Below are 94,774 nucleotides of genomic sequence, written 5' to 3'. Positions count from 1 at the left end.
TGAATCACAGTTCAGCTGATTTGGGAACCCACTTTGTCAACAGGCCCTAGGGCGAAGGCATAAACCAGCGCAACTTCTTTCAGCCGGTCAAATCGGCCAGAAGCGCCGCCATGTCCTGCATCCATATTGGTGCGGAGCATGAGGAGATTGCCGTCCGTTTTCTTTTCCCGCAACGTGGCAACCCATTTGGCGGGCTCCCAGTAAGTCACCCGAGGATCCGTCAGGCCGCCGAGTGCGAAGATTGCCGGATAGTCCTTGGCTTCAACATTATCGATTGGCGAATAGCTGGCGATATAGCGATAGGCATTGGGATCGGCGACCGGATTGCCCCATTCAGGCCATTCAGGTGGTGTCAGGGGCAGGGTTTCATCCAGCATGGTGGCCAACACATCCACAAATGGCACCTCCGCGATAATTCCCTTGAAATGATCGGGCGCCATGTTCGCGACCGCGCCCATCAGCATACCGCCCGCAGAGCCTCCCTGCGCGACGATGCGGTCATGGGAGGTAAAGTTTTGTTCGACCAGATGTTCGCTTGCCGCAATGAAGTCGGTGAAGGTGTTCTTCTTGAATTCTCGGCGTCCATTCTTGTACCAGCCAAACCCCTTGTCCTTGCCGCCTCGAATATGAGCGATGGCATAGATGTAGCCCCGGTCGACCAGCGACAGCGCGTTGCTGTTGAAGCTTGCGGGAATTGAAATGCCGTAGGAGCCGTAACCGTAAAGAAGGCATGGGGCAGTGCCATCCAAAGGCGTGTCACGTTTGTATAGTACTGTCACAGGCACCTGAGCGCCGTCCGGCGCTGTTGCTTGAAGTCGGCGAGTTACATAGGCCGAAGGGGTGTGTCCGGAGGGGACCTCCTGTTCCTTCCGCAACCGCCGATCACGGCTTTCCAGGTCGTAGTCATAAACGCGGGCAGGGGTCGTCATGGACGAATAAGTGAACCGGATGGTTGTCGTGTCGAACTCATAACCCGCTGAAAAGCCAAGGCTGTATGCCTCTTCTTCAAAGGCTATGATGTGTTCTGCGCCATCTGCAAGCTGGCGTACCACAAGGCGCGGCAAACCCTCGAACCGTTCGAGGCGAACCAAATGGTTCTTGTAGGTGCAGAACGAGAGAATGAGGCAGCCTGGGACATGGGGAACCAAGTCGGCCCATTGATCTCGCCCGGGGGTTGCCAGTTGTTTTGCAAGAGGTACGGTTACCAGTTTGAAGTCTTCGGCTTCACCAGCGTTGGTGAGGATGTACAGTAGATCGTCATGATCCTCTACGCTGTATTCAATGCCTGTCTCGCGCGCTGCGATCAATGTTGGCTGAGCAGTCGGATCTGAGGCCGGGATCAGCCATACCTCGGAGGTTTCATGATCGTGAATGTCGATCAGAATGAAACGCCCGGACTGGGTGCGGCCCACGCTCATGAAGAAACCGGCGTCCTTTTCTTCATAAACCAAGGTTGCAGTGCTGGGCGGTGTCCCCAGTTCATGCCGATACAGTTTGGACGGGCGGTGGTTGGCATCCATCTCCACGTAGAACGCATAGCGCCCATCGGCGGACCATACGCATCCACCGGAGGTGTTCGAGATCACCTCTTCCTGATCCTTGCCCGTCGTCAGATCGCGGAACTTCAAGGTGAAGTATTCCGAGCCCTTGTCGTCATAGGCCCAGCCTAACCATTTGTGGTCATCAGAGTGGGTAGCGCTGGCCAACTTGAAGTAGGCTTTGCCCTCCGCTTCCTTGTCGCCATCAAGCAGAATTTCTTGTTGTCCGTCCGGTTCGGTTCTCGGCACGCGGTAGAACACTGGATGCTGGCCGCCTTCAACATACTTCAGCGCATAGGCAAAAGGGCCGTCCGGCGCCGGAACGGAGCTGTCATCCTGTTTGATGCGCCCCTTCATTTCTTCAAAAAGGACTTTCTGCAAGTCCTCTGTGTCGGCCATTTGAGCTGTGGTGTACGCGTTCTCTGCCTCCAGATAGCTGCGAATATCCGCATCCAGCACAGATGGGTCATGCATGACTTCCTGCCAGTTGTCGGCGCGCAGCCAGTGGTAGGGATCGGATTTCTCGAAGCCGTGGTGGAGAGTAGTGTGGTCTTTCTTTTCTGCGCGGGGTGCGTCGATCAAGAGTGAAATCCTTATTGTTTCCTGTGGCTAAGGACGACTCGCATGGCGGGCTTGTTGTTTTTGCGTGGCGTCGCGAGTCGGAATATGACGAAGGTAGTGTGCCATCTGCCTTTTTGCGAGGGGCATCTGTCTCGTGGAAAGGAAGACTGTCCACAAAACTTGGGCGCCCAATAAGTGGAGATCATCACAAATTGGTGTGTCAAAATGTCAATTGGATGACCGCGGAAAAAGAGATGGTTTGCGGGCCAGAGGGCGAAAATGCACCCAAGGCGTTTATGGTTTATAGGAATGCATCTTCTGCGCGCCCCAATAATGCGCCGGATTTGAGCACTTTTTATCTGATCTGTTCGAATTGAGCGAAGGAACCGAAATATTGTTATCGCAGAAATCCGAAATAAACGGGAATTGATCGGGAGCTAACAAAAAGAGTCTCAAGGAATTGTCGCGTACCTCACTGCTTCCCTGCTAGTAATTCGGCCAAACAAATTTATCACAATAAGCTGGTGGCGTTCTTCAGAGCCTCAACTGCTTTGCTGGTTCTGAGTATTTGTTTTGAAATTCATCGTTTAAATTACGTCAATTGATGAATTTCCTAAGGTCTCTCGTGTAAAGAGTCTTTGGCATCCATGAACAGTTTCATTTCCGATCGTGCTCGCTATGTAGAAATAAAGGGTGGGTTAAGAGAAGTTCATGGCCAAGTGCGACGAAATAAACCAAATATGGAAAATTGCATAGCGACATATCGAATATACCCAACGTAATCGACTTGCCGTTTTAGGATGGGCACATTATGTCATGAGTTCGGTTGCCGAATTGTATGCTTTGGTATCGATTCGACTGACCAGCTTGAACTAATGACTAGCCTATAACGGAGTGCTAAATGCCATTTTCTGGTGTGGAGGCCACATTTTGGGCGATGCTCGCGCCCTTTGTAGCCGCAGCGCTCGCGCCGGTTCTCACGCAGAAGTTGAAACACAACGCTGCTTGGGTTCTCGCCGCGGTTCCTGCGCTGATCTTCGTGCACTTGCTCTCGCTTGTCTCTAGCGTCGCGTCCGGGCAGACGTACGCTTTGGGACTTGAGTGGGTGCCCTCCTACGGCGTCACCTTCTCCATCTATCTAGATGGGCTATCAACTCTTTTTGCGTTGCTTATATCTGGCATTGGCACCTTTGTGGTGTTGTATGCGGGGGGATATCTGAAAGGTCACCCCAAGCAAGGCAGCTTCTTTTCCTTCCTATTTCTCTTCATGGGGGCAATGTTGGGGGTTGTTCTGGCGAACAACCTGATAACCTTGTTCATCTTCTGGGAGTTGACCTCGATCACGTCCTTCCTGCTGATCGGGTTCGACCATCTTCGCACAGCGTCCCGGCGGGCTGCCATTCAGGCTCTGGTTGTTACTGGTGCCGGTGGGATGGCATTGCTGGCGGGCTTCATCCTGATCGGAATTGCCGGCGGTTCAATGGAGATGAACGAAGTCCTGGCATCCGGTGATGTTCTGCGCGACAGCAACCTCTATGGAGCCATTTTCGTCCTGATCTGTCTGGGTGCTTTCACGAAGTCGGCGCAGTTCCCCTTCCATTTCTGGCTGCCGAACGCCATGGAGGCCCCCACACCAGTATCCGCATATCTGCACTCCGCCACCATGGTGAAGGCTGGTGTGTACCTGCTCATGCGCTTGAACCCAGTCATGGGTGATACCGCGTTGTGGACCACTATTCTGCCGCTGTTCGGGGGCATTACACTTCTGGCCGGTGTCATTATCGGCATTCGCCAGACTGACCTGAAGCTCATGCTGGCCTACACGACGGTGGCCTCTTTGGGGCTGCTGGTCATGCTGACAGGTGCTCCGAATACGGTGGCAGTCAAAGGGGCAGTGATTTACCTCCTTGCTCACTCGTTGTTCAAAGGCTCTCTGTTCATGATGGCAGGAACCATTGATCACGAAGCAGGCACACGAGACATCACCAAACTGGGTGGCTTGCGCAATGCAATGCCAATCACCTTTGCTGCGGCTGTTCTTGCTGCGTTGTCCATGGCCGGTCTTCCGCCGTTCATTGGATTTGTGGCTAAGGAAGTCCTGTATGATGGCGCTTGGAACACCATTGGTTCTGGCTTCGTCATCGCGTTGGTGGCCCTGTGCGGCAACGTGTTGATGTTTGCTCTGGCCATGGCCGTGGCCCTCAAGCCATTCCTGGGTGAAAAAGTGGAGACACCCAAGCATGCGCACGAAGGTCCGATCCTTCTCTGGGCAGGGCCGATTACACTGGCGCTAAGCGGCTTGGCACTGGGCCTGTTGGCAGGGTATGCGGGCTATCTGTTCGTGAACCCAATGGTTTCGGCAGTCAGTGGCCTCGCGTACGGCAAGGAACTCTATCTGTTGCCGCACCACCTGAACATGGCGTTGGCAATGTCCGTGATCACCATTGCTCTGGGTGTTTTCGCGTTTCTGCGTATCGACTACCTGCGCGGTCTCGTGGATCGCATCCTGACCACCATCGGTTGGGGACCGGACAAGGGCTTCGATCAGCTTATCACGCTGGTTGTAAGGTTCTCTGACCGCTTTACGCGTCTGGTTCAAGGCGGTTCCATGGTTACCTACATGCGGCTTTCGTTTGCATCAGTGGCTGTAATGCTGTTCGTGCCGATGATGGTGACGGGTAACTGGCCAACCATGGTGGGCTTCGAGAACCTTGCGTATTTCGAATGGGCTTTTGTCGTTTTGGCAGTGATCGGCCTTTATGCCGTTATCACGGCGAAAAACCGCGTCACCGGCATTGTGTCATTGGGTATTACCGGTTTCTCGGTTGCCGTGATCTACACGCTGTTTGGTGCACCGGATCTGTCACTGACGCAGTTCATGGTTGAAACTCTGTCTGTGGTGATCCTGGCACTGGTCATGACCCGTCTTGATCTCAAACCGAAGGACGTTCGTTCCAAAGAGGATCGTGTCACTGACGGTGTGATCGCCGGCGGGGTGGGCCTCGGCGTGGCCATGTTGCTGATGACGATCGTACGTCTGCCATTCGACAGCACCTTGCCGCAGTTTTTCACCGAATACAGCTACAGCATCGCCCATGGTCGCAACCTGGTGAACGTGATCCTGGTTGATTTCCGTGGTTTTGATACGATCGGCGAAATCGCCGTTGTGATGGTAGCGGGTTTGTCCGTGCTGGCCTTGATCCGGGTGCGCCCGAAAAAGAGTCAGTCTGAGAAACTGGTGGAACCTGTTAAGGAGGCGGCAGAATGAATACGGTCATTTTCCGAACAATCGCCCCTTACCTTTCTGCATTGATGATGGTGTTTTCCATCTTCGTGCTGTTGCGGGGCCACAATGAGCCGGGCGGAGGGTTTATCGGCGGTCTGATTGCCGTATCCGCCTTTGCCATCTATGGCATCGCCTGCGGTGTTGCAGCCGTGCGTCGTGCCATGGTGGTTCATCCCATGAGCCTTGCGGGGATCGGTCTTTTCATCGCGGTCCTGTCGGTGTTGCCGAGCTATCTGTTCGCGCAGGCACCGATGACCAGCCAGTGGCTGATCTTCGACTTTCTCGGCTCTACAATGAAGCTGAGTACCCCGTTGGTGTTTGACATCGGCGTCTATCTGGTTGTGGTGGGTGCGATCACCTCCATTGCCCTGTCTCTGGAAGAAAGGGATGTGGACTGATGGAATATGTTTTCGCAATTCTTGTCGGCCTGCTGATGAGTGCGTCAATCTACCTGATGCTCTCCAAGAAGCTGGTCCGTGTCCTCATGGGCATTGCCATCCTGGGTAACGCTGTCAACCTCCTCATTTTCACGTCCGGGCGTCTGACCCGCAGCGTGCCGCCGTTCATTCCGGAAGGCAGTTATCTGCCTCTGGAGCAAACGGCCAACCCGCTGCCGCAGGCGTTGGTTCTGACCGCGATCGTGATTTCGTTTTCGTTTCTGGCGTATTTTCTGGTGCTCGGGTATCGGGCCTATCAGGAGCTGGGAACCGATGATGTTCTTGAAATGCGCGTGGCCGAGCCGAAAGGCGAAGAGAAGCCACCGCTGGGGTACTAATCAATGGCAGTTTCATCCAGTACAGTAGATATCTCGGCCGCCATGGTAACCCAGCCAGTGCAAGGCGCAGACTGGTTGCTTGTGCTGCCGTTGCTGTTGACCATGGCCGGTGGAGCCGTGGCCATCATGCTGCGCAAGAAAACCGCGGTACAGCCATGGATCGCCATCGGCGTCATCTCGTTGGTCGTTGTCTCCAACCTCGCGCTCTTGTCGCACGTCTTGCAGCATGGCGTCGTAACCATTGTCATGGGCAACTGGCTGCCTCCTTTCGGGATCGCGTTCACCGCCGACCCGATGGGTGCCTTGTTCGCCCTGGCAGCCTCAATCGTCGCCTTGTGCGCGGCGATTTATGCAACCGGGTCCATTGAGGCTTCGGAACGGCGCTACGGCTTCTTCCCGTTCCTCATTCTGTTGCTGACCGGTGTGACCGGTGCCTTCCTGACAGGTGATATCTTCAACCTCTATGTGTGGTTTGAAGTGCTCCTCATCGCGTCGGTGGGCATGATCATTCTGGGCAACGATAAGGCCCAGATTGATGGCGGTGTGAAGTATGCCGTTCTCAACTTTGTGGCAACGACCTTGTTCCTCATCGCCACCGGCCTGCTTTACGGCTTGGTGGGAACTTTGAACATGGCCGACATCGCCATCAAGGTGAGCGAGCTGGAAGGGCAGGGGCCGATCTACGGAATCGCCGCGCTCTATTTCCTCGCGTTTGCCATGAAGGCGGCGGCGTTTCCTGTCAACTTCTGGCTCCCGGCGTCTTACCATACACCCCGCATCGTGGTCTCTGCTGTGTTCGGCGGCTTGCTGACAAAGGTTGGCGTCTACGCTCTGCTGCGGGTTGTGCTGATGCTGATGCCTGAAACACGTGAGTGGATGGGCAGCTTCATCGGATTTGTCGCTATCATAACCATGCTCTCCGGCGTTTTTGGTGCCCTTGCTCAGACCGACATTCGCCGGATGATCGGCTATCTGGTCATCTCGGGCATTGGCTCCATGCTTGCGGGTCTGGCTGTTGGCAATCAAATCGCGGTTGCCGGGGCGATCTTCTATGCAGCGCACTCCATCTTGTGCATGACCGCGCTCTACTTCCTCGCGGGCTTGATGTTCAACATCGGCGGCTCGTTCTCCATGCGCGAGCTTGGTGGACTCTACACCAAAAGTCCGCTCACGGCCGGGTGTGCCCTTGTCTTGCTGCTTGCCGTTGCAGGTTTGCCTCCGTTCTCCGGGTTCTGGCCCAAAGTGATGCTGGTAGAAGGCGCTCTGGCCGATGGCAGGGGCCTTGTGGCTGCGTCCATTCTGGTCACGGGTGTGCTTACCGCCATTGCAATCGGTCGGTTCTGGATCTTCTGCTTTTGGCGCGGAGGGCCGGAAGGCACTGAGGATGGCACGCTTGTGCCGCAGGCAGATGGCTCCGTGGCTGCGAATGCCGTTTCGCTACCTGCCAATATAACCTTGTCGCTGGGGGCGCTGACAGCCATCATCATTCTTGTTGGGGTCTTCCCGGAAGGGGTCATGGCCATAGTCAGCAAGGGTGCCGCATCGCTTGTTGACCCGAATGCCTATGTCCAGTCTGTCTTTGGAGTTTGGCCATGAAAAGTAAGCTCTTTCTGATCAATCTGCTGATGGCGATTGTCTGGGGCGCTGTCTCGGGCTCCTTTGATGCGCTCAACTTGGTGTTCGGTTTCCTGCTATCGTCGATTGCGCTCTACGTGATCCGCGAGCAGGTACCGTTTCAGCAATACGCAGGCCGTTCCTCGCGAATGTTGATGCTGGCCTACAGCTTCCTTCGTGAAGTCGTGATGTCATCCTGGCGGGTGCTGTGCATCGTCATGTCACCGAACATGAAGTTGCGGCCGGGCATTATCGCGCTGCCGCTCACGGTGACACGAGACAATGAAATCACCCTGCTGGCCAACATGATCACGCTCACGCCCGGGACCCTGTCCATGGATGTTTCGGACGACCGCAAAACCCTGTTCATTCACTGCCTTGATGTACCGGATCCTGATGAGACAATTCGCGATATCAAGGAAGGGTTTGAACGACAGATCATGGAGTGCTTCAGATGACATTTGAGCAATTTGCCTCCACCTTCCTGTGGTTTTCCGTTCACTTTGCACTGGCAGTCCTGTCGGTTACGTTTCTCTTGATCGTCTACCGCATCATCAAGGGGCCGGGTTTGCCAGACCGGATCGTAGGGCTTGATCTGCTTGTGGCCGTTGCCATTGGTTTGATGGCGGCTGTGGGTGTGCGTTCGCAATATGTTTTGTACGTGGACATTGCACTGGCGCTGGGGCTGGTAGGCTTCCTGGCAACCGTGGCTTTCGCAAGATTTGTTCTCAACCGCGGTCGAGTTCATGACCCGGCGATCGAGGATGAGGTCGGCGTCTACTACGTCAAGGAGGACATGTACATTAAGGAGGACACGAAATCATGATGGCTCTTCACGACATTCTGGTGGGCCTGTTGCTGATTTCTGGCTCCATCTTCGCTTTTGCTGCTGCAATGGGATTGCTGCGTCTGAAAGACGTTTATCAGCGCATGCATGCCGCCTCGAAAGCGGGAACGCTTGGTTCTGGGCTCATGCTGTTGGGCCTTGGGATTTATGCGATTGATCTTGGGGTGTTTGCCCGCGCATTTGCCGGGTTCTGTTTCTTTATCCTGACGGCACCGGTTGCGGCGCATCTGATAGCGCGGGCTGCTTATGCCGTGGGTTATCGACCAACCCAGGACACGATCATGGACCCACGCGTGCCCCCGCAACCGGGGAGTGACAACGCCGGTTGACCACCGCGTAACGGTAGTTTTGCGAAAAACTTAACGGAATTAGAGCGCCGCGACTTGATGTTTCAGGTTGCGGCGCTGTTTTTATTTGTCGTTTCCGCACGGCGCGGCGGCTTATATGTGCCCCAGCGTCAAATCTGGGCTTGTGAGAATGTGGCAGCTTGCCATAATTACTTCCCTACATCAGGGCAATTAGTGCGGCTAGACAAGTTGCCTCTGCATCTTTCCAGAAAAAAAGCTTAGTAACCAAGAAAAAGGCTGCTTTTTTTTCTTGAGAAAAGGTAAGGCGATCTCTATAAATGGCCACCATGGTTTTACGCCGAGTTGAATCATCTGTATTGTAAAGATCGCCTGAAGTATGCTGTGCATGCGGACGATTTCACTTAAATACAGTATCGCGGTGTAAAGAGATTAAAATCGATTTTCGTAAGATAACGGGTGAGAAATGAGCGAGATCCCAGCAGATAATAACTTGATTGAACTGACGGCGGACATCGTGTCTGCCTATGTCAGCAATAACACTGTTGCGTCCGCGGATCTGCCTGTGTTGATCACCGATGTGTACGTTGCATTGCAGAAGACCAGCGGCGCTATCACAGAGCCAGAGCCTGAACCGCTTAAGCCAGCTGTGCCGATCAAGAAGTCGGTCACGAACGATTACATCATCTGTCTTGAAGATGGTAAGAAGTTCAAGTCGCTGAAGCGTCACCTGCGCACGCACTATGACATGACACCGGAAGAATACCGCGAGAAGTGGGGCCTGCCTTCAGACTATCCAATGGTTGCACCGCACTATGCGGCAGCCCGGTCTGAGCTGGCCAAGAAGATGGGCCTTGGGCAGCAGCGCAAGCGCACCAAGTAATAAGATATCCCCCAGGGATAAGGAAAGCCGCCAGTTCTTCACGGAGCTGGCGGTTTTTTTGTTGTCAGATAGCTGAAGATTGAACGCCGAAAGTTCAGGTGTTGGGCGATGAGGCGATTGGCGTCATATGTCCAGTGCCCTTGGCGACCGCGTTTTTGTTCGCCGTCATAGGCCGATGCCGCTTTACGAATTTTGCACTGGTGTGATTGGCCGTCAAACAACTTATCCTCCCTCATAATTCCTTTGTAATAACAAACAGCATTTTGATTCTGGGCCTGGGTCCTCCCTTGTTGAATAGACTTGTATGATTATGCGCATAACTATTAGAGATGTGGATTTCTATTAATGATAAACGTGAAGGTTCCGTTGAGATAGATCTGTTGCGGATACTTATCCCCCTCTGCTCCTGAGCACCCAATCATCAGGAAATACATGAGCTTTTTCTTGTGCTTGGATGCGAGGTGCAGACATGTTCAAAACAGGTCAGAACAGTAAGATATCCGGCAGCGCCACTGCGCCTTGTGCGATGCGTCCGCCAGATCGAAAAGGGCACAAGCCGAGTGACGCTCTTGCGTGGGTCGTAACCGGGCGGGTCGCTCTGGCCTTTGGGGTCAATCCGGAATACCTGCACAGTCCCACACGAGGAATGGCCAATGTCGCGCTTGCTCGGCAAGTGTCGATGTATCTTCTGCATGTTGCACTTGGAATGACTTTGGCTCGTGCAGGGGCTGCTTTCGACCGTGATCGCACAACAGCAGCTCACGCCTGCCGGGTCGTTGAGGACTTGCGCGACAATCCGGCATTTGATCGTCAGATCAGCGAACTCGAACGATTTACTCAGCGGGCGCGCGCGGGCCAATTTGCCATGCGGGATGTGCTGGAAAGCACGAACATGCCTCATGCCGCGGCGGGGGCAGTGTCATGACTGAGCTTACCCAACCCATGATCCGACTTTTACGCCGTGCGGGCGCCTCCCAAGCATCGCTGAAGGCATCTGATCCAGCCTTGGACATGAACCTGCTGCGAAGTGCGCGGGCGCAAGGATATATTGACGACTGTAGAGCGTCGTTAAAACTCACGGCCTTGGGGCGCCGTGTTTTGAAAAAGGCATTGAGCGAGGGGCTCTTGGAGGCGCCGCATCCGTTGTCGCGAGCCGGTGCTGGTCAGGTAATTGAAGGGTCTGACCGCTCGCGGGCCTCCGTGCCTTCAGAGGAAGCGTCCAAAAAAGGGCCGCTGGGTTGGTTGGCAGGACGCCAGAACCCTGATGGTGCGCCGCTCTTGTCTCGCGAACAGGTGGTGGCTGGCGAAACCCTTCAAGCGGACTATGAGTTTGGACAGTTGACCAGATCTCTCAGATCAAACTGGCGTACACAAAACGTGGGTGGTGGGGCAGGTCAGGAAAAGGATCTCACGAGCGCGGCGCTTTCCGCACGGCGGCGCACAGAGCAAGCGTTGGCCGCGATAGGGCCTGAGCTTTCAGGAGTGGTTGTCGATATATGTTGCTTTGGCAAAGGGCTTCAGCAGGTCGAATTCGAGCGGCAGTGGCCAGCGCGGACCGCGCGAGTTGTGTTGTCCCTCGGATTGTCAAGCTTGGCTCGGCACTATGGTATGAGCGTCGGTGCCTCTGACCAAAAACGGCGCTGCCATGGGGTCAGCGCCGATAGTGCCACTTAGATTGTAGATTTGACCAAGTGCACGGGCGAGCTGAAATCGGCCCGCCGAGTGCAGCGCCTGAGTCAAGCTGCTTCCAGGGCCTGACGGGCGTCTTCCTTGATGCGCTGGACCATGGACCGCAAGCCGTTCGAGCGTTGAGGGGTGAGATGTTCCTTCAGCCCAATCTTGTCAAAAACCTGATCAATATCATCATTGGCAATGAAATCTGCAGTACGCCCTGAATACTGAGCCAGAACAATAGCCACCAGACCACGTACAATGTGGGCATCGCTATCGCCCTTGTAGGTCAGCACAGGCTTGTCCGCTGCGTTCTTGTCGAGATGTTTGGCCAGCCAGACCTGAGAGACGCATCCCTGCACCTTGTTCTCTTCAGTGCGCTCGGCATCCGTAAGGGGCTCAAGTTCCCGGCCAAGTTCAATGACGTACCTGTAGCGATCCTCCCAATCTTCCAGGAACTCAAAGCCTTCCAGTATTTCGTCAATGGAACTTGCCATAGTTTGTCTCTCTTGAATGTAGTTTGTTGTCTTTCTAATGACACTGGTACGCGATCGCAAGCACTGCCCTGCTGTTAGGGCCACATAGCGATCCTCGTAGGCATGTCAACCACGTACAAGAAGGTGTTTGTCTAAAGGCCCATCGGTTTGGGCTGAGGAAGGGGTATAAGTGGGGCAAGGGCGGGATCTGCGGGAATGGTTGCACCCATACTCGTCGCGCCATCTTCATGCTCGGCAGAGGGGGATGTGGACGTGGCGGCGGTGGAGACTTTCCCGGCAGCGGCCATGGCGCTTTCTCGCAGGCTTTCCAACGCGCCGGACTCCACTGCAGCCTGAGCAAGACGCCAAGGAATTTCAAGGTCTTCCTGGGTGAGGGTTCCTTCAGGTACTGCGTTGGTCTGGCCGGCGCTCCCAATACCTTTTCGGGATTGTGTGCGAGTGGCGATGGTGTCCGGCTCGCCAGCCGCTTCAGCCGGCAAGGTGTCTACAGGTCCTGCAATTGGATCAACTTGCTCGCCAATCCCGGTTTCGGGCAGGGAGGATGGCTCTTCCTCGGTCACGTAGGAGGCAGCCATCAACGCCGCCTGTTTCGCCTTGAGTGCGACCAGCGTCATCACTGAACCACCCGTCTCACAGGTTTCCGGATTGCGTTCGCAAAAACCTGAAAGATCCGAAATGGTCGCATGCGCAGCCTTGTAGGCTTCAATCAACCCTATGGTTGGCGCTTCGTTGCCTTCGCCTGTGCCAATCGGCAACAAAAGCAAGACAAGCGAAATCCAGAAAACTGATCGCACAATGAAGGACATGGCAATACCCAGAGCACATGCAGCGTTGAAGATCTGACAGTGTCTTTAAACCCCGCAGATCTCCTGATTATCGTGTTGCTCCCAACAAGCTGTTGAGCTGATCTCTAAAAATTAAAGCATTTGTCCCTCGAAACCCTATACACATTGACTAAACTTTTACTTAAGTGAGCGAAGCTGGTGATGAGTTGCTTGGATAAGCAACAGTTAATTTAAACAGTGCGCTTTCGGAAGAAAGGTTCAACCTTCCTTAAACGGCATAGGGTTATCTAGCGTTGGCTCTGAGAGCCGGGGGGAGTCGTGGTGTTTCTGCGGCCGTGGAGTGTAGTGAGTAAACCGCAGGGTTCTTCATTGTTTATCAGTTGCTTAGATGGATTGTTGCATCCCGGTGCCCTGACAAGTCAGCGCCGCCTCATCCGTCAGCGGGCGTGGACCGTCTCTTGCCTGGCAGCCGGTTTGGTGGTCTTGGCCGCGTTTCCGTTTCTGATTCTCGACCTTCAGAACGTGGCGCCGCAGACGTGGGTTTGGCTTGGCTGGTTAATCTCTCATCTGGGTTTGTTGGTCCTTTTGTCGCGCACCGGTTCTGAGGCGATCACTCAGGTAGCATCCACGGGTCTTTTAGCGCTGATTGTGTGTGTTGGCTCCCTTGTTGCTGGTATTTCGCCAGCAGTTGCGGCGTTCTTGTTGGCGCTCGGTCTTGTCGAGCCACTGATGAGGCGATGGAGCTGGGTCATCCCGTCGTGTCTTGCATTGGCTGCCACAGGCATGGGCGGAGCACTGGCACTACCGATGGTATCGGGCACGTTTCTCCCGCCTGGAAGTGCGTCCGCTGGTGCGATTGTAGCTGAGCTCATGTTGTTTTCTCAGGCTGTTCTTGTGGGCCTTCGAGTTTTCATGGCTCAAAGGCAGATGGAAGCCGAGTTAGATCGGATTCAAAGCGTGCAAGCCGTGCAAATGAGCCGGACACGAGAAGCATGCTGCTATTTCTCGCAGGATGGTGATATTCGCTACACCTGTGCCAGCTTTGCTAAGGTCTTGAAATGGCAGCAGGGTGCGGTAACCACGCGCGGGTTGTTCAATCGTCTGCTTCCGCAGGATCGTCCGGCCTTCTTGAAGGCGCAAAGCGAGAATACTGCTACTGGAAGGCCCCAAAGCGTTCAGATCCGTTTGGTAGACGCGGATGATAAAGCACGGCTTTATCATGTTGAGTTCCACAAGATGGGATGCGAGATGCCGGACTGCCCAGATGCAGCCCAACTGGCATTCTTCCGGGATCTGTCGGAGTTCAGTGATCGTCTTTCTGATCTTGAGGAAGAACTTGATCGCGCGCGCGCCGCACTGTCCTCGCGAAATCACAACATTGCTTTGGCCTGCCACGAAATCAAAACGCCGTTGAACGCCATCGTCGGGTTCTCTGAATTGCTGCTCAATGCAAACAACTACAGCATTTCGCCCGAAACACGGCACGAGTATCTGGAACTGATCGCGGCAACTGGGCGCCATATGGCAAAGGTAACGGAATCCACATTGGAACTGGCCGCCTTGGACGCAGATGCAACAACATTTGAAGTGTCGGACTTCGACATTCAGTCCTGTCTCGATGAGTGCCTCGCATTGGTCCGTCAATCTGCTGAACAGGAACGAATCGATTTGCGATTACAGCTGGATGAGTCGATCGGTTCACTCGCAGCGGATCAAACCGCCGTACGCCAGATTTTCACAAACCTTTTGACCAATGCTGTCAAATTCACAGATCAAGGGGGCACAGTTACGGTTTCTGCCACACGAACGCCTGATGATGTTTGTATCGAGGTGGCTGACACAGGCATTGGAATTGATGCAGCGGACCTGCCACATGTGTGTGAACCATTTGTTCAGGCTCGCTCCGCTAAGCTTGTGGCAAACAAAGGTAATGGACTGGGCTTGGCGCTAGCCAAAAAATTGACTGAGCGCCAAGGGGGGCAGTTTCAGATCACGAGTCGGATCGGGCAGGGAACCAGCGTTGTGGTGCGGCTTCCTGCAAATGCTTCAGGATCTTCCCATCGCTCCCACGAGCCACAGTCATTGCCTGAAAGATGTGTCGCGTGAGTGGAGTATTGAGTAGATGGCGCGTAGAAAGCCAGCACGCACCCATGAAGAGCCCTACGAGGAGCCGGAGGCTCACTACGAGTATTCGCTGGTAGGCGACGAGGAGGCTGTTGGTGCGCGCAGCAGCCGGTCTTTCGTCACCTCCACCGCAATACTCATGGGCATTACCGGCTCATTGATCATCGGCAATGCCTTGATTTTTCAAGAAGGCCAGCATCCGGCGCCCCTATTTGCAACCAGAGACGTTACCCAAAGCCAGTTGACGGCCACTACTGCGGATCCGCGCCAACTTGAACACGTTGCGCTGGTGCGTGACGTACAACGAGAGTTGCGCCGACTTCAGGTATACCCCGGTTCTGTGGACGGCTTGGAAGGCCCAGCCACCCAGCGAGCTGTGCGTGCATACGAGCGCGCTCGCGGCATGCCTGAGACTGGTAAGGTGACACCGCGCCTGCTTGCACGCTTGACCATGGATAGCGGCCCAGTGCAGGCCGCCACGGTTTCCATTCCCAAGCCACGTCTGCAACGTGTGTCCTCGGCCAGCCAGCCCATTCCTTCAGAATCCGGTCATATTGCGGCTTCCGAAACCAAGGTTCAGGCGGTGCAGCAGGTCCTGGCCGACCTGGGGTATGGCCCACTGGCTGTTGATGGGGTGCTCGGGGGGCAAACGACTGCGGCTGTAAAACAGTTCGAGCGGGATCGAGGGCTGGAAGTTACAGGTCAGCTGCGCGAATCCTTGGTCAAGGAACTGGAAAAAATAAGTGGCATGCAAATCCTTTAGCATGAGAGTAGATCCGAAACGCAGGAGATCACCTTCATGCGCGTAACCTCTGAGTTCTGGGTTGGTGCCTATATTCGCCAGTGTTTTGCACAGGAGGCTTTCGCCGGCATCCTCAAGAGGGGCGCTGCAGAAGCTGGTGCCATTTTTGTGTCGGTCGACAAGTTGAATGGCTCCTACGATTTGTACGGGCCCGCCCCCCAGAGTTTTTTCGATGAGCGCAAGCCGGTAGACCGGGAGTTTGAGAAAATTCTCTCGGATGTAGACAGGTTGGAAGTGCTTGCGCGCCTCGAAAAAGAGGGTCGATTCGACGAAGACTATTGGCACGTCGAAGTCGAGGACAAAGAGGGCCGGTCGTTCCTGTCGAACGTTGTCTCACAGGATCAATAAAGCCTGCCTCGAGTGCCATCCCATCTTGATGTTTGACGGAAGATCAGTGAACGGCGCTGGCTTTTTCCGGCTGTCCGTTTCCATGTCGAGTCCGAGCTCTGCGCAGCCGGCCCAGAACGTTTTCTCGAACGCCCGGCGTATCCATGTACATGGCATGGTGTTTTATCCGCTTTTGCGGCGCCGGCGCCGATACCCAGCTTTCAACCATCAGCAAGGCTGCATGAGGACAGAACATGTCATAATAGGCGAGCCGCTTGCGAACTGCATCAAGTGATAGGGTTCGACCGAGGTGATGAACCAGAATCCAACCGCAGAATGTGCGATTTAACCCAAGCGATTTGAGGGCCACCAACAAGCCATAGCCACTTTGGTCCTGAATGATCTTGTCGACTGCGTTTTGTGAAAGCGAGGTGTGGTCTTGCAGGAAGGCGCTAAGCCCGTCGACACCTCTTGTAATCACATCAAGGGTCAAGCCGCGTTGATCCGCACTGGCAAGGCGCCCGGCAGTTATGCGTCCCTCCGGACTGAACATGTCTGCTTCGCGTGCCTCGGCCTCGAACTTCTGAAGGCTTGCCATGCGTTCCGAATCCGATTGAGAAAGGAACGCATCGAGCCGTTTTCCCTCTTCTGGAGCTTCGGCGGTCTGAGGTGGTAGGCTGGTTGGCGGGACGCTGGGGCCAGCTTTAAAACTGGTCAGGGTGGCGTCAGCCTGCTGTGATAAAAGTGCCGCGAGTACCGATTTGGGGAGATCCAGCCGTTTGGAGATGGCATCACGCCGATGCTGCGGGCCATTGTCGACGGCCGCCAACAGGTAGGCCTCGCTAAGCCCGTCGCTGTATTGGAGTGTCAGACTACTCACATCCGGATCCGCGTCGCGGCCTAGAGATTCCAGGAGTTCCGTTGGTGCTTTGGAGCAGCCTACAAGCAGCTCAGCAACCTGATATCGCGAGGAAATATCGGTGTAGGGGAGATATTCGCGTGCGAGATCGCGATACATCTTCCGCTCTTCAGCGTCCTTGCGCAGGCTGCCGACAAACGCTTCAGTTGCGTCCAGAAGCACCGCGGAAAGGCTCTGAGAGGGAATTGTTTCTGTCGACCGACGAGGACTTTTCGCTTTCATGATCTGATCTACGCAGTACTGAGTATCAAAAATATCAGAGGCAACGCGTATAGCCTCAGCGGAAAATGCCCGTATAGAATTAGGGGTAATTTATTTATAGGCGATTAACCGTGATCGTCTTTAAATGAAATGTCTCAGGGTAAGCGTCACGTGTTTTGCGAGTAGGAAAGGAAAACTCTCATGGGCACAGTGTATGACTTTTATGCAGCACGCGCGCGCAGGCAGCGGTTCTGTGAGCGCAAACCCGCAGACAAGCCGGTAGGCCCTGCCGAAATTCATCTGTTCACGGGTGTTCGGCAGGAACGTTGGGGACTTGATTTGCCGCCGAGAATCGGGACGATCCCTCACATGACAGAGGGTGGGGCCCTTAAGCGCAGGGATCATGAGGATCTCTAAGGCGGCCACCCCAGTGGGGCAGGGCCTTGATACATGTCTTTGACGCGGGGCACACAAACGAAAAAAAGCATCGCCGCGACGCGCTGTGCCATCGGGCGGAAACGTCCTGTGCTTGTGCTTGGCATTTTGGGGTTGGCCGCCGTGTCAGCTTGCACGCGACCCACAGGTGATTTCGGACGGGCAGAACCCTCTGAGCTTCATGACAATTTGCTGCCCGATTTTGGTAAAGCATTGCGGTACACCACCCAGCAAACTGTCTCGACCTTCAATCTCACCGATGACGAAAAGGAACTGCGCAATCGCGCGTGGGCATTGATTGCACCACCGAGCTCGTCGGACTGGATTGGCATCACCACGACAGAACTGCGCCGAACCGGCATCTTGCCGGAAAAGTACCTCTGGATTGACCCTGAAAAGTATTACGAAGTGCTGCGGTCCGAGAAGTACCGCTCCAGTGAAACACGGTACAACCGGATTGTCCGGGATATGGAAAGCGATCGCACCCTGATAGCCCCTTATTGCGAAATTGCCCGCCGAGTGGCAGCGGCAGATAAGGAAAGGCGGTTGGCCTTGGAGCGCCGGCCGGCGCCGACGTCGGATGATGTGGCAGGGGTTTATGCCCGTCTGGAAGAAAACGACGATGTGACGCGCTGGGTCCTTGGTATGGCCACCATAAGGTTGAAGGCGTACCGTCATGCCAAGAACACGCTGGAACTGGAAACACCGTCCAAGGAAAAGATCTGGTCGGCAAATCACGCCTACAACGCCCTGACGCAGGAATACATCATGCTATTTGAAGACTGCGGGCTGGAGCAGGGGCAGGAGGTGGTCGCCGAAGGCCCCTTGAAGTCGCGTATTCTTCAAGGGTGGGGACAAGAGTCTCCGCCGCCACAAAAATAGCAGGGATTTCAAGCCTCTCCAAAACGCGGTGGGATAGCAAATCTTGCTCTTGTGGCGAGGGGCTTTGGTGGCACCCCGCCTCTCACGCTACCCCACACCACTCAGATGCTGCTGATGCGGGAGGTGCATTCCGCTTGAGCCAGGCCTTCCATGACCCGTGGTTCGTAGGCCGCACCGGGGACGAACGCGCGAACCAGCGCAAAACCTTCCAGTTCCTCGGTCTCGATGATGATCATCTCCTCAAGTTCGGCTGGCGGATTTTCGCGAAGGATTGCGAGCTGCTCGCGGGTAATCACCAACATGGAGATTTCCCCCCGATCGGCAGTGCGGTCATTGAGGCTGTAGATGGTTTGTCCTTCGCGATTGAACAACGCAATGGACCAGAACGGCGAAGCAATGCCGGTTCGCATCAGCACGGGGCCTTGGTCCAGATGATAGCGGCAAATTGCATGACGCATGGTTGGATCAAGATCCGCCAGCGGTTCGGTGCGGGGCAGGACCGGTGGAAGAATGTGAAATTCCCTGTCGGGGCCGAACTGGCCAACCTTGTCGAACAGGTTGAAAGGCACCTGTGCGGGAACGGACAGAACGATGATGATATGGATTATCCCCCCGACCAGAAGTCCGGCAAGGCCCCACAGATACCAGCGCGGGCTCTTGAGTTCTTTCAAGACACGATGGGTATAGGTCACTGGCAATCCCCCCGAATGATCGAGGGCATGACCGGGTCAGCGATGCCAGCGCCCGTGGTCAGCGGTGTATCATAAAGCCGCAATGCAAAGACAAGCCCACCGCCAAGACCGGTTGGAAGCCAATTGCCCGGACGTGCCTTGCGCGAGGCCACAATTTCAAACCGGCCGTCGGAGGAACGCAACACATCCTCACTGGTCAGATAACTGCGTCCGGCGTCGGTTGCCAGCAGTTCCAACTGCTGATCAACGGCAGTCAGGGTCCACAGTCGCGCCGGAGGCGTCTTGCCGGAGATCGTGTAGGTACAGGAAGGATCGAGCAACTGCCCGCGATCATCCACGACTGCATAGAACGCGAGGCCCTCGCCGCTGCCCATGGGGATACGCAGGGTGCGGGCGAAGATCGCCGCGCTGTAAGGATCCGCCTGATCGGTCCCGGCTTTTGGGTGGGCTACCCAGACGCCGCTTTGCAGGGCTTCGAAGGGGGAAGACTTGGTGAGCGCCATGTAAGCTGAGCCAACGCCGATGCCCACTGCAATCATCAGGAACAGCAGGAACGGCCCGAACGAAATGAACGGCGCCTTGAACAAGAGACGAGATACCCGTGGCCAGGGCTTTTGCCAACTGGTCTCCGGGTCATAGTAAGTGGGCTGCGGCTGCTTCAACAGCGCCAGCGACGGCATTTTGGGCATGGATGTCATCTGGTCACAACGGCCTGTTCACCAACGGTTCGGGCGGCTTGTACTTGCTGCAACCCTGAGACCTGCGAGGGGGCCTCATGCAGGCTTTCGAGACGTTGGTGCAAAGCCTCAAGAACACGCTGTGACTTTGCATTCAGCACCTCGGGGGTCTGGTTGTCCTCGTTGTCCTGCGACGCCAGAAGCTGAGTTTGCGCCTGAAAGTCCGGCGGGTCGACGCCGGGCATGGGCTTTAGGGTAACATCCTTGTGCGCATACCCCATGAAACTGCCCCAGGTCATGGCGGGCAGGGAGCCGCCTGTCATACGGCGGGTGGAGGAAAAGTCGTCGTTGCCAAACCAGACCGCGGTTGACATGTTGCCCGTGTAGCCCACAAACCATGCATCCCTGTAGGCCTGAGTTGTTCCCGTTTTGCCGGCAGCAGTGATGCCTTCCAATCGGGCGCGGCGTCCGGTTCCGCGTTCAACAACGTTGACTAGAACGTCATTGAGCTCGGCAACCTTGTCAAACGGCAAAACCCGCAGAGGGCGCGGCGCATCACGCTCGTGACTATAGATGATATCCCCGTCAGAGTTGCGCATTTCTTCAACGGCGTAGGGTTGAACCTTGAGCCCACCGGTGGCCAGCGTGGCATAGGAGCTGGCCATGTCCATGACGGTAACTTCTGACACGCCAAGGGGCATGGCTCGGGTGATCTTCAACTCGTGTTGAATGCCCATCATGTAGGCAGCGTTCGCAATCTTGTCGCGTCCGATGTTTTGCGCCAGCCGCACCGGTATCGTATTGATGGAACGGGTCAAAGCGGTTTTCAAGGTCACCGCTCCCGAATAACCGCGGGAATAGTTTCGAGGGCTCCAACCGCCGATGGAGATGGGGGCGTCTGGCACCACACTGTCGGGGGAATAACCGTTCATGAACGCAGCCATGTAGACGAACGGCTTGAAGGCCGACCCGGGTTGGCGCAAGGCATCTGCAGCTCGGTTGAACTGGCTCGAGTCGTAATCTCTTCCCCCCACCATGGCGCGCACGGCACCCGTCGTTGAAACTGCTGCCAGAGCTGCTTCTTCAACACCATAGCGGTCGCCATATTGGCGCAAGATGCTTTCAACGCTGCTTGATGCCTGCTTTTGAAGGTTTGGATCCAGCGTGGTGCGCACGGTAACAATTCGGTCCTCACCCAGCTCCGGGAACTGCTTGGCAAGGTCCTGCACATTCTGAAAAGCCCAATCAAGATAATGGTCTGGCGCATCTTCCTTGCTTCGGTCCACGGCAACGGCCGGGTTGCGGCGGGCGGCAATAACCTGTCCTTCGGTCATGAAGCCTGCCTCCACCATGTTGGTGAGCACTTCGTTGGCGCGTGCGCGGGCGGCTGGCAGGTTCTTGTGCGGGGCGATGGCCGACGGTGCCTTGTAAAGCCCGGCCAGAACGGCGGCCTCGGCCAGGTTTATCTCTCTGACATCCTTACCAAAATAGAATTCAGAGGCAGCGGCGACACCAAACGTTCCCGCGCCCATGTAGGCCCGGTCCAGATAAAGCTTCAGGATTTCCTGCTTGGACAGGCGCGCCTCGAGCCACAAGGCGAGGTAGGCTTCCTTGATTTTGCGTTCGAGCGTGCGTTCGTTTGAAAGAAACAGGTTTTTTGCGAGCTGTTGCGTGATGGAGGACCCACCTTGAACCACACGCCGTGCTTTCACGTTCGCTGCCATGGCACGCATGGTCCCCACAACGTCGATTCCAAAGTGCGTGAAGAAGCGTCTGTCCTCGGTGGCCAGCGTTGCCTTGATGAGGTGGTCGGGAAGTTCTTCAAGGGGGATTTTATCGTTCAGGAGGATGCCGCGTTTGCCGATCTCGTTTCCATACCGGTCGAGAAAGGTCACAGAAAAGTCGGCGGTGGTTTTCCAGTCGGAGGCCTCCGTGGCCTTGAAGGCCGGCTGGGCAAAGGCCAACATCACCACCAGACCCACCAAAAGGTAAGTGGCGCCTTCCGATCCCACTTCAGCCAACCCGCGATAGATTCCGCGTGCCCTGAACCGGCGCATGAACGTGGAGTAGGCGCGCCAGCTGCCGCCAAGCACGTCACCAATCCGCCAAAGCGCCGTGTCCAGCCACGCATCTGTGGCCAGCAGTCGACGGGAGATCCCGTTCAACGCCCTTTGAGTTGACCGTGGGGACTTTGGGGTCCGCCTGTTCTGGTTACCATGAGCAGAATTTTCCGTGACATTCTGCTCAACGCTGGTATCACGTTCGTCTTTCAACAGCCTGATCCATTCTGGCCTGAATACGCAAAAACTAAAAACGACGAGCGGGCTTGAACCCTGTACACTCTATCTTTATCCCGCTCGAACGCACACTAGAATATAGGCATAGAGATAAATACCGATGAAACCCCACGAATGTAGCAGTGTTCAGCCATTTTGGCGAACAAAAACCCTCGAACAGATGACCCCTGAAGAATGGGAGAGCCTGTGTGATGGGTGTGGTCGCTGCTGCCTGAACAAACTGGAAGACTGGGACACCGGTGATATCTACTGGACCAACGTAGCCTGTACTCTTCTGGATGGTCACACATGCCGGTGCATAAAGTATGAACGCAGGTTTGAAACGGTGCCTGATTGTGTGCAGCTCGACGCGGAAACGGTACGCAAACTCAAATGGCTGCCACCAACCTGTGCCTATCGGCTGGTTCGGGAAGGGCAAGAGCTGTACTGGTGGCACCCTTTGGTGTCTGGGGATCCGGAAACGGTTCATGCCGCCGGTATTTCCGTGCGCGACAAGACGGTCTCCGAAGATGGAATGGCCCCGGAGGACTACGAAGACCACTTGGTAGACTGGCCCAATGAAGATCCCAAGGTGGATGGGGCTGAGAAGGAATAATCCTTTTGGTACAGCGCTCGTGATCGGTTTAAGTCGTTCAACAGCAATCGCCTATTAAATGACAACCGCGCACTCTACCGTGCTTCCCAGTGATAATATGCTTCATCACAAAAAGCGGCCTGAAGAGTTCATGGACTGCTTCGCCAAGCCTATCTCATATTCCCTAGACGAGGCGCGCAGCTGATGATGACATTTCCGGCTTGGGTCAGCCTGCTGCGTGTGCGGCGCGCCTTGGCGAAGCCGTTTGGCGTCTCCATCCGGTTCAACTATTCGTAACCATTGGCATTTTCCGGCGGTCAGTCGCAGTGAGAACGAGATCATTCTCGGCGTTGATAACACGCATCTGGATTTCCGCATCTCCATCATGCCGTTCCATACCTTTCGGTCAGCCGAATTTTCCCGACCGCGATACAGCCGCCCCAAGCGCGCCTGACCGTTTTCCCTAAGCGTTGCCTGACCGCAGCACACCCGTCTTTCCCGGATACTGCGCTTTCGCGTCTTGTTTCCACCGGAACTCTACCGAGACTGGTATACGCCACTTTTTGGCGATGCGATCAATTTCCTTCCAGCAGTCTGACGCGGATTGCCCCTGAACCGAAATTCCGAGGTCGGGGCGATACTTGAATCCCTCATCATCATACTGTTCCGTCTTGGCCGGGATCCCAAGTTCTCGAACCAGCTTTTCGCCTTCAAATCCTTTGGCCCTCAGTTCCCCGATCATGGTGAGTAGGATCTCCGACCAAGGTCGGCCGTGTATTACCTTGCCGTTGATCGAGGCGGTTCGCGGCTTAGTGTAGGTGAGACCCGGCGCAGTGTCGAACTGCATTGCCTCACCATCGGTCGTGGTTGTTGCCATTTCTGGCTCGTCGTCTCGTTCCATTCCGAGCCGCTCCATTGCCTCACGCACGATGCGGTCAATGGTCTCGCCTGGAGTCTTGGTGCCAAACCATGTCGCTATGGACTTGAGATCGGCAAACGTTGCGTCGTTGATTCTAACTACAGGCATCTTATTATCTCCATGGGTAGTTTCGCAGAGCATGTAACATATTCTTAATATTGGCCTCAATTATAATATGTAACATATTCTCTATAATTCACAACTCGGACCAATACGGATTGGCTTGCCTGTTGCGTATGCTACCGGACTATGCCTGCGCCAATGAGCGGGGGAAGCCGCCTGCCGTTTGTCATCGTGCGGGCTGCGGTAGTGCGTGTCAGATCCTTTCACGAACGCTTTTTTCGCCGCCTCTCGAAATATACTTATGACGACACGTTAGGGCTCCTTGACGAGTGCGATCTGCATACCTTACACCGCGCACTGATCTGGAGGTTGCATTTGCCGTGCGCCTCTCGCCAAGCAAGAAAAATGACGAGGTCCAAGGAGACGTTATGAAGAGCCTGTTTATGAATAAGTTTGTTTCTGGCGGTGTCGTGTTTGTCGTATTTCAAGTGCTGGCCTATCTGGCTTTGCAGGGTGAAATGGTGAGTTCTTCGGGAAGCCGCCGCAAAGCTGTGGCTGATGCGGTGAATTTTCTCGTTGAGCGATTTGGTGCCGTCCCGGCCGCTGCAATCTTTTCTGTGGCGGGCATTGTGATCGCCTTCATCATCTACAAGGTGCTTGAGCGTCGCGCTGCTGCTGGCTGAAAGTCGTAGCACCAAGCGAATGGACATTGAGACCAAAAGGGGAGCCGCGGGAACGCTGCTCCCCTTTTTGCGTTGTGCGGGTCATGGGTGGCTTGTCTTGATCGCGGAAAGGGACGCACCCAGATCACAGGCCTGCTCTTATCTGGATTTTTCATCTCTAACGCTGACGGGGTTTTTATCTTTGCCGGCGTGCTGATGGCGTCTGACTACCGCGTGAAGGGGGATAAGTCTCCCCAGCCTTTGGGAGGGCTGTGCCAGCAACGGCGAAGTTGAGCCCCGTCGCGGCCACACTGTCATTTCCCAAGAGGGGAATAATTGATCTAACGGAATGAATAATGAAAATATAGGAATATTATCTTGACAGCGTAACGCTGGTTTGCTAGGGTTTTGGCATGCTAGAAAAACTGTGAGTTGACCTCAGGTTGTGCTTCTGGGCTGGTGACGGATACCAGATGGGGCGCGTTCAATCGTGTTCGCAACGTGCTGGCCTAAGGTTGAATTGGACGCGAATTAGCTACTAGAAGTTGACAGATGAAGTGCTTGAGTAGCGTTTGTCTGGCCTATTCAGGTGATCAATTGTTTGGTTGAGGAAGGCTATTTGCGGAGGTGTTGAAGCACCTCGCCGCTGTAAACCTCTTCTGTCAGGGGGGCAGCTTCAGTGCCTTGCTCCCAAGGCAGAGATGGAAAAGTTGAAAGATTATGAGTGTGTGAGCCGCTGGGTCCGATGATCGGATCGGCGGTTTTTTTGTGTCTGAAGGCGGGAGGTGAAGAACGGCCATGGCGTCATCTGAAGCTGATGTGTCAACCACCGAAAGCACGGAGGCGGACCTGCGTGGTGCGGGTCAGCGGGTGCCGCTTGAGACCTGGCAATGGATCCGCCGACGGGTCGAAGAAAGCGGTGTCCCCATCAATCAGATCGCACGTGAAACCGGCGTGCCGGCGTCGACCATCACCTCGCGCATTCGCCGGGAAGGGTGGCTGCGACGCGCTCGCCTGTCGGCGGAGTTGGCACAGGCGACGCCGGAAGAACGCAGCCGGTTGATCAGTCGTCTTTATAGCGCCTTTGAAAAACAGGTTGGCCGGATCGAGCAGCGGCTTCGGGAACTGGCGGAAGAAAAGAATGTGTCTCTGGCCGAGACGGATCACTTGTCACGCACACTGACCAGTCTGGCCAAAACACTGGATACGCTGATCACGCTGCAAGACGCTCACGGCCCGGCGCAGCAGGAGGAGGGAGGTGCTGATGACGACGTACGCAACCAGCTTGCGCGACGGCTTGAAGCGTTGTGCGCAGGTGGGCAAGACGGAGGTTTTTCTCAATAGCCTGACACGGCAACAGTTGAGGTTTTTGCAACATGAATGGAGCGCCTTCGCTCACCCTCATCAACTGCCACCAAAAGGGCAGTGGCATACCTGGTTGATCATGGGCGGACGCGGTTGTGGCAAGACCCGAGCAGGGGCCGAGTGGGTTCGTGCTCTTGCGACCGGCAAACCTTGGGCTGGGCAGCCGGAGTTGCCGGCGGGGGCCGGACAGATCGCCCTTGTGGGACAAACCTATCATGATGTGCGGGAGGTGATGGTGGAGGGGGTTTCCGGTGTAATGAACATTCATCCCCGGCATGAGCGGCCTGCGTGGAGTTCATCGCGGCGGCGGTTGGAATGGCCAAATGGAGTGGTGGCGCGGTGTTTCTCCTCCGAAGATCCCGAGGCGTTGAGGGGACCCCAGTTCGCTGTGGCCTGGTGTGATGAGTTGGCCAAGTGGCGATATGCTCAGGAGACCTATGACATGCTGCAGTTCGGGTTGCGTCTGGGGGAATGCCCTCGGCAACTGGTCACCACCACACCCCGCGTTGTTCCCGTGCTCAAACGGATACTGGCGGAGGAAACAACCATGACAACTCGAGCCAGCACCATGACCAATGCGGGGTTTCTTGCTCCGGGATTTCTGGAGGGAATGATGCGTCGCTACGGGGGCACGCGATTGGGGCGTCAGGAGCTTGATGGCGAGTTGATCGCTGATCGGGAAGATGGATTATTTCTCAGGAAATGGTTTGAGCTGGGACGGATACCGGAGGTCTCCAATCTACTGCGCATTGTCATTGCGATTGACCCGCCCGCCACCGCAACCGATCGGTCCGATGCCTGCGGGATCGTGGCTGCAGGGCTTGATGAGGCCGGTACAGGGTACATACTTCGAGACCGAAGCAAGCGTGGTTTGAGGCCTCGCGAGTGGGCACAGCGTGCCATTGATCTCTATCATGAGTTGCAGGCGGATTGCGTTGTTGCGGAGGCTAATCAGGGCGGGGAGATGGTGCGCGAAGTCATGGCGCGCGCAGATCCGGCTGTGCCTGTCAAGTTGGTTCATGCCACTCGGTCCAAGCGGCGCCGGGCCGAACCCGTCGCGCTTTTGTATGAACAGGGCCGGGTTTACCACGTGGGCCAGTATCCGGAACTTGAAGACGAAATGGCGGACTTTGCGCCCACGGGCTTGTCGTCTGGCCGCTCGCCCGACCGGCTTGATGCGCTGGTCTGGGCACTGAGTGAGTTGATGCTGAACCAGTCAACCCGCCCGAGATTGCGTGCGCTCTGACATCCGAAGCCAGGGATGGGATGGAGGCAAGAAAAGCCTCTAAGGGATTCAGAGGATTCAGGAAATGAGGCCTGACTGAATCAATGTTTCAAACAAATGAATCGGCACTTTAACTACTTAAAGCAACGCTTTAAGTGTAGTTGAAAAGCGAGTATATTCATGCCTTTAAAGAGATTTCTTGAACGTTTTTCCGCACATCAGAGAGAAACCAAGGCCTCTCGCACCTCGCGGTTTGTCGCCATGCAGACTCAGGGACGCGCCGTTTGGACCCCTCGAGATTATGCAGCATTGGTTAAGGAAGGCTACATGAAAAACGCCGTTGCCTTCCGGGCGGTGCGGATGATCTGTGAAGCCGCCAGTGGCTTGAGGCTTGTGGTGAAGGAAGACGGGAGCGAGGTTGACGAACACCCGCTTCTGGCGTTGTTGGAGCGGCCGGCGCCGGGCGAAAATACCGCCAGTTTTTTGGAGGCCATTTTCGGCTATCTGATTTTGTCGGGCAATGCGTATGTAGAGGCTGTTGCACTTGAGGACGATGTGCGTGAACTGCATGTGTTGCGCCCTGACCGGGTGAAAGTGGTGCCCGGTGCCAAGGGTTGGGTGGAAGCCTACGACTACACGGTGGGCGGCAGGACCATGCGTATTCCGGCACAGGGAAACGGTCAGGTTGTACCTTTATTACATATGAAACAATTCCATCCATTGCATGACTACTACGGCTTTGCCGCGCTGGAGGCGGCGCAAGGACCGCTCGACATTCACAATGCAGCAGGTCAATGGAGCAAGGCCCTTTTGGACAATGCGGCGTGTCCGTCCGGTGCGTTGGTCTATGGGGGTGGTGACGCTGTTCATTTGAGTGACGAACAGTTTCAGCGGCTGAAAGAGGAGCTGGCGGACAGCTACCAGGGGGCGCGCAACGCCGGACGACCCTTGTTGCTGGAAGGTGGATTGGATTGGAAGCCGATGGCTTTATCCCCCCGCGACATGGATTTCATTGCTGCAAAAAATCAGGCGGCCCGAGAGGTCGCTCTGGCACTGGGTGTGCCACCGTTGCTCCTTGGTCTGCCAGGAGACAATACCTATGCCAATTATCAGGAAGCCAATCGGGCCTTCTGGCGCCAGACCGTTTTGCCGTTGGCGCGCCGAGTGCATACGGCGCTGGCTCAATGGTTATCCCCCTCATGGGAGCGTCCGGTTACATTGGAGGCAGATCTGGATGCGGTGGAAGCTCTCAGCGCCGAGCGGTCGGCATTGTGGCAACGCGTGACACAGGCCGATTTTTTGTCGTCCGATGAAAAGCGAGAGGCGGTTGGGTATGGGCCGCGGGAGGAGGTGTGATGGATATTGTAAAGGTGCTGGCGGAGCGAGGAGATCTGGCTCACCTGACGTTGTTTCTGTGGGCCAGCAGTTCCACCAGTTTGCTGGTCTGGGCGTTGCGTGAGCTGGCCAATGGAGCGCGTCGGCTCGATGATTTTCTCTCCGAAGTAACTCGGTTGAACGCCATCCTGAGCGATGAGGAATGGCCTTGAGCCGATAAATGTTACATGGGAAATAATTGAGATTAAGTTTGATAATTAGTAGCAATGCGCTGGGATTGTGAGGTGGGAATGCGAGCCATGTTTCCAAGTGGTGTCTTTTGGCAGGGCCATAAATGCGGTGAGATTTTTGAGGCGTTCAAGACGGTGCGATCCAGGGCGTCTGATTTGCGCCGGGCCATGATGCAGCAGCGCAGAGGTAGGGCTGAGCCGGAGCAACCTTCGATGCAGCGGCGAGAGGGTGGGTGTGATGGATCGAGCTCCTGCGCCGACACGCAATCCGAGTTGCCGGCGACGCTCCAGTCCTGTCGGCAAACGGGGCTGCCTCGTTTGGCACCAAACGTAGCGCCGTGTTCAGTTCACAATCTGGCGCGCATCGTGCGGGCCGCTCGCTCCGTGCATTGACGGCAAGAGTCATGCCGGTGTTGTGAGGAGGAGGGCCTATGCAGATTAGGGGATACGCCAGCCGGTTCCATGAGGTGGATGATGGCGGCGACTGTGTTCATCGCGGTGCGTTCCTGCGCTCGCTTGTGCGGCGTCCGACGCAGGACATCAAGATGCTTTGGCAGCATGATCCGTCACGTCCGATTGGGCGATGGACTTCCATCCGTGAGGACAGTCAGGGCTTGTTCGTGCAAGGCGAGATTCTGGATGCGGTGGCGCAAGGCCGGGAAGCAGCACACCTGATTGCCGCCGGTGTGCTGAACGGATTGTCGATCGGCTTCAAGGCGCGCAAGGCCCGCCGTGATCCGCACACCGGATGTCGCGATGTGCTGGCGGTTGATCTCTGGGAGGTTTCACTGGTGACCTTCCCGCTCTTACGGTCCGCCCGGCTTGATAGCTCAGACTGATACGGGCGACTGAACCAGCTCAACGAACCGATACGTGAACCTTGATCCGCTGCTTTTGGTTGTAGCGGAGCAGGAGAACTGCGTCTTAAATTAGAGGAAAAAAATCCTATGAATCAGAAGAGACTGACACAGCTGGAAACCAAGGATCTGGCCCACCCCAAGGGGGCTGTTGTGAAGGCAGATGCGGCGCCAGGGCAAAGTGTGACCACGGCCAGTGAGGCGTTGGACCAACTGCTCGGCGCGTTTGAGGACTATCGTCATGCCAATGATGAGCGCTTGGACGAGCTGGAGAAAAAATCGCAGGTCGACACATTGGTGGAAGACAAGCTGCGGCGCATGGACGAGGCGCTGGACAAGCAAATGGAGCGCGTCAACGAACTGGCTTTGAAAAGCCGGCGACCGGAAAAACCGGGGTTGGAGACAGTGGGTAGTGGGCGCTCGACCCAACGTGCACAAGCCGGTGGTTTTGCGGCGACGGAACACAAGGCCGCGTTTGAACGGTATGTGCGCCAGGGTCAGGAGCAGGACCTGCGCCAGTTGGAGGTGAAGGCGCTGTCGGTGGGGTCAGATGCGGATGGCGGGTATCTGGTACCCGAGCAGACGGAAGCGGAAATCCTTCTGCGTCTGGCGAATGTGTCGCCCATTCGGGCGATCGCAGGCAATCGGCAAATAACCGGGAACACGTTCAAGAAACCGTTCTCCAAATCCGGCCTTGCCAGCGGTTGGGTGGGGGAGACCGCAGCTCGGCCCGAGACGGCCTCACCGGATCTGGCGGAACTGGCGTTTCCAACCATGGAGCTTTACGCCATGCCCGCAGCCACCCAAACCCTGCTCGACGATTCCGCCATCAACGTGGATGAGTGGATCGCGCAAGAGGTACAAGCCGCCTTCGCGGAGAAGGAAGGGGCCGCGTTCATTTCCGGAAACGGCACCAACGCACCGCGGGGCTTTCTTGATTATACTCAGGTGGATGAGACCGGCTGGAGTTGGGGCAACATTGGTACCTTGAGTACCGGTGCCGATGGCGCCTTTGCGGCCAGCAATCCCGGTGACGTGCTGATTGATCTGGTCTATGCCCTGAAGGCCGGTTTTCGGCAGAACGCCCGTTTTGTGTTCAATCGGTCAACTCAGGCCGCCCTTCGCAAACTCAAGGACGGACAGGGCAACTATCTGTGGCAGCCACCAACCAGCCCCGGCTCATCGGCCAGTCTGATGAGCTTTCCGGTGACCGAGGCCGAGGACATGCCGGATATCGGCAGCGCCACGACGCCCATTGCCTTCGGTGATTTTCAGCGCGGCTATCTGGTGGTGGATCGTCTGGGCGTGCGCATCCTGCGTGATCCGTATTCCAACAAGCCGTATGTGCTGTTTTACACCACCAAACGCGTGGGCGGCGGCGTGCAGGACTTTGATGCCATTAAGCTTCTGAAGTTTGCCGCATAGGGCGCCAGCACCTGCCTGAAACCTGACCTCAATCTAAAAAACGGAGAGCCCGCCATGACTGCGGTTGTTACGGTGGCACCGGCGCGAGAGCCGGTGACGCTGGCCGACGCCCATGCGCATTTGCGCCTGTCACACACCCACGAGGATGCCTTGCTGGAACGCCTTATCACTGCAGCGCGCACGGAAGTGGAGCGGTTGACCGGGCGGGCTCTCATTACTCAGAGCTGGCGTCAGTACATCGACGAGATGCCAGCAGAACGGATTATTCGTTTGCCGGTTGCGCCCATTCGGCAGGTGGACGCGCTCACACTCTTTGCAAGTGACGGCACGGCGCATGTCCTGCCGCCGGAGCGCTATGTTACGGATCTGGCCAGCAACCCGGCCCGGCTCCGGGTGCGGGCGGGTCTGGAGCCACCGCGCCGGGAACTCAACGGCATTGAGGTCGATATGACAGCGGGCTACGGCGATCAGCCGGCAGATGTTCCTGCCGGTCTGCGGACCGCCATCTTGATGCTGATGGGCTTTTGGTATGAGCGTCGCAGCCTGGTGGAGGACGGGGCAATCAGTGGGTTTCTGCCTCATGGTTTTGCCGGCGCGCTGTCGCCTTACAAGGTGCTGAAGATATGATGGGGGCCGGGAAATTTGATACGCCGATGACCCTGTCTGCCCCCTCGGTCTCTCTGGCACCAACCGGAGATGACGAGACCGTGTATCTGCCACAGGCAGTGGTCTGGGCGCAGGTGCGCCCGCGCCGCGTCGCTGCAACACCGCAGGCGGGGCGGCTACAGGAGACAACAGGATACACGGTGCGGCTGCGCTACCGCGCTGATGTTCTGCCCGGTTGGCTTTTGGAGGCAGGCCCGCTGCGGCTGCGCGTCGAAACGGTGGTCGACCCGGACCAGCGAACCCGCGTGCTGGATCTGACATGCCGCCAACTGGAAGAAGCCTCATGAGCCAAAGCATATTCCGCGATGCCGTCATCACCGCCTTGCGGACGGACACCGCTCTTCTCGCCCTAATGGACAATGACGAAGGGCGAATTGTTGATGGTGCGCCGGCCTTCATTCACCTGCCGTATCTGAGCCTGTCTCAAGTTCAGAGCCAGAGCCTCACCGGCAACCCGGCGGATGGCGACCGCGTGCGGTTCACGATTGAGGCCTATTCTCGCGCTCTCACCCGTTCGGATGTGGCAGCGCTTGGCGCGCGCGTGACTGATGTCCTGACTGCGGGGGCGCTCACCACAGGCTCTGGTGGCCAGGTGCTTGTGCTGGCCGTGACGCAAGAAATATCCCTGCAGCGCGACCGGCGTACGTGGCGGGCCCGGCTTGCCGGACGTGCGGTGGTGGAATGAAGCGCACTGCCAGTGGGCTGCGCAGATCAGACAACATCAAATCAAGGAGAAAGGCATGGCTGCTCAGGCAGGCAAGGACATGCTGTTGAAGCTGGACCTGAACGGTTCCGGCAGTTTTGAAAGTGTGGCAGGACTGCGCTCGCGTCGTTTTGCGTTGAACGCCGTTGCCGCAGATATCACCAATGCGGACAGCGCTGGTCGCTGGCGGGAGCTGTTGGCGCAAACCGGCACCCGGTCCGCCAGCATATCGGGGCAGGGCGTGTTTCGGGACCAGAATGCCGATGCTCAAATCCGCACCCTGTTTTTTTCCGGCGCGTTGGCCACCTGGCAGGTGGTCCTGCCCGGTTTCGGGGTATTGGAAGGCCCGTTTCATCTGGCGGGACTGGAATATGCCGGCGAGTTCAACGGCGAGGTCACCTATGAGTTGGCGCTGGAGTCGGCGGGTGAGCTGACCTTCTCCGAGACACCCTGAGGAGGCAAGGAAATGACCAATCGATATCGCGGCGAAGTGGAGATCACTCTGGATGGACGGTGCTGGTCCATGGTGCTGACACTGGGAGCATTGGCGGAGCTGGAGGGTGCCTATGCCGCCGATAATCTGGATGACCTGTTGGCACGGTTCACCACAGGCCGGCTCAGTGCGCACGACATTCAGCGTCTCCTTCTGGCGGGCCTGAAGGGGGCCGGACATGATGTTGATGCAGACCAATTGGCCCGCATGCATTGTCCGCAGGGCGTGGTCGGCATGGCACAAGCGGTCAAGCATCTGCTGGAGGCAACCTTTGCCCCGCAGGAGGCGGGGACAGCTTCTGTTGCAACGAGCCCCTCAAAAGCTAAAGGGCATTCCGATACGACGCACCACCCCGCCATGGCGCGGCACCCGTGACACGCCCGTTTCCGTGGCAGGAGGCCATGCGGCTGGCCTTTTCCCATCTCGGGTGGTGTCCGCGCACCTTCTGGCAAGCCACGCCCCGTGAGTTGGCAGCCGGTTTGGCCCCGCCGCAAAACGCGTCCCCATTTTTGCAACAGGACTTGGTGCAACTGATGGGTCGCTATCCCGACAAGAAAGGAGACCACTGATGGACGAAGAACCAGCAACGGACTGGGGCGTGGATCAGGCCGAGGAACTGGCCGCCACATTTCGCGACCTCAAGGGGCTGGCCGGGGAGTTCTCACGGGAGTTGACCTCCGGGCTCTCGGCCGCAGTCCTGTCGGGCAAGAGCCTGCGTTCGGTCATGTCCGAGATGGCCTTGTCATTGTCCCGCAGCAGTTTGAACGCAGCGCTTCAACCGTTGGAGGCTGCGTTGACCAACGGTCTGACCAATCTGGTGAGCGGCAGCGTCAGCGGATCGCTGTCAGGCGTCATGCCATTTGCAAAAGGAGGCATTGTTGCCGCACCGACCTACTTTCCCATGGGGCACAACGGTGCCGCGCTTGGGGTGATGGGCGAAGCGGGGCCGGAGGCGGTTTTGCCTTTGAAACGAGGCGTTGGCGGTCGGCTGGGCGTGGATGCCTCTGGAGCGGCAGGGGCCCCCATTACGGTGAATGTAACGACACCGGACGTGCAGGGGTTTCAGCAATCACAAGGGCAGGTGGCGACAGCAGTTGCCCGCGCTGTCGGACGGGGACAGCGCGGGCTATAACGTCGGCATTGAAGAGGAGGGACTCAAGGACCGACGCATCTCGGCGGCCGTTGTCGCAACGGCGCAATGTCGTGGCTGCGATGGGGCGGGCCAGTGACCTCGAAATGCTGATGTCACTTCAATTATACGACCCAACCGCCCTTTCGAGCCTGCAAGCACATTCACCAAGTTTCGACTTTCTTTCCTTGAGACAGGTCAAACCATAGGCCATATGCCCATGACATTTTTGGAAAAATGTTTTCCGAGCTGGATTTCCTTTGGTGCCAGCGGCGGCCCGCAACGGCGCACCCGCATTCTCACTTTCGCCAACGGACATGAAATTCGCGCAACCAATTGGGTCGGATCTCGACGGCGATATGACGCGGGGACCGGGATCCGGTCTCTGGCCGACTTGCATCATGTGCTGGCCTTTTTTGAAGAAACGCGCGGGCGTTTGATCGGCTTTCGCTTCAAGGATCCGTTTGATCATTCAACGGCTGCGTGGGGGCAGGCGATCACGGCGGAGGATGAACTGATCGCGACCGGAAACGGTACTGCAACCACCTTTCAACTGACCAAGGCCTATGGCGATCCGGGATCCCCCTACAACCGGATCATCCGGAAACCCGTTTCGGGCACACTGCGCCTTGCTGTTGATGGTGTGCACGTCGCACTCGGCCCCCAGGCCAGCCTCGACACCCAAACCGGCCTTGTCACCATTCATGGTGATCCGCCAGCAGCAGGGACACGGATCACTGCCGGTTTTGAGTTTCACACCCCGGTTCGGTTCGACACCGATCATCTGGAAGCCAGCCTGACCCATTTCAGTGCCGGACAAGTGCCAAGTGTGCCGCTGGTGGAAATAAACCTTTAATCCGAAAGGACAGGGCATGAGACAGATACCCCAAGCCTTGCTGGACCATCTGGCAGGGGATGAATGGACTGTGGCAACCTGCTGGAAATTCGAACGCGCGGATGGGCGCACACTAGGCTTTACCAGCCATGACTGTGTTCTGCACTTCGATGGCCAGAACTATGAGCCCGGCCTTGGGCTGCATGAAAGCCTGACCGAAGTGTCGGAGGGGTTTGCAGTTGGGTCTCAGGAAGTGACGGGGGCTATTTCTTCGCACACGTTGGATGAAACCGACCTGCGAGCGGGCCTTTGGGATGGCGCGCGCATCACCGTGTATTTTGTGAACTGGCAAGCGCCTGAAAGCCAACAAACCGTGTTGATGCGGGCGGTATTGGGGGAAGTGCGGCGCGATGGTTTGGCGTTCAAGGCCGAGCTGCGCACACTGCTGGACCTGTTTGCTGATGAGAAGGGGCGGGTCTATGCCCGGCAATGCAGCGCTGAGTTGGGCGACACGGCGTGCCGGGTGGATCTGGATCAACCGGCTTTTTCAGCAACTGCCACACTGGTGGACATGCCGGAACCACAAAAGCTGGAGGTGTCTGGGTTGGCCGCCTACGATGCAGGATGGTTCAGCGGTGGTGTTGTGCGCTTCGATGATGGCAGCCCGCTGGGGCAGCGCTTCACCGTGGTACGCGATGAAAAGCATGGCAGCGCTACCCACCTCACAGTGACGCGGCCGGTGGCAGGACTCATGAGTGTGGGCGCGGTGATGACCGTAGCGGCGGGGTGCGACAAGAGCTTTGAAACCTGCCAGCGCAAGTTCTCCAATGCGGCCAATTTCCAGGGATTCCCGCATATGCCGGGTAACGATTTCGTATTGTGGGGGCCGCGCCGGAATACCGGTGAGAACACCGGCGGGGCATTGTCATGACAGCGGAGGGACTACCCCCGGCGCAGGTGGTGGCTGAGGCTCGCCAATGGCTTGGGACGCCGTATCGTCACCGTGCCTCGCGTCAGGGCATCGGCTGCGATTGTCTGGGTCTGGTGCGCGGATTGTATCGCACATTCTATGGAACGGAGCCCGCGCCAGTACCGCCCTACGCCCCGGAATGGGCCGAGGTTGGCAGCTCGGACCGGTTGCTGGAGGCCGCCAGGGCTCATCTTGTTGAATTGACGCCTTCAATGTCTCCGCGGGCTGGTGAGTTGGTATTGTTTCGCTGGAAACCGAGCGGCTTGTGCAAGCATGTGGGCGTCGTGAGTGCGCCGGATCGGTTCATCCATGCCTATGAAAATGGCGGCACCGTCGAGAGCGCGCTTGTTCCGGCCTGGCGGCGCCGGATTGCAGCGAGCTTTGTGTTTCCTGATCCCATGACGACTAAGGTGAGGTAAGCCATGGCAACCATGATCCTGTCTGGTGTGGGCTCTGCCGTAGGCGGAGCAATCGCCGGACCGTTTGGCGCCATACTGGGCCAAGCGCTGGGCGCGCTGGGCGGAGCGGCCATCGACCGGGCGGTGTTTTCCCGCGAAGCAGAAGTGGAACGGGGCCAGATCGGCGATGTGCATTTGCAAACATCGTCACAGGGTCAGGGTATCCCACGGGTTTATGGCCGTGCACGACTATCGGGGGAAGTGATTTGGGCAACCCGCTACGAAGAGGTTGTTTCCCGCGAAAAACAAGGGGGAGGCAAAGGAGGCGGCGGCACCACCACGACCGTTACCACCCATAGCTACTTTGCCAATTTTGCCATTGGCCTGTGCGAGGGCCCCATATCCGATGTGCGTCGCATCTGGGCCGATGGCAAACCACTGGACCGCGAGAGCGTGAACATGCGGATTTATCATGGGACTGCCGATCAACTGCCCGATCCATTGATCGAGGCCAAGCAAGGCGTTGCGCCTGCCTATCGCAACTTGGCCTACGTGGTTTTTGAAAGACTGCCGCTGGCAGATTATGGCAATCGTCTGCCTCAGCTTTCCTTTGAGGTTGTGCGGGCGGTGGAACCACTGGAGGCCATGGTGCGTGGTGTCTCGCTGATCCCCGGGGCGGATGAGTTCATCTACAGCACGACCGAGGTGCTTGGTGAAACCGGACCGGGTGCCCGGCGTACCTTGAACCGTCATTTCAAGGTGGCAAGCAGTGATCTGGCCGCATCGCTGGATGAGCTTCAGGCATTATGCCCCAATCTGGAAAGCGTGGCACTGGTGGTCAGTTGGTTCGGCGATGACCTAAGGTGTGCCAACTGCGTGTTGGAACCCAAGGTAACGCTCAAGAACCGACGGACATGGCCCCGCAGTTGGCAGGTGGCAGGCAAGACCCGGGAGACAGCGCGTGCCGTGTCACAAGTGGACGGGCGCCCAGCGTATGGGGGCACGCCTTCTGACGATTCCGTGCGTGAAGCCATTGCGGAGCTGAAGCAGCGCGGTTTGAAGGTAATGTTTTACCCGTTCATCCTGATGGACATTCCAGAAGGTAATGGCAAGCCTGATCCTTATGGCGGTTCGGAACAGGCGGCTCACCCATGGCGTGGCCGCATCACGACGTCCCTTGCAGCTGAGATGGCGGGTACCCCTCAGGGGACAGCGGCGGCAGCACCTGAGATCGAGGCGTTTGTGGGCGGGATGACGGACGCGGGATATCGCCGCTTCTTGCACCATTGCGCCGATCTGGCGGTGTCGGCCGGTGGTGTGGATGCCTTTCTTATCGGCACGGAACTGAAGAACCTGACGCGTGCCTATGCCGAACCGGGGCGGTTTCCATTCGTCGATGCGCTTGTCACGTTGCTGCATGAAATCAGAAGCAAGCTGGGGCCGGCAACGAAACTGTCATATGCCGCAGATTGGTCGGAATATGGCGGGTTTTCGCCACAACCGGGTGAGCTGCGGTTTCCTCTTGATCCCTTGTGGGCGGACGCTCAACTTGATGCCATTGGTATTGACTGGTACGTGCCGCTGAGTGACTGGCGCGGCGGCGAAAGCGCTCAAGCTCGCTACGACCCGGAACGCTTGCGGGCCGGTCTGACAAGTGGTGAATACCATGACTGGTATTATGCCAGTACTTCCGACCGGGATGCGGGAACACGAACAACGATAACGGATGGGGCCTACGGCAAGCCTTGGGTGTATCGTGCCAAAGACCTGAAGAGTTGGTGGCAAAACCCGCATGTTGAGCGGATCGGAGAGGTGGAGCTGGGTACCCCAACAGCGTGGGTGCCGGAAAGCAAGCCCATCTGGTTGACCGAGCTTGGGTTTCCAGCGGTCGACAAGGGAACCAACCAGCCCAATGTCTTTTTTGATCCAAAGTCTGCTGAAAGCGCGTTCCCGCATTTTTCATCGGGAACGCGGGACGATCTTGTCCAGCGCCGGGCATTGGAAGCATCGCTGAGTTTCGCAGGGATCGCGCACCCCACGCTGCAGCCCGGTGAGATCCCGATCTCTTCTGTTTATGGCGGTCCGATGATCGACCCGCACGGCGTCTTTCTATGGACATGGGATGCAAGGCCATTTCCAGCTTTCCCCACCTTCACCGGTGAGTGGGCGGACGGCGAGAACTGGTATCGCGGACATTGGTTGAACGGGAGACTTGGGGCAGCGTCATCTGCTGGGATGCTGCGTCAACTTCTGGCAGACTTCGACGTGCCTTCAAGCGAGGTGCGGGTTGAGGAGGGCTCTGCCAAACTGGATGGACTGGTGGTGCCGGGGATTGCCTCCCTGCGCCAGGTTCTGGAGCCGTTGTTGGGGCCCTTGGGATTGATCGTGGCCGATGAGGGCGCACAAGTAGCGATACGCAGCGCGTGGGCGGAGAGTGATCCTGCGCCACTTGGTGCTTCTTTGGGCCTTGGCGACGTCGTCGTGGAAGGGGAAGAGACGGCCCCCTTGACGCGGTTGCGCGAAAGCGGGCGCCAACTGCCGGCGCATCTGCGCCTGAGTGCTTACGATCCGTTTGAGGACTACGCGCGCACTACCGCACAGTTTCGCTACGTGGGAGCAGAGGGCGATCGCGTACTCACCCAGTCCTTGCAGATCTCGCTAAGCCGTAGCGAGTTGCAAATGCTCTGCGAAAAACAACTGCAAGGGATATGGGCAAGTCGCGAAGCGGTTGAAACCAGCGTCTCACATCGGCATCTGGCGTTGACACCGGGAGAGACAGTCGCGTTGGATACAACACTCGAACCGGATCAAGCGTTTGAGACCCGGTATCGCATTACCCGAATGGCTTGGGGCGATGATCTGAAGCTGGAAGCTCAAGAGACCTGCAAGGAACCCGTGGCCTTGTCCCTTGGGGTGCCGACGCAAGGACAACCTGCGCGTTTCAGTGCGGGGGCGGTGGGCCCGCCGGAAGTTGTCATTGCCAATCTGCCGATCCTGACAGGAACTGGAGAGCCGGGAGCGCCGTTTATCGCCGCTTTTTCGGATCCGTGGCCCGGACCGCTTCAGATTTACCGCAGCAACAGCGGCACAGCCTACGAGTTGATCCAAACACTCGACGAGCGCGCTGTTATGGGTGTGCTTGCAGCGCCGCTGGCGCCGGGCCCCGTTTGGCGCTGGGACATGCACAGCACGGTGGTGCTAACGGACGTGACAGGAGCTCTTCAAGGCGCTGATCCGCTGGATGTGCTGGCTGGTGGCAATCCGTGTGCGGTGGAATCCGAGCCGGGACACTGGGAGATCTTGCAGTTTACGGAGGCTGAGTTGGTTGGCCCTCACAGCTATGAGCTTTCCGGATTGCTGCGCGGTCAGCGCGGAACGGAGGCTTTGGCGGGACAAGGCGCGCCCGCAGGTGCGCGGTTCGTGCTGTTGAACGAGGCGGTTCAAGCCCTGCCGTGGTCTCTTGAGGCGCTGCAACGCGACCAGTACTATCGTATGGTACCAGCAAGGGAAGCGTTGGACAGCCGGGCCTGTGTGGATCTCATACATGCCAGCGATGGGAAGGCTCTCATGCCATTCGCACCTGTTCACGTGAAGGTACGCCGGCTGGCCAATGCGGATCTGGAAATCAAGTGGGTCCGACGAACGCGTGCCAATGGGGATAGCTGGGCATTAGCGCAGGTTCCTCTCAATGAAACCGAGGAGCGGTATCAGATGCGGATCGAAACTCCGGCAGGTAACACTTTGCAGGTGCAAGAGGTTGCTCAGGATCGTTGGATCTATACCTACGCCATGCGACAAAGCGATTCGGTGAACAACGGTGATACCCTGATCATTTCCGTGGCTCAACTCTCGGAACTGGTGGGGCCGGGGGGCTGGACGCGTAAAACTGTCGAAATAAAGGCTTGAACCAGCTCAAGTGAAGCAAACGTTCATTTCATGTTCAGCCAGTGTGCAGTAAAAATGGGCTCATGAAGAAGCTCTGGTTTTTGCAACACAAATTGGCCGTGATCGGTCTGGCTGCCGCTTTGATGGCTCCGTTGGTGCCCTCAGCTGGCGCCGCACAGTGCCTGTCGCCCGGCGAAGCACGGGCGGCGGTGAGCAGCGGACAGGCACGGGCCCTTGGCTCGCTGAGCATTTCCGGCAAGATTGTCGATGCCAAGCTGTGCCGACAAGGCGGTCGGCTGGTCTATGTTTTGTCTGTGCTGCAAAACGGCAAGGTGCGGACCGTGACTGTTGACGCAAAAACCGGACGATAAAGCCGTAAAACGGCCTGGAGAATTGAATGCGCTTGCTCATCGTTGAAGACGATCAGGATCTGAACCGCCAGTTGTGCGCGGCCTGTGAAGATGCGGGCTATGTGGTCGACAAGGCTTTCGATGGCGAAGAGGGGCATTTCCTCGGCGATACCGAGCCGTATGATGCGGTGATCCTTGATATCGGTCTGCCTCAGATGGATGGGATCAGTGTGCTGGAGCGTTGGCGCCGGGACGGACGCACCATGCCGGTGCTGATCCTGACTGCGCGCGATCGTTGGAGCGACAAGGTTGCTGGCATAGACGCGGGCGCAGACGACTATGTCGCCAAACCCTTTCACATGGAAGAGGTGTTGGCCCGCGTTCGGGCTCTCGTGCGCCGCGCGGCAGGTCATGCGTCCAATGAAGTGGCTATCGGCGACGTGGTGCTGGATGTGAAGGCCGGCCGGGTGACCAATGCAGGCATGCCCGTCAAGCTCACCTCACATGAACTGCGGCTCCTGTCCTATTTGATGATGCACAAGGGCAGGGTCATCTCGCGTACCGAGTTGGTCGAGCATCTGTATGATCAGGACTTTGATCGTGATTCCAACACGATCGAAGTTTTTGTGGGTCGGCTGCGCAAGAAATTCGGCTCTACCTTCATCGAAACAGTGCGGGGACTTGGCTACCGGGTTCAGGACGAGGACGCGGGTGCCTGATACGATAAAACACGCCAGAAAACGTGGCCGCATGGCTTTGTCCCTTCGTTTGGTACTGGTCGCCGGGCTGTGGTCGCTCGTGACCTTCATCATTGCGGGCGGCGTATTGGTGACCCTATTCCAGCAGTCCAACATTCAAGCGCTGGATGAACGCCTTGACGTGCATATGACCACGCTTATCGGGGCAATCGCTCGCGATATGCCCGGGAAGCCTGAGCGACCGTCTAACCTTGGTGAAGCGCGCTTCGACCTGCCCTTGAGCGGTTGGTATTGGACTGTACGTAACGCCGATGATCCACGTGACGTTGTTTTTGACAGTCTGTCCTTGTTTGGCGACCGACTGGATCTGATCGATACCTCACGAGAGATGCCAAAACGGTTTTACACCACCGGCCCTGCAGGCATGGAACTACGGGTCATGTGGGACACCATTGGCTTCTCCGATGGTACGACCTATTTGATCGCCGTCGCTGGTAGTACCAGTGAAGTGGACGAGCGCACGACCTCCTTTGCATGGCTTGCGGCCCTCACGCTGGGCATCCTTGGGGCAGGGCTGATCGCGGCAATCATCTTGCAGGTGCGCTATGGCCTGTTGCCCGTCACCCACCTGCAAAAATCACTGGCTGCTGTCCGGCGCGGAGATGCTGAGGTGATTGATGAGGATTTGCCCCGTGAATTGAAACCTCTGGCTGAAGAACTCAATGCGCTTGTGAAGTCCAATCAGGAAATTGTTGAGCGCTCTCGAACCCATGTCGGCAATCTGGCGCACGGGTTGAAAACACCGCTATCTGTCATTTTGAATGAAGCGCGCGCCGAAGATACGCGGTTTGCGCGTAAGGTAGAAGAACAGGCCGGGCTGATGCAGGGCCAGATCAGCCATTATCTTGAGCGGGCCCGCATGGCGGCGCAGAGACGGGTGATCGGCGTATCCTGCGAAGTTGCACCGGTATTAACCCGGCTGACCCGGGTCATGGAAAAGATCTATCGCGAAAAGAACATCACTATCACAACCGACTTGCCAGCAACCTTGCGGTTTCGGGGTGAACAGCCGGATCTGGAAGAGGTCGCGGGGAATCTGATCGATAACGCCTGCAAATGGTGTGACCGTAATGTCGCAGTGCGATGCGAATTCGTCGAAATGGAAGGCTCATCGCGCGACACAATTCATCTAATTGTGGAGGATGATGGACCGGGATTAACCAAAACCGAGCGTCAATCCGCTCTCAGTCGCGGCAGACGTTTGGACGAAAGCGTTCCGGGTTCCGGGCTTGGTCTATCGATTATTGTTGATTTGGTAGGGGTTTACGGCGGTAGCTTTGAATTGGAGGAAAGCGAGTTGGGAGGATTGAAAGCTCTGGTTGTGCTGCCGGGCTTGAAATCCTGAAGGACTTGCATGACGTCGATTTAATGATCAAGATAACTATCTAATTAAAAGGTTGGGTTGCCATGAGACGTATCCTGTAGGCATATGCGCCTCAATATGTTTTCGGGACTTGATCTGTAATTCTACTCAGCCGTTTTCGGGTACGGTAATTCAGTATTCGGTCGTGTCGTCTTAGTTAGGGAGCCTTGGGCTTATAACCATGTATCGGATTGGCGTCTGCCTCTCTTTTTGTCTTGCACTGGTTGGTTGCGGAACGCCATCGTCCGAGGCCAACAACGACAGTGCCATGGTCGGCTTCTGGGCATCTCCGGCCTCAGATCCGAGCGGTCAGCAAGCCATCAATGGTGTGGTTGTGCCGCAATTGGAAGACCTGTTGGCTGATAGAGATCTGAGTACGGCAGAAAAAGCCCAAACAGCGGCCTTGGATGCAAGTGAAACCGGTAGTCTTGTGAAATGGACAAGTCGCCGGGCAGACGCGCAGGGTGCGGTCCGTAGCGGGCCCGTCTACTATGTAAACGACAAGCCCTGCCGCGATTACACGCATTCCATCGAGATTGATGAGCAGAAGTTGATCTTCAATGGCGCTGCATGTAAATCCGGCAAGAATTGGACTGTTTTGAATTAGCCGCCAGCCCTTGTTCATCCCGGGGATATTATCCCTTCTTAATGGTTAAGTAATTCGTGCTGATTATACTCACTCCAAGGTTTGGAATGAGTTTATATGCCGAATACACAGTTGAAATCCGAAAAACTATCCGAGTTCCTCGGCGGCTTGTCTCCGCAGGCCTTGCGAATGCTTGTTCGGTCTATCGAGACCTCGGAGCAGAAGGGAACACGGATACCCAACAGTGCGCTGATCATGCCATTGGCGCAGGGGCTTCTGCGTAAGTCGGCGTCGCCACGGCGTTTGGGGTTTCGCTCGTCACCATTGCAGCGCGTGGTATTCTCGCCATTGCAGCCCTTTTTTATAAACGAGCACATGCCCGTAAAAACTCAGGGGCTGATAGAGCGCGGTTTTCTCGACAGTTTTTGGCGTTATCTTGAGGACGATCTTCTGAAGGATGAAATCCTGCAATGCCGTCTGGCAATGGAACACGGCACGGATGACATCGAACAGGATGAAGACGCCTTTTTGCAAAGTTTGGCGGTCGAACTACGCAAACAGATTGTGTCTGCGGCCAAACAGCGACTGGAGGCCGCCGAGCACTCCTTGAGCGAACGCCGGCATTTGCGCCGCCGATTAGGCGGTGAGCGCAACATGGAAGAGCTGGAGGATGCATTGCGCATCTTCGAGGCCTCGGAGCGACTGAAACAGTTCATGGATGATCTGCCGCGCATGGACAAGGATGAGAATGGCTTGTTCCCGGTCAAGCTCATTCGATACTTGCGCGAATACATCAAGAAAACGCCTGCAGATGGCCACTATGTGGCAGGCTTGTTGGTCAGTCGGCGCGGTGTGACGGCGGCCGGCTTGATCGAATTGGCCATGGACATGTGTGAAACACGCGACATGCGGCTGGTGGAAGAAAGTCCTTACAAACCGCTTGGAACCTACGCCTTGTGCGAGATTGCACGTCAAATCCAAGGTGTCGAAAACTGGAAGCATGCACCATTTGGTGAGTTGGGCTACCCGGAGGCGCTGCGCGAAGCGCTCCGGTCTTTGGATGCTGTGTTGTTGCTCACTGATTTCAAGAATTGCCGTCAGTGGGCGCGTACCTTTGAGCAGACCCGTGCATTCATCACCAAAATGGTTCGAGATGATATCGATAGTCTGATTCCTTCCATGGACAAGGCCTTGGAAGAAGCGCGCGGCCAGAAGTCGGGAGATCGCAAGGCATTGCGCAACGCCATTCGAGTGATGAAAGTGGCGGAGTTGATGCCCGGCCATGCTCAGAATCTTGGGTTGTCTGAGGCAAGCTTGCCGCTTCAGCGCAAGATCGAGCAGTTTTTTGAAGGACGAGGCGACAAATTGTTGGGCCGAATTCAGGCAGAAAGCTTGCAGGATGGGGATAAGGAGGTCAGAGCCTTCGATTGCCTCGTGGCTCTTGGCGAAAATTGTTTTGGAAATGAATATGGCGGCATGATGTACAAACGCCGCTGTGCCGCGCAGAAAACTGCGGCCTAACTTTCTGAAATATCATCCAGTTTAGCATCCAACCGGCAACCGCGGGCTTTTCCGTAGCTCATGTTGCCAAGACTGCGACCGCTGGTCGCAGTCCCCCGGATATTGCGTAATTGCCCGCGAGTCTGTCTATTGCATGCCCATGATGTTCTGGATCGTATTAGCCCTTATGACTGCGGCAGTGTCTCTGTCCGTTCTTGTCGCTGTTTCCCGTGCGCGCCATGCGCCTTTACGGGAAGAGAATGATATAGAGGTCTTCCGTCAGCAACTGGCTGAAGTTGAAGACGATTTGCGCACCGGTGCTGTGTCAGCGGAAATGGCCGAGGCAGCGCGGACCGAGATCTCCCGGCGCTTGCTTGCAGCCAAGCGCGAGGCTGATGGACGGGCGGCGAACCAACCTGCCTCTCAAAGGGCGTGGGGGCTGCGTGTTGCTGCGATTGTGGCCATGCCGGTCTTGGCGCTGGGGCTCTATTTCTTGGTAGGCGCACCGGGGGTGCCTGACCAGCCGCTAGCCGAACGTCAAGCGCAGTTGAATCGCAATCCGGACATCAATCAGCTTATTGCCCGCACGGAAGAGCATCTGGCGCAGAACCCCGACGATGTTCAAGGGTGGATGGTACTCGCACCTGTTTACGCTCGCCAAGGTGCCTATGACAAGGCCGAGGCGGCCTATGCGCAGGCCATTCGAATTGCGGGCCCGACACCGGCGTTGGAATTGGCACGCGCAGAAATGCTGATCTTCCAGCAACAGGGAACAGTAACCGCAGAAGCAGAAGCAATGCTCAAGCGAGTGACAACGGCAGCACCAGAGCAAGCAAAGCCTCGTTTCTATCTGGCATTGGCGCTCACCCAACAGGGGCAAACAGCAGCTGCAATCACCGCATGGCGGGATTTGTTGGCTGACGCAAATGGCGATGAGCCCTGGGTCGCAGCTGCGCGCGCTCAATTGAACACGCTGACCGATCAGTCAGGGTCTTCGATTGTGTCGGGTCAGGAAACTGCCCCGACTGAGGCGAAACCGGACGAGCCACGGGGTCCAACACGTGAGGATATTGAAGCCGCACAGGACATGACCGTGCAGGATCGTCAAGCCATGGTCGCCGGCATGGTCGCCCAGTTGGAAACCCGATTGGCCGAAGACGGCGGCAGCGTTCAGGAATGGAGCCGTCTGGTGCGTTCCCTGATCGTGATTGGCGAAGAACAACGAGCGCAAGACGCGTTGGCGGCCGCACGAACCGCCTTTGACGGCGACGCGGAGGCTGAAGCGCAGCTTGACGGGGTTGCCCAAGCGTTGGGCTTGAACTAGGCCAGTACCTCAATAGATAGTATTCAATCCGGACGATGGGGATTTGATCAGCTTAGTCCGAGGCGATAGACCGCTCTGAAACGTTGGAACAGATGACGAGAAAACAAAGACGACTTACCCTTATCAGTATGGCAGGTGTGGTCCTCGCGGCTGCGGCCGGATTGGTGCTGTTTGCCTTGAATGACCAGATCGTGTTCTTCCAGAGCCCTTCGGATATTGTCGAAAAGCAGGTGCCTGAAGGTCAGCGCATTCGGTTGGGTGGACTCGTTGAGGACGGGTCGGTTGTGCATGGTGACGATGCCCACGTTCAGTTTGTCGTCACAGATCAGGTGGAGACGGTGGCTGTTGCCTATACAGGTCTGCTCCCAGACCTGTTTCGCGAAGGGCAGGGCATTGTTGCTGAAGGTTACATCGACGCCAACGGCGTGTTTCAGGCGGATCAGGTGCTCGCAAAGCACGATGAGAATTACGTGCCCAAGGAAGTGCAGCAAGCGCTGGAAGATTCCGGCCACTGGATGAACGAGGACGACGGCAGTTACGCTGCCGGTTACGCCAAGGACTAGGCCAGAAACTGGCGCGCTGGTTTCAGGCTGAGCGCGCCGCTGCCATCCACTCCCGGACAGCAACGCCCTATACTAGGGATCAGGCAGGTAAGACAGGAACCCACCATGATCATCGAGATTGGACATTATGCATTGGTCCTGGCGCTGGTGGCGTCGCTGGTGCAAAGCGTTTTTCCGGTTTGGGGCGCGCTACGGCACGATCAACGCATGATGGCCGTTGCGCCGCCGCTGGCAAACGCACAGTTCGTGCTGGTGTTGATTGCGTTTGCCGCGCTCACGCACGCTTATCTGACCTCGGATTTTTCAGTCTTGAACGTCATTGAGAACTCCCACTCGGACAAGCCGCTGATCTACAAGATTTCCGGCGTGTGGGGGAACCACGAAGGGTCCATTCTTCTTTGGGTGTTGATCCTTGTCCTGTTCGGGGCGCTGGTGTCGATGTTCAGTCGCAACCTGCCCCAGCAGCTGCGCGCGGCGACCCTTGGCGCACAAGGGTGGGTGAGCTTTGCCTTCCTGGTGTTCGTGGTGTTCAGTTCCAACCCGTTTTTGCGGGTGGCGCAGCCTCCAATGGAAGGCCGCGACCTGAATCCGATGTTGCAAGACATCGGTTTGGCGATCCATCCGCCGCTGCTTTATGTGGGATACGTCGGATTTTCCATCGTGTTCTCGTTTGCCATTGCAGCGCTGATTATTGGCCGTATTGATGCGGCATGGGCGCGCTGGGTCCGGCCATGGGTACTGGTGTCTTGGGTCTTCCTGACACTGGGTATCGCAATGGGGTCTTATTGGGCCTACTACGAGCTCGGTTGGGGGGGCTGGTGGTTCTGGGATCCTGTCGAGAATGCCTCGTTCATGCCGTGGCTGACCGGAACCGCGCTGCTGCATTCGGCCATCGTCATGGAAAAGCGCGACGCGCTGAAAGTCTGGACAATCTTCCTCGCGCTGTTGACCTTCTCGTTGTCCTTGCTGGGAACATTCCTGGTGCGCTCTGGTGTGCTGACCTCTGTGCATGCCTTCGCGGTTGACCCGGAACGTGGATTGTTCATCCTCGGTATCCTGATGGTCTTCGTTGGAGGCTCGCTGTCCATTTTTGCCTGGCGGGCGCCGCTTTTGAAGCAGGGTGGTCTGTTTGCACCTGTCAGCCGGGAAGGGGCCTTGGTGCTCAACAACCTGTTCCTGACCACAGCAACGGCAGCGGTCTTTTTCGGCACGTTGTATCCACTCGTTTTGGAAGCCATGACCGGAGAAAAGATTTCCGTGGGGCCGCCGTTCTTCAATCTCACCTTCGGTCCGCTCATGGTACCCGTTTTGCTGATGATGCCTTTCGGCCAGTTGCTGGCGTGGAAGCGGGGTGATTTGTGGGGCGTTACCCAGCGTCTGGCCTTGGCTTTCGGGATGACACTGGTCGCGATGATGCTGCTCGCGTGGTTCATGGGGGGACAGAACATACTGGCGGCACTGGGCTTTGGTATCTCGTTCTGGGTCATTTTTGGCGCCCTTTGGGAAATCGTGGACCGCATCAAGCCCCACAAGGTGGGATGGTCAAAGGCCATGCATCGCTTTGTTGGTTTGCCGCGAACGGTCTTTGCAACGGCGCTGGGGCACCTTGGCGTTGGGCTGACGGCGCTGGGTATTGTCACTGTTTCGGCATATGAGACCGAGACTGTACTGACCATGCAGCCGGGTCAGACACGGGATGTGGCAGGATACAGCATCACCTATGATCGAACCTGGGATCAGCGCGGACCCAACTTCGTGGAGCGGGTAGCCGAATTCACCTTGCGTCAGGATGGGATGGTAATTGACAGCATGTATCCGTCCAAACGCGTTTACAATGCCAGCGGGCGACCGATGACGGAAGCGGCGCTCCACACGGAAGGCTTCTCGCAGATCTACATTTCCATGGGCGACAACACGGCAGATGGCGGTCTGGTGACACGGGTCTACTACAAGCCCTTGATCACACTGATATGGATCGGAGCCCTCGTCATGTCCCTCGGCGGACTCATTGCCTTGCTGGATCGCAAGCTCCATGTGGGCGCACCACAACCGGCTCGTAAGAGTGCAACGGCCCGTGCCCGTGCGGCCAGCACCCCGGCAGAGTGAGGTGAGGCCATGAGAAACACGGTTCTTTCCGCTCTTCTGTTGGTTATGGCGCTTTGGGGCGGACCGGCGTTGGCTGTCAATCCGGATGAGATGCTGGATGATCCGGCCCTTGAGCAACGGGCGCGTGATCTTTCAGCGGAGATACGCTGTGTTGTTTGCCAGAACCAGTCGATAGATGACTCCAACGCCCAGCTTGCCAAGGATTTGCGGCTGCTGGTCCGTGAGCGCCTTCAAGAAGGGGACAGCGATCAGGAAGTGCTTGATTATCTGGTCGAGCGCTATGGTGAGTTCGTTCTGATGAAGCCGCGTTTTGCGCCTCACACCTGGTTGTTATGGGCAGGCGGTCCCTTGATCCTGCTGGTCGGCGCCGCCGTGATTTTTATCGGCCTGCGCCGCCGGCGCAAACAGATTTCCGAAGGGCTGGTGCCACCGCCGCTTAGCGCCAAGGAAAAGCAAGAGCTGGAGGACCTCTTCAAGGAAGAGTGATCCTTTCTGCTCAATTTGATAGGTCTTCTCCCTTTATATGCGTGAGTGGGGCGCTTACCTCAATGAGGACGTGTCCCACGATGCATCACCGGAGATAGACATGAACCAGCATCCGCAGAAGTTGAGTTTCAAAGGCGCTTCCGGCGCGGATCTTGCCGCAAGGCTGGATTTGCCGGCGGGAACGATCCGTGCCTACGCCCTCTTTGCACACTGCTTCACATGCTCGAAAGACCTATCTGCAGCGCGAAACATCGCGCAAGCCCTCACGAGGGAGGGGATCGCGGTTCTCAGGTTCGATTTTACGGGTCTTGGCGGCAGCGGTGGAGACTTCTCGTCCTCCAATTTTTCCAGCAATCTTCAAGACTTGCTATCCGCAACCGACTACATGCGTCGTTCGTTCGAAGCTCCGGAGCTGTTGATCGGGCATTCTCTTGGCGGTGCTGCCGTTTTGGCAGCAGCCCCCGAAATCCCTGAGGCAAAGGCCGTCGTCACAATTGGGGCTCCCTCCACCGCAAACCACGTGGTGCAAAACTTCGAGGTGGCGCTCGATACCATCCGCGACGAGGGAGAGGCGACTGTTTCGCTGGCCGGCCGCGAGTTCACCATCCAGCGTCAGTTCCTTGAAGATCTGGAAAACCATGATGTGAAAACGCAGATTTCCCATCTGCGCAAGGCGCTGCTTGTCATGCATGCGCCCCTGGACGAGATCGTGGGGGTTGATAATGCCAGCGACATTTTCCTCGCGGCCAAGCATCCCAAGAGCTTTGTCTCACTGGATACAGCGGATCATCTCTTGAGCCGGGCGGACGATGCGGAATACGCAGCCACTGTGATCGCCGGATGGGCATCGCGCTATCTCACGAAACAAACGCCTCAATCCTCGGATGTTGATGACCAGCCGGTCAGCGCGCTTGTTCAGGAAACCGGACTTGGGAAGTTCCAGAACATGGTCAAGGTCGGAAGGCATCGTATGATCGCCGACGAGCCCGCTTCGGTCGGCGGCGACGATACCGGCCCTTCTCCTTACGATTATGTCAGTGTTGCGTTGGCTGCCTGTACCTCGATGACGCTGCGAATCTATGCTGGTTTCAAGAAGCTTGAGGTCGGCCCTATCTCGGTTACCGTGGATCATGAAAAGGTGGCCTCTGCTCATTGCAATGATTGCGGGGCTGTTGCTGAAGGCAAGGCCGGAAAGATCGACCGCTTTGAACGCCGGATACGGATCGACGGGCAGGTTGATGACCAAACCCGCGAGAAACTACTGGAAATTGCTGATAAGTGTCCGGTTCACAAGACACTGGAAGGTACGGCCGCCGTTGTGACCACGGTAGAAGGACGGGCACCTGCTTGAGCGGTTGGCCTCCAATATTACAGAAGCTTAATCTGGCAGATAGGTCGCCGTAATATTCGCTGCGGCATAGTCCTCTTCAAGTTCGGGAGAGCCGTCGGATCCAAAGCCGGCGCGGGCCCTCTCTCCACTCCCTTAGTTTTACCGGATTTGAATTGAATGGAAGCCGTGAACATGAAAACAACCCTTCGTTCGAAACTCCTCACAGGTGCTGTCGCTTTGGCTGTAACGGGTGCGTTGGTAGCGCCGGTGGCGCTTCCTACAGCGCCTGCATTTGCTGACCCTGTGCGCGTAGATGCACCGGCTATGGCAAATTTTGCACCGGTTGTTGAAGCTGTGCAGCCGGCGGTGGTGAGCGTGCGAGTGCGGTCGGAAATCAAAGCTGCATCAAACCCGCTGGGCGGTGTGCCGCCCATGTTCCGCAACCTGCCCAAGGATCATCCGTTCCGTCACTTCTTTGATGAATTCGGCGGTGGCGGCGACAAAGAGCGGCGCACCCCACGCCGGTTCGGCCAGTCTCAGGGATCTGGGTTCTTTATTTCGGAAGATGGCTATCTGGTCACCAACGATCATGTGGTCAAGAATGGCACCGAGTTCACCGTCGTGACCGATGATGGCGAAGAATACGAGGCGAAACTGGTTGGCACTGACGAACGATCCGACTTGGCCTTGCTGAAAGTAGACGCTGACAAGAACTTCACCTATGTCGGGTTTGCCGATCAGACCCCAATGGTGGGTGAGTGGGTCGTTGCCGTTGGGAACCCGTTCGGGTTGGGCGGCACGGTTACCGCAGGTATCGTCTCCGCACGGGGGCGTGACATCGGCGCCAGCCTTTATGATGACTTTATCCAGATCGATGCCTCTGTGAACCGCGGCAACTCCGGTGGCCCTGCCTTCAACATTCACGGCGAAGTGATTGGCGTTAACTCCGCCATTATCTCTCCTAGCGGCGGCAACGTTGGGATTGCGTTTGCCATTCCGGCAGCCACCGCCAGCAAGATCATTGCTGACCTTAAGGAAGACGGGTCCGTAACACGCGGTTGGCTTGGTGTCCAGATCCAGCCGGTGACGGATGACATTGCCGAGTCTCTTGGTCTCGAAAACACCGATGGCACATTGGTCGCGGAAACTCAGGAGGACACACCGGCAGCCAAGGCTGGCCTTCGCTCGGGTGATGTTATTTTGAAAGTGGATGATCAGGAAGTGGATGGTCCTCGCGAACTGGCACGCACCATTGCCGACTACCGTCCGGACTCGGAGGTCGTGATCACCCTGTGGCGTGATGGCGAAGTCATCGAAATGACCGTGAAACTCGGCACCTATCCTCAGGATGAACAGGTTGCCGCAGTCACCGGCGATGATGGCACGGCCCTTGTTGATAGCCTGGGACTTGAACTGGCGACTGCCAAGGAAGCCGGAGTGGACGGTGAAGGTGTTGTCGTGGTTCGTGTAGATCCTGATAGTCCAGCCGCCGAAAAAGGCTTGCGTGAGGGTGCGATTATTACGGCTGTCGCGGGCAAGGACGTTTCAACCCCTGCTGACGTTGCCGAGCAGGTTGAAGCCGCTCGTGAACAGGGACGCAAGGCTGTGTTGCTTCGTGTGACCAGCAACAACAACACACTGTTTGTGGCGATCCCGTTCGAAGACGCCTGATTATTGGCCCCGTGGCCAGCCCCCATGTCCCCCGTCTCTTTTGAGGGGCTGGCCGAAATTGCAAAACACCTGCGGTTCGCCGCAGGTGTTTTTCCTGTGTCAAGGAGCGGGAAAGGTCTCAATGCTGTGCCTTTGGGTCGGGACAAGTGTTTGCCCGGCTGCGCGAGGGTGCTAGAACCACCGCCGGAGGATGGTTGTGCAATGAAAATCCTGATCATAGAAGATGATAGTCAGGCGGCCCAGTATTTGCTCAAGGCCCTGAAGGAAGCCGGTCATAACCCCGACCATGCGGCAGATGGCGAAGAGGGGCTGGAGTACGCGCTGGCGCAATCCTGGGACGTGCTTGTGGTTGATCGCATGTTGCCCAAAAGAGACGGCCTGTCGGTCATTGAGGAACTGCGCAAGGCGGGCAATCACACGCCTGTGCTGATCCTGTCTGCGTTGTCGCAAGTGGATGATCGTGTGGAGGGGCTGCGCGCGGGCGGTGATGACTATCTTCCCAAGCCCTACGCGTTTTCCGAGTTGTTGGCCCGGGTGGAAGTTCTGGGGCGTCGTCAATCTGCAACTCAGGTGGAAACGCATTTGAAAGTGGGAGACCTCGTATTGGACAGGCTGGCTCATACCGTGACACGAGCTGGCCAGCCCATTGTGTTGCAACCACGCGAATTTCGCCTGCTTGAGTACCTCATGAAACACGCCGGGCAGGTCGTCACGCGCACCATGCTGCTGGAAAACGTGTGGGACTATCACTTTGACCCGCAGACCAACGTGATAGATGTCCATATCTCCCGGTTGCGATCAAAGATCGACAAGGGCTTCGAGACGCAACTTCTTCATACCATCCGCGGTGCAGGGTATTCGATCCGTGACAGCGCTGGCTAGATTGGTCCGCACGACCTCCTTCAAGTTGTCCTTGATCACCATCACGGTGTTCATTGGTCTGTCGCTGTTTTTGTTCCAGTTCATTTCCAGCAACACCGATGCGCTGATGCGAGAGCAGGTGGTGCAGACGGTGGACGCGGATGTGAACGGTCTGACGGAACCCTACGCCTTTGGCGGCATCACCGGATTGGCCCAAGCCATCGAGCGCCGGGTACGACAACCCAACGCCAATCTCTACCTTTTGGTCGATTTCGCCGGAAATCTGATTGCCGGCAACATTTCCCATCTGCCAACGGCTGTGCTCGACAAGGCGGATGGGGAAATACATTTTGTCAATTACCAACGCCTCAGTGAAACCGTTGAGGGCGAAGCGGCTATGCCTGAAACCTATGAGGCAGTTGTGCGGGTATTCAAGCTGCCCGGCAATTTTCGTTTGCTGGTGGGGCGGGAGTTGGAAGAACAGTCACGGCTGCATGGGCTTTTGGGAGATGCACTCAAGCTCTGGCTGGCCGGCATGGTGGTTCTGGCTGTCGCCGTCTGGTTCTTTATCAGTCGGCGGATCCTCAAGCGCATGGATGGCATGACCCGCAGCAGCCAGCACATCATGGCCGGCGACCTGTCTCAGCGTCTGGAAGTGACCGGCAGCGGGGATGAGTTCGATCGTCTTGCCATCAGCCTGAACCAGATGCTGGAGCGCATTGAAGAGCTCCTGAAGGGCTTGAAGGAAGTATCGGACAACATCGCTCACGATCTCAAGACACCACTGACGCGGATGCGCGGGCGCGTGGAAGAAGCATTGCGCGAACGCCAGACAGAACCGGAACTGCGCGAGGCACTTGAGGAAACGCTTGTCGAGACCGATGAACTGATCAATACCTTCAACGCGCTCTTGAGAATCGCCCGCGTTGAAGCGGGATCGGAGGGCGTGCATATGGAAAGATTGCCGCTGCACAGCATAGCTGAGGACCTCTGCGAGCTGTACGAACCGGTTGCCGAGGATCAAGGTGTTCTCTTCCACAGTTCCGTTGACGCGGATCTTTGCGTGATGGGTGACCGTCAATTGCTGTCTCAGGCTCTTGCCAACCTGATCGAGAATGCCCTCAAGTACGGACGACCATATCACCCTGAAACACCGGCAGAAGTCAGCGTTCGCCTGTATCAACGCGGCCAGTCGGCATTGCTTGAAGTTGCTGACAATGGGACAGGCATTCCCGCGACCGAGGTTGAGCGCGTGTGCGAACGGTTCGTACGTCTCGATAACAGCCGTTCAGAACCAGGGTCGGGACTGGGTCTGGCCTTGATCAAGGCGGTAGCCGGGGTCCATCATGGTCAACTGGAGTTGACCAGCGGCGAGCCGGGCCTTGTAGCCCGGTTGGTGTTGCCACTGGTTTCTGACGTGAACGGTGGTGGAGACAGTGGTGACACACGAGAGCAACGGGTCCAAAGCGCAACCTCTTGAAGAAACGGCGTGTCTGGCACAACGCCTTGATGGCGGACCGGTGGCCCCGGACGAGCGGTTGGCTCAGGCCCATTGGCAGGATATTGAGAAAGCCATCGAAAAAGCAGAGATGTCCGAGGCATTTGCCGAGGCTTTCCGCACCTATCCGGCTCTCAAACCATTTTTGACGGGCGTTGTCACGAACTCGGCTTTTTTGAAAGAGCTGGCGCTGCGTGATATCGCCCGTTTGCTTCGGATTGTTCTCACCGCGCCCGAAGCCACCATCACCAACCTGTGCCTTCACGACGCCTATGATGCGGAGATTTCTGAAGCGGGATTGATGCAGGCCCTGCGCCGCGCCAAACAGGAGCTGGCTCTCACGACCGGGCTGGCTGATCTGGGTGGTGTGTGGCCGCTCGAGATGGTTACCGGCGCGCTGTCGGATTTTGCCGATGTCTCTCTGAATGCCTGTGTGCGCCTGTGTTACCGAGATCTTCAGGCCCGTGGGCGGTTCGATCCGGCCGATCCGGCTTCTCCGGAAAAGCAGGCAGGCTTTTTCATCCTTGCCATGGGAAAGCACGGTGCGGGGGAGTTGAATTATTCCTCGGATATCGATCTGATCGTTCTTTATGAGCCGGAATACAGCCGCCTGCAAAATGGAGCCGAGCCTCCGGTCGAGTTTGTCCGCATGACCCGGCGTATCGTCAAGATGATGAGTGAGCGCACCGGCGACGGCTATGTGTTCCGGACAGACTTGCGGCTGCGCCCCGATCCGGGGGCGACACCGCTTGCCATCTCGGTTCCGGCAGCGTTGGTTTACTATGAAAGTCTCGGTCAGAACTGGGAGCGTGCCGCGCTCATCAAGGCGCGTCCTTGCGCCGGGGATATCGCTGCTGGCGAGAGTTTTCTCTCCGAAATTCGGCCCTTCATCTGGCGCAAGTATCTGGACTACGCCGCCATCTCCGATGTGCACTCCATCAAGCGTCAGATCCACGCGCACAAGGGGTTCGGCAAGATCACCGTGGCTGGCCACAACGTGAAGCTTGGAAGAGGTGGCATCCGTGAGGTGGAGTTCTTCGCCCAGACCCAGCAGTTGATTGCTGGAGGGCGCAATCCGGATCTTCGCACCCGGCAGACGCTGGTCACCCTGGAAGAACTGGTGTCTCACGGTTGGATCGATACCGTAACCAAGGATGAACTCACCGAAGCTTACATCTACCTGCGCAAGGTCGAGCACTGCATTCAGATGGTCAACGATGAGCAGACGCACATTCTGCCCACCGACGCAGATGCCTTGGCGCGTGTCTACCATTTGATGGGCTACACCAGTCAGGAAACGTTCACCCGAGACTTGCTCACGCGGTTCCGCACGGTTCAGCATCATTATTCCGGCCTGTTCGAAAATGAACCGGAATTGACTGACAGCCTCGGAAACCTCGTCTTTACCGGAGACAGCGACGATCCAGACACACTGGCAACGCTGGAGCGTCTGGGCTTCAAACGCCCTTCCGAAGCCATTCGCATCATTCGGGAGTGGCATTATGGTCGCTATCCTGCCATGCGCACCGCCAAGTCGCGTGAACGCCTCACCGAGTTGCATCCCGTGCTTCTGGATGCACTGGCAAAAACGGACAACGCTGACAGCGCGCTTCTCAGTTTTGACGCCTTCTTGTCCAAGCTGCCCGCCGGAGTGCAGCTGTTTGGGCTTTTGCGCTCCAATCCCCATCTGCTGAATCTGTTGGCCACGGTCATGGGGTCGGCGCCGCGCATGGCCGAGATCGTCTCCAAGCGGGTCCATGTTCTGGATGCGGTATTGGATCCGGCCTTCTTCGGAGATGTGCCGACACAGGAGCAGATCGTTTCAGGCCTGGAAACAACTCTGGGGCAGGCGCGCTTTTATGAAGAGGCCCTCGACCGGGCGCGCATCTTCGTGCAGGAGCAGCAGTTTCTGCTCGGCTTGCGCTTGTTGACGGATAGCATCACGCCGTTGCAGATGGGCGAATGCCTGTCCTACCTTGCGCAGGCGGTCTTGGAGCAACTCCTGAGCCGCGTTTGGCACGAACTGGAAGAAGCTCATGGCAAGATGCCCGGTGCTCAAGTGGCATTGCTGGCCATGGGCAAACTGGGCGGGCAGGAGATTACCTGCAGCTCCGACCTCGATCTGATCCTGCTTTATGAAGTGCCGGAAGATACTCTGGAAAGCGATGGCAAAAGGTCATTGGCACCAACTCAATACTTTGCGCGGCTTACCCAGCGCCTGGTCAGCGCGCTTACCGCTCCCACTGCGGAAGGGGTCTTGTTCGAGGTGGATTTCCGCCTCAGGCCCTCGGGCAACTCAGGGCCGTTGGCAACGCGTTTCTCCTCCTTCACCGAGTACCAGCGCAAGGAAGCGTGGACATGGGAGCACATGGCACTCACCCGCGCCCGGGTCATCGCCTCGACCTGCGCGACCTTCACCTCCCAGATCGAAGAGGGTATTCGCACCATCAAGGCCGGGGACCGGGACGTCGCAAAGCTCGCTGCGGAGGTCGCCGACATGCGGGCCCGCATCCAGAAGGAAAAGCCGGCCAAGAGCCCATGGGACCTGAAACAAATCCCCGGCGGCCTGGTGGATATCGAGTTCATCGCCCAGTTTCTGCAGTTGTCTCATGGCGCAGCTCATTCGTCTGTTCTGCAGCAGAAGACTGAAACAGCCCTTCAGGCTTGCGTGAAGGCTGGCGTGTTGAGCGAAGCGCATGCAGAGATACTTGTTCCCCAATTGCGCCTCTACGAAGCTTTGAGTCAGATCCTGAAGCTGACGCTATCCGGCAAGTTTGATCCGCAAACTGCCCCACGCGGACTGCTTGATCTTTTGGTCATGGCGGGCGGTCAGCCAACGTTTGATCACCTGACACGGTTGTTGGAAGAGGGGCAGGAAAATGTTCGCAACGTATTTGAAGAGATTGTGGGTCCTGTTCGCGTTTCAAGTTGAGATCATGCCCAGCTAGAGCAGGCATGAGATCAACCCATCTGCCCTGGAAAAACAAAAAGGGCCAGTTCATGGTGAACTGGCCCTTGTCAGCTATGTGCAGGGAGGGATGGCTCAGGCGGCTTCCGCTCTTTTGGGCGTTGCTGTCTTGATGGGTAGATAAATGGTTACTTCCGTACCTTCGCCCACCTCGGATTTCAGTTCCATCTTGCCGCCATGCAACTCGCAAAGTGAGCGGGCAATCGCCAGTCCCAGGCCAGAGCCCTTGTGGGTCTTGGTGAATTGGTTTTCTACCTGAACGAATGGTTTGGCGAGACGGTCGATATCCTTTTTGGATATGCCGATTCCGTTGTCCTTTATTTTCAGGACGGCGGAATCCTTGACCTGTTCTCCCGTGACCCAGACCTGACCGTTATCAGGCGTGAACTTCACCGCATTGGCCAGCAGGTTCAAGAGGATCTGCTTGACAGCCCGTCTGTCCGCATCAATGCCAATGGCCGGCACGTTCTCGCTGGAAACGGTAATGCTCTTTTCAGCTGCGGTTGCAGAAATGATCCGGGTTGCTTCTTCCACAAGATGATCAATCTGCACGTTTTCCACGGCCAGCTCCAGGCGTCCTGCCTCGATCTTGGACATATCGAGAATGTCGTTGATGACGTTGAGAAGGTAAGTGCCACTGGAGTGAATGTCTTTGCAGTATTCTTCGTACTTATCGCTGCCAAGAGTACCGAACATTTGCTGCGTCATGATTTCAGAGAACCCAATGATCGCATTGAGCGGCGTGCGCAACTCATGGGAGATGTTGGCAAGGAACTCGGACTTTGCCTGGTTGGCATCCTCGGCGCGGGTCTTCTCCTCGGCGTACTTCTCCGCCAACTCAACCAGTTGCTGGGCCTGAGTTTCCAGTTTCTGACGAGACTGGCGCAGGTCAGCTACAGTTGCCATCAACTGGCGTTCGGAGTTCAGAAGCTGCTCTTCATGGCGTTTCAATGGCGTAATGTCGGTGCCGACCGAGACGAAGCCACCGTCCTTGGTGCGTCGTTCGGAGACCTGCAGCCAGCGACCGTCTTCCAACTCTGCTTCGTAGGTGTCGGCCAGCTCGATCTCGTCGCTCTGGGTCGGCTCTGAGGTCTGGACGATGCGCTGACGCGCTGCAGCCATGACCGTGGCATACGGGGTGCCGGACTGGGCCACATGGTCTGGAAGATTGTGCAAGGCCCGGTAGTTGGAATTGCACATGACAAGTCGGTTTTCCGTATCCCACAGCACGAACGCTTCTGAAATTGTCTCGATCGCATCCCGCAGCCGCAGGTCGGCTGTGCGGCTTTGCTCGGCCAGTTCCTTCTGCTCGGTGACGTCAATGCAAATGCCGATCAGATGTGGCTCCGAAGTGCCCTCATCAATCTGAACCTCAGCGCGGGCACGCAGCCAGATCCACGAACCATCGGCATGGCGCATGCGGAACTGTTGATCGACCGTGCTCTCACCGGTTTCCATCAGGTCCAGAGCCAGTTGATAGAGGTCGATGTCATCAGGGTGGGTCAGCTTCGTAATGTCGGCAAAGCCCATGATGTCATTGCGGGGTTCCAGCCCCAGCATTTCATAGAGCGAGGCAGACCAGAAAATCCGGCCACGAGACAGATCCCAGTCAAACAAGCCGCAGCGTCCGCGGGTCAGGGCCGTATCAATGCGGGCACGGGTTGCGGCATAGATGGCGTCAGCCTGTTGAGCACGGGTCGCCTGAGCGAAAAAGGCATAGATCAGCACGAGCAGGACACTGGCCGTGCCAACGAAAATCGTGACATTGGCAGACACTTCGGCACGCCAGCCGGCAAATACAGCGTGCTCGGGCTGCACCACGGCAACCATGCCAAGACGACCTTTCAAGTGGTGAACGGTCGCAAGCGCTGCATCATCCTGTCCCTCATGCAGCGTGAGGACACCGGCGCGCTTGCCGAAAAAGGTCATTGGCTGGCTTGCCCCCAGCAAACTGGTGAGGTTCAGGCCTTCAACCTCGGGGCGGATCGGGGCCGTTGCAACAATCTTGCCGCTCTGGTCCGTCAGCATGATCTGGCGCCCCTGACTGGTGGCGCGTGGGGGCAGGGACTCAGCCAGCGCATTTTGAAGTGCGGTGTGGTACCCCACTTCCGGCAATGTGCCTTCATAGCTGTCCATCTGCACCGTGAGGGCCGTTGCGATGAGTGTCAGGTCATCCTCGGCCTTCTGGGCGATCTGGTCATAGTCGTAGGTAAGTTCGAGCCCGCGAAACGTGGCCATGCAAACAATAAAAACAATGCACAGTGCGGGAATCAGTTTCCGAAGAAACGGTTCGGTGGTAATAAGCCTGTGGTACGCGGGTTGCGCGAGTAGTTTGATGTGTCCCGTCAAAGCCTCGGCGCCGGATATGCGCTTGGGTAAGCGCATGAATCGCCGTGCCGTCGCGCCCTGTGAAAAGGCCCGTGCCATAGATTGCCCCCAAATGTAAAAGTCCGCCGCTCACGTTTCGAGCCGTTGCCGTAGCCCGAATCACTTCCATTTGAATCCAAACGATTCGGCTTGTCTAGAGTCCAAATGCAAAAACAAAAGAAAACGGCGATGCTGGGCACCGCCGTTCTGGGAGACATTTGGATAGTCTGGGCAAAGGCTACTGAAGACACCTTTCTGCAATATCCTTCGTGTCGGTAGATAGCTCCTGACCCGAGTCGAGAATGCTCTTCAGCGCGGCTTTTGCTTTTTCTTGCCGCCCGGCCTCCAAAGACCGCCAGGAACGGAAAGAGTTCAGGATCCGGGCTGCAAGTTGAGGGTTTTTGCCGTCAATTTGCAAAGTAGTTTCCGCCAGATAGTCATAACCGGATCCATCTGGGGCGTTGAACTGGCGCTGGTTTCCGGCACAAAAAGCGCCGACGACCGAGCGCACTCGGTTCGGATTGGTCCAGGAGAAAGCTGGATGGTTGGTCAGTTCCTTGACACGTGCCAGCGTTCCCGGAGCAGGACACGTGGCTTGAACCGTAAACCACTTGTCCATGGCCAGATGATCTGTTTTGTGACGCGCCTCGAATGCTGCCAATGCCTCTGTCTTGCCTGGCAGATTCAGGTGATCAAGCAGGACGAGTGCAGACAGTCGGTCGGTCATGTTGTTGGCGGAATCGAAATGGGCCTTCACCAGACCATGTCCTTCCGCTTCGCCGGAGGCAGCCAGATAACCCAGTAGGCGATTACGCAATGCACGCACGCCTGCTGCCGATGCGCCGGGGTCGAACCTGCTGTCTTTCGGAGCCAACTCCACATACAGATCACGCAGATAGCCGTAAAGCCGCTGGCCAATAGCGGCACGCAGGTCCTCATGAGCACGGCCAATGGCATCAGGGTCCACGTTTTCGCCGATCTCCCGAGCCAGATCCGCCTCTGAGGGCAATTGCAGGGCCAGCGCGCGGAATGCGGTATCCAGACACGTATCTGCTGCAATCTCTCCAAGTGCATCAATGAAGCTGGCCTCTTGCGGCAGGTTTTCACCTCGGCTGCGGCTGATCAGTAACCGGGTTGCCACCGTTTGTGCGGCCTGCCAGCGGTTGAAGGGATCACTGTCCCTGCCCATCAGGAACAATTGGTCATCAAGGCTCAGATTGCTGCGCAAATTGACCGGCGCGGAGAATTCGCGCAGCAGCGAGGGAACGGGCTTTTCCGAAATGCCATGAAACACAACGGTTTGCTGCGCTTCATTCAGGAGCAGCACATCGGCATTCACCGTCGCGCCTTCAACCTTGCTGTATCCAACATCTTTTCCATTTGCTGCAACGAGGCCAAACCGAATTGGAATGACCAGTGGCTTCTTTTGGGGTTGGTTCGGCGTGGGGCGGGTTTCCTGCGACAGAGTCAGGGTCAGCGTCTGGGCCTGGGCATCATAGGTAGCTTCGGCGGTCACGGTAGGTGTGCCGGCCTGTGAATACCACAGCATGAAATGGCGGAGGTCGGTTCCCGTCGCGTCTTCAAAGGATTTGATGAAGTCTTCAATTGTTGCAGCTTCACCATCGTGGCGCTCGAAATACAGGTCCATGCCTTTGCGGAAACCGCGTTCGCCGAGTAGCGTCTTGATCATCCGCACAAGCTCAGCGCCTTTTTCATAAATGGTCGCTGTATAGAAGTTATTGATTTCCTTGTATTGCTCCGGCCGTACAGGATGCGCCAGCGGGCCGCCATCCTCTGGAAACTGGGCCGCCTTGAGCCGTTGCACATCTGCAATGCGCTTGACCGGGCGCGAGCGTTCATCTGCGGAAAATTCCTGATCACGGAAAACCGTCAGGCCTTCCTTCAGGCAAAGCTGAAACCAGTCACGGCAGGTGATGCGGTTCCCGGTCCAGTTGTGGAAGTATTCATGCGCGACGACGCTTTCAATGCCTGCATAATCGGCATCCGAAGCTGTGTCGGGATCCGCCAGAATGTACTTGTCATTGAAAATGTTGAGGCCCTTGTTCTCCATGGCTCCCATGTTGAAGTCTGAGATGGCCACGACATTAAACACGTCGAGATCGTATTCGCGTCCAAAAACCTGCTCATCCCAACGCATGGAGCGGACAAGACTGTCCATTGCCCAGTCGGCGCGTGTCTCGTTGCCGTGCTCCACGTAGATGTTCAGCTTCACCGGACTGCCCGAAGATGTGGTGTAGTCCGTGCTGATGTGTGCCAGATTGCCGGCAACCAGCGCGAACAGATAGGACGGCTTGGGGTGTGGGTCGTGCCAGACAGCGTAGTGTTCGTCCGTTCCCGTAACATCACCGCTCTCGACAAGATTGCCGTTGCCCAGAAGAACCGGATAAGCCTTCTTGTTGGCCGTCATGCGAGTCGTGTAGGGTGCCAGAACATCCGGGCGGTCATAGAAATAGGTGATCCGCCGAAAGCCTTCCGCCTCACATTGTGTGCAGAATGTCCCGCTGGAAACGTAAAGACCCATGAGCTGGGTGTTTTTTGATGGATCCAGTGACGTGTCGATGGTCAGCTCGAAGCGCTCGGCTGCCGGAGCAGGGATCATCAGCCGGTCTGGTGTGGCCGTATACTCCTCTTCTGCAAGCGGAATGTCGTCAACGCACACGCCATCCAGCTTCAGATCATCCCCATCCAGTTCGATGGCAGCCGTTGCAGCAGCCCCTTCACGCCGGCGCACGGTCAGTTTGCTGCGCACGGTGGTGTGTGTGGGGTTCAGCCTGAAGTCAAGATCAACCTTCTCGATGAGGTAAGGGGTTGGCTGATAATCTTTCAGTAAAATGGGAGCCGCGTTTTCCGACCGCATAGTGTACTCCTGATAGGATCATGAGAGCCTGTGACGAGGCACAGGCGAGGCGTGTTTATGTTCGTTCTACGTGGTACGTCGGTGTTTGCAAATACAGATTCGCATTGGACCGGTAAAACCAAGCGAAAGCATGGCTGCGCACTGTCTCGCGTTTCGGTCGCAATGTTATGACAGATCATCAGGCGACGGCTGCGTAAAAACACGGTAGCACATCCAAGTGTTCAATCACGTGAGGAAGACCTGTGACTGCTCCGCTTCAAAACGTCAAAGTCATTGAATTGGCGCGTATTCTGGCTGGCCCCTGGATTGGCCAGACACTGGCGGATTTGGGGGCGGACGTGATCAAGGTCGAAAGTCCGCGCGGTGATGACACGCGCACATGGGGGCCTCCTTTCATCACCGATGAGGATGGCCAGCAGAGCGCCGCATACTTTCACAGCTGCAACCGAGGCAAGCGTTCGGTCACGGCAGATTTCACAAGTGCGGAGGGGCAGGCGTTTGTGCGTGACCTGGTGCGCGAAGCGGATGTCCTCATCGAGAATTTCAAGGTGGGGGGGCTGAAGAAATACGGTCTGGACTATGAGAGCCTGAAACAGATTAATCCCGGTCTGGTTTATTGCTCGGTGACCGGGTTCGGTCAAAACGGTCCTTATGCACATCGCGCCGGATACGATTTCATGATTCAGGGCATGGGCGGGATCATGGATCTCACCGGTAACCCGCAGGGCGAGCCTCAAAAAATCGGTGTGGCGTTTGCAGACATCTTCACCGGCCTTTATGGCGTGATCGGCATTCAGGCTGCGTTGTGGCGGCGTGAACAGACGGGTGAGGGCGAGTGGGTTGACATGGCGCTGCTTGACACACAGGTCGGTGTACTTGCCAATCAGGCCATGAACTATCTGGCAAGTGGCCAAAGCCCATCCCGTATGGGCAATGCTCATCCCAACATAGTGCCCTATCAGGTGTTCGAGGTGGCAGATGGTCACCTTATTCTCGCAGTGGGAAATGATGGACAATTCAAGGCTCTCTGCTCCGTGCTGGATATGCCGGAGATGGCTCAGGACCCGCTTTTTGCCACCAATCCGGCTCGGGTTGAGAACCGTCAGGTTCTGGTGCCCCTGCTCGAAGAAAGGCTCAAGGCCTACACCCGCGATGGATTTCTGGCACTTTGTGAGCAAAATGGCATTCCGGCAGGACCCATCAACTCTGTCGCGGAGGCGCTGCAGGATCCACAAATAGCAGCGCGTGGGATGGTCACAACGGCATCCGGCGGGGCCACTGCGGGCCACGACCAGCGATATGTGCGCACTCCGATCACCTTCGCCAATGCCTCTCTGGCGCTGGACAAAGCGCCGCCGAAGTGTGGTCAGCACACCAAAGAAGTGCAAAACGAGTTGTCTAAAAGCCGGTAAATCGAACAAAACCGCGACGGCATGGTTGAAAAGGCGTTGCCTCCGGTGCAACGCGTGTTGTCTATGGCGGAGGGCTGGCCTACTGTAGCCTCTCAGTGATTTTTGAGGGGTGTCGGGGCAAGCATCTCTCTCCTGCCATCTGGGGTTTTCGTGGGGTTTCTTCGCTTTTTGGCGCGCCGGCCATGGTATTGGCGCATGAAACTGAGGCGGTTTTCGCTCACCGCCATTGTCGGTGTGGGCTTTGGCCTGCTTGTGGCTGTATGTGGCGGCGCGGTGCTGTTCACGTCTGTAACGGCCAATATCAAGAACACGCGTGATTTGCTCGACAGCACAGCGCATCTTTCGCTGATGTCCATCGAAAACATCATCAGCGCTTCATTCGATCCCATTTCCGAAGCCGTGATGGAAATTCGAGACTTCGTCGAAGATGGTGAGATCTATCTGTCAGACGAGCATCAGGTCTCCGAACTGATGAGCGGCGTCCTTTTGGGAAATCGGAATATCGAATGGGTCACCTTCACTGATCTGGAAGGACGCACCTGGGGGGTTGGTCGCAAAAAGAACGAGGAAATCGTCAGTTTTGCTGGACAGGCCCCGCGCGAACTTCAACTGCGCAACTTCTTCTCCGTGCAAGGCCTTTCCGGCAAGCCGCAATGGGGGCGCCTGCTTCGCTCGGACGGCAGAATTTTCGCCAACGTTTCTGTTCCCGTGCATTATCACGAGACACTTATTGGTCACATCACCGCCGGCGTGTCCATGGAGCATCTGAGCAAGGCCCTGATGGAGTTCGGCGCTGACACCAACTTGACGACATTCGTACTGAATGATCGGCGCAGCGTGATTGCTCACACGGGAAACGGGGCGCTGGATGATGTTGAAGACACACGGCTGTTGACGCCGCTGGATCAGTTTGGGGACCCGGTTCTTGCTGCATTGCCATCGGCTCAATCGGTCGCCACGCAACGCTCTCAGAGCCGGTTTGGTCTGGATGTATTGCAAGTCAAGGCCAACGATGAGGGCTATATCATCCTCACTCGCGAGATCGAAGGCTTCGGTTATCGGAAATGGATTGTCGGTCAGTATATTGCTGAAAACACGGTAGGTGACGAGATTCGGCGGCTCGCAAAGTCTGCTCTGATCGGAGGCGTCATTTTGTTGTTTTCGGCGCTGCTTGCTTTGTTCATCGGGCGACGCGTTGCCGAGCCTCTGGGTGAGATTGCCGAACGCGCCAGCCATATTGGTCGGCTGGACTTCGACAATATCAAGCCTATGGAGCGCAGTGTGATCCTGGAGCTGGACAAGGTGGCGACCATGATCAACTCCAGCGTCGAAGGCCTGAAGGCCATGAGTATGTACGTGCCGCGTACCCTGGTCTCCAAACTGTTGAGCCGAGGGCTCGAGCAAACCACCTGTCCCCGCGAGGCCGAGCTCACGATCCTGTTCACGGATATCGCGGAATTCACCAGCATTTCCGAGCGCCATTCGGCCGGGGAAGTCGCCCAAATGCTTAATGATCACTTTGCCATTCTGGTAAAGGCGATTGAGGATGAAGGCGGCACGGTGGACAAGTTTTTGGGGGATGGCCTTTTGGCTTTCTGGGGCGCGCCCGATGAGCAGGAAGATCATGCAGATGCCGGTTTGCGGGCCGCACGCACAATTGCGCAGGCGGTTGCAGCCCACAACAAGGCCAAGCCTGACAAGGCGCTCAAGGTGCGCATTGGTGTGCATACCGGACCGGTAATCGTGGGCAACGTGGGCGGGCAGGACCGCTGGAATTATACGGTCATCGGAGATGCGGTGAATGTAACCAACCGCCTTCAAGGTCTGGGCAAAGGGGTTGCCCCGCAAGCAGAGGCCGTCATTCTGGCCAGCGGTGAAACAATTCAGCGTGCAACGCAAACAGATTGGCTGCAAAACCATGGTGAACGCTCCATTCGCGGCCGAGGTGCTCCGGTAGAAATCTGGGCCTACGTGGAAGAGTGAAGCGCAAATCACCCGTAAAAACGGCGACTTTCACCGCTATGCTCCAGTTGTTCTCTGATTATGTTTGGTCTTTGATCGAGATCTGTGATTTTATTTTGCGCAGAACACGTTATTGTAACGTCTTAAGGCTAGAACACTGATCGGTTGAGCTTGCGCAAGAGGCGAAAAATAAGCCAAGCCAGACGGTCAGACTTCGGAGGGAACGATCCGCGACCAACGCGGACAGGAGGCATCCCCGTGACACTCTTGTCACTTGAGCGATTGACGGTTGATTTTGACACCGCCGAGGGCCGCGTGCGTGCCGTCGATGATGTGTCCTTTCGCGTTCCCATGAACCGGAGTGTGGCTCTTGTTGGGGAGTCTGGCTCCGGCAAGACAGTGATTTCCCAGGCCATCATGGGGTTGTTGCCGTCGCGCGCCCGGATCTCCTCAGGTCGAATCCTTCTGCATGATCCGTTGAACCCGCAGGTCGATATCGACATTGCCCGGCTCGATCCGGCAGGGGCGCAGATGCGTAACTTGCGCGGCAATCGCATTGCGATGATTTTTCAAGAGCCCATGACATCACTGTCGCCGCTGCACACCATTGGCGATCAGATCGGCGAGGCCGCTCAACTCCATCAGGGCGTCTCTGCTGCTGAGGCGCGCGAGTTGACGCGTACCATGCTGTCCTTGGTGCAGTTTCCCGATCCGTCCCGCGGCGTGGATGCCTATCCCTTCGAGCTTTCTGGTGGATTGCGCCAGCGGGCGATGATTGCAATGGCCTTGATCTGCAAACCGGCCCTGTTGGTGGCTGACGAGCCGACAACCGCTTTGGATGTGACCATTCAGGCGGAAACGTTGAAGCTCATTCGCGAAGTACAGCAGGAACTGAGCATGTCCCTGCTCATGATTACCCATGACTTCGGTGTCGTGGCGAACATGGCAGATGAGGTCGTTGTCATCTACCACGGCAAAATCATGGAAAAGGGCAGCGCGCAGGCGCTGTTTTCCGATCCAAGGCATCCGTATCTCAAAGCCCTGTTGAACGCAGTTCCCAGTTTTGGCATGGAAGCGGGGCAACGTTTGGTGCCAATCCGGCCAATCAACGCCAATATTGCCAGTTTCCTCAAGGACCGTCCGCAGCATCGAGCGGAAAAGACCCCGGTTCTGCTTCGAATGTCCAACGTCACCAAGCGGTTTGGGTCTCGCAAGGGGGGGCTGTTGAGTGCACAGCCCAAATTGTTCACCGCTCTGGATCAGGTCAGTCTTGAGGTTCGCCGCGGAGAGTGTCTGGGCGTTGTGGGGGAGTCCGGGTCAGGCAAAACCACTGCAGCGCTGGCCATGTTGCGCACTTTCCCGGTTGATGAGGGGCATATCACATTCGACAAGGGCGACGGTCCCGTTGACATCGCAAGTTTTGACCGGGCGCAGATGCTGGACTACCGCCGCCGGGCTCAGCTGATCTTTCAAGATCCGTTTTCCTCGCTGAATCCGCGCATGACAGTCAACGACATCTTGATGGAACCCTTGACCATTCATGGCATTGGTACCTATCCGGAGCGCCAGAAACGGGCGCGCGAACTGATGGATCTTGTTGGGCTGAACCCCAGGTTCTTGCGCCGCTACCCGCATTCGTTTTCCGGCGGGCAGCGTCAGCGCATTGGTATTGCGCGTGCCCTTGCGCTCAATCCGGAGTTCATCTTGTGCGACGAGCCTACCTCCGCACTCGATGTCTCGGTACAGGCGCAGATTCTCAATCTGTTGCAGGACCTGAAGAACGAGCTTGGTCTGACCTATCTGTTTGTCAGCCACAATCTGGCGGTGGTGGACTATATCGCAGATAGGATCGCCGTAATGTGTCGGGGCCGAGTTGTTGAGATTGGTCCAACACATGCGGTGGTGACGACACCAATACACCCTTACACCAAGGCGCTATTGAGCGCTGTGCCGGAGCCGAGACTGGATGCGCTTCTCGACTTCGAACACCTGGATGCCATGCGTGCATCCGAGCCACACCTGTGGCCAGATCCATTCCGTCTGGAACAAGGGGACGTTCCAGAACTGGTCGAGATCGCGCCAGATCATCTGGTCTGCGCACCCGGCCGGAATGCAAAACAGACAATACAGAGTTTAGTGGAGAGGGCCTCTTGAAAACGTCAGGTTTGTTCAAAGGGGTTGCCGCGGCAATCCTCATCTCTTGGGCCGGGACGGCGGGTGCATTCACCATGACGCCCACGCCGGGCATTGCGGAGGGGCTGCCGCCAACCAGCGAGCGTGCACCGGTTGATCCGCTTGTCACCAACATGACGGAGATTGGCCGCACCACTGGAAAACAGGGCGGTGAGCTGCGCACTCTGGTGGGGCGAACCAAGGATGCGCGCCTCATCAATGTATGGGGCTATGCCCGTCTGGTCGGCTATACCGAGGATCTGGAACTGCGTCCGGACATCTTGAAAGACGTTCAGGTGGAAGAGGGGCGCATCTTCACATTAACCTTGCGTCGGGGCCACAAATGGTCTGACGGCCATCCCTTCACAAGTGAGGATTTCCGGTTTTGGTTTGAAGATGTGCTGACCAACGACGCGTTGAATCCATGGGGCATGCCGTCGTTTCTGCTGGTGGATGGACAGCCACCCAGGTTTGAGGTGATCGACGAGATCACGGTTCGCTATACTTGGGACAAGCCCAACCCGCTGTTCTTGCCGGAACTGGCCAAGTCACGTCCACCGTTCATTTATCGTCCGGCGCATTATCTCAAACAGTTCCACGAAAACTATGGTGATCCGCAGGTCATTGAGGATATGACCGCCACCTACAAGGTGCGAAGCTGGGCGCCGTTGTTCAACAAGCTGGACGACATGTACAACGCCCGTAACTCGGAGCTGCCCTCGCTTCAGCCGTGGGTCCTGACCGAGGAGGGTGATGACCGGCGTATCGTTTTCACGCGCAATCCTTACTTCCATCGCTTCGATAGCGAAGGCCAGCAGTTGCCTTATATCAATCGCGTGGTCATGACCGTGGCGGATGGCAAGCTGATCCCGGCCAAGACCCAGGCAGGAGAAAGTGACCTGCAGGCGCGCAACCTCAGCTTCTCCGACATTTCCGTTCTCAAGCGGGGAGAGGCGTCGGAAGGGTACAAGACCAACCTTTGGCTCTCAACCAAGGGCTCTCAGGTGGCCTTGCTACCCAATCTGGCCGTCAAGGATCCGGTTTGGAGAAAGCTCAATCAGGACGTCCGTTTCCGCCATGCACTGTCACTTGGCATTGATCGCAACATGATCAACAAGGTGCTGTATTTCGGGCTGGCTCATCCCAGCAACGACACGGTTTTGGAAATGTCGCCACTGTACAAGGACGACTACGCCAAGGACTGGGCAGCGTTTGACCCTGAAAAAGCCAATGCGCTTCTCGATGAGATCGGCCTTGTTGAACGTCGTAATGACGGTACCCGGTTGTTGCCCGATGGTCGGCCTCTGGAGATCATCATTGAAAGTTCGGGGGAAAGCCGTGCGCAGGACGATGCCATCGAGTTGGTGGCAGAAACCTGGAAGGAACTGGGCATTCGCGCTTTCCTGAAACCGAGCCAGCGCGACACCATTCGCAACCGCGCCATGTCGGGCGATCTGGTCATGGCGGTTTGGTCCGGTTTTGAAAACGGTGTTCCCACAGCGGACATGCCTCCGGTCGACTATGCACCCACACGCGGCGATTTCCTCTCATGGGCACCGTGGGGCGACTATTACGAGACCGATGGTCAATCTGGTGAAAAGCCGGACTGGGCGCCAGCCAATCGCCTCATGGAATTGTATGACGCCTGGCTGGCCAGCAGCACGAAAGAGGAACGTGCCCAGATCTGGCATGAAATGCTGCAAATCCATGCGGACGAAACCATCCACATCGGTCTGGTCAATCAGGTACGTCAGCCTGTGGTGGTCAAGGGGCTGTCCAATGTGCCGGAAACCGGCATTTACGGATGGGATCCGGGATCCCACTTCGGAATTCACCGCATGGATGCCTTCTTCTTTACCGAACAGGACTAGGATACCGGACACGTCTTCTAGGTCCGAAAGGCTGAGCAGTAGACCTGATGCTTTATTATACCGTTCGCAGACTGCTGACCATGATCCCGACACTACTGGTGATCAGTCTGCTCACGTTCTTCATCATCGAACTCCCGGAAGGGGACTATATCTCGAACCAGATCGCGGTTCTGAAGTCTTCCGGCGAGTCCGCTTCCGTGGCCAAGCTCGAGTTCCTGAGACAGGAGTTTGCGTTGGATCGGCCGTTTTTCGAGCGGTTCGCCATATGGGTCGGGCTCTGGCCGGGGCCGCACGGGTTTGATGGTCTGCTGCAAGGCAATTGGGGCTGGTCCTTTGAATATGACAAGCCGGTTTACGAGGTGGTAGGGCCAACCTTGCCCCTCACGATCGTGCTCAATGCCGCCACGATCCTGTTCGTTTATCTGGTGTCTTTTCCAATTGGCATCTATTCCGCCACCCGTCAGTACTCATGGGGCGACTATGGCTTCACCTTTTTGGGCTATGTCGGGTTGGCAACGCCCAACTTCCTGTTGGGACTCGTGCTCATGTATCTGGCCAACGCATGGTTTGACCTGTCCATCGGAGGCTTGATGGACCCCGAGTACATCGGTGAGCCATGGTCCGTGGATAAAGCGCTTTCGGTACTTTCGCACCTGATTGTGCCAACCATCGTGATCGGAACATCCGGCACAGCGGCCATGATCCGCCGTCTGCGGGCCAACCTTCTGGATGAACTGCACAAACAGTATGTAACGACGGCCCGCGCCAAGGGCATGAAGGAACGCGCGCTTCTGGTCAAGTATCCGCTGCGGATGGCGCTGAACCCGTTCATTGCGGATATCGGCAACCTGATACCCTCTCTGGTGTCCGGTTCGGTGATCGTATCCGTGGTGCTCAACTTGCCGACCGTTGGTCCTGTCCTGCTCAATGCGTTGCAGTCTCAGGATCAGTTTCTTGCCGCCTTCATCCTGTTGTTCGTCTCGGTGCTGACGCTGGTCGGCATGCTTGTTTCGGATCTGCTTCTGGCGGTTCTGGATCCGCGTATTCGATTGGGGGGAGGGAGCCGCTCATGAGCCGTCATCTGCCCCCGTCCGATCGCGAGCCCGACCACTACGTCAACCCCGAGCCGTTCGATCCTACAGCAACCGAAAAGCTCACGCCGGAACAAGAACGCTTTTATCAGGCTTCCCAGTGGAAGATCATGTGGTGGAAGTTCCGTCGCCACAAGCTGGCAGTGTGGTCCGGGGTCGTGCTCATCCTGTTTTATCTGTGTGTGCCGTTTGCGGAGATCATTGCCCCTTATACGCCCAACGAGCGCAATAATGATTATCTCTATGCGCCGCCGCAAACACTTCACCTGTTTCATGATGGCCAGTTCATCGGTCCGTTTGTCTATGGCTTCACGTCGGAAGTGGATCTGGAGACCCTGCGCTGGGTCTACAAGGAAGATCCCGATCAGGTTCAGCCGCTTCGCTTCTTTTGCTCCGGCAGTACCTATCGCTTCTGGGGCTTGTGGGAGATGGATTTTCGCCTTGTGTGTGCGGCGGAAGGGGGCTCCATGTTCCTGGCGGGCACGGATCGGCTGGGGCGCGATCAGCTCTCCGGTCTGATCTACGGGGCCCGACTGTCGCTGACCGTTGGCATCGTGGGTATTGTCATTTCCATGTTCTTGGGCATTCTGCTTGGTGGTTTGGCCGGTTATTTCGGCGGTATCATCGACAGCATGATCCAGCGCCTGATCGAAATCATGCGCGCATTGCCGGAATTGCCCTTGTGGATGGCGCTTTCCGCCGCCCTGCCGGTCACCTGGTCACCGGTCTGGATCTATTTTGGCCTCACCATCATTCTGGGGCTGCTGGATTGGCCTGGCCTTGCGCGCGCCGTGCGCTCCAAGCTCTTGTCCTTGCGCGAAGAGGAATACGCCCGCGCCGCTGTCATGATGGGCGCGCGTCCTCGCCGCATCATCTTCAAGCATTTGTTGCCCGGCTTCACCTCACACCTCATCGCCTCCGCCAGTTTGTCGATTCCGGCCATGATCCTTGGCGAGACCGCGCTGTCCTTCCTGAATCTCGGCTTGCGGCGGCCCTCTGTGTCTTGGGGGGTGCTTTTGAACGAAGCCCAGAATATTTCGGTTGTGACCATTTATCCGTGGCTTATGGCCCCGGTCATCCCGATAATTATCGTGGTTCTTGCCTTCAATTTCCTCGGGGACGGTTTACGGGACGCAGCGGACCCTTATAAATGAGGCCACTGTCCGCCTGTGAGTCCTGCTCTGCATTCACGGGCTGGTCCATCACAAACCAATGGGAACTGTTGAGATGAAAAACGCCAGTACCGCCGAAGGCTGGGATGAGGAGTATCGTCAAGGCCGCTGGGCCTTCCTGCGTTCACTACCGGAAAGCGGGCGTTATGGCATCATCGGCATGTGGCTTGCCTTGTCAGAGGCGAACGACGAGGTGCTGGATATCGGCTGTGGTGAAGGCCTGCTTTACGAGCGCCTCGCCCCCATGGGTATCAAGCGCTACGTGGGGATGGATCTTGCCCCGGCTGCCCTCGAAATCGCCAATGTAGACCCGCAGGTGGCCTCGCTGCGCGCGGGGGATATGCACACCTTCGAGCCTGAGGCTGGTGAAACCTTTAGCGCCATCATCTTCAACGAAGTGCTTCATTTTGCCGAGGATCCGGCAGCGGTTGTTGCGCGCTATGTCCCGTTTCTCAAGCCGGGCGGCGTCATTGCCCTGTCCATGTATTCACCAAAGCGGCCCGAGTCCGGTGCCAACAAGCTGATTGCCAAGCTTTGGGAAGCGACCGACGATGAAAGCCAGTGGGACGTGCTGGATGACTACGCCCTGCGGTCGGACAAGAAAAACGTTACGTGGCGCATGCGTCTGGTCAAGCCGGTACGCTGATCCGGCATGACAGTCGAGCGGACGGATGGTGCTCGCCGCTGCTCGCTCGTTGACCTGCTGGATCCCGGATCTGCGCTGCGCTGGTCCGGGATGACCTCCGTGGGTGACCTGCCATAGTATGCCACATGCTCTGGCGTCATCCCGCGCTTGACGCGGGATCCAGCCAAACGGAACCACGCGCGTATTCCGTGAGCACCTTTAGCATCGCCACACCTTGCCATTGTCACCCCGGCCACCGGGCCGGGGTCCAGTCTGTGCGTCGCTGGTCCGGGATGACCTCCATGGGTGAACTGCCATAGTATGCCACATACTCTGATGTCATCCCGCGCTTGACGCGGGATCCAGCCAAACGGAACCACGAGTGTATTCCGTCTGGCCTGAGTGAGCCCCTTCAGCATCGCCACACCTTGCCATTGTCACCCCGGCCTCCGAGCCGGGGTCCAGTGGGGGAGACGCCAATAACACCGTTGCGAATGGGGCATCACGTGCGGATGCGCTGAGCGCGGGTCACTTCTTCGGCAAACAAATCCGGAAGGCCGGGCCAGTCGGCTCCGGGGTGATGGGCTGCAATGGCCAGAAATTCCTCCAGAAACTCATAGCACCCGTCTTCATGGGCCAGATGATGGGTCAATATGCCCAAGGGCTCATGCGGATTTGTGCGCCTGCGGGTGAGTTGCAGGTCGAGACGGTCCTTGGCGCTTTTCCACCCGATGAAGCGCTGGTTCTTTTTCCATTTGATGATATCCACGTGGGATTGCATCTGAGCCAAGTCGTAAGGGTGCATCCATGTAAAGGTCGAAAGACTGGTCAGGCCGATCTCGGGCAGGACACGGGCGATGGCCGGGTCAATTCGGTTCCACGGCGGCACCAAGGCGGGAATGAAGCGGGATCCGAACAATTCCGAAAGCTTCGCAAAACCCTGTTGCAACTGGGCGCGGACTTCATCCACGTTGCGCCGAGCGCCAAGCTCCGCGGCCTTTTCTCCCAGGTCCTTGCGCTGAAAATTCTTGTGTTGCCATCCGTGCTGCAAAACCCACGCATGGGGCGCAGTCTTGAGGCGCTCGGCCAGGCTGAGTTGGACGTCGCGCGGTATCACAGCCAAACCGACAGGCACCGTATGCTGGTTTGACAGTGCCAAAAGCCTGTCCAGATTGGGCGTCGGCTCAATCGCATCGTCATCCCGCCACCAGAAGCGCACCTTGCGCCCCCGTGTCGCAAACCAGTCAAGATGATGCGTCAGCGCCTGTTGGAAAGAGGCGAATGCCTGCATGTCTCGGGTCATTTCACCACCTGCCGTTCGCGCTCGGCGATCAGAATGTCGGCGCTGCGCTCTGCGCCGCCCAGAAGTACGGTCATTTCGGCACGGGGCAGGGCCAGCGCATCATCCACGGCGGCGGCAAGGCCCTCAGGCGTCAGCGTGTCTTCGGGCAGGCTTACTGCTCGGCTGCGCTGCACCAATGCGGCGGCGCGCTGGGCTTGTTCGGTCTCGCGCACCTGGGCGAACGGCACGAACACGGCAGGGACACCGGCAATCAAGACGTCCAGCACCGTGTTGTACCCCGCTTGGGAAATTGACAACCGGGCTTGCTTGAGCATCTGCGGAAAGTCGGACCGCGCACGTTCCACGCTGCATCCGTCCGTCGCCTTGAGTTGAAGCTCGGTGAAAGCGGCCTCGGATATGTCATGCCCCACGAGTACACGCCACAAGGTGTCGTTGGCTCGCCGGCTCAGGGAGCGGGCTACCATGGCAGCCTCAAGAAGTTGGCCGCCCACGGCACCGCCGCCGCAGGAGATGAGAACCTCGTCCTCCCCTTCTTCGCTGGGGGCTGTGTCATCGCGCTGCGCATCTACATAGCCGGTATAACGCAGCAGGTGATCCACCTCTGCCGTAAATGGGAAACTGTCGCCGAGCTGCACGAATTCCGGATCGGAATGCACCAGAACGCAATCGTAGGACTGGCGTGCCTGTGTTGCCATCCATTCTTCCTTCCAAAGCTGCTGCTTGCGCACCAGAATGTCGCGAATGGACGAGGCAATGAGCGGCTTGGGCTTGCGTGTCTTGGCAAACTCCAGCAAGGGCCGCATCTCGCGTTCGAACTGGCGGCGGCCAAACGGATAGGTCTCGGTGAGCAGAATGTCATAGTCCTGCGCCTTGAAAGCATCCAGTGTGGTGCCGGTGCGCTTTTCGAACCACTCATCATCCACGGGGGTGCCGTCAGGCTCCACCAGCTTGTCGAAGACTGCATCCGGGCTGCGCACGGGGGGCAGTTCAACAATGTTGAGCCCATGCGTGTTCAGCGTCGGCGGCACCGTGTTGCCAGCAGCCAGCGTCACCTCCACCCCGCGAGCGGCAAGCGCACGCCCGATGGCGGCAGCGCGAACGATATGCCCGGTGCCAAGAAGATGCTGAACATGGATGAAGGCTTTCATGAAATCTTTCCGGTTTGATGTTTGAACGCAAAATGATCTTTGGCGCGCAGTAGAAGAGTGTCGAGGTGTTGTGTGCCAGCCTCAAGGCTGTGGCGGGCCTGAACATGCGCCCGTGCCTGTTGCCCCATCTGGTTGCACAGCTGCGGGTCTTCAAGGAGGCGCTCCAGATTGGCGGCAAATGCGTCCACATTTCCTTCGGCAGACAACAGACCGCTGACGCCCTGAGCCACAATGTCCGGAACCCCGAACGTATCGCCGCCAACAACGGGCCGGCCGGCCGCCTGAGCCTCCAGAAATACAAAGCCGAATGCTTCACGTACGGCGGGCCAAACCAGAATGTCGTTGGTGCTGTAAAAGGCCGGCATGGCATCCGTCGCCACCGAGCCGACAAAATGCGCTGGCAGCTCACAAAACATGTCGTGAATGTCCGCGCGCTCTGGTCCATCCCCCACAATGGTCAGTTCCCAGTTTGTGGCTTTCACGCGTTCCAGTGCTTGGGCCAAAACCTCATAGGAGCGCATCTTGGCTCCAGGACGCATCATGCCAACGGCCAGAAGCTTGATCCGCTTCGGCACGACGGCCAGCGCCGGCGCATCATCAAACGGATCCGTGTCGATGAATGGCGGAATGATGCTGAGCCGCTCACCGACAAGGTCGCGCAGGCAGGTCGCATCTGCCCGGTGCAGGGCAACCACCTGATCGGCTGCCTCAAGCGCCTTGTCCGCCTCTGCAAAGCCGAACGCCCAGTCTCCCGTCGCCTGTTTGGGGGCTCGACTCGCTTCAATCACGATGTAGGGACAGTTGAACTCACGTGCCAAGGCCGGTCCGATCCAGTCCGGAGCCTTGTGATACAGATGGTAGGTGACAAAAGCGTCAGGGACGTATCCCGTGCTGCGCCAACTGGCCGCTACGGCCTCAGCCTCGCGCAACGCCTCCGTTTTCAACGCCTCTTGCATGCTCCGGCCGCCACTCTTGCGCCAGCTCTGGAAACGGGTGGCTACGTCCACAGTGTGGCCGGCCTCCCGAAACGCGCGAACCAGAAGCCGGGCAAGTGTCCGATCTCCGGACGGCACGGGATGGTCCAACGGTTTCATGGGACTGGTGAAGGCCAGCTTCATTGGTTTCACTCACAATATGGGGGCAAACTTTTCCTTGAGCCGATCAAGGCCCGGTGCAGTCTCGAAGTTTCGCCGCACAAAGGCCGATCCTGCAAGGCCCAGTTTGTCGCGCTGTGCCGGATCTTGCATCAGTTCGCCAAGGACGTCCGCCAGTTCCTGCGGGCATTCGGGCTCCACCAGACGTCCGGTTTCCCTGTCCTGAATGAGTTCGGGAATGGCCGATACGCGGGTCGAGAGGCAACACAGGCCCATGGCTTGGGCTTCCATCAACACATTGGGCAGGCCATCGCGGTCACCGGAGCGGGCCACCTTGCACGGCAGGGCAAACAGGTCCGAGGTCAGGCAGGCGGAGATGACTTCTTCGCGGGGCTGTGCTCCGCGCCATTCAATTCGCTCGTCAAGACCGAGTTGCACGCCAAGCGCCTTCAGTTTCTCCGCCAACTCACCACCGCCAATATGCACGAAACGCCAGTTCAGGGTGGCCGGTAGGCGGGCGAGGGCCTGCAACAACACGTCATAGCCCTTTTTCTCGACGGCGCGGCCAACCGACAACAGCGTCACCGGCGTATCTTCATGTCCGGTAAGTGGTTTGCGGTCGCCTTCCTTCACCGGAAACGAGCTGAAATCCAGCCCGTGGTACACCAGCTCGATGTTGTCAGGTGCGTCCGTCAGGCTTTTCAGATAATCAACGTTCACCTGCGTGCAGGTCACCCCCCAGGCGGCATCATTCAATTTGACGCGCAGATCCCATTCCGGAGAGGTCCAGATGTCCTTGGCGTGGGCGGAAAACGACCACTTCCGGCCCGACAGGTGAGCGGCATAACGGGAAACGGAGCACGGCGTGTGCAGATAGTGCGTGTGGATCCAGCGCACGTCCTCCGGCAGTTCGTGGGCAAACACGCAGGCCTGTCCCCAACGCCGATGCCGGTTGGCGTTGTTCTCGTTTGCAAGGTCTGCCTCGAACAGGGCCCGTGCTGCTTCGTAGGTGGGCTGCTTTTCAGCCCATGCCTTGGCACGGCGCACCCGCTGCGGATCATCCTTGATGTACTCGGGCAAGTACAACACGTCGCTGGTGATCTGGCGATGTAACTCATGAATGTAAGGGTCATACGGTTTGCGCAGAGCCACAATCAGTTGGCCTATTCCCCGGTTCTGTAATCCCAGAATTTCTTGAGCAATGAAGGTCTCGGAAAGGCGCGGATAGCCCTTCACCACAACAGCAACGCGTGACATGAACAAATTTACCTAGACAGACCGTTGAGCGGTCAATTGCAGCACAGGAGCCCCATCCTTGTAGACGGGTGTTACGTTTCGTTCCCGGTAGATTTCGTCAACACGGGCGTTGACGACTTCCAACCCGCCGAGAACGGTTCGGGACTGCGCTTGCGAAGGTGCCGGATTGCTCGGCAACTGGGAAAGCGCATCAAGCATCAGTTCGTTATCGGGATAGGCGTCGATGGGGAGCACCTCAACAAGGCCAAGACGTTTGGCTTGTTCGGCGCGAATGGCCTGCTCCCGCCGCGGCACCACGCGGGGCACCAAAAGGGTTGGCTTGTCAAAAGACAGGATCTCGCAGAACGTATTGTAGCCGCCCATGCCCACAACAGCCGTGGCTGCGTTCATGTACGGCTCGATTTCTGGTGTGAAGCGCAGCACTTCCACATCGCGCAAGGCTTCAGCCCGTGCAGTAAATCGTTCCACCTCTTCCGAGGGCATGAAGGGCCCCAGAACGATCAGCGCTGGGAACAACGGTCGCTCGCGGGTCTCGTAGGCACGGATCACCCAATCAACCAACTCGATACCATCACCGCCACCTCCGGGCGTCACAAGTATGTAGGGATTGCCATCAAACGGCGGCACAAAGGCACTGGTTGAGGCGGGCATGGAACGTTGGAGGTAGCCGGTGAACAGGGTCTTGTCGTGAACTGCCTGGGGCAGATCCATGCCCTCCAGCGGATTGTTCATGAAAGACGGGCCATACACCCAGATTTCGTCGTAAAGATCGGTGAGGGCAGGATCCACATTCTTGCGCGTCCATTCATCGCGCAGCACTTCGGGATCGTCCATGACGTCACGCAGGCCCAACACCAGCCGGGTATGTGTGCGGGCCAGATGCTCCAGTGTCGGCAAGACCTCACCGCGCAGGCCAAGCGGTTCCTTGTCGACGATAAAAATATCCGGATTAAAGACCTTGGCCGTATGCTCGATGATCGAAGAACGGATCGCCAGTGTGTGGTCAATGTTCAGATGCAGCGAAAGCGGTGTGTAGTTGCCATTGCGCAGCTTGATCACCCCCGGTATGCGCACGAAGTCCACACGGGACTTGAACTCGTAGCTGCCGATGATGGGCGAACCCGAAAGGATTAAAACCGACATTTCAGAAAAAGTGCCCACCAACGATTGGGCAATGGCTCGACAGCGGCGCAAGTGGCCCAGCCCGAACGTATCGTGACTGTATATCAGTACCTTGAGGGCGTCAGAAGTCATGAACTCGTCAACTTGTCGTAAAAATACCCCACGCCTCTCAAGTTGTTCGGCGCACAAGTGGTGACACTAAAAGCATAGCCAGCGATCCGCAATCACTTACAGTGTCAAATTGGTTGAAGGTTCTGCTGGATTGTTAATAGTTACCGCACTAGTCTAGCGCGAGTTGCATCCGGTGCGGTAAGTCGCGCCAATCGCCGCCGTATAACCGCGTCGCACCGTACGAGTCAGAACACCGGGTCCCGCATGGAAAAATCCCTTTTCCGTTTCATCTGGAAGAATTCGGCCAAGTATCAGGTCATCATCCTTCTGATTACTTGTCTGTCCTATCCGGTCAGCTTCATGCTGCTGGATCTTCCCAAGCAGATCACGAACGATGCCATTCAGGGCTCTGACTTTCCGCGGGAGGTGTTGGGGTTCGAGCTGGATCAAATCGAATACCTGACATTCCTTTGCGTTTCGTTCCTGTTGTTGGTCGTTGTCAGCAACGGCATCAAGCTGTTCTTGAACGTCTACAAGGGGCGTTTGGGCGAGCGGATGCTGCGCCGGTTGCGGTTCGACCTGTACCAGCGGGTGCTGCGCTTCCGCCTGCCGCATTTTCGCAAAGTCAGCTCCGGTGAAATCATCCCCATGATCACCGCTGAAGTCGAAGATGTGGGGGGCTTCATCGGGGAGGCCATTGCGCTGCCTGCGTATCAGGGCGGCATGCTGGTGGTGCAGTTGGGGTTCATCTTCCTGCAGGATCCGCTTTTGGGATTGGCGGCCATCAGCTCCTATCCCATTCAGGCCTACATCATTCCCAAGCTCCAGCGCCGTGTCGTGTTGTTGTCCCGGGATCGTGTGCGCAATGTGCGGGTCATTTCCGACAAGATTGGCGAGAGTATCGGCGGCATTACGGAAATCCATGCCAATGACGCCTCCGCCTGGCATTCGGCAGACCTGTCAGACCGGCTCTACACCAACTTCCGTATCCGTTTCGAGATCTACAATCGCAAGTACTTCATCAAGTTTCTCAATAACTTCATGAACCAGCTCACGCCGTTCTTCTTCTACCTGATCGGCGGCTATCTGGCGATCAAGGGGGAGTTGTCTCTGGGGGCCTTGTTGGCTGTCATTGCTGCCTACAAGGATCTGGCGGCACCTTGGAAGGAACTGCTGGCCTACTACCAGATGACGGCAGACGTGAATGTCAAATACCAGACCGTGGTCGAAAACTTCGATCCGCCGGACATCTACCCGTTGGAGCGTATTACGTCGGACGAAACGGTTCATCTGGAAGGCAATCTTGTCATGACCAATGCCACCTTTGCGGGCGGCGCGTCGGGGCAGGAGGTCTTTGGCGTGTCCTTCAAGGCAGAGGAAGGCAAGACGTTCTGCGTTGTCGGCTCTGAAGGGTCGGGGCGCAGTGAAGTGCTGCAAATGGCTGCCGGTCTGCTCAGCCCCACAGCGGGAAAGGTGCAAATCGGCACCCAGAATCTGGATCAATTGAGCGAGGCAACACTGGGCCGAGAGATCGCCTACGTGGGTACCTCGGTTCACGTCTGGACCGGCACCATCCGGGACAATCTTCTTTATGGCCTTCGCCATCGCCCACAAGAAGAGCCGATCGCCGATGAGGTTGGCCAGTCTGAACTGCGCCGCTGGAAGGAAGAGGCCCGCGCCACCGACAATCCGGAGTACCGGCTGGATGTGAACTGGATCAATCTGGAGCGCAACAACGTTTCGGAAGTGGATGAACTGGACGCCCGGGCGCTCGAAATCATAGAGACCTTGGGCTTGTCCCGCGATCTCTATCGCCTTGGCCTGCAATCGGTCATCAATCCGGACCATGACGCGGAACTGGTGCAGCGCATTCTGGATGCCCGCCATGCCTTGGCGGAAAAGGTTCAGACGGATCCCAAGCTACGCAATCTGGTGGAGTTGTGGGACGTCAACAAGTTCAACGCCTCCGCATCGCTAGCTGAAAACCTCTTCTTTGCCGTACCGAAAGACAGCACGTTGAAACTGGAGGATGTTCTCAAGAACAAGCGCGTGCGCGAGTTCCTTCAGGAAACGGGGCTGGAAGAACGGCTGATCGAAATCGGGCGTCAGATTGCCGGCATCATGATCGAGCTGTTTTCGGACGTCAGTGGCGACAGTGAGTTGCTGGACACCTATTCCTTCATCACTCAGGACGAACTACCCGAGTTTGAACGCATCCTGCGGCAGATGAAACAGGGCAAGCTGCCCAAGAAAACCCGAGAAGCTGATCGCAACCGGCTGATCACGCTCGCGTTTCGTCTGGTTCCTTCCAAACACCGTCTTGGTGTCATGGATGAGTACCTTGAAGAAGAACTCGTCAAGCGGCGTCAGGAATTCCGGGAAACTGTCGGGACGGACAACGACATCATCACGTTTTTTGACAATGACACATATTTGCCTACGCTAACCATAGAGGACAACTTGCTCTTTGGCCGTCCAAGGTTGGACCGCCGGGATGCCCGCCAGCGGATCGATGAGGTCATTCGCTCGCTGGTGATGGAGTTGGGCCTTCGCCAGCCGGTGCGACGCGCTGGCCTTGATTATCATGTGGGTGTGGCTGGATCGCGCCTGTCGGGCTACCAGCGCCGCATGATTTGTCTGGGGCGCGCGCTCATGAAGGCGGCACCCGTCACCATCATCGATGATACGGTCGCGGGTGTGACGGATGAAGACAAAGCCATCAGACAGGGCGTTTTGGAAGACCTGAAAGGTCGCACGGTCGTGTTCGGCAGCGCCAGCATGGCCGTAGCGGAAGAGTTCAATGGCTATATCCTGTTGGAAAACGGAAGGGTTTCGTCTTCAGGTTAAAAAGTTGTAGGGTTGGAGGATTAAATGAGTCCACGCCCTGATGGGCAGGCGTACCGTCCAGCTTATGGAGGAATGGAAAGGTGAGTATCGATACAGAAGTTGCCGCCTTGAGAAAGGTGTCACTGTTTTCAGGTATCGACGAGACGAAGCTCCGCCTCCTTGCGTTTATCAGTGAACGCATGGAGTTTCAGGACGGTGAAGATCTGTGTGTGCAGGGCGACGTGGGCGATAGTGCCTTCATCATTCTACGGGGCGAGGCAGCCGTCATCGTGGACGGTGAGCATGTGGCTACGGTTGGTGAACATGCCATACTTGGTGAAATTGCTATCCTGTGTGATATGCCAAGAACGGCTACACTGAGGGCGATAGGAACGACAGACGTCTTGACGGTCTCCAAGGAGAACTTTCTGAAGCTGATGAAGGAGTTTCCGGAAATGTCTTTGGAGGTCATGCGAGTGTTGGCGCAACGTCTGGAAAAGACAACAAGGGATCTCGCGGACGCAAAATCACATTCATGACGCGAGACCCCAAGACGTGGATCGGAAGGGTAATAGGTGCACGAGTTTTCGCTGAAGATCTGGGGTGTTCGAGGATCGACACCCACGCCGGGGACGGGGACCCTGCGCTACGGTGGCGAAACAACCTGTTTTGACATTCGGGCCGGCGATGACCTTGTGGTCGTCGACTGCGGCTCCGGCGCGCGGAATCTGGGGTATGAACTGGTCAAGGATGCTGGCCGTTCAATCGATTTGTTTTTTACCCACACGCACCTGGACCATATTTGCGGGCTGCCTTTTTTCAAGCCTGCCTATGATCCCCGTTTTCACCTGACGGTTTGGGCCGGCTGCTTCAATCCGCATCGGGAGTTGAAAGAAGTTCTGTGCCGGGTCATGTCTCCGCCGGTCTTTCCCGTTACCGCCACCAACCTCAAGGGTATCGAGTTCGGCAGTTTCATAGCGGGAACCTGCATGGAAAGAGAAAGCGGGCTTCGCATCTGCACCATGCCGCTGAACCATCCCGGCGGCGCGTGCGGCTATCGCTTTGAGTACAAGAACAAGAAGATGTGTATCATCACCGATCATGAGATGGGCGACGCCGAAATCGATGCCCAGATCGTGGATTTTATCCGTGATGCCGAAGTTGTGATCTACGATGGCATGTATACGCCCGTAGATTATGAACGATACAAAGGCTATGGCCATTCGACCTGGGAACATGTGGTGGAACAATGCATCAAGGCGCAGGTAAAAACGCCGGTTATTTTCCATCATGATCCGACAAGGACGGATGATGAGCTGGATGAAATCGGATTGGCGGCCAAGGCCCGTCACCCCGGTGCGGTGATCGCCTCGGAAGGTATGGTGTTTCGCCCCTGAAATCTGGCTGACAGCCGCCGATTGCTGTGGTGATACAGCTACTCCCGGTTCCTCGGCCTCGCCTTTGCTCCATCCATCTGTGCCCGGTCGCGGGCAGGGAGCCCAAGGCATGAACGACAGCACACAGGCCCAGATCAACACGTCCGAACGGGAAGTTGACCAATCCCCGCAGCCTGCGGATGAGCGCCCGAACGGACGGCGGCGTGTGCGCCGGCTTGGGGAAAGCATCCTTGGCCCCAAGATCACGCAGACCGTGCTGCCGACGCGGGTTCGCAGTGAAATCGAGCGACAGGAAAACGCCGCCGAGCGGCTGATCGGCATCGTGCAACTGGGCGTCATTCTGTTTTTCGCGCTGTTGTATGCCATCGCGCCGCGGGCCGAAGGGGCGTCTGGTTTCAACTTCGTTCCCTATGCCATCTTCAGCTATTTTCTCTTTACCGTCGTTCGGATTTACCTCTCGTTTCGGGCCAGATTGCCGGACTGGTATCTGATCATTTCGGTCTGTGTCGACGTGGCGCTGCTGGTCGGGATCATTTTTTCCTTTCACATCCAGTATGGCCAGCATCCCGCGTTTTATCTGAAGACACCGACGTTGATGTACGTGTTCCTGTTCATCGCGCTGCGTGCCCTGAGGTTCGACCCCCGTTTCGTTCTCTGGACCGGGGCTGTTGCAACGCTGGGCTGGCTTGGACTGGTGCTCTATGCACTCTTTCACGAGATGGGCACCATGAAGATTACCCGAAACTATGTTGAGTATCTCACCAGCAATGCCATTCTCATTGGCGCTGAGCTGGACAAGCTGATCATCATCGTTTCGGTTACAGGTCTGTTGTCACTTGCCTTGCTGCGTGGCCGCAGAATGCTGTTCGCCGCCGTCAGAGAGCATGTGGCCGTAGATGATCTCAGTCGTTTCTTTGCGCCGCAGGTGGCCGATTCCATCGTCTCTGCCGATGAAGAACTGAAGGCGGGGCAAGGCGTGATCCGTCACAGCGCCATTTTGATGATTGATATTCGCGCCTTCACCCCGACCGCTGCCACGCTGTCGCCTCAAACCACCATGCGCGTGCTTGCGCTCTATCAAGGGCTTGCCGGCCGGGTCATTGATGAGTGGGGCGGTCAGATCGACAAGTTCTTGGGAGATGGCATTTTGGCCACGTTTGGGGCGGTGGAAGAAAGCCAGCGTCCCGCCGCGAACGCCCTGACGGCTGCTCTGCAGCTCAAGGCGGTTCTGGAGCAAGCTGCGCCACAGTTTCGTGAAGCCGGCTGGCCCGGCACGTTTCGTATTGGCGTAGGGGTTGCATCCGGCGATGTCACGGTCGGTGTCATCGGCGTGGATGATCGTCTTGAATTCACCGTGATTGGTGATCCGGTCAACAAGGCGGCGAAACTGGAGGAGGCCAACAAGCAGATGAACTCCACCGTCCTGACGGATCGCCAGACTTTGGCTCGGGCCAAGGCTGAAGGCTTTACCAAAGACGAATTGAACTTTAGGTCAGGTCCGCTTGCGGGAATCAACGGAACAGTAGAGCTTGTGGTTCTTGCGTAGTACTCCTTATCGGGTAACTGCGAATCAGGCCGCCGGTTTTGGGAGGCCTTCACAAGAACCATGGGAAATTGGGGTCTATGAAACTCGATAATTCTGTTTCTGCGGTTGTGACGGGAGGTGCGTCTGGCTTGGGCGCCGCCACAGCACGCAAACTGGCCAGCAAGGGCGTCAAGGTTACCCTGTTTGACTTGAACGAAGAGGCTGGTATCGCCATTGCCGAAGAAATTGGCGGCAAGTTCGTCAAGGTGGACGTCAGCAATGAAGACAGCGTTGTGGCGGGCCTGACTGCGGCGCAAGAGGCGCACGGCCCAACCCGCATTTTGGTCAACTGCGCGGGCATTGCACCAGCAGCGAAAACCACCTCTCGCGGCGCACCGCACGACATGGCCATGTTCCAAAAGGTCATTGATGTCAATTTGGTGGGTACGTTCCGGTGTGTCTCGCACGCCGCGACTGCCATGGCCAAGCAAGACCCCATCAGTGAGGATGGGGAACGTGGCCTGATCATCTGCACCGCTTCTGTCGCTGCCTATGACGGACAGATCGGACAGGCAGCCTATTCCGCTTCCAAGGGCGGTGTGGTTGGCATGACGCTGCCGATTGCTCGGGATTTGGCCAAGTCCGGCATTCGCATCATGACCATTGCACCGGGTATTTTCGAAACGCCCATGCTGGGGGCCATGCCGCAGGAAGTGCAGGATTCTCTGGCTGCACAAGTGCCGTTCCCCTCTCGTTTGGGCACGGGTGAAGACTACGCCAAGCTGGTGGAAAGCATCTGCGAGAATGCCATGCTCAACGGCGAAGTCATTCGTCTGGATGGCGCGATCCGTCTGGCTCCGCGTTAAGGGCGGCGTTCACTGGTCGAGGAGGGCGGGTAGCTGCCCTCTTTGTTCGTCCACCTGCCTCAGGAGATGGCCATGGTTGTGTATTGTGACCAAACGCCGAAGCAGTTCCATGGCACTCTGCCGGAAGAGACAGATATTCTCGTCATTGGTGGCGGGGTAATTGGCATCAGCACTGCCTATCATCTGGCGAAGAAGGGCGTGCGGGTTGCAGTCTGCGAAAAGGGCCGCGTGGCTGGAGAGCAGTCCAGTCGCAATTGGGGCTGGATCCGCCAGCAGGGCCGTGATGCGGCCGAGCTGCCCATCAGCATGGAATCCAACCGCATCTGGAAACAGTTGGTCAGCGAAACCAATGAGGATCTCGGCTTTACCCAACAAGGCGTCTACTATCTGGCAGAGAACGAACAGGACCTGTCGTCGTTCGAGGCCTTCTTGAAACTGGCCAAACAGCACGGTCTTGATACGCAAATCCAGAGTGAACGTCAGATACGCGAGCAGATTCAAGGGCGTCCGGGAAAATGGCGCGGTGCAATGGTGACACCCAGCGATGCCCGCGCCGAGCCGTGGCAAGCCGTGCCTGCCATTGCGCGTATTGCTGAACGTCTCGGGGCGGTTGTCGTTGAAGACTGCGCGGTTCGCACGCTGGATTTTGAAGGCGGCAAGGTTTCAGGCGCCGTCACCGAAAAGGGGCGGATCAAGGCCGGTCGCGTTTTGCTGGCGGGTGGTGCGTGGTCGTCGCTGTTTGCGGGCAATCTGGGTGTCTCCGTGCCCCAGCTTGCCGTGCGCGCCACTGTGGCCGCTACTGCGCCCGTTCCAAATGTCTTTAGTGGCAACGCCGCGGACAGTGATTTTGCCTTCCGTCGCCGGGCGGATGGGGGCTATACCTTGGCTTTGTCCGATCTGCATCAGCATTACATCGGGCCCAGTTCTTTCAAGCATCTCCTCAAGTGGTTGCCGGCCTTGAAGGCGTCCTACAAGGGTATCTCCCTTGGTTTCAAAGGTCCGGCGGGCCATCCGGATTCATGGGCGCACAAGCGATCCTGGGCCGAAAATGACGTCACTCCCTTCGAAAAGGTGCGGGTTTTGAACCCGGCTCCCGATCCCTCGGCCAAGACCACCATTCTGGCTCGGTGGGAAGATCGCTTTCCACAACTGGCCGAAACACGTCTGGTCGAGATCTGGGCCGGTATGATCGACGCCATGCCAGACTTCATTCCGATCATGGATGAAGTACCCAGCCACAAGGGGGTGTTCATTGCCACCGGCTTTTCGGGCCATGGCTTTGGCATTGGTCCGGCCGCCGGCCGCATAATGAGCGATCTCATGGCAGGCAATCCGGCCGGGCATGATATGAGCCGTTTTCGCTTCAATCGCTTTCATGATGGTTCCAAAATTGAGATTGGACCATTCCTTTAAAGAGATTAGTTCAAGCGAACGGTGTTGAATAAACCGTACTCGCGGGTACACCTTTGCCAAAAAATGGTGTAGGCTTTAAAAAATTGCGGAAATGAACCCGGATTTCTAACATTGCTGCGTCAAGCGGCCGTTCGAAATCTAACGCTTGAGGAAGCCTATGCCCCAATATCGCTCGCGTACCTCTACACACGGCCGGAACATGGCCGGGGCTCGTGGCCTTTGGCGCGCCACCGGCATGAAGGATGATGATTTTGGCAAGCCGATCATCGCGATCGTGAATTCCTTCACCCAGTTCGTGCCTGGTCACGTGCATCTGAAGGATCTTGGCCAGCTCGTCGCCCGTGAGGTGGAAAAAGCAGGGGGTGTGGCCAAGGAGTTCAACACCATCGCCGTGGATGATGGCATCGCCATGGGCCATGATGGCATGCTGTATTCGTTGCCTTCGCGCGAATTGATCGCCGATGCCGCCGAATACATGGTCAACGCCCACTGCGCCGATGCCATGGTATGCATCTCCAACTGTGACAAGATCACACCTGGGATGTTGATGGCCTCCATGCGCCTGAACATTCCGACCGTGTTTGTCTCGGGCGGGCCGATGGAAGCCGGCAAGGTGACGCTCGCCAATGGCGATAAACGCACACTGGATCTGGTGGATGCCATGGTGGCCGCTGCAGACGATGCAGTGCCCGATGAAGACGTTCAATCCATTGAGAGCGAAGCGTGCCCCACATGCGGCTCGTGTTCAGGCATGTTTACGGCCAACTCCATGAACTGTCTGACAGAAGCGCTGGGCCTGTCTTTACCCGGCAACGGTTCCACTCTGGCCACCCACTCGGATCGAAAGCGTCTGTTCATCGAGGCCGGTCATCTGATCGTTGATCTGACAAAACGCTATTACGAGCAAGGCGACGAGAGCGTTTTGCCGCGCAACATTGCCAGCTTCCGGTCCTTTGAAAACGCCATGACCATGGACATCGCCATGGGCGGCTCCACCAATACCATCTTGCACCTGCTTGCTGCGGCGCAGGAAGGCGAGATCGATTTCACAATGGATGACATTGATCGCCTGTCACGCGGTGTACCGGTGCTGTGCAAGGTCGCACCCAGCATCGAAAACGTGCATATGGAAGATATCCACCGTGCCGGTGGCATCATGGGTATCCTCGGGGAACTGGACCGTGCGGGCTTGTTGCACACGGACGTGCCAACCGTTCATGCAACAACCATGAAAGACGCGCTCGATCGCTGGGACATCATGCGCAACCCTTCAGACAGTGTGCGGGAGTTCTACACAGCAGCGCCTGGCGGTGTGCGCACCACTCAGGCGTTCTCGCAGAGTTCTCGCTATGCTGAAGGCGTTGATGATGACCGCAAAAACGGCGTTGTTCGCTCCAAGGAGCATGCGTTTTCCCAAGATGGGGGCTTGGCTGTGCTTTACGGCAATCTGGCCCACGATGGTTGCATTGTGAAAACGGCAGGTGTGGACGACAGCATTCTCAAGTTCTCCGGGCCGGCGCGCATCTTCGAAAGTCAGGACAAGGCTGTCAGCGACATCCTGACCGGCAAGGTCAAAGCGGGCGATGTTGTCATCATCCGCTACGAGGGGCCGCGTGGCGGGCCGGGCATGCAGGAAATGCTTTACCCGACCAGCTACCTGAAGTCCAAGGGACTGGGCAAGGCCTGCGCCTTGATCACCGATGGACGCTTTTCCGGCGGGACCTCGGGCCTGTCCATTGGCCACGTGTCTCCCGAAGCCGCAGAAGGCGGCAACATCGGTCTGGTGGAAGAAGGCGATCTGATCGAGATCGATATCCCCAACCGCAGGATCGAGATGAAGGTTTCCGATGAAGAACTGGCCAGCCGCCGTGCGGCCATGGAAGCAAAGGGCAAGGATGCCTGGAAGCCGCTTGAACCGCGTAAGCGCAAGATCTCGACCGCTCTGAAGGCTTACGCCAAGATGACCACCAGCGCCGCCATGGGCGCGGTGCGCAAGGTGGACTAGGCGGCCTTTAACGCTGGTCTTGAAAATGAAAACCGGTTGGCCACCCGCCAGCCGGTTTTTTCATGGGCAAGCGGTCCGGGCTTGGGCAGATGATGACAATAGCCTTATGGTGGCGGCTGGTTGCCGAAAAAAGCCGGGAACTCCCATTTCCCGGCTCTTTTCTGGTCAATGGTAGGGCTCTCTGTGCGAACTGCGCAGAAAGCTGAATATGCGGTCCGCAAACAATGCGCCAGCTGCCGCACCCATGAGGTACTCGGCTGGCCCGGTGAATGCGAGCGCATAAAGCAGTCCGTCAGCGATCACGGCACCCGTCGCCATGGCGAGAAGTGCACTCATTTCTGCATTTTTCAATTGAGGTAACCCTCTTTTGCTGCAGGTACAGGGTGCGCTTCGCGAGTTAACGGAATATGACCAAACAAGGTAAATATTCGTGTCCAGTGGGACATCAGAAGGGAAAGTGGCGGAATTCCGCCACTTGTCACATGTATGCTACATTCGTCTCGTTCGGTAAGTTTGAGCCTGCCGAATAACGTTTCGAATGATTTCGTGACCGGCATCCTGGTCCAGCGACATGATTGATTCCGGGTGGAATTGAACAGCACTGACGGGCTCATTCACATGCTCTATGGCCATCACGACCCCATCCTCTGTTTCTGCCGTCACTTTCAGATCGGCGGGCAGGGTATCACGTTTGGCATAGAGCGAGTGGTATCGGCCCACAGTGACCGGCGTTTTCAAACCAGCAAAGACCTTTGACTCGGCACTGAAGTTTACCGGTGAGGGTTTGCCATGCATTGGCACATCCAGTTGGCCCAACTGTCCGCCAAAGCTTTCTGTCAGGGCTTGCAACCCAAGGCAAACGCCAAAGATCGGCAGTTTCCGCGTCCGCGCCTTGGCAATGGTTGCTGCACAATCAAAGTCGGTTGGCGAGCCAGGACCGGGAGACAGCACGACAAGGTCTGGCTGTACCTGATCAAACACTTCCTCCGCCACGGGGGTGCGATAGGTCACAACCTCCGCGCCCGTCTGGCGGAAATAGTTGGCCAGCGTATGAACAAAGCTGTCTTCGTGGTCCACCAGAAGGATCTTGAGGCCCGCACCGGGTTTCACCACTTCAGCTTTTTCCTCGGGCGCAAGCGCCAATCCGGCCTCACGCACAGCCGCCCGCATGGCAGACGCCTTCAGCTCCGTCTCCGCTTCCTCGTCTTCCGGCACACTATCGTAAAGCAGGGTCGCACCCGCACGAATTTGCGCCACGCCATCCTTGATGCGCACCGTGCGCAAGGTAAGGCCGGTATTCATGTCGCCGTTGAACAGAATTGCCCCGATTGCGCCGCCATACCACGCCCGCGGGCTTTTCTCATGGTCCTCGATGAACTGCATCGCCCAGCGTTTCGGCGCACCGGTCACCGTCACTGCCCAGGTGTGTGACAGGAATGCATCCAGCGCGTCCTTGTCAGGCAGCAGCGTGCCCTCGATATGGTCCACCGTGTGGATCAGCCGGGAGTACATCTCGATCTGCCGACGGCCAATCACCCGAACAGACTCGGGTACGCAAATGCGGCTCTTGTCGTTGCGGTCCACGTCGGAGCACATGGTCAGCTCGGCTTCGTCCTTGGCCGAGTTCAGCAGCTTGCGAATTTGCGCTTCATCCTCGATGGCGTTTCGGCCCCGGCGAATGGTGCCGGAAATCGGGCAGGTTTCCACCCGGCGGCCCCCCGTGACGCGCACGTACATTTCGGGAGAGGCACCCACCAGATATTCGCTCTCACCCAGATTGATGAAGAAGGAATAGGGGGATGGGTTGATCTGCTGCAGGCGACGGGAAACAGCAGAAGGCGGGTTCTCGCAGACTTCGTAGAAGGTTTGCCCCGGTACGGTCTCAAACAAGTCACCCCGGCGGAAATAGTCAACGGCCTTGCGCACCAGATCCGCGTACTCGCCGGGCTGGTGATCACCGCGTCCAGGCGCTTGAGAAGCTGGCGTGTACGGCACTTCTTCTCCATCCCGCGGCAGTCCCTCGGTCGTTTTGCCCGCCACGTCGAACTCATAGCTGATCACATGCGCCTTGCGGCCATAGTGGTCCACGATCAGGATCTCGTCCGGCAAGAAAAGCACCATGTCGCGTTGGTCGTCCGGGCGCTGAAGCTTCAGGTCGATGGGCTCGAACTGGAACGTCAGGTCATAACCAAACGCGCCGTACAGTCCCAACTGGTCATCATCGCAAGCGAACAGTTCAGTCAGGGCGCGAACGATGGAGAACGTGGAGGGCTGGCGTGAACGCTCTTCTTCGGTAAAAGGACGATCCGGTGTCTTGACGGTAAGGTCGATGCGCGTGTCATCTGCTGTGAAAGTGCCAATATCGGGGTGCCCTTGCAAGGCCTCGCGAAGGGCGGGCATCAAAACGGCGCCTCGCGCGTTGAGCGCGCGGATCACGACGGAGCGGTCGTTGCTTTCCAGCAGCAGAGGCGGGTTCGCCAGCGCCATATCCCAGCGGGTGTAGCGTCCCGGATATTCATAGGAGGAGGAAAGGACAGCGCCCCGCTGTCGGTCAAGTCGGTCCATCCAGTCCGATGTGCCGGCCTCATAAGGGGCTGGGCGGGTACTGCGGCGGATTGTGAGACCGCCTTTGGTTTCGTATGTCTGTGCCGCCGTATGTGGCATTGCTCAACTCCAACACTCAGGCCGCGCGCCCATATCGGGAGAGGTTCACAGGCGCCAGATACAACAAAACCGCCTGCGAAGGTCACGCGGCGGTTTCTGGTCAACTCTCGTCGTCTCAGGACATGCGTTGTCAGGGCCGCCGTGAAGCGCGCCACCAACCCTGCAGTTTCTGGTTCGACAAAATAAACATGGGAAATTGCTTACAATAGTGACGGGCGATAGGCAACGCCTGATTTGGTCAGGCACGCGCTTCACCAACAGGTAAGTGGGTTCGGTTAGGCTCACACCCCCTCGTTCGATACAGGCCGAGCGTGAGGATGAGGAGAGGCAGCACCGGTCCTATTGGAACACCCAAGCTTGGCGCCAAAGGTGTTGCGGGGGCTGAGAGCAAGACCACCATGGCAAGGCTGATCTTTTCGTAGGGCAAGAAACCTTCCCGGATGCCGTGTGCGATCAGGAAGGCCAGGGGCACGGTTAGCAAGGTCAGGTCGTAGGAGAGGCAGAAGGGCGTGGTCAGCAGGCAGCCTGCCGTCAGAACACTGGCACGGGCCGCCATGCATGTGGTTCTGCGCCAGGTAAAACAAACTGACAAAAGCGCACCCAATGCAATCGTCACCTGAACAAGAAGTCCAACCTCATGACTGATGCCAAACAATCTCAAGGCGCTGTACACCGAAGCCATCTTGTCCCAATCAACGGCGCCGCCTTCCAGGGTCGCCGAAGCAACCGGTATTTGCTGCCAGAAAGCCACCCACACGTCAGGGCCAAGCAGAACCAACGCCAATGCAGCGAGAAGGACGGTTGTTGCAGATGCCGCAAAAAACGTGCGCCAGTAACCGCCTGCGATCAACGCCAGTGGGATAAGCGCGCCAAGTTGCGGCTTGATAGTCATCAAGCCCAATGCGATCCCGGCGGCAACGGGTTTGTTGCGGCTCAAGAACACCAAAAACAGTCCGAACAGGGCGGCAACAAGCGCAGAATTTTGCCCGCTCATAGCATTGAAGATGTTGGCTGGAAGCAACAGCAGGCAAAAGGCCCAAATACTGTTTCTCATAGCGAGCTTCAGGGCAAGCCAAAGCATGGCAGTCGTTAAAGCAATAAACATCAAGAATGCAAAGTGATAGGACAGAGCAGAAAATGGCGGGAGCGCGAGTTGATAGGTCGGAGGATAGAAGAAAGCAAAGACTGTGTCTGAACCAGAGAACTCGGTTTGGAGCCTTGCGAAAGCGTCGAAATCATATGCCAGTTCCGGGCTTCCCAGCAGTACCTGTTTGCCAGAAAACCAAAAGCTCAAGTAATCAGCTACAAATATGCCTTTTGAAGACACGATCAATTCTGAAATTGACACGAAGTAAAAAACTACAGCGACGAGGCTAATGGCGGTGCAAGCGCAGGCAAAGCCGATACGGTCCCAGGTGAGCCAATCGCCATCCCGCACAGCTTGGCGCCAGAGCCTGGCGCCCCGGCTCTCCGGCGTGGACAAACCTGAGCTATCGCTACTGTCAAAACTTTGGGCCACGAACTTAGTTTCCAAAATACCATTAAGAATTGACTAGTTATTTCATGAGGGGCGTTACTTTTCCGTTGCGTTTGTCTGCCCCATCGCCAAGGGGGCATGGTCCTGCCAGAGGGGGCTCCTCACGCAAATGTGCGCCTGCCCCTTGTTGTGTGATTTAAGTAGTTTCCGCTAGGTTAGATCTGTCGGCTTTTGCCCATGCCAAGCGCCGCATCAGCATCTAACGAAAAAGCGAGATCCCAATGAGATCAAATGACATGAACCGCCGCAGGTTTCTCGTAGCCGCAGGGGCTGCCGGGCTGGTGCTGACCCAAAGCCCCCTTGCGCTCACTCTCCCGGCACAGGCCAAGGGCCTTGCCCCAACGCCCACCATGCGCGGCGGGGCCAACAACTATCGCCCCAATGCGCCTCTCGTTGACCGTTTGGGCTCCGGGTTCTGGGTCACCGGCACCGTTCGCCGGGCAGGGGATGGCGCACCGCTTTCCGGCGTGCGTATTCAGATTTGGGCCGCAACCACAATCGGCGGAGAGCGCGAGCCGCGAAATCACGGCAGCGTGCTGACCGCCGCCGATGGCACCTTCCGGCTGGAGACGGAGCAGATTGTTCCAAACTTCGGTGAGCCGCACGCCCACCTTGCCTATGATGATGGCGCTTTCAAAACCGTGTTCTTGCGCCCGGTCATGCCAAGTGCTCGCGACACCTCGGTAAACGCGGATTTCGTGTTGGCTCCGGCCTGACGGGATTTTCGAAAGGAACATGGCCAAACAGCACAAGAACCTCGTCAGTTTTGGTATCTGGTCAGGCATCGCGCTTCTGGTGGCGGTGCCGGTCGTTTTGGCCACCACAAGCCCCTATCTTGGCTACCGCAGCATGGCCTACATCATCGGCGGCTTCGCTGGCATTCTCGCGCTTGCCCTGTTCTTGCTGCAGCCCTTGCTTGCCCTTGGCGCGCTGCCAGGGGTGAACAAGGCGCACAGCCGTTTGTGTCACCGCTGGGTCGGTGCCAGCATTGTGGTGGCCGTGCTGCTTCATGTGGGCGGGCTCTACCTCACCAGCCCGGCGGACACAGTGGATGCGCTGCTGCTGGTCTCCCCCACCGCTTTTTCCATCTATGGCGTCATCGCCATGTGGGGTGTTGTCTTCACGGCAGTGCTTGTGGTTTGCCGCCGCCGGTTGCGGCTGCGCTACTCCACTTGGCAGCTTGTTCACAACGGCCTTGCTCTCGTGGTGGTCATCTCCACCGTCATCCATGCCGTGATGATCCAGGGCGCCATGGAGGAGATCTCCAAATGGGTGTTGTGCTTGGCAGTTCTCGCCACAACCACAGGCGCTCTGGTCCTCCATTGGGTGGTAAAGCCCCTCTCAAGACGGCGAAGGTTGGACCGCAAGGCCCTCTCAGATTAACCGGCAACACCAGCGCCCTCCGCCCCACATCAGCACAGCACCGATCCAGCATCCAGTGTGATGTTGTCGATCCCTATCCCCCGCCACCGGCGTCATGCCGGACAATGAAACACGCGCAACTATCACCCCCTCTAGTGTCATGCCGGACAAGCGCAGCGCCGATCCGGTATCCAGTGCGAGGTGAGCGAGCCCTATTCTCCCCACGGATGTCATACCGGACAAGGGGAGCGCAGCGAGCCGCTGATCCGGTATCCAGAGCCACAAGGCACGGCGGGTGGGACAGTCACTCGGCTGGATCCCGCATCGGGTGCGGGATGACGGTTTGCGATAGAGCGCAGGGTTGCCGGACAATGAAAC

At 57.1% G+C, this 94,774-nt stretch carries 83 protein-coding genes; 64 read left to right on the top strand and 19 right to left on the bottom strand.

The window, feature by feature from the left end; translation table 11 throughout:
* Positions 1 to 11: 11 nt before the first annotated feature.
* Positions 12 to 2,117 (bottom strand): S9 family peptidase, encoded by a 2,106-nt coding sequence (locus G512_RS21860; RefSeq protein ID WP_036490271.1) that lies wholly within the window; start codon positions 2,115 to 2,117, stop codon positions 12 to 14.
* An 883-nt stretch (positions 2,118 to 3,000) separates the two neighbouring features.
* Here G512_RS21860 and G512_RS0118670 point away from each other — a divergent pair.
* From G512_RS0118670 to G512_RS21850, 10 genes are all read left to right on the top strand, one after another.
* A complete protein-coding gene (locus G512_RS0118670; RefSeq protein ID WP_028483019.1) occupies positions 3,001 to 5,367 on the top strand; it encodes a putative monovalent cation/H+ antiporter subunit A in 2,367 nt (788 codons plus the stop codon).
* Positions 5,364 to 5,783, top strand: a complete 420-nt coding sequence (locus G512_RS0118665) for a Na+/H+ antiporter subunit B (RefSeq protein ID WP_028483018.1) — start codon at positions 5,364 to 5,366, stop codon at positions 5,781 to 5,783. Before G512_RS0118670 ends, G512_RS0118665 begins: the two co-directional genes overlap by 4 nt.
* Positions 5,783 to 6,160 (top strand): Na+/H+ antiporter subunit C, encoded by a 378-nt coding sequence (locus tag G512_RS0118660; protein ID WP_028483017.1) that lies wholly within the window; start codon positions 5,783 to 5,785, stop codon positions 6,158 to 6,160. Before G512_RS0118665 ends, G512_RS0118660 begins: the two co-directional genes overlap by 1 nt.
* Before the next feature lie 3 nt (positions 6,161 to 6,163).
* Positions 6,164 to 7,756: a Na+/H+ antiporter subunit D gene (locus G512_RS0118655; protein WP_028483016.1), complete on the top strand. Its 1,593-nt coding sequence runs from the start codon at positions 6,164 to 6,166 to the stop codon at positions 7,754 to 7,756.
* Positions 7,753 to 8,232: a Na+/H+ antiporter subunit E gene (locus G512_RS0118650; protein ID WP_036490102.1), complete on the top strand. Its 480-nt coding sequence runs from the start codon at positions 7,753 to 7,755 to the stop codon at positions 8,230 to 8,232. Before G512_RS0118655 ends, G512_RS0118650 begins: the two co-directional genes overlap by 4 nt.
* Positions 8,229 to 8,600, top strand: a complete 372-nt coding sequence (locus G512_RS0118645; protein WP_028483014.1) for a cation:proton antiporter — start codon at positions 8,229 to 8,231, stop codon at positions 8,598 to 8,600. The genes G512_RS0118650 and G512_RS0118645 overlap by 4 nt, the downstream gene beginning before the upstream one ends.
* Positions 8,597 to 8,950 carry a monovalent cation/H(+) antiporter subunit G gene (gene mnhG / locus G512_RS0118640; RefSeq protein WP_028483013.1) on the top strand — a complete coding sequence of 118 codons (354 nt, stop codon included), beginning with the start codon at positions 8,597 to 8,599 and terminating at the stop codon, positions 8,948 to 8,950. The genes G512_RS0118645 and mnhG overlap by 4 nt, the downstream gene beginning before the upstream one ends.
* A gap of 442 nt (positions 8,951 to 9,392) precedes the next feature.
* Positions 9,393 to 9,809: a MucR family transcriptional regulator gene (locus tag G512_RS0118630; RefSeq protein ID WP_028483012.1), complete on the top strand. Its 417-nt coding sequence runs from the start codon at positions 9,393 to 9,395 to the stop codon at positions 9,807 to 9,809.
* Between the two features lie 469 nt (positions 9,810 to 10,278).
* Positions 10,279 to 10,734 (top strand): helix-turn-helix domain-containing protein, encoded by a 456-nt coding sequence (locus G512_RS21855; RefSeq protein WP_208975070.1) that lies wholly within the window; start codon positions 10,279 to 10,281, stop codon positions 10,732 to 10,734.
* Complete coding sequence (locus G512_RS21850; RefSeq protein WP_051269644.1) at positions 10,731 to 11,483, top strand: DUF6456 domain-containing protein; 753 nt, start codon at positions 10,731 to 10,733, stop codon at positions 11,481 to 11,483. The genes G512_RS21855 and G512_RS21850 overlap by 4 nt, the downstream gene beginning before the upstream one ends.
* 62 nt (positions 11,484 to 11,545) lie before the next feature.
* Here G512_RS21850 and G512_RS0118605 read toward each other — a convergent pair whose 3' ends face one another.
* Positions 11,546 to 11,977 carry a SufE family protein gene (locus tag G512_RS0118605; RefSeq protein ID WP_028483010.1) on the bottom strand — a complete coding sequence of 144 codons (432 nt, stop codon included), beginning with the start codon at positions 11,975 to 11,977 and terminating at the stop codon, positions 11,546 to 11,548.
* A 131-nt stretch (positions 11,978 to 12,108) separates the two neighbouring features.
* Positions 12,109 to 12,783, bottom strand: coding sequence for a DUF5330 domain-containing protein (locus tag G512_RS22295; protein WP_051269640.1), 675 nt, complete (start codon positions 12,781 to 12,783; stop codon positions 12,109 to 12,111).
* A gap of 324 nt (positions 12,784 to 13,107) precedes the next feature.
* Between G512_RS22295 and G512_RS0118595 the strand changes: the two genes are divergently transcribed.
* The 3 genes from G512_RS0118595 to G512_RS0118585 are packed head-to-tail and all read left to right on the top strand — an operon-like array spanning position 13,108 to position 16,036.
* Positions 13,108 to 14,868, top strand: a complete 1,761-nt coding sequence (locus G512_RS0118595) for a sensor histidine kinase (protein ID WP_143181429.1) — start codon at positions 13,108 to 13,110, stop codon at positions 14,866 to 14,868.
* Positions 14,869 to 14,884: 16 nt separating this feature from the next.
* The gene (locus G512_RS21840) at positions 14,885 to 15,649 is read left to right on the top strand and encodes a peptidoglycan-binding domain-containing protein (RefSeq protein ID WP_051269637.1); all 765 of its coding nucleotides are present in this window, start codon (positions 14,885 to 14,887) and stop codon (positions 15,647 to 15,649) included.
* A gap of 36 nt (positions 15,650 to 15,685) precedes the next feature.
* Entirely contained in the window at positions 15,686 to 16,036 is a 351-nt protein-coding gene (locus G512_RS0118585; protein ID WP_028483008.1) for a DUF1491 family protein, read from the top strand.
* Positions 16,037 to 16,079: 43 nt separating this feature from the next.
* Here the strand turns inward: G512_RS0118585 and G512_RS0118580 are convergent, their stop codons facing one another.
* Complete coding sequence (locus G512_RS0118580) at positions 16,080 to 17,156, bottom strand: hypothetical protein (protein WP_143181428.1); 1,077 nt, start codon at positions 17,154 to 17,156, stop codon at positions 16,080 to 16,082.
* Positions 17,157 to 17,336: 180 nt separating this feature from the next.
* Here G512_RS0118580 and G512_RS0118575 point away from each other — a divergent pair, with 180 nt between their 5' ends.
* Both G512_RS0118575 and G512_RS21835 read left to right on the top strand, forming a co-directional pair.
* Positions 17,337 to 17,552, top strand: coding sequence for a hypothetical protein (locus G512_RS0118575; protein ID WP_028483006.1), 216 nt, complete (start codon positions 17,337 to 17,339; stop codon positions 17,550 to 17,552).
* A 33-nt stretch (positions 17,553 to 17,585) separates the two neighbouring features.
* On the top strand, positions 17,586 to 18,452 hold the full coding sequence (locus G512_RS21835) for a hypothetical protein (RefSeq protein ID WP_051269634.1): 867 nt from the start codon (positions 17,586 to 17,588) through the stop codon (positions 18,450 to 18,452).
* A 101-nt stretch (positions 18,453 to 18,553) separates the two neighbouring features.
* On the opposite strand, the gene G512_RS0118565 is transcribed toward G512_RS21835, so the two are convergent.
* From G512_RS0118565 to G512_RS21830, 3 genes are read right to left on the bottom strand one after another with little or no spacing between them, the layout of a single operon-like run.
* Entirely contained in the window at positions 18,554 to 19,144 is a 591-nt protein-coding gene (locus G512_RS0118565; protein WP_036490099.1) for a DUF1254 domain-containing protein, read from the bottom strand.
* A complete protein-coding gene (locus tag G512_RS0118560) occupies positions 19,141 to 19,833 on the bottom strand; it encodes a DUF1214 domain-containing protein (protein WP_208975069.1) in 693 nt (230 codons plus the stop codon). Before G512_RS0118560 ends, G512_RS0118565 begins: the two co-directional genes overlap by 4 nt.
* A 5-nt stretch (positions 19,834 to 19,838) precedes the next feature.
* Entirely contained in the window at positions 19,839 to 22,094 is a 2,256-nt protein-coding gene (locus G512_RS21830) for a transglycosylase domain-containing protein (protein ID WP_073833333.1), read from the bottom strand.
* Positions 22,095 to 22,218: 124 nt separating this feature from the next.
* Here G512_RS21830 and G512_RS0118550 point away from each other — a divergent pair, with 124 nt between their 5' ends.
* Positions 22,219 to 22,713 (top strand): YcgN family cysteine cluster protein, encoded by a 495-nt coding sequence (locus G512_RS0118550; RefSeq protein ID WP_028483003.1) that lies wholly within the window; start codon positions 22,219 to 22,221, stop codon positions 22,711 to 22,713.
* A 442-nt stretch (positions 22,714 to 23,155) separates the two neighbouring features.
* Here G512_RS0118550 and G512_RS0118540 read toward each other — a convergent pair whose 3' ends face one another.
* Positions 23,156 to 23,719, bottom strand: coding sequence for a T4SS efffector SepA family protein (locus tag G512_RS0118540; RefSeq protein WP_036490096.1), 564 nt, complete (start codon positions 23,717 to 23,719; stop codon positions 23,156 to 23,158).
* 398 nt (positions 23,720 to 24,117) lie between these two features.
* Between G512_RS0118540 and G512_RS21825 the strand changes: the two genes are divergently transcribed.
* The 32 genes from G512_RS21825 to G512_RS21805 all read left to right on the top strand — a co-directional run bounded on the left by G512_RS21825 (position 24,118) and on the right by G512_RS21805 (position 57,180).
* The gene (locus G512_RS21825) at positions 24,118 to 24,357 is read left to right on the top strand and encodes a hypothetical protein (protein WP_036490092.1); all 240 of its coding nucleotides are present in this window, start codon (positions 24,118 to 24,120) and stop codon (positions 24,355 to 24,357) included.
* Positions 24,358 to 25,134: 777 nt separating this feature from the next.
* Positions 25,135 to 25,680, top strand: coding sequence for a hypothetical protein (locus G512_RS0118530; RefSeq protein WP_051269631.1), 546 nt, complete (start codon positions 25,135 to 25,137; stop codon positions 25,678 to 25,680).
* Complete coding sequence (locus G512_RS0118525) at positions 25,601 to 26,947, top strand: DNA-packaging protein (protein ID WP_081657562.1); 1,347 nt, start codon at positions 25,601 to 25,603, stop codon at positions 26,945 to 26,947. The genes G512_RS0118530 and G512_RS0118525 overlap by 80 nt, the downstream gene beginning before the upstream one ends.
* A 159-nt stretch (positions 26,948 to 27,106) precedes the next feature.
* The gene (locus G512_RS0118520) at positions 27,107 to 28,282 is read left to right on the top strand and encodes a phage portal protein (RefSeq protein WP_028482998.1); all 1,176 of its coding nucleotides are present in this window, start codon (positions 27,107 to 27,109) and stop codon (positions 28,280 to 28,282) included.
* On the top strand, positions 28,282 to 28,473 hold the full coding sequence (locus G512_RS0118515; RefSeq protein WP_028482997.1) for a hypothetical protein: 192 nt from the start codon (positions 28,282 to 28,284) through the stop codon (positions 28,471 to 28,473). The genes G512_RS0118520 and G512_RS0118515 overlap by 1 nt, the downstream gene beginning before the upstream one ends.
* A gap of 449 nt (positions 28,474 to 28,922) precedes the next feature.
* On the top strand, positions 28,923 to 29,330 hold the full coding sequence (locus tag G512_RS0118510) for an HK97 family phage prohead protease (RefSeq protein ID WP_028482996.1): 408 nt from the start codon (positions 28,923 to 28,925) through the stop codon (positions 29,328 to 29,330).
* Between the two features lie 108 nt (positions 29,331 to 29,438).
* A complete protein-coding gene (locus G512_RS0118505) occupies positions 29,439 to 30,773 on the top strand; it encodes a phage major capsid protein (protein ID WP_028482995.1) in 1,335 nt (444 codons plus the stop codon).
* Between the two features lie 54 nt (positions 30,774 to 30,827).
* On the top strand, positions 30,828 to 31,400 hold the full coding sequence (locus G512_RS0118500) for a head-tail connector protein (RefSeq protein ID WP_028482994.1): 573 nt from the start codon (positions 30,828 to 30,830) through the stop codon (positions 31,398 to 31,400).
* Complete coding sequence (locus G512_RS21820) at positions 31,397 to 31,726, top strand: phage head closure protein (protein ID WP_081657561.1); 330 nt, start codon at positions 31,397 to 31,399, stop codon at positions 31,724 to 31,726. Before G512_RS0118500 ends, G512_RS21820 begins: the two co-directional genes overlap by 4 nt.
* The gene (locus tag G512_RS0118490; protein ID WP_028482993.1) at positions 31,723 to 32,124 is read left to right on the top strand and encodes a DUF3168 domain-containing protein; all 402 of its coding nucleotides are present in this window, start codon (positions 31,723 to 31,725) and stop codon (positions 32,122 to 32,124) included. The genes G512_RS21820 and G512_RS0118490 overlap by 4 nt, the downstream gene beginning before the upstream one ends.
* A gap of 55 nt (positions 32,125 to 32,179) precedes the next feature.
* Complete coding sequence (locus G512_RS0118485; protein ID WP_028482992.1) at positions 32,180 to 32,596, top strand: phage major tail protein, TP901-1 family; 417 nt, start codon at positions 32,180 to 32,182, stop codon at positions 32,594 to 32,596.
* A gap of 12 nt (positions 32,597 to 32,608) precedes the next feature.
* On the top strand, positions 32,609 to 33,010 hold the full coding sequence (locus G512_RS21815) for a gene transfer agent family protein (protein WP_051269628.1): 402 nt from the start codon (positions 32,609 to 32,611) through the stop codon (positions 33,008 to 33,010).
* The gene (locus G512_RS22515; protein ID WP_028482991.1) at positions 33,007 to 33,204 is read left to right on the top strand and encodes a phage tail assembly chaperone; all 198 of its coding nucleotides are present in this window, start codon (positions 33,007 to 33,009) and stop codon (positions 33,202 to 33,204) included. The genes G512_RS21815 and G512_RS22515 overlap by 4 nt, the downstream gene beginning before the upstream one ends.
* Entirely contained in the window at positions 33,204 to 33,767 is a 564-nt protein-coding gene (locus G512_RS0118470) for a phage tail tape measure protein (RefSeq protein ID WP_028482990.1), read from the top strand. Before G512_RS22515 ends, G512_RS0118470 begins: the two co-directional genes overlap by 1 nt.
* Positions 33,768 to 33,984: 217 nt before the next feature.
* Complete coding sequence (locus tag G512_RS0118465) at positions 33,985 to 34,620, top strand: DUF2460 domain-containing protein (RefSeq protein WP_322782963.1); 636 nt, start codon at positions 33,985 to 33,987, stop codon at positions 34,618 to 34,620.
* 16 nt (positions 34,621 to 34,636) lie between these two features.
* Positions 34,637 to 35,530, top strand: a complete 894-nt coding sequence (locus G512_RS0118460; protein ID WP_028482988.1) for a DUF2163 domain-containing protein — start codon at positions 34,637 to 34,639, stop codon at positions 35,528 to 35,530.
* Positions 35,527 to 35,988, top strand: coding sequence for an NlpC/P60 family protein (locus G512_RS0118455; RefSeq protein ID WP_028482987.1), 462 nt, complete (start codon positions 35,527 to 35,529; stop codon positions 35,986 to 35,988). The genes G512_RS0118460 and G512_RS0118455 overlap by 4 nt, the downstream gene beginning before the upstream one ends.
* A gap of 3 nt (positions 35,989 to 35,991) precedes the next feature.
* Positions 35,992 to 39,873 (top strand): baseplate multidomain protein megatron, encoded by a 3,882-nt coding sequence (locus G512_RS0118450; RefSeq protein ID WP_028482986.1) that lies wholly within the window; start codon positions 35,992 to 35,994, stop codon positions 39,871 to 39,873.
* A 62-nt stretch (positions 39,874 to 39,935) separates the two neighbouring features.
* Positions 39,936 to 40,223: a PepSY domain-containing protein gene (locus G512_RS0118445; RefSeq protein ID WP_051269624.1), complete on the top strand. Its 288-nt coding sequence runs from the start codon at positions 39,936 to 39,938 to the stop codon at positions 40,221 to 40,223.
* 26 nt (positions 40,224 to 40,249) lie between these two features.
* On the top strand, positions 40,250 to 40,921 hold the full coding sequence (locus tag G512_RS0118440; protein WP_028482984.1) for a response regulator: 672 nt from the start codon (positions 40,250 to 40,252) through the stop codon (positions 40,919 to 40,921).
* A 31-nt stretch (positions 40,922 to 40,952) separates the two neighbouring features.
* Positions 40,953 to 42,305, top strand: coding sequence for an ATP-binding protein (locus G512_RS0118435; protein ID WP_036490083.1), 1,353 nt, complete (start codon positions 40,953 to 40,955; stop codon positions 42,303 to 42,305).
* Between the two features lie 199 nt (positions 42,306 to 42,504).
* The gene (locus tag G512_RS21810; protein ID WP_051269617.1) at positions 42,505 to 42,930 is read left to right on the top strand and encodes an RT0821/Lpp0805 family surface protein; all 426 of its coding nucleotides are present in this window, start codon (positions 42,505 to 42,507) and stop codon (positions 42,928 to 42,930) included.
* Positions 42,931 to 43,026: 96 nt separating this feature from the next.
* Positions 43,027 to 44,430 carry a hypothetical protein gene (locus G512_RS0118425; RefSeq protein ID WP_028482982.1) on the top strand — a complete coding sequence of 468 codons (1,404 nt, stop codon included), beginning with the start codon at positions 43,027 to 43,029 and terminating at the stop codon, positions 44,428 to 44,430.
* A gap of 133 nt (positions 44,431 to 44,563) precedes the next feature.
* Positions 44,564 to 45,733, top strand: a complete 1,170-nt coding sequence (gene ccmI, locus G512_RS0118420) for a c-type cytochrome biogenesis protein CcmI (RefSeq protein ID WP_081657558.1) — start codon at positions 44,564 to 44,566, stop codon at positions 45,731 to 45,733.
* Positions 45,734 to 45,825: 92 nt separating this feature from the next.
* Positions 45,826 to 46,296 (top strand): cytochrome c maturation protein CcmE, encoded by a 471-nt coding sequence (ccmE, locus tag G512_RS0118415; RefSeq protein ID WP_028482980.1) that lies wholly within the window; start codon positions 45,826 to 45,828, stop codon positions 46,294 to 46,296.
* Between the two features lie 105 nt (positions 46,297 to 46,401).
* Complete coding sequence (locus G512_RS0118410) at positions 46,402 to 48,402, top strand: heme lyase CcmF/NrfE family subunit (protein WP_028482979.1); 2,001 nt, start codon at positions 46,402 to 46,404, stop codon at positions 48,400 to 48,402.
* Positions 48,403 to 48,411: 9 nt separating this feature from the next.
* Positions 48,412 to 48,888, top strand: coding sequence for a cytochrome c-type biogenesis protein (locus G512_RS0118405; protein ID WP_028482978.1), 477 nt, complete (start codon positions 48,412 to 48,414; stop codon positions 48,886 to 48,888).
* A 100-nt stretch (positions 48,889 to 48,988) separates the two neighbouring features.
* Positions 48,989 to 50,239 carry a bifunctional alpha/beta hydrolase/OsmC family protein gene (locus G512_RS0118400; protein WP_028482977.1) on the top strand — a complete coding sequence of 417 codons (1,251 nt, stop codon included), beginning with the start codon at positions 48,989 to 48,991 and terminating at the stop codon, positions 50,237 to 50,239.
* A 171-nt stretch (positions 50,240 to 50,410) separates the two neighbouring features.
* Complete coding sequence (locus G512_RS0118395) at positions 50,411 to 51,889, top strand: Do family serine endopeptidase (protein ID WP_228130533.1); 1,479 nt, start codon at positions 50,411 to 50,413, stop codon at positions 51,887 to 51,889.
* A gap of 201 nt (positions 51,890 to 52,090) precedes the next feature.
* Positions 52,091 to 52,771, top strand: a complete 681-nt coding sequence (locus G512_RS0118390) for a response regulator transcription factor (protein WP_028482975.1) — start codon at positions 52,091 to 52,093, stop codon at positions 52,769 to 52,771.
* Entirely contained in the window at positions 52,755 to 54,230 is a 1,476-nt protein-coding gene (locus G512_RS0118385) for a sensor histidine kinase (protein WP_028482974.1), read from the top strand. The genes G512_RS0118390 and G512_RS0118385 overlap by 17 nt, the downstream gene beginning before the upstream one ends.
* The gene (locus tag G512_RS21805) at positions 54,190 to 57,180 is read left to right on the top strand and encodes a bifunctional [glutamine synthetase] adenylyltransferase/[glutamine synthetase]-adenylyl-L-tyrosine phosphorylase (RefSeq protein ID WP_208975067.1); all 2,991 of its coding nucleotides are present in this window, start codon (positions 54,190 to 54,192) and stop codon (positions 57,178 to 57,180) included. The genes G512_RS0118385 and G512_RS21805 overlap by 41 nt, the downstream gene beginning before the upstream one ends.
* Before the next feature lie 111 nt (positions 57,181 to 57,291).
* Here G512_RS21805 and G512_RS0118375 read toward each other — a convergent pair whose 3' ends face one another.
* On the bottom strand, positions 57,292 to 59,643 hold the full coding sequence (locus G512_RS0118375) for a PAS domain-containing sensor histidine kinase (RefSeq protein WP_028482973.1): 2,352 nt from the start codon (positions 59,641 to 59,643) through the stop codon (positions 57,292 to 57,294).
* 178 nt (positions 59,644 to 59,821) lie between these two features.
* On the bottom strand, positions 59,822 to 62,461 hold the full coding sequence (gene pepN, locus G512_RS0118370; protein ID WP_028482972.1) for an aminopeptidase N: 2,640 nt from the start codon (positions 62,459 to 62,461) through the stop codon (positions 59,822 to 59,824).
* 242 nt (positions 62,462 to 62,703) lie between these two features.
* Here pepN and G512_RS0118365 point away from each other — a divergent pair, with 242 nt between their 5' ends.
* From G512_RS0118365 to G512_RS0118335, 7 genes are all read left to right on the top strand, one after another.
* A complete protein-coding gene (locus G512_RS0118365) occupies positions 62,704 to 63,873 on the top strand; it encodes a CaiB/BaiF CoA transferase family protein (RefSeq protein ID WP_028482971.1) in 1,170 nt (389 codons plus the stop codon).
* Positions 63,874 to 64,068: 195 nt separating this feature from the next.
* Positions 64,069 to 65,856 (top strand): adenylate/guanylate cyclase domain-containing protein, encoded by a 1,788-nt coding sequence (locus G512_RS21800; RefSeq protein WP_051269677.1) that lies wholly within the window; start codon positions 64,069 to 64,071, stop codon positions 65,854 to 65,856.
* A gap of 237 nt (positions 65,857 to 66,093) precedes the next feature.
* Positions 66,094 to 67,989, top strand: coding sequence for an ABC transporter ATP-binding protein (locus G512_RS0118355; RefSeq protein ID WP_028482970.1), 1,896 nt, complete (start codon positions 66,094 to 66,096; stop codon positions 67,987 to 67,989).
* Positions 67,986 to 69,878 (top strand): ABC transporter substrate-binding protein, encoded by a 1,893-nt coding sequence (locus G512_RS0118350; protein ID WP_051269614.1) that lies wholly within the window; start codon positions 67,986 to 67,988, stop codon positions 69,876 to 69,878. Before G512_RS0118355 ends, G512_RS0118350 begins: the two co-directional genes overlap by 4 nt.
* Before the next feature lie 47 nt (positions 69,879 to 69,925).
* Entirely contained in the window at positions 69,926 to 70,951 is a 1,026-nt protein-coding gene (locus G512_RS0118345) for an ABC transporter permease (RefSeq protein WP_028482968.1), read from the top strand.
* Positions 70,948 to 72,123: an ABC transporter permease gene (locus G512_RS0118340; RefSeq protein WP_028482967.1), complete on the top strand. Its 1,176-nt coding sequence runs from the start codon at positions 70,948 to 70,950 to the stop codon at positions 72,121 to 72,123. Before G512_RS0118345 ends, G512_RS0118340 begins: the two co-directional genes overlap by 4 nt.
* Positions 72,124 to 72,196: 73 nt before the next feature.
* Positions 72,197 to 72,787, top strand: coding sequence for a class I SAM-dependent methyltransferase (locus G512_RS0118335; RefSeq protein ID WP_036490080.1), 591 nt, complete (start codon positions 72,197 to 72,199; stop codon positions 72,785 to 72,787).
* 481 nt (positions 72,788 to 73,268) lie between these two features.
* Here G512_RS0118335 and G512_RS0118330 read toward each other — a convergent pair whose 3' ends face one another.
* From G512_RS0118330 to G512_RS21795, 5 genes are read right to left on the bottom strand one after another with little or no spacing between them, the layout of a single operon-like run.
* Entirely contained in the window at positions 73,269 to 74,069 is an 801-nt protein-coding gene (locus G512_RS0118330; protein ID WP_028482965.1) for a polysaccharide deacetylase family protein, read from the bottom strand.
* Complete coding sequence (locus G512_RS0118325; protein ID WP_028482964.1) at positions 74,066 to 75,217, bottom strand: glycosyltransferase family protein; 1,152 nt, start codon at positions 75,215 to 75,217, stop codon at positions 74,066 to 74,068. Before G512_RS0118325 ends, G512_RS0118330 begins: the two co-directional genes overlap by 4 nt.
* A complete protein-coding gene (locus G512_RS0118320; RefSeq protein ID WP_028482963.1) occupies positions 75,214 to 76,335 on the bottom strand; it encodes a glycosyltransferase family 4 protein in 1,122 nt (373 codons plus the stop codon). The genes G512_RS0118325 and G512_RS0118320 overlap by 4 nt, the downstream gene beginning before the upstream one ends.
* Positions 76,336 to 76,344: 9 nt before the next feature.
* Positions 76,345 to 77,568, bottom strand: a complete 1,224-nt coding sequence (locus tag G512_RS0118315; RefSeq protein WP_028482962.1) for a glycosyltransferase family 4 protein — start codon at positions 77,566 to 77,568, stop codon at positions 76,345 to 76,347.
* Between the two features lie 12 nt (positions 77,569 to 77,580).
* The gene (locus G512_RS21795) at positions 77,581 to 78,822 is read right to left on the bottom strand and encodes a glycosyltransferase family protein (RefSeq protein ID WP_081657556.1); all 1,242 of its coding nucleotides are present in this window, start codon (positions 78,820 to 78,822) and stop codon (positions 77,581 to 77,583) included.
* A gap of 243 nt (positions 78,823 to 79,065) precedes the next feature.
* Between G512_RS21795 and G512_RS0118305 the strand changes: the two genes are divergently transcribed.
* From G512_RS0118305 to ilvD, 7 genes are all read left to right on the top strand, one after another.
* Positions 79,066 to 81,648, top strand: a complete 2,583-nt coding sequence (locus G512_RS0118305) for an ABC transporter ATP-binding protein/permease (RefSeq protein WP_028482961.1) — start codon at positions 79,066 to 79,068, stop codon at positions 81,646 to 81,648.
* 80 nt (positions 81,649 to 81,728) lie between these two features.
* Positions 81,729 to 82,166, top strand: a complete 438-nt coding sequence (locus tag G512_RS0118300) for a cyclic nucleotide-binding domain-containing protein (RefSeq protein WP_028482960.1) — start codon at positions 81,729 to 81,731, stop codon at positions 82,164 to 82,166.
* Positions 82,167 to 82,202: 36 nt separating this feature from the next.
* Positions 82,203 to 83,024, top strand: a complete 822-nt coding sequence (locus G512_RS0118295; RefSeq protein ID WP_028482959.1) for an MBL fold metallo-hydrolase — start codon at positions 82,203 to 82,205, stop codon at positions 83,022 to 83,024.
* Between the two features lie 109 nt (positions 83,025 to 83,133).
* Complete coding sequence (locus tag G512_RS0118290) at positions 83,134 to 84,570, top strand: adenylate/guanylate cyclase domain-containing protein (RefSeq protein WP_081657555.1); 1,437 nt, start codon at positions 83,134 to 83,136, stop codon at positions 84,568 to 84,570.
* 77 nt (positions 84,571 to 84,647) lie between these two features.
* Complete coding sequence (locus G512_RS0118285; protein ID WP_028482957.1) at positions 84,648 to 85,415, top strand: 3-hydroxyacyl-CoA dehydrogenase; 768 nt, start codon at positions 84,648 to 84,650, stop codon at positions 85,413 to 85,415.
* Positions 85,416 to 85,481: 66 nt separating this feature from the next.
* The gene (locus G512_RS0118280; RefSeq protein ID WP_028482956.1) at positions 85,482 to 86,828 is read left to right on the top strand and encodes an NAD(P)/FAD-dependent oxidoreductase; all 1,347 of its coding nucleotides are present in this window, start codon (positions 85,482 to 85,484) and stop codon (positions 86,826 to 86,828) included.
* 157 nt (positions 86,829 to 86,985) lie between these two features.
* A complete protein-coding gene (ilvD, locus tag G512_RS0118275) occupies positions 86,986 to 88,833 on the top strand; it encodes a dihydroxy-acid dehydratase (protein WP_028482955.1) in 1,848 nt (615 codons plus the stop codon).
* Positions 88,834 to 88,998: 165 nt separating this feature from the next.
* On the opposite strand, the gene G512_RS22680 is transcribed toward ilvD, so the two are convergent.
* From G512_RS22680 to G512_RS22290, 3 genes are all read right to left on the bottom strand, one after another.
* Complete coding sequence (locus G512_RS22680; protein ID WP_155943668.1) at positions 88,999 to 89,169, bottom strand: hypothetical protein; 171 nt, start codon at positions 89,167 to 89,169, stop codon at positions 88,999 to 89,001.
* Positions 89,170 to 89,322: 153 nt separating this feature from the next.
* On the bottom strand, positions 89,323 to 91,497 hold the full coding sequence (locus tag G512_RS0118265) for an anthranilate synthase component I (RefSeq protein WP_028482954.1): 2,175 nt from the start codon (positions 91,495 to 91,497) through the stop codon (positions 89,323 to 89,325).
* 238 nt (positions 91,498 to 91,735) lie between these two features.
* Positions 91,736 to 92,824: a glycosyltransferase family 87 protein gene (locus G512_RS22290; RefSeq protein ID WP_228130540.1), complete on the bottom strand. Its 1,089-nt coding sequence runs from the start codon at positions 92,822 to 92,824 to the stop codon at positions 91,736 to 91,738.
* Between the two features lie 431 nt (positions 92,825 to 93,255).
* Between G512_RS22290 and G512_RS0118255 the strand changes: the two genes are divergently transcribed.
* Both G512_RS0118255 and G512_RS0118250 read left to right on the top strand, forming a co-directional pair.
* The gene (locus tag G512_RS0118255) at positions 93,256 to 93,750 is read left to right on the top strand and encodes a peptidase associated/transthyretin-like domain-containing protein (protein WP_028482952.1); all 495 of its coding nucleotides are present in this window, start codon (positions 93,256 to 93,258) and stop codon (positions 93,748 to 93,750) included.
* A gap of 19 nt (positions 93,751 to 93,769) precedes the next feature.
* Complete coding sequence (locus G512_RS0118250; protein WP_028482951.1) at positions 93,770 to 94,417, top strand: ferric reductase-like transmembrane domain-containing protein; 648 nt, start codon at positions 93,770 to 93,772, stop codon at positions 94,415 to 94,417.
* Here the strand turns inward: G512_RS0118250 and G512_RS22885 are convergent.
* Positions 94,409 to 94,774: hypothetical protein (locus G512_RS22885; protein ID WP_208975066.1), on the bottom strand; the 366-nt coding region annotated here is incomplete at its 5' end. The two genes, G512_RS0118250 and G512_RS22885, sit on opposite strands and share 9 nt — an antisense overlap.

The organism is Pseudovibrio exalbescens DSM 16456, assembly GCF_000422785.1.
In the GTDB taxonomy this organism is placed as follows: domain Bacteria; phylum Pseudomonadota; class Alphaproteobacteria; order Rhizobiales; family Stappiaceae; genus Pseudovibrio; species Pseudovibrio exalbescens.
The sequence above is the reverse complement of the archived record's forward strand: the minus strand, read 5'-3'. Positions and strand labels throughout refer to the sequence as shown.

Coding starts and splice junctions, on each gene's coding strand:
- G512_RS0118670 (WP_028483019.1), top strand. CDS start 3,001: ATGCCATTTTCTGGTGTGGAGGCCACATTTTGGGCGATGCTCGCGCCC.
- G512_RS0118665 (WP_028483018.1), top strand. CDS start 5,364: ATGAATACGGTCATTTTCCGAACAATCGCCCCTTACCTTTCTGCATTG.
- G512_RS0118660 (WP_028483017.1), top strand. CDS start 5,783: ATGGAATATGTTTTCGCAATTCTTGTCGGCCTGCTGATGAGTGCGTCA.
- G512_RS0118655 (WP_028483016.1), top strand. CDS start 6,164: ATGGCAGTTTCATCCAGTACAGTAGATATCTCGGCCGCCATGGTAACC.
- G512_RS0118650 (WP_036490102.1), top strand. CDS start 7,753: ATGAAAAGTAAGCTCTTTCTGATCAATCTGCTGATGGCGATTGTCTGG.
- G512_RS0118645 (WP_028483014.1), top strand. CDS start 8,229: ATGACATTTGAGCAATTTGCCTCCACCTTCCTGTGGTTTTCCGTTCAC.
- mnhG (WP_028483013.1), top strand. CDS start 8,597: ATGATGGCTCTTCACGACATTCTGGTGGGCCTGTTGCTGATTTCTGGC.
- G512_RS0118630 (WP_028483012.1), top strand. CDS start 9,393: ATGAGCGAGATCCCAGCAGATAATAACTTGATTGAACTGACGGCGGAC.
- G512_RS21855 (WP_208975070.1), top strand. CDS start 10,279: ATGTTCAAAACAGGTCAGAACAGTAAGATATCCGGCAGCGCCACTGCG.
- G512_RS21850 (WP_051269644.1), top strand. CDS start 10,731: ATGACTGAGCTTACCCAACCCATGATCCGACTTTTACGCCGTGCGGGC.
- G512_RS0118605 (WP_028483010.1), bottom strand. CDS start 11,977: ATGGCAAGTTCCATTGACGAAATACTGGAAGGCTTTGAGTTCCTGGAA.
- G512_RS22295 (WP_051269640.1), bottom strand. CDS start 12,783: ATGTCCTTCATTGTGCGATCAGTTTTCTGGATTTCGCTTGTCTTGCTT.
- G512_RS21840 (WP_051269637.1), top strand. CDS start 14,885: ATGGCGCGTAGAAAGCCAGCACGCACCCATGAAGAGCCCTACGAGGAG.
- G512_RS0118585 (WP_028483008.1), top strand. CDS start 15,686: ATGCGCGTAACCTCTGAGTTCTGGGTTGGTGCCTATATTCGCCAGTGT.
- G512_RS0118580 (WP_143181428.1), bottom strand. CDS start 17,156: ATGAAAGCGAAAAGTCCTCGTCGGTCGACAGAAACAATTCCCTCTCAG.
- G512_RS0118575 (WP_028483006.1), top strand. CDS start 17,337: ATGGGCACAGTGTATGACTTTTATGCAGCACGCGCGCGCAGGCAGCGG.
- G512_RS21835 (WP_051269634.1), top strand. CDS start 17,586: ATGTCTTTGACGCGGGGCACACAAACGAAAAAAAGCATCGCCGCGACG.
- G512_RS0118560 (WP_208975069.1), bottom strand. CDS start 19,833: ATGCCCAAAATGCCGTCGCTGGCGCTGTTGAAGCAGCCGCAGCCCACT.
- G512_RS0118550 (WP_028483003.1), top strand. CDS start 22,219: ATGAAACCCCACGAATGTAGCAGTGTTCAGCCATTTTGGCGAACAAAA.
- G512_RS0118540 (WP_036490096.1), bottom strand. CDS start 23,719: ATGCCTGTAGTTAGAATCAACGACGCAACGTTTGCCGATCTCAAGTCC.
- G512_RS21825 (WP_036490092.1), top strand. CDS start 24,118: ATGAATAAGTTTGTTTCTGGCGGTGTCGTGTTTGTCGTATTTCAAGTG.
- G512_RS0118530 (WP_051269631.1), top strand. CDS start 25,135: ATGGCGTCATCTGAAGCTGATGTGTCAACCACCGAAAGCACGGAGGCG.
- G512_RS0118525 (WP_081657562.1), top strand. CDS start 25,601: ATGACGACGTACGCAACCAGCTTGCGCGACGGCTTGAAGCGTTGTGCG.
- G512_RS0118520 (WP_028482998.1), top strand. CDS start 27,107: ATGCCTTTAAAGAGATTTCTTGAACGTTTTTCCGCACATCAGAGAGAA.
- G512_RS0118515 (WP_028482997.1), top strand. CDS start 28,282: ATGGATATTGTAAAGGTGCTGGCGGAGCGAGGAGATCTGGCTCACCTG.
- G512_RS0118510 (WP_028482996.1), top strand. CDS start 28,923: ATGCAGATTAGGGGATACGCCAGCCGGTTCCATGAGGTGGATGATGGC.
- G512_RS0118505 (WP_028482995.1), top strand. CDS start 29,439: ATGAATCAGAAGAGACTGACACAGCTGGAAACCAAGGATCTGGCCCAC.
- G512_RS0118500 (WP_028482994.1), top strand. CDS start 30,828: ATGACTGCGGTTGTTACGGTGGCACCGGCGCGAGAGCCGGTGACGCTG.
- G512_RS21820 (WP_081657561.1), top strand. CDS start 31,397: ATGATGGGGGCCGGGAAATTTGATACGCCGATGACCCTGTCTGCCCCC.
- G512_RS0118490 (WP_028482993.1), top strand. CDS start 31,723: ATGAGCCAAAGCATATTCCGCGATGCCGTCATCACCGCCTTGCGGACG.
- G512_RS0118485 (WP_028482992.1), top strand. CDS start 32,180: ATGGCTGCTCAGGCAGGCAAGGACATGCTGTTGAAGCTGGACCTGAAC.
- G512_RS21815 (WP_051269628.1), top strand. CDS start 32,609: ATGACCAATCGATATCGCGGCGAAGTGGAGATCACTCTGGATGGACGG.
- G512_RS0118470 (WP_028482990.1), top strand. CDS start 33,204: ATGGACGAAGAACCAGCAACGGACTGGGGCGTGGATCAGGCCGAGGAA.
- G512_RS0118465 (WP_322782963.1), top strand. CDS start 33,985: ATGACATTTTTGGAAAAATGTTTTCCGAGCTGGATTTCCTTTGGTGCC.
- G512_RS0118460 (WP_028482988.1), top strand. CDS start 34,637: ATGAGACAGATACCCCAAGCCTTGCTGGACCATCTGGCAGGGGATGAA.
- G512_RS0118455 (WP_028482987.1), top strand. CDS start 35,527: ATGACAGCGGAGGGACTACCCCCGGCGCAGGTGGTGGCTGAGGCTCGC.
- G512_RS0118450 (WP_028482986.1), top strand. CDS start 35,992: ATGGCAACCATGATCCTGTCTGGTGTGGGCTCTGCCGTAGGCGGAGCA.
- G512_RS0118445 (WP_051269624.1), top strand. CDS start 39,936: ATGAAGAAGCTCTGGTTTTTGCAACACAAATTGGCCGTGATCGGTCTG.
- G512_RS0118440 (WP_028482984.1), top strand. CDS start 40,250: ATGCGCTTGCTCATCGTTGAAGACGATCAGGATCTGAACCGCCAGTTG.
- G512_RS0118435 (WP_036490083.1), top strand. CDS start 40,953: ATGGCTTTGTCCCTTCGTTTGGTACTGGTCGCCGGGCTGTGGTCGCTC.
- G512_RS21810 (WP_051269617.1), top strand. CDS start 42,505: ATGTATCGGATTGGCGTCTGCCTCTCTTTTTGTCTTGCACTGGTTGGT.
- G512_RS0118425 (WP_028482982.1), top strand. CDS start 43,027: ATGCCGAATACACAGTTGAAATCCGAAAAACTATCCGAGTTCCTCGGC.
- ccmI (WP_081657558.1), top strand. CDS start 44,564: ATGCCCATGATGTTCTGGATCGTATTAGCCCTTATGACTGCGGCAGTG.
- ccmE (WP_028482980.1), top strand. CDS start 45,826: ATGACGAGAAAACAAAGACGACTTACCCTTATCAGTATGGCAGGTGTG.
- G512_RS0118410 (WP_028482979.1), top strand. CDS start 46,402: ATGATCATCGAGATTGGACATTATGCATTGGTCCTGGCGCTGGTGGCG.
- G512_RS0118405 (WP_028482978.1), top strand. CDS start 48,412: ATGAGAAACACGGTTCTTTCCGCTCTTCTGTTGGTTATGGCGCTTTGG.
- G512_RS0118400 (WP_028482977.1), top strand. CDS start 48,989: ATGAACCAGCATCCGCAGAAGTTGAGTTTCAAAGGCGCTTCCGGCGCG.
- G512_RS0118395 (WP_228130533.1), top strand. CDS start 50,411: ATGAAAACAACCCTTCGTTCGAAACTCCTCACAGGTGCTGTCGCTTTG.
- G512_RS0118390 (WP_028482975.1), top strand. CDS start 52,091: ATGAAAATCCTGATCATAGAAGATGATAGTCAGGCGGCCCAGTATTTG.
- G512_RS0118375 (WP_028482973.1), bottom strand. CDS start 59,643: ATGGCACGGGCCTTTTCACAGGGCGCGACGGCACGGCGATTCATGCGC.
- pepN (WP_028482972.1), bottom strand. CDS start 62,461: ATGCGGTCGGAAAACGCGGCTCCCATTTTACTGAAAGATTATCAGCCA.
- G512_RS21800 (WP_051269677.1), top strand. CDS start 64,069: ATGAAACTGAGGCGGTTTTCGCTCACCGCCATTGTCGGTGTGGGCTTT.
- G512_RS0118345 (WP_028482968.1), top strand. CDS start 69,926: ATGCTTTATTATACCGTTCGCAGACTGCTGACCATGATCCCGACACTA.
- G512_RS0118340 (WP_028482967.1), top strand. CDS start 70,948: ATGAGCCGTCATCTGCCCCCGTCCGATCGCGAGCCCGACCACTACGTC.
- G512_RS0118335 (WP_036490080.1), top strand. CDS start 72,197: ATGAAAAACGCCAGTACCGCCGAAGGCTGGGATGAGGAGTATCGTCAA.
- G512_RS0118330 (WP_028482965.1), bottom strand. CDS start 74,069: ATGACCCGAGACATGCAGGCATTCGCCTCTTTCCAACAGGCGCTGACG.
- G512_RS0118325 (WP_028482964.1), bottom strand. CDS start 75,217: ATGAAAGCCTTCATCCATGTTCAGCATCTTCTTGGCACCGGGCATATC.
- G512_RS0118320 (WP_028482963.1), bottom strand. CDS start 76,335: ATGAAGCTGGCCTTCACCAGTCCCATGAAACCGTTGGACCATCCCGTG.
- G512_RS0118315 (WP_028482962.1), bottom strand. CDS start 77,568: ATGTCACGCGTTGCTGTTGTGGTGAAGGGCTATCCGCGCCTTTCCGAG.
- G512_RS21795 (WP_081657556.1), bottom strand. CDS start 78,822: ATGACTTCTGACGCCCTCAAGGTACTGATATACAGTCACGATACGTTC.
- G512_RS0118305 (WP_028482961.1), top strand. CDS start 79,066: ATGGAAAAATCCCTTTTCCGTTTCATCTGGAAGAATTCGGCCAAGTAT.
- G512_RS0118290 (WP_081657555.1), top strand. CDS start 83,134: ATGAACGACAGCACACAGGCCCAGATCAACACGTCCGAACGGGAAGTT.
- G512_RS0118285 (WP_028482957.1), top strand. CDS start 84,648: ATGAAACTCGATAATTCTGTTTCTGCGGTTGTGACGGGAGGTGCGTCT.
- G512_RS0118280 (WP_028482956.1), top strand. CDS start 85,482: ATGGCCATGGTTGTGTATTGTGACCAAACGCCGAAGCAGTTCCATGGC.
- ilvD (WP_028482955.1), top strand. CDS start 86,986: ATGCCCCAATATCGCTCGCGTACCTCTACACACGGCCGGAACATGGCC.
- G512_RS22680 (WP_155943668.1), bottom strand. CDS start 89,169: ATGAGTGCACTTCTCGCCATGGCGACGGGTGCCGTGATCGCTGACGGA.
- G512_RS0118265 (WP_028482954.1), bottom strand. CDS start 91,497: ATGCCACATACGGCGGCACAGACATACGAAACCAAAGGCGGTCTCACA.
- G512_RS0118255 (WP_028482952.1), top strand. CDS start 93,256: ATGAGATCAAATGACATGAACCGCCGCAGGTTTCTCGTAGCCGCAGGG.
- G512_RS0118250 (WP_028482951.1), top strand. CDS start 93,770: ATGGCCAAACAGCACAAGAACCTCGTCAGTTTTGGTATCTGGTCAGGC.